Genomic DNA, 114,290 nt, shown 5'->3' on the forward strand with positions numbered 1-114,290 from the left:
GTTGGCAAGGTCTTGCCCGAAAAATGTGCACAGTTATTTGCGAACCAGACCACTAGAATAGGCACCTGACTTTTTAGAGCTCGAGCCCTATATGCCCGATCCGGTTGATACTCGCGCGGTATCAGACTTACCGCTGGACGACCTAGTGGCATGCCATGAATGCGATTTGCTGATGCGCAAGCCAGAGCTTGCCCTCGGTGAAAAAGCTCAATGCCCACGCTGTGGTTATGAGCTCTACGCTCACCGCCACAACGTCGTTGAACGTAGCCTCGCCTTGGTAATCGCTGCGCTGTTGTTGTATGTGCCTGCGAACTTTTTGCCCATCATGGAGCTCAATCTACTCGGGCAGTCCTCCCAGGACACCGTGTGGAGTGGTGTCGTCGGCCTGTTTGACACCGGTATGCAAGGCGTTGCCGCTGTGGTCTTCTTGTGCAGCATGGGCATTCCCCTGCTCAAGTTACTGTGCCAACTGGCCGTGCTGCTGAGCATCCGTTGGAACATTGGTCGCAGCTATGGCTTGTTGTTGTATCGCATTTATCATCACCTGCGGGATTGGGGAATGCTCGAGGTCTACTTGATGGGGGTGCTGGTTGCCATCGTAAAGTTGGCCGATATGGCTTCCGTCACTGTAAGTTTGGGCCTGATCTGTTTTGTCAGTCTGTTAATGGTCCAGGTCCTGCTGGAGGTAATCATGTCACCTCACCAGATCTGGCAAGCGTTGTCAGGAGAGGATGCTTATGCGGGCGATTGATGCAGGCATTCTGATCTGTACCGAGTGTCACGAACTGAATAAGCAAGACCCAGGCTCCGACGGGCAAACCTGCACTCGTTGCGGCGCACTGGTCCACACGCGTCGTCCGAACAGCTTGATGCGTACTTGGGCCTTGTTGATCACGGCAGCCATTTTGTACATTCCCGCCAACCTGTTGCCGATCATGACCGTCAACTCCCTGGGTCAGGGCGACCCAAGTACCATCATGTCCGGAGTAATCCAACTGGCTCAACATGGCATGATTCCCATCGCGGCCGTCGTGTTTATCGCCAGTATTCTGGTGCCGACCTTCAAGTTGGTGGGCATCGGTTTATTACTGTTCTCAGTGCAGCGCCGCCAGCCGCTTTCCGCGCAACAACGGATTATCATGTACCGTTTTATCGAGTTCATTGGCCGTTGGTCCATGCTGGATATCTTTGTGATTGCTATCCTGGTGGCGGTCGTAAACTTTGGGCGACTTGCCAGCGTCGAGGCCAACCTCGGTGCCGCGGCTTTTGCCAGTGTGGTGATTTTGACGATGCTTGCCGCAGTAACTTTCGATCCCCGACTGATTTGGGATAACACGGAGTCGGACGACGACCATGAATGATTTGCCTAAGGCTAAAACCCGCCCATCCTCTAACTGGTCGGCTATTTGGGTACTGCCCCTGATTGCGTTAATTATTGGCGGCTGGTTGGGCTGGCGCGCCTATAACCAGCAAGGCATCGAGATACAGGTCCGCTTTGAAAGCGGCGAAGGCATTCAGGCCAACAAGACAGAAGTAGTCTACAAAGGCATGTCCGTGGGTAAGGTCAAGACTCTGGCCCTGGATGATGAGGGTAACAATCGTGGGGTGATTGCCACTATTGAGATGAACAAGGATGTCGAGCAATCCCTAAAGACCAACACCCGCTTCTGGCTGGTCAAGCCCAGCGTCAGTCTGGCGGGGATCACCGGGCTTGAAACCTTGGTATCGGGTAACTACATCGCGGCCAGTCCAGGAGATGGTGAGCCCGCGCGAAAATTCAAGGCGCTCTCTGAAGAGCCTCCTTTATCCGACGCCAAGCCCGGCTTGCACCTGACTCTCAAGGCTGAGCGCCTCGGCTCGTTGAACCGTGGCAGCCCGGTGTTCTACAAGCAGATCCAAGTGGGCCAGGTCAAAAGCTATCTGCTCTCCGAAGACCAGAGCACCGTCGAGGTCAAAGTCTACATCGAGCCGACCTACGCCAATCTGGTGCGTAAACATACGCGTTTTTGGAACGCCAGCGGCATTAGCATCGACGCCAACCTTTCGGGCGTCAAAGTACGCAGCGAATCCCTCTCCAGCATCGTCGCCGGTGGTATTGCATTTGCCACGCCAGAGAATCGCAAGGACAGCCCGCCCACGGACCCAAGCCTGCCATTTCGCCTATACGAAGACTTTGACGCCGCCGCTGCGGGCATCCGAATCAAGGTCAAGCTCAGCGATTTCGAAGGCTTGCAAGCTGGCCGTACACCCGTAATGTACAAAGGTATCCAAGTCGGTAGTTTGAAGGCCTTGAAGGTTGATGCTGACCTTTCCAGCGCGAGTGCTGAACTGACCCTGGACCCATTGGCCGAAGATTACCTGGTCGAGGGCACTCAGTTCTGGGTGGTCAAACCCTCTATCTCCCTTGCCGGAATCACCGGCCTGGAAGCGCTAGTCAAAGGTAACTACATTGCCATCCGCCCTGGTGACAAGGGCAGCACGCCGCAACGAGAGTTCGTCGCACGACCCAAGGCGCCACCATTGGACCTGCGTTCCCCTGGCTTGCACATGGTGCTGTTAACCGACAACCTCGGCTCGCTGGAGGTCGGCAGTCCGATTCTCTACAAGCAGGTCAAGGTCGGTTCGGTGCAGAGCTACCAGTTCTCACGCAAAACCAAAAAGTTGGTGATCGGTGTCCACATTGAGAAAGAATACGAAGGCTTGGTCAATGGTTCGACCCGCTTCTGGAATGCCAGCGGTGTGACGTTGACCGGCGGCCTCACTGGCGGCATCCAGGTGAAGAGTGAATCCCTGCAAAGCCTGATGGCGGGAGGTATTGCCTTCGAGACCCCCGAGCAGAATGTGCCGCTAAAAAAACGCATCCCACGTTTCCATTTGTTCCCGGATCGTGAAGCCGCCAACCAGCGAGGCACCCTGGTAACCATCAAGGTTGATCGCGCCGACGGTTTAAGCACGGGCACGCCGGTTCGTTTCAAGGGCCTGGATGTGGGCAAGATCGAAAGCGTCGACCTCAGCGCCGATATGCAATCGGTGCTGCTCAGCGCACGTATCACCGCAGTACCGGAGCGCATTGCCCGCGCAGGTAGCCAGTTCTGGGTGGTCAAGCCGGAGCTTGGGCTGATGAAAACCTCCAACCTGGAAACCCTGGTCACCGGCCAATACATCGAAGTCCAACCGGCCGTGAAAAGCACCGGGCCACAGAAAAATTTCATTGCCTTGGCGCAGCCGCCCGAGACCGGTGTGCAGGAAGCGGGGCTGAGCCTGGTACTCAGTGCTGCCCGCCGAGGCTCGTTGAAAACCGGTGTGCCGGTGACTTACCGTGAAGTCACGGTGGGCAAGGTCACCGGTTACGAGCTTGGTCAAACTGCTGACCGCGTTCTGGTTCATGTGTTGATCGAACCCAAATATGCTCCTTTAGTCCGCAGCGGCAGTCGTTTTTGGAACACCAGTGGTTTTGGCGCCGACTTTGGGCTCTTCAAAGGGGTGACGGTACGTACCGAGTCCATGGAAACCTTGATCCAGGGCGGCATCGCCTTTGCAACCCCGGACGGCGAGCGCATGGGCAACCCGGCTCGTCCCGAGCAGACATTCCCGTTGTTTGACCAGTTCGAAGACGAGTGGCTGACCTGGGCTCCGAAGATTCCCCTGGGCAAATAAACCCAACCCACAAAAAAAGGCCGTGATCCAATGGATCGCGGCCTTTTACGTTTCAGTGTCCCGATCAGACTTCGTCCAGCTCCGGCTCATCTGCCTGCACGCTAACCGTCGCCTTCACCACATCATGGCGGCGAATGTACTTCCAGTCAGCCTCGTCAATGTAGATCCCGTTCGGTCCGCTGCCGCCTTCCAGGTCAATCGCCACTTGGGCTGAGACTTGCGGCTTCACACTGGCCAGGATCGGCACGAAGCCCAACTGCAGACTGGTCTCCAGCAATGCCGCCTGGTTCTTCTCGTCGATGTCTGCCGCTTCGTCGAGGTAGTAAGGCAGACGCACGCGACCCGCCTGGTCCCGGTCCATCAAGTGCAACAACAAGTACATGTTGGTCAGCGCCTTGATGGTCATTGTGGTGCCGTTGGAGGCGGCACCGTCGATGTCGGTGTGAATCACCGGCTGGCCGTTGATCTTGGTGATCTCGAACGCCAGTTCAAACAGGTCCTTGAGGCCCAACTGGTTATGGTTCGCCGCCACCAGGCGTGCCAGGTATTCCTTGGCCTCTTCGTTCTTGTTGTCCTGCTCGGCGCTTTGGCTGAGGTCGAACACCGATAGGGTTTCGCCTTCTTCATATTGGCCGGCACTGTGGATGATCTGGTCGATATGCTTGAGGGCTTCCTTGTTTGGCGCCAGTACGATACGGAAGCTTTGCAGGTTGGACACCTGGCGCTTGTTGATCTCGCGGTTGAACAGCGCCAATTGGTGCTCAAGGCTGTCATAGTCGCTGCGGATATTGCGCAAGGTCCGTGCGATATCGGTCACTGCGGCACGCCGCGCCTTGCCCAGGGTCAGGGCTTCGTCAGTGCGGTGAGCATAAGCGTTGATCAGCAGGTACAGGCGGCGCTCCATATCGTCTTCGCTGTCGAACTTGGCCACGCCTTTGAGGCGCACCTGTGCGTACAGTGCGTCGATCTGGCCATCAGCGCGCAACAAACCTTGCCAACTGTCCTGATAGTCATTGAGCAGCGGCAGCAGGTTGTCCATGGAGTCGTCAACCGGGTCCATGAACGGTGTGCCGAATGGCAAGTCCGCTGGCAGTAACTGGCGACGGCGCAAGGCGTCATCCAGGGTACGTTGCTTGGCTTCCATATCCGCGATCTGCCGGCCTACCAGTTGCAGCTTGGCCGACAGTTGCTGGACGCGTTCGGTAAAGGCATCGCTGGAGCGTTTTAACTCGTCCTGAGCCGCTTCCATCTGCGCCAGTTGCTCCAGCTTCTCGCTTTCCTCGGCACTCAAGGTTTGCGTGCGGCGGAAATCTTCCAGGGCCTTCTGCGCGTCCAGCACCTGTTGGTACAGCGCTTCAGTCTGGGTCTTGCTCGCCGCGCGGTCAGAGACAACCGCCGCTTGGGTTTTCAGTTGCTTGAGTTCTTTTTCCAGGCGCTCTTTCTGGTCGCGCAACGCCGCGCGATCCGCAAGGGCCTGCAACGCCGGAGGTTCGATGTGCGAGATGTCGATGGACAGCCCTGGTACGTCGAAACGTTCACCCTTGAAACCGTCGAGGATCAGCTCCAGGGACTTCACCCACTGGCCGTCTTCATCCAGGGTGATGCCATGCTCGCCCAGCGGCAGGCTGAACAGCGAACTGTTGAACAGACGCATCAGACGCTCGACATCCTGCTGTGAGAACTCTTCCCGCAGTTTGGCGTAGCTGTTGTTGTCCGCATGGTCGAGTTGCTGCTTCACCGACTTCAGGCGTTTTTCCAGGTCCCGCAGGCGTTCGTCCAGGTCCTCGGCGCTGAACTGCCGCGACTGCGCCAGGGCGCCCGCCAATTCATCGTGAGCATCTTTCGCCGCCAGCAGTTGCTGCTCCAGCACCTTGACGTCGTCCACCAAGGCAAAGCGATGCTTGAGCACCGACAGCTCGCCGAGCCAACGCTGAATCCCACTGATCTCGCGTTCCAGGCGCATCAACTCTTGAGTGCCGCCGCGCTGATCGTTCTGCAGGGCGTCTTGTTCGTTGCGGTAATGTTCGGCCTGGATCGTCAGCTCTTCCTTGCGGGCACCGGCGTAGTCCGACCAGGTGCCCAGCAGCGAATCCAGCAGCGGCGACAAACGATGCAATTTGCCGCGCAGAGTGTCGCGCTGTTTCACGCCATTGGCCAGGGCCTCGACCAGTGGGCCGGCGGCCACCAGCGAGTTGTAGTCCTGCTCCATCCGCCGTACATCACGGAAGGCCTCTTCGCACGCAGCGATGTAATCGACACTGCCGGAACGCAGGCTGTGTTCAAACGCATCGAGGAACAGTTGCTTGAGCTTGGCTGCGGTGATTTCCCGCATGTGCAGCAGGTTGATAAACAACGCCCGGAAGGTCTTCAAGCTCTGTTCACTGGTGGAGCGCAGCGGAATCAGGGTCAGGTCCAGTGGAATCGAGGTATGCCCGCCCACCAGCAAACGGCGCAGTTCATCGGGCTTGAGTTCGTAGGCTTTCAAGCCTTCGCGCTCAAGGTTGGTGAACAGCTCTTTCTGACGCAGGCAGGTATCGTTCTTCTGGTAGTGCGCCAGGTCCAGCTTGCCAGCATAAGCAAAGAATTGGTGACCGAAACCGCCGCCCGGACCGCGCCCAACCACGCCGATCACGTGTGGGCCGTGGGGCAGGGACACTTCTACGAGAATGTAGCTGGTGTCGGTGGCAAAGTAGAACCGCCGGGATTGTTCCAGGGTGTACTTGCCGAAGCTCATGTCTGACATACGTGCCAGGATCGGGAACTGCAAGGCGTTGATCGAAGCCGATTTGCCAAGGTTATTCGCGCCATAGACCGACAACGGTTCTTCCAACGGGAACAAACCCAGGCTGTAGCCGGCGGTGTTCAATAGGGCGAAGCGGCGAATGCCGTAGCGTTCCTTGCTCATGCATCGGTCTCCTGTTCTTCGGCAATGGCGCGGGCCAGGGCGTCTTCTTCGCTGTCTTGCGCGAAGTCACTCAAGTCCAAGGGGTCATCGGTCTTGAGTAATTTCTCATCGCTGTCTTCGTCGATGATTATTGGAGCCGGCAACGGCAACACGCTGTGGACGCTGGCGGCGAGGTCGCGGTCTTGCTGCACCGACAGGCACACATCAAGGAAGCGGTGCATCGGCGGCAGGAATCGGTAGATACCGTTGTCCTCGCTGGCAAACCCGAGCTGAGTCATGCGGCGCATGATTTTTTCTTCCAGCTCTTCCTGGGTCTGCACTTCGGCCTGGATAAACAGATCGCGGTACTTCTCCAGCAACGAGGGCAGTTCATCGCGGCCCAGGCTGCCACCGTCGAGCACGGCAATCGGGTCACGTCCCTGGTCGGCCAAGTGTTCAACGATGATGAAGGTGAACAACGCCAGGCGCTGGGCGGTCTTGTTGACCTGCGCAGCGGCCACGGCGGTGTCTGGCACGAAATAGTAGAAACCCCGGGTATCGCACACCAGTTCAAAGCCCAAGGCCTTGAACAACGTGCGGTACTGGTCCTGGAAGTTCGACAATTGTGCGTACAGCTCCGGGTCGCGGCGGCTGACGTGGTAACCCTTGAACAGCTCGCGAAAGATCGGCGCCAGTTGGGACAGTTCGGATAGATCAAGATGCATAAGGTGTACTCGCAGAATGCTCGGCCGCGTCAGTGCTGGCCGCGAGCAGGGCGAATGAGCGCAGGCTGACCTGGTGCTCGTGTGTGTGGTAATCCTGACGTTCCAGGCGCTCGCGCTTGAAACGCTTCTCTCGCGACAGGCGCGAGAACCAATACAGCAACTCGTCGGTGTCGCCATCCGGCTCCTGTTCCAACAGCCAGGTCATCAGGTCCGGCATGGGCAGCGCGTCTTCGCAGCGCTCGAGCATTTCCTTGACCGTACGCGGCGCACGAGGGGCTTGGCCCTTGTGGGATTTGTGGGCCTTGGGGAAGCGCGCAGGCTTGGGCTCGAAGTTTGCCAGGGCATATACATAAGCCTCGACCTGGCTGGCACTGCCCAGAAAGGTGCTTTGCGGGCGGGTAAACATCGGCATTGCCGCTTGCGGTACCGCGTCCAGGCCCTTGCGGCGAATCGCTGACAACGCCAGCGCTGCGCCGCGGGTCACGGCGTTGTGCCGGCGCGCTTCTTCGCGCAGCGGCAGCAGCAATTCCCGGGCGTGGCGCAGGGTCAACTGGGCGCTGGTCTGCATCTCGAGGATGCGCGCGTGGGTGCGCAACAACATATCGTCATCTACCAGGTGGCCGAGGCGTTGCTGTTCGGTGAGCATGCGCAACAGCACGTTTTCCACCTTGCGCACGCCTTGCTCGAAGGCGCCGTCGGCGTTCACCAGTTGAATCATCGGCTCGACGTATTCGTCCCAGGTCGCCAGTACTTCGGCGTACCGCTGGCGCAACGGGATCTGCCGGTCGCTGGTCTTGGCGCGGTCGGCCACGGCGGCGAGGGCCTGTTCGTCGTTGGCGAGTTTTTTCAGCACGTCGCGCACGCGCATGTCCAGCAGCCGCAGTTGCCGGGCCAGGTCATGACTGTCGCGGATGTCGAAGGCGTCCTGGATATAACCGGCCAGGCGCTCGAGGTGGCGCAGATAGGCTTCGATTTCCAGGCACAGGCCTAGCCGGTGCTCCTTGCGAAGATAGGCGAGGAAGTCGTGAATCTGCGCATTGAGCTCGAAGCGGTTCGGGCTCTTGGCGACAGGCACCAGGATATCCAGGCGAATCCACACGTCCAGCAGGCTGGTGATGTCCTGGGGCGTGCTGTCCAGTTGTTGGGCGGCCAGTTGCGCGCGCAGTTCGCCAAGGCTCAGGGTGCCTTGGTCGAAGTGTTCGCACAGTGGCTCAAGCAGGGCCCAGTGTTCGGCGAGGGCGCGCAAGACGCGCTTGGGTTCGATCATGGGAATGGCCGGCTGGTTGACGATTAAAAGCAGCGATTGTACTGCATCCTCGAGGGGATTTATCCACAGCCGGTCAGGCACGTTTGTTGTGGGCTGCTTTAGATGATCAAGAGAAGTAATCAACTGCGGGCGATCTTCGTCGAAGGGCGGTAGAATCCCTTTTCTTTAGTTATCCACAAGTGGCCGACCTTTGCTTATCGAGTCCCGACGTCGCGCTTACTTGACCGCCATGCAGGTGGTCAACTGGCTGCCGCGCACCGAATTGCCCTTTGCCGCGCCTTCGCGGCCCGAGCTGCTGGAAACGCTTGAGCCCGTCGAGGCGCTTGAGCCTTCGGGTGAGGAAGCGGCTGCGCCTGTGGCGCTGGTCAAGCCGGCTGCTGAAGTGGCTGCAAGGCCAGTGGAACGGGTCAAGATCGAAGTGCCGCGTCCTTCGGCTACCGTCAAGCCGACAGTCGTGACCGGGGACGCACCGGCCCCGGTGCCCAAGACCCCGGTCGTGCCGCCTCCGCGCTTTGCCCTGCAACTGTTGCGAGCCGGGCGTTGCCTGCTGCTGGTGGAGTTGCCGACGGGTGAACGCTTCCAGGCCCGCGACCCGGCCTATCTGCTGCTCAAGGACATGCTGCGTGCCGCCGGCTTGCCGGACAGCCCGCAAATCGTCGGCGAGCCGGTGCGCTGGCCGCTGCTGGCCCGGGGCACGATGGACCAGGGGCCGGACGCTGCGCGGGATTTCGTGCAAGGTTTTGTTTCGGCACGCCTGGAAGATGAACCGTGTGCCAGCCTGTGGCTAATCGGCTTGCCAGCCGTACGTTTCGCCGGGGAAGCCAACGCCGAGGCCTGGTACCGCGAGCTACAGGTCGAAGGCCTGGGTTCGGTCTGGGCCTTGCCAGGCCTGGAGTTATTAATGGAAGAGCCACAGCGTAAGGCTGATGTCTGGCAAGCCATGCGCCGGCTGATGGCGCGCTGGAAAAGTACCGATGAGTGACGCTGTATCCTTCCGCCCGATGACCGAGGCGGACCTCGACACTGTACTGAAAATTGAATACGCGGCATTCAGCCATCCCTGGACCCGCGGGATTTTTCTCGACGGCCTGGGTAAATACCAGATCTGGCTGATGTTCGAGGGTGAACAGCAGGTTGGGCACGGGGTGGTGCAAATCATCCTCGATGAAGCCCATTTGCTGAACATCACCGTCAAGCCGGAAAGCCAGGGCCGCGGCCTGGGCCTGAAGTTACTGGAACACCTCATGTCCCGGGCCTATGCGGCCAGTGCCCGCGAGTGTTTCCTGGAAGTGCGCGACAGCAATACCGGCGCATTCCGGTTGTATGAGCGTTATGGGTTCAATGAGGTTGGCCGTCGGCGAGATTACTATCCCGCCGTCGGAGGCCGTGAAGATGCAGTCGTGATGGCTTGCACCCTGGTGGATTAGCCCCCAAAAGGCGGCCTGTCGAAAAACTGTAGCCGCTGGCCCAGCCTGCGATCGGCTGCGCAGCAGTCGCCTGGGCCTTGAGATGACTGAAGGTCCTTCGGACCTTATCGCAGCCTCGTACCTCGACAGCGGCTACAGAAAGCCAGGCCTTCATGCCGTGATGAGGCAGGACTAGCGGTTACCGTCCACCGGATCCTGCTCAGCCATTTCCGCTTCATCCAGCCCATTCCCTGCGCCAATCTCATCTTCATCGACGATACTCAAGTCCCAATCCGCCGGTTCATCGTCACCTTCTTCTTGGGCATCTCGTGCGCCATCTTCATGAATCAGCGTTTCCGGGCTCATGTCATCATCGGTCGACTCATGATCATCGGTCGACGCTCCGGTCATTCCGGCCTCCTGCACCCGCTCGCGGGGCAAGTGCTTGCGCTCCTTGCTGGGCGTTTCATCGCCGATTTTCGTCGTCGGCTCCTTCTCGCCAAAGTCCAGCTCGCGCATCGAGCCCATACGGTCTTCGTTGTCATCTATCGGCGCAGGCGCAGGTGCGTCGTAGGGACGGCGTGATTCAGTCATGGCCAATCCTCATACTGTGGGGCTTATAGTGTGTGGACCGGCACTACCCACTAAGATTCAAGGTAATTACGGTTTGGCTATCTGCATCCCGGGCGTGCTTTATTCCTGAGGTGACTTGGGCGGGCGGTTGTCTGTCAAAGCTGAGCATCATTCCTGAGGCTTTCCCTGATGAACGAACTACAAGACTTGCTTGATAACAACGAACGCTGGGCAGATGCGATCAAACAGGAAGATCCCGAATTCTTCGCCAAGCTCGCCCGCCAGCAGACCCCGGAATACCTGTGGATCGGCTGTTCGGACGCCCGGGTGCCAGCCAACGAGATCGTCGGCATGCTCCCCGGCGACCTGTTTGTGCACCGTAACGTGGCCAACGTGGTGCTGCACACTGACCTCAATTGCCTGTCGGTGATCCAGTACGCCGTCGACGTGCTCAAGGTCAAACACATCCTGGTCACTGGTCACTATGGCTGTGGTGGCGTGCGTGCCTCGATGCAGGATCGCCAGCTCGGCCTGATCGATGGCTGGTTGCGCTCGATTCGCGACCTCTACTACGAGCACCGCGAAGTATTGGGCCAACTGCCGACAGAGGACGAGCGGGTCGACCGTCTTTGCGAACTGAATGTGATCCAGCAGGTGGCTAACGTCGGCCACACCAGCATTGTGCAAAATGCCTGGCATCGCGGGCAAAGCCTGTCGATCCATGGTTGCATCTACGGGATCAAGGACGGTCGCTGGAAAAGCCTGAACGCCACCATCAGTGGGTTTGAGCAACTGCCGCCACAATATCGCCTGCGCCCGGTGGGTGCGGCCTAAGGGCTTTTGCGCTGACCACAGTTGCAGTTCGCTGATATCGAGGAGCACGTTCGGATTGCTGGGTTCCCTTAAGTGAAAGCGACTCTCTACTGTCAGGTCTGACAGTAGAGAGTGGCGATTTTGGGCGTAGGAAATATCTGTCTTTAAAAGGCTGGTATGTTGATGGGCGGTGCGGGCGGCGATTTTTTCAGCTGTTTTAGTTGAGCCTTGATCGCTGGCGTGGCGCATTTTGCATTTGCTTGCTCGGGCGCCAACTCACGAATCGAGGTATAGAACAGTTCGCAGGTCTGTTCCTTGCGCGTCACCTGCCAGGTATTCATGCAGCCTTTGAGTTGTACGTTGGCATCGCTGGCCGGTTTCTGGCCCATTTCCGCTTGCCAGCACGCTGCGCTCAAATCCTGGCCCATGACTTTCAAACCGACTTCGTCGGCCTTTTGTTCGTCGCCCCCGTAAGTGTCGAGGTTGGCGGCATACCAGATGTAGCTGGGGTGGTTGGCGCCCAGTACTGCCACCTTGCTACTTTCGGCCGGGCTGATCTGTGCCAGGTCCAGCACACCCAGGGTTTGGCCGTACTGCTGCTTGATCCAGCTGCGCACTGGCGCGCCGAACGCCACCATCGGCAACGAACCATTGGCGTGCAGGCTTAGCTCCTTGACCATCCGCGTCTGGTACTCGGTGAAGTAGCTGTAGACACCTTCCAGATCCTTTCCCGCTGTAGAGGGCGCGGCAATTGGGGCGATATCAATGATGGTCTGGTACTCCGGCGTCTGGGCCGCCGGTATGCCATTGGCGGTGAGCAGCGTGGCCCAGCGGTCGGTGGTGGCCGACTCCAGGTAATCCTGGAAATGGGTCAGGGAGTAATCCGGCGGGAAATGCAGCAGTTCGATGCTCTTGCGGTTTTCCAACGCCATGCCCAATGGCAGGAACAAGTACCAACTGAATTGCCACTTGCCATCACTGTTGAGCTTGCTGGCACCTTGATAGGCGAGATCTGCGGTGTTCAGCAATGCGCTCAATGGTTGACCATAGCTGTCCGGTACACCGCTGAAGGTGGCCAGGACCTTGCCCTGATCGGTTTTCACGCGGACTTTCGCTCGACTGTAACCGTCACGCTGCAAGCTCTGGGTCAGGTAGTGCTCGACGGTCTGCTCCAGCGTCATCGGACGAAAACAAATGACGCTGCAGTTATTGGGGTAAGCGAACAGTTGGGAGACCCGTTGCGGGCTACCCAATTGGACCTCGACATCAGCCTGTACCACCGCACTCAAGGTCAGTGCGGCCAAGGTAAAGGACAACCTGGTCAGTTTAAACATGCTTGATTCCTTGTCAGCGAATGCCCGTCTGCGCGGGATGAAGGCCCACCCTCACACAGTAGCGGCTGATCAGGAAAAACGCGTGAAAAAACTGTGCGCATGCCGCTATTGAACAAAAGCGGCTAGGCCTTGAAGTGCAAGGCGTTGCTCAGGTCCCCCATGGGTTTCTGGCCTCGGGCGATCATTGCGTCATCCCGTTGCTTGAGGCCGTCGAGCTTTTCCAGTTGGAACACCCGGGTAATCAAGCGCAAGATCGAAGCGGTGTCGTAAATTGTGTGATCCACCGTACCCTTGCGGGCAAAAGGCGAGACCACCAGCGCCGGAATCCGTGACCCAGGCCCCCAGCGATCACCTTTGGGCGGTGCTACGTGATCCCACCAGCCACCGTTTTCATCCACCGTGACGATGACTACCATGTTCTTCCACTGCGGGCTTTCCTGCAGCACTTTCAAGGTGCGGGTGATATGTCGGTCGCCCGAGGCCACATCGGCGTAACCGGCATGCATGTTGAGATTGCCCTGGGGTTTGTAGAAGGTCACGGCGGGCAGCTTGCCGGCCTCGGCATCGGCGAAGAACTTATTGGTGTTCGACTCGTCCCCCAGGCCGCCATCACGCAAGCGCTTGCTGCGCTCCACCGGGTTTTGCGGCCCTTGTTGCTTGAAGTAGTTGAAGGGTTGGTGATGGTATTGGAAGTTGGGGATCTTCGGAATGCCGCCCGAGTCCTTGAACTCGTCCAGGGTTGCTTGCCAGGCACCGGCATACCAGGCCCAGTCGATGTGTTTTTTCGACAGCTTGTCGCCGATGTGTTCGTGTGTTTGCGGTACCAGCACATTGGGCAAGTCGGGCTTGGAATAGTCCGGGTGCTCGGGGTCACGAATCCAGGTGGGCCAATAGGGCGGGGCCAAGGTGTTCACACCGTAACCGTCGGGTGTCAGCGCGCTGGGTCCGAATTGCGGGGGGCCGGTCATGGCGCTGGCTGGGGATTTGTCCAGGGGCTTGAGACGCGGATCAGTCGGGTCGTAGCTCTGCAACGCCGCGATCTGCGCCTTGGCCACCGATTGAGCCGCATCCGGATAAAACGGCGCCGTGGCGCTGATCAGGTACTGGTGGTTGAGGAACGAGCCGCCGAAGGCACCCTGGAAAAAGTTATCGCAGAGCACAAACTCCTTGGCCACATCCCATAACCTCAAGGCATAGCGGCTCTGGGCGTAATGACCCATGACCAAGCCTCCGGCGTCGCCCCAAGCCACGAACCCATCATTCTTGCCGCCATTGATCTGCATCTGGTTCTGGTAGAACACATGCCACAAGTCCCGTGTGACCAGGCTCAAGGGCAAGTCTTCGCCATTCGGGCCTTTAAGGGGGAAGGGCGCGTTGGGCAAGTTTTCCTGGAATTGCGCTTCGCTGGGATAGGTCACCCCGTCCACGCTTTGCGGGCCGACTTGTAACACCCCGCCCCAGGTCGCAGGCAAGGTGGTCAGCAGGCTACCATCGCGGTCACGTTGCTGGTAATCCACTGCAGTGAGGGCTGACAGTGGCTTCTCGACGCCAGGGAAATCAGCAAACAAGTTATTGAAACTGCGGTTCTCGGCGTAGATCACTACCACGGTCTTGACCTGTTCATGCAAGGCCTTGTCCAGCTCGGGTGGTGTCAGTGGCTGCTCCACCGGTTTGCCCGATACTTCGCTGGTATGGCCGCAGGCATTGAGGGTCGCCCCCACTCCCAGCACCGCGGCCCCTCCCAGGAAACGCCGCCGGCTGGTATCGACCGGCGGCTTGGTGTCAGTTTCGGGGGAAGGGCGGTCTTCGTGCTTGTCACTCATTGCTGGGAATCCCTGGCTGGCTAGTTGTTGCAAGATATTTCGCCAGAACGGTAGCAATGGAATGTGACGGAATTAAGGCAGCATCAAGCTACATGTCTTGCAACTGCCTCAAGGCATCACCGGCGGCATATACGTCAACGTCGTCCCCAGTGCCCATAGCAGAAACAGCACCAATGGCGTGTGCACCAACAACTGCACAAACGAGAAACCAATCAAATCCCGCGCCTTCAACCCCAATACCCCCAGCAGCGGCAGCATATAGAACGGGTTGATCAGGTTCGGCAGTGCTTCGGCGGCGTTGTAGATCTGCACTGCCCAACCCAGGTGATATTGCAGGTCATTGGCCACTTGCATCACGTAAGGCGCTTCGATGATCCACTTACCGCCGCCCGACGGGATAAAGAAGCCCAGCACCGCCGAGTACACGCCCATTAGCAGGGCGTAGGTGTCGTGGGACGCGATGGAGGTGAAGAAGGTCGAGATATGGTGAGCCAGGGTCTGGCCGTCACCGCCTTTGACCACGGTCATCAACGCCGCGATCGAACCATACAGTGGAAACTGGATCAACACTCCGGTGGTGGTCGGCACCGCACGGGCCACCGCATCGAGGAAGCTGCGTGGACGCCAATGCAATAACGCGCCCAGCATCAGGAACAGGAAGTTATAGGTATTGAGCCCCGAGATGGCGCTGATCGCTGGTTTGGTCGAGAACTCATGGAACAGCCAACCGGCCGCCAGCAGTGCCAGCAGAATCGTCAGCAGCGGACTGTGCTCCAGCCATTCGCCTGGACGGCTCGGTGGTTGTAGCTTGGGCAGGTTAAAGGCTGGGTCGACCCCGCAAGCCTCGGCATCACGAGCGGTATTGGGGCCTGGCGCGGTGGCATAGGCAATGATCAGCGAGACTACGATCAACGCCAGCAACAGCACGCCGGACTGCCAGAGAAAAATGGTGTCGGTGAAGGGAATCATCCCGGTGATCGACAGAATCGATGGCGGCAGGCTGGCAGGGTTGGCCTGCAACTGTGCGGCCGATGACGACAGCCCCAGCGCCCAGACGGCACCGAGCCCCAGATAAGCTGCGGCACCGGCAGCACGGTAGTCCATGCGCAGGTCCGTACGCCGGGCCAATGCCCGCACCAGCAGGCCACCAAATACCAGGGACAAGCCCCAGTTGAGCAGCGAGGCGACCATCGAGATAAGCGCCACCCAGGCCACGGCAGAGCGGCCGTTCTTGGGGATACGCGCCAGGCGATCAATCAACTTGACCGCAGGTGGCGAACTGGCGACCACATAGCCGCCAATCACCACGAAGGCCATTTGCATCGTGAAGGGAATCAAGCTCCAGAAACCATCGCCAAAGGCCTTGGCGGCCTCGGTCGGCGCGGCGCCCATGCTTAACGTCGCGACGCAAACAATGATCACAGCGAGGGCGGCAAACACCCAGGAGTCAGGAAACCAACGTTCGGCAAAGTTCGAGCAGCGCAAGGCAAACCGGGCATAGCGGCTTTCTTCGATAGGATCGGCCACGTTTCATTACCTCTTGTATTTATTATTGGGACAGCAGTTTTTGAGTGTTGGCAGTCGTGCTAATAATGCCGTCATCCCTGAAGAGGCCTGTTCGCGATCACAACCTGCGCCATGAACCTGCTCGCTCGCGATCAAGGTGATATTGCTTGATGATCACGCCGCTCGGGTTCACCTTCCAGTTTGGGGATGACACCCACTGTCGTATTTTGGAAGGTATTCGACGCATCTTCACCCAAGCGTATTCATTTGGGAATGTAGTTATCTTCATGGATCAATGAGTAAAACAAATATATTGTCCGCGATTGCCATGGCCAGGTTCAGCTCATAACCTCTACGCCATTTTGTTCGTCTGCCGAGCTTATTCATGACTGCCACCACTTATCCACAGGCGCAGCGTTTCTCTCGCTCCGACTACAGAACCCTGGGTTTGGCCGCCTTGGGCGGTGCCCTGGAAATTTACGATTTCATCATCTTCGTATTTTTCGCACTGACCTTGAGTCAACTGTTCTTCCCGCCAGAAATGCCTGAGTGGCTGCGCCTGCTGCAAAGTTTCGGCATCTTCGTCACCGGTTACCTGGCGCGGCCTCTTGGCGGGATACTGATGGCGCATTTCGCCGATCACTTGGGGCGTAAACGGGTGTTCAGCCTGAGTATCCTGATGATGGCCTTGCCTTGCCTGCTGATCGGGATCATGCCGACCTACGCGCACATTGGCTATTTTGCCCCGCTGATCCTGCTGGTACTGCGCATCCTCCAGGGCGCTGCGGTGGGCGGTGAAGTGCCCAGCGCCTGGGTATTTGTCGCCGAACATGCGCCAGCCCATCATCGGGGGTATGCCCTGGGTTTCCTGCAAGCCGGCTTGACCTTTGGCTACCTGCTTGGTGCGCTGGTGGCGACGCTGCTGGCGCAAGTGTTCACCGCGGCTGAAATCCTCGACTACGCCTGGCGTTTTCCCTTCCTGTTGGGCGGCGTGTTTGGTGTGATTGGCGTTTGGCTGCGGCGCTGGCTCAACGAGACGCCGGTGTTCCTGGAAATGCAGGCCCGCCGCGAGGCAGCGGCCGAACTGCCGTTGCGCACTGTCTTGCGCGAACACCGACATGCGCTGTTGCCGGCGATGATCCTCACCTGTGTGCTGACCTCGGCGGTGGTGGTGCTGGTGGTCATTACCCCGACCATGATGCAGAAAACCTTCGGCATGAGCCCAAGCCACACCTTCGCCTTGAGCGCATTGGGCATCGTCTTCCTGAACATCGGCTGTGTGCTGGCCGGCCTGTTGGTGGACCGTATTGGCGCCTGGCGTACAGTGCTGGTCTACAGCCTGTTGCTGCCGATGGGGATTGCCATCTTGTATGCCAGCCTGATCGCGGGCGGCGTCTGGCTCGGCGCGGCGTATGCCATTGCGGGCTTGAGTTGCGGGGTGGTGGGGGCGGTACCATCGGTAATGGTCAGCCTGTTCCCGGCGCAGATTCGGGTATCGGGAATTTCCTTCACCTACAACATTGCCTATGCGCTGTGGGCGAGTACCACGCCGTTGATGTTGATCGCGCTGATGCCCACGAGCCCGTGGGTATGCGTGGGGTATTGCGTAGTGATGGGGGCGGTCGGGGTGGCGAGTTCGGCGTACTTTGGCAGGCGCCACATTCAGGTGTGATGAGCCTTGCGTCAGTAGTTTTGACCTATGGCTCTATGATCAAACTAGCAACATTCGGGGCAATGGCAAGGTAGCGATCAGTTGCCCCCTTGAGCATTGGCGTGGATCTCGAAGTGCAGCATGTCGAACCATTGCCCATGCAACAGAAAACTTTTGCGTGAATGACCGTACTGGGTAAAGCCGCTGCGTTCCAGCACCCGGAGCGAGCCTGGGTTTTCCGGGCGCACCGTGGCTTCGATACGTAACAGTCCATGCTCGGCAAAGGCCTTGTGCAAACCCAGGGCTACCGCTTGCCGGGCCAGGCCGCGGCCGGTGTACTGCGCACCCATGCGGTAGCCCAGCGACGCGCAATGGTAGGAGCGGCGCCGCACCTGGGTAAAGTTGAGTCGCCCCACCAATACGCCATTTTCGCGCACAAGGTACTGATAGGCGCGATCTTCGTTCGCCTCCTGCAAGGCGGTTTCGATGGCCCGGGTCACACCGTCGAGGCTGTAGTAAGCGTTCGGACGGGCGTTGACCCAGCTTTCGAAAAACACCCGGTTGGTCAGCTCGAACGCCAGCAACTCGGTCGCGTCTTCCCACTGTGGTGGGGTTAATGTCAGGTTCATTCCTGGAAACCTCGCGGTCGGTGCACTCGCTGTTTTCATCTCACATTAGGGCCTGTGGATTCAAGAGCAATCAGGCACGGGCCTGACGCAAAGTACTGGGTTAACTCACCAGCTTCCACACTTGACTGTTATTTCAACGCCCGAGCATTTTCACCCAACGCGACGGCGGCAAACCGAAGGTACTGCGAAATTGTCGGGTCATATGGCTTTGATCGGTAAAGCCAGCCATCAGTGCCGCATCCACCAACGATTGCCCCTGGCCGAGCAAGGTGCGCACCAGGTCCAGGCGGCGCATGGTCAGGTAACGGTAAGGACTGGTGCCGAACAATAGGCGGAAATCCCGTGACAACGCCCAACGGTCGCGACCACTGTGCTCAGCCATTTCCTCCAGGGTGACAGGTCGGCCCAGAGCGCTATGGATAAATTCCCGGGCGCGCTCGGCGGCCGGGTAGTCGAAGGTTTTGCGGTTGACGCTGATGCCCGACGCATTGTTCAGGGCCTGGGCCAGATCGAACAGTGCGTCCTGTTCCTGCAGCGGATCAATCGGGCAATCCAGGCTTTGCAGCAGCACTTCGCTGGCGCGGTACAGCCACGGGTCACGGGACAAGCCGTTGTGGATAAACGGTAACGGCTTGCCGCCGAGGATCTGCTGGATCAGCGCCGGCTCCACATAAATCATCCGGTACTTGAAGCCTTCCTCGCTGCTGGCCCAGCCGTCGTGGACTTCATCGGGGTGCAGCACCATGGTCGTGCCCGGAAGGCTGTGGGTTTTGCTACCGCGATAATGAAAACTCTGCACCCCGAACAGGGTACGGCCAATGGCGTAGGTGTCGTGGCGGTGAGGGTCGAACCCGAACCCGGCAAAATATGCCTCGATGCGCTCCAGGCCACTGGCGTGGGGCGCGCGGTGCAGCCAGTCGATATTGGAAGTGGGTTTGCCCATGGTGGCTTGTCGCACGGTGAGGTGGAAACACGTTAACCCAGTCTGAAGCCACTGTCTGCCGGGGTCTTGTACGATTGTGCGCGCGCTGGGCAGACAGCTTCGCCGGGTTGATCATCGCCGGCCGTTTTTCTTATTTCATGCTGCCTCTTTAAGTCTGATGGAGCCTCGTGTTAAGTAGCGATACTTTTCAGAACACGTTCAATGCGAGGCCGATCATGAGCAAGTTACGCGTGGGTATTATTTTTGGTGGGCGTTCGGCCGAACACGAGGTGTCATTGCAATCGGCGCGCAACATTGTCGATGCCCTGGACCGTTCGCGCTTCGAGCCGATCCTGATCGGTATCGACAAGGCTGGCCACTGGCATCTCAATGACACCTCGAACTTCCTGATCAACCAGGAAAACCCGGCGCTGATCGCCCTTAACCAGTCCAACCGCGAATTGGCGGTGGTACCGGGCAAGGCGAGCCAGCAACTGGTGGAAACCTCCAGCCAGACAATGCTGGAACATGTCGACGTGATCTTCCCGATCGTCCATGGCACCTTCGGCGAAGACGGCTGCCTGCAAGGTTTGCTGCGCATGGCGGACTTGCCGTTTGTCGGCTCCGATGTACTCGGGTCGGCGGTGTGCATGGACAAGGACATCAGCAAGCGCCTGCTGCGGGATGCCGGAATCGCAGTCACGCCGTTTATTACCCTCAACCGTGGCAACGCAGCTCGCACCTCGTTCCAGCAAGCGCAGGAGAAGCTTGGGTTGCCCATGTTCGTGAAACCGGCGAACCAAGGGTCTTCCGTAGGCGTGAGTAAAGTTGGCAACGAAGCCGATTACCACGCGGCGGTTGAGTTGGCCTTGGGCTTTGACGAAAAAGTGCTGGTGGAATCGGCGGTCACAGGCCGGGAAATCGAATGTGCGGTACTGGGCAACGACCGACCTGTTGCCAGCGCCTGTGGTGAAATTGTGGTCTGTGACGGGTTCTATTCCTACGACAGCAAATACATCGATGGCCAGGCCGCCCAGGTGGTTGTCCCGGCCGATATCAGCGTCGAGGCCAGCGAGCGTATACGTGCCCTGGCCATTGAGGCTTTTGAAACCCTGGGCTGTGCCGGGATGGCGCGGGTCGACGTGTTTCTTACCGCCGAGGGTGAAGTGCTGGTCAACGAGGTCAACTCACTGCCCGGGTTTACCCGTATCAGCATGTACCCCAAGTTGTGGCAGGCTGCCGGGATGAGCTACAGCGAACTGGTCAGCCAGTTGATCGAACTGGCGCTGGAGCGGCATGCAGGGCGCAAGGGATTGAAGATCAGTCGGTGATTTCAGCCAAGCGGAGTGACATAGCCCACGCAATGAAGATCAAATGTGTGAACTGGCTTGTCGGGTCGCCGCACCGCTGCGATGACCATAAGTATCTACACAACGTCTGAAAGTCAGGATTTGTGTAGCCGCTGTCGAGGCACGAGGCTGCGATAAGGGCCGCAGGACCTTCAGCGATCTCAAGACCCAAACGACTGCTACGCAGCCGATCGCAGGCTACGCCAGCGGCTACAGGTGATCAGTGATCGACGGTCCTTGTAGCCGCTGTCGAGGCACGAGGCTGCGATAAGGGCCGCAGGACCTTCAGCGATTCCAAGGCCCAAACGACTGCTGCGCAGCCGATCGCAGGCTGCGCCAGGGCAACGACCGAGAGGGTCAATCGCCGCCCTGAACGGTTCAATCCCCCAGCGCTTCGCCTTCACGCCGTGGGTCGGCACCGCCGCTCCATGAAGCCTTGCCCTGGGCATCGCGCACGCGAACGATAGCCTGGGCACCGCTGGTCATGTCGATCTCGCTGAGGGCATGCCCCTTGTCCTTGAGCGCTTGTTTCAACGGCGCACTGAACAGCCCTTGTTCCAGCTCGGTGGCGCCGTTGCGGCTGCCGAAGTTGGGCAGGCCGACGGCGGCTTGCGGGTCCAGGTTCCAGTCGAGCATGGCCACCAGGGATTTGCTGACGTACTCAATGATTTGCGACCCCCCCGGTGAGCCAACCGTGGCCAGCAACTCGCCGCTCTGGCGGTCGAACACCAGCGTGGGGGCCATCGAGGAGCGTGGACGCTTGCCGGGTTCGATACGGTTAGCCACCGGTTGGCCGTTTTCCTCGGGGATGAACGAGAAGTCGGTCATCTGGTTATTGAGCAAAAACCCCTGGACCATGACGTGAGAGCCAAAGGCTGCCTCCACGGTGGTGGTCATCGATACGGCACCGCCCTGATCGTCCACCGCCACCACTTGTGAAGTGGAAATGCGCAGCGGCGAGCGGTCCGGTGCGTAAGCCACCTGGATTCCGGCGGGCTTGCCAGGCTTGGCGGCGCCCATGCTGCGATCGCCAATCAGTGCCGCGCGGCCGGCGAGGTAATCGGGAGCCACGAGGCCTGCGGCCGGGACTGGGACGAAATCCGAATCGGCGACGTAGAGGGCGCGGTCGGCGTAGGCCAGGCGGTCGGCTTCGGCTATCAGGTGGACGGCTTGCGGCAGCGGTTCCAGGCCCGCGGGGCTATCGGTTTTCACTGGTTTGAGTGGGGCCAGGGCCAGGCGCGGGTCCCGCGCTTCCAGGGCCTGCAAGGTGCCGAGGATTTGCGCAATGGCAATCCCGCCCGAAGACGGCGGTGGCATGCCGCAGATTTGCCAGCGCTTATAGTCGGTGCACAACGGTGTGCGCTCTTTGGCGACGTAGCCTTTGAGGTCGTTCAACGACAGGCTGCCGGCGTTGCTGTTGCCCTGGACCTTGCTGGCAATTTCCTCGGCAATCGGGCCCTGGTAAAGCGCATCCGGCCCTTCCTTGGCGATGCGTTTGAGCACGTTGGCCAGGGGCTGGTTTTTCAGCAGGGTGCCGCTGGCTTTGGGAGTCCCGTCTGCATTGAGGAAGTAGGCGGCCATTTCCGGCGAACGGGTGATATAGCGGTCGGCGGCGATCAGGCTGTGCAGCCGTGGTGAAATCGCGAAGCCCTGTTCGGCCAGGCGAATAGCCGGCTCAAATAACGTCGCCCACGGCAGGTGCCCGGTCTTTTTGTGTGCCATCTCCAGGGCCCGCAATACGCCTGGTGTTGCAACCGAGCGTCCGCCAATCTGTGCCTCGGGGAACGACATCTGCGAACCGTCGGCTTTCAAAAACAGGCGCTCGGTGGCGCCTGCTGGTGCGGTTTCGCGACCGTCGTAGGCGTGTACCTGTTTGCCATCCCACAGCATGATGAAGGCACCGCCACCAATCCCCGAGGATTGCGGTTCCACCAGGGTCAACACTGCTTGCATGGCAATTGCCGCATCAATGGCCGAGCCGCCCTTGCGCAGGATTTCCCGCCCGGCTTCGGCCGCCAGCGGATTCGCCGCGGCGGCCATATGGCGTTCGGCGTGACGCAGGCTCATGTCGGAGCGATAGCCCGAGCCGAGCTCGGGGGCCGGTGGTAATTGAGGGGCGGTGGCGCTGTGACAGGCGGCGAGGGTGAGGGCTGCGGCTATCACCGAGAGGGTGGCAAGCCGTTGACGGCGGGGAATCGAAAACACGCGATGAACTCCTTTCATGTTGAGAATGACCTGTTGTCCTTGGGGTAATGCTCTATAGGTAAGTCGTGCCTTGCATATACAGCACGGCCTTGCCGGAAATAATCACGCCCTCGCCCTTGGGTTCGCCGCTCCTGAGCGGACAGACCGCCGCCGGGTGGCGCCTAAGGGGTGGTTGCTAAAAGCGCCGACTGGGTAGATGTCTGGTTTCACCAGGGCGTTCCGTCTGTGGTGGGGAAGGCCTGGACACTAGCAGTGGGGGAGGGTGAGCGTCAAAAAACCGAGGGGTGAGCAATAGCCAATTGCTGGCGCATGGATGGGCGCCCGCTCAATCACGAAGAGTGTGTTGGGCGGGCGCTTAGGCCTAAGTTTCGACTCTGGCAGTAATGAAATGGATGAAACTATCCGCAGTTTACGGCGGGTTCTATTTCATTACACAGTTTTGAACGCCAAGGTTTTTTGCCGACGATAGAGAATGGTGGTGGCGGTAAATCCGCACAGCGCCGCGAACATCAACCAATAAGCGGGTGACGCTTTATCGCCCGTAGCCTGGACAAGCAGGGTCGAGATCGCGGGGGTAAAACCACCAAACACCGCCGTGGCCAAACTGAAGGCCAAGGAGAATCCTACGACGCGCACATTTTGTGGCATCACTTCAGTCAGTGCCGCGACCATGGCACCGTTGTAAATGCCAAAGAAGAATGAGAAGTACAGCAGGACAGTGAGCAGTCGTTCAAAACTCGCCGCCTCTGCCAGCCAGTGCATGGCGGGGTAGGCGGTGAAGATGCACAGCAAGGAGATCGCCAGCAACAGAGGCCGACGACCAATATGGTCGGAGAGCGCGCCGCCGATAGGCAACCAAATGAAATTGCTCACGCCGACCAAGAGTGTGACCACCAGGCTGTCGGTGGTGCTCAGGTTCAGTACAGTTCTGCCAAACGTGGGTGTGTAGACCGTAATCAGGTAGAACGTGGTGGTAGTCATGGATGCCAGCAGGCCGCCGGCTAGCACGGTGCGCCAGTTGTCGCGCATCGAGCGAAACACTTCGCGGGTAGTTGGGCGATGGTGGCGGGCAGTGAATGCTTCGGTTTCTTCCAGTGAGCGGCGAATAATGAAAATGAACGGGATAATCACGCAGCCAATGAAGAAGGGTATACGCCAGCCCCACTCGGCGATTTCAGCGGTCTGCATAGTGGCGTTGATTGTGTAGCCCAGCGCGGCCGCGACGATGATCGCAACTTGTTGGCTGGCCGATTGCCAACTGGTGTAGAAACCGGTGTGGCCAGGGGTCGAAATTTCCGCAAGATACACCGAAACACCGCCCATTTCCGCGCCAGCGGAGAAGCCCTGTAGCAGCCTGCCCAACAACACCAGAACCGGTGCCGCCACGCCAATGCTGGCATAGCCTGGCACCAAGGCGATCAATACCGTACCGGCGGCCATGATCGAAAGTGTCACGATCAGCCCTTTGCGACGGCCCACCTTGTCGATGTACGCCCCCAGCACAATAGCCCCCAATGGACGCATCAGGAACCCTGAGCCGAATACCGCGAACGTCATCATTAGCGAGGCAAATTCGCTGGTGGCGGGAAAGAACGTCTGGGAAATGTAGGTGGCGTAGAACCCGAACAGAAAGAAGTCGAACTGTTCGAGAAAGTTACCGCTGGTGACCCGAAAAATGGCACCTAATTTAGACCCCTTGGCGCGGGTTGTTTCAGTTGTTGTTTTCATCATGGCTACCGTAATGCTCAATATTGTTTTTGGAATGAGTGCTTAAACCGTCAGTCGCTGCCGGCATTAATCGGATTGGGTTGGCGTTTCTCGATGGCGTGTTTGAGTAGTGCTGCGCTGCGAAAGATTCCGTGGGCGAATTTGCTGTAGGGCATGGTCAGGAAAAACGCCATGACCAGGCCGAGATGGATAGCCAGCAATAAACCCAAGGCGGTGGTTTCACGGAACGCCAGCAGCACCAGGCCGCTCGCGCTGACCAAAAACAGCAACGCGATGAAGCCGCGATCCATGGGTTTTTGCTTCTCGTCGCCGTGGGCAGGATTGCGACGCAGGTTCAGCCACAGCAGGCCTGCTGGGCCGATCAACAGACCAATGCCGCCGGTGATACCTAACATCACCGGCAAGCTAAAGATTGGGTAAGGGGCCGACCAATTCAGCAGATAGTGAAAAAGCGTAGCGACACCGGTCGCCGCGAAACACAGCATGAAACCGTAGAAGGTCAGATGGTGGAAGCGCCGTCTCCACAAGGTGAATTTATCATCGGAGTTGTTGCAGCCCTCGCCATGTCCGCCGTCCAGGTATTTGAGTTTCGCGATGTTGGCCGTAGCCTCCAATGCCGCGGACGTTTTTAATGGCAAAGGTGCAGCAACCGGTGAGACGTTGCGCCAGAAGCGCCGCACACCCATCGTCAGCGCGAGTATCGCGAAGCCGAATACTGCGCCGAACATCAGCGCCAGGGTGTTATGCGGGAAGATCTTGTAGAAATTCCCCCCGGGAATGGCCGTGAACAGGTTGCCCATGACCATCAGGGTGAGGCATAGAAACAATGCCAGGCCCGCACCAGAAGCCAGCGCCAGGGTCAGGCCATTGCGCTGGTACAACTTGCCCATCACCTGTGGCCAAGCGTATTCGGCGTAGGTATCCAGGCGTACTTTGGCCATGGCTTTCGGTACATTGATCTCGAATTCGTGGGGGGCGGCGTACTGACAGGCGTGCAAACAAGCACCGCAGTTATGGCAAAGGTTCGCCAGGTAATGGATGTCGGCTTGAGCGAACTCCAGGCGCCGGGTCATTGCCGGAAATACCGCGCAAAAGCCTTCGCAATAGCGGCAGGAATTGCAGATGGTCATCTGCCGTTGGACTTCACTTTCGTCAAGATTCAAGACCGGGATTAACCCGCTTGGCGTCTTGGGATCAAACAGTTGCATGTCGAGATTCCGTGTTAGCAGGTGAAATGCCAAAGCCGACCGAAGCGGCCGCCTGTACTCCGGCGATGCGCCCGAAAGCGGTACCGATAGCCATGCCAATCCCCGCGGTATAACCCTTGCCCAAGACGTTGCCGGCCATCATTTCTCCTGCTACGAACAGGTTGGGGCTCGCTTTGCCATTGAAATGCACGGCAGCGGTTTCGTCGGTAGCGAGGCCGAGGTAGGTGAATGTGACACCCGGTTTAAGCGGATAGGCATAGAAAGGCGGCTTCACTAATGGTCGCGCCCAATGGGTCTTGGCCGGCGTTAGCCCTTGGGTATGGCAATCGTCCAACGCGGTATGGTCGAAAGTGCCGACCCGGCAGGCGTTGTTGTAGTCCTCGATGGTCTTGACGAATTGCGCCTGCGGAAGCTTCAACTGGCGGGCCAGATCTTGCAGGGTATTGGCGGCAGTGCCGGGGAAAACGGGTGGCATGAAGCGGCCAATTGCTTGCTGATCGATAATCGAATAGGCCTGCTGGCCAGGTTGCCCGGCCACCAGGCGCCCCCAGATCGCATAACGCTTGGGCCAGAAGTCTTCGCCTTCGTCGTAGAAGCGTTCGCCGTCGCGATTGACGACTACACCCAACGACACGCAGTCGATACGGGTGCAAATGCCGCCGTCGTACAGCGGTGCGCGAGCATCAATCGCGACCATGTGCGCTTGTGTCGGGTCACCGGTCACATCAGCACCAAGATCGAGCATGCGCCGCAGCAAAATGCCGGTATTGAAGCGTGTGCCACGGATCAGGAAATTGTCGGATGGCCATTCACCGCGCTCGTTCTGGCCCCAGGCTTCGCGGAGCCATTCACGGTTGGATTCAAAGCCACCGGCCGCTAGCACGCAGGCTCGGGCTTCAATGCGTTCTGCAGCCACATGCTGGCCATCGACCTCTCGCTCGCCAATGTGGGCGGCGACGAATTTGCCATCGTCCAACTCGATGTCGGTGACTTGAGTGTTGTAGCGGACTTTCACGCCTAGACGTTCTGCACTGCGAAAATACGCATTGACCAGCGCTTTGCCGCCCCCCATGAAAAATGCATTGGTACGCGCCACATGCAGGGCGCCGGACAGCGGAGGTTGGAAATGCACGCCGTGTGAGCGCATCCAGTCGCGGCAAGAAGACGATGCGCGGATGGCGATACGGGCTAGTTTCTCGTCGGTTATGCCTCCGGTGACCTTCAGCAGGTCTTGCCAGTATTCTTCTTCCGGGTAGGCATCAATCAGCACGTCCTGCGGTTCGTCGTGCATGCAACGCAGGTTGCGGGTGTGTTGCGAGTTACCGCCGCGCCAGGCTTTTGGTGAGGCTTCCAGCAGCATTACGCTGGCGCCGGCCTCACGCGCCATCAGCGCGGCGCACAAGGCAGCATTGCCACCACCTATAATTAGTACATCGATCATTGTCGCTCCTCCATCGTAAGACGGCAGAAACAAGAGGTTCCTTACGATGATCGAACAGTAGGGGACACGGCGAAACGCCGAAAGGCGGCTTTTGACATGGGGTGTTTAGTTATTTTAAAGGGCTGGCGATCGGTGATCAGCCGATCGGAGGGGTTGCAGCGATGCCTAGGACGTTGCGCCTTCGATCCAGGTTGCTCCTGGCCAATGCTGATCGATGACCAATTGTCGTGCGACTTCGGTGATGACCAGGCGCGTGGCCAAGACAGCCGAGGACAACTCGTCGTCGGCCAGTGTCACCAGCACATTCCGTCGCCCAACATGTGGATCGGCAATTCTAATCAGTGACAGTTGTGACTCAACCAGGGCGGCGGCGGCACCGGGCTGTATGGTCGCCGCGTGGCCAGCCCGAACTGCATTCATCAGTACGGCGAGGCCGTCAACTTCCATGATGATGTTAGGCACTAGCCCTACGCGTTCGAACGCGCTCATTAAGGCCGAGCGTAAACCATGTTGAGCGCTGGGCATCACCAAAGGCAGCTCGCCAAGGTCCACAAGCTGAACGCTGTCACCACGAGGCGCTTGAGGCAGGTGAGGGGGCGCTATCACAAACAGTTTTTCGTTCAGCAACGGCCTCACACTCCAGCGTTTCCCGCCGTCGAGTTGGAATAGAATGGCCAAATCGATCTGCCGCGAATTAAGTTGTGCAGCCAAGTGCCCGGAAAGCATCTCCACCAGATGCAATTGAATGTCCGGATAGCGCTCACGCATGGCGTTAATCAACGGCAGGGCGAGCACCGTCGCTGTAGTCGGTGCCAAGCCAACGGTCACGTAGCCACTCATTCGTCCGCGATGCGCGGCCATGATGGCGTTTTCCGCCTGGCGTAACGTCAGTTGGGCATGGTGCAAAAATGCAAACCCCGAGCTAGTGGGTGTTACGCCCGTGGTAGTTCGATTGAGGAGTCGGGTCGAGAGCTCATTTTCCAGCTTGGAGATTTGCTGGCTCAGAGCAGACACGCCGACGTCCAGTTCGAGTGCAGCACGACCAAGACTGCCGTGCTCGACAATTTTTACGAAATAGCGGAGTTGCCTTAATTCCAAAGGATGCGACTCCTCGTCACGTTGTTATTCGAAAAACTGAATGGTTGCCAGAATCACGGAGCCATTGAGCACAGAATAACGCAGTGGCGTTTTATCTCTAATCACTTCATTTCGGCTTGTATCCCTCGGTTCAATTATTTGGCGAGGATGCGCAGGAGAATGCACGGAGAGAGGGTATAGGGGTAGATAACGATAGATCGCCAGAAACAAGAAAGCCCGCACGAGGCGGGCTTCTTGAGGTGATTCATAGACTGCTGTAGACATCTATGGATCGGTACTTGGTGGCTACACAGGGACTTGAACCCCGGACCCCAGCATTATGAATGCTATGCTCTAACCAACTGAGCTATGTAGCCAAGTGGCGCGCATTATTCGCGTAGAACGACAATGCGTCAAGCGTTTTTGTTGAAAATTTATCTACGCTATCAATTGTTTATGGAAATACACCGGTTGAGGCGACGAGCGGCGGGCGATTTTCATCTATCCCTTTTGAGCGTCCCCCCTGTGCCGTGCGGGGCAAGCCTGCTTACCAGGCGTTGCGCTTTAAAGGGGCGTAACGGCGGTCTCGACTGATCCACTCGTTAGCAGCCTAAGGGTCTGGCCTTCCTGCACCTAAAAGTGGCACATTGTCGCACCTGCACCTGTGCATCCATCTGTTGTACGGAAACTCTCTCCATGGCTCTGAGCAATCCCCAGCCCTCTGTGGCTACGACGCCTGCCGCCGGGCAAACCAGCCCGCTGGTCATGCGTGTCATCGGCGCGGTAGCGCTGGCGCATTTGATCAATGACTTGATTCAGGCGGTATTGCCGTCGATCTATCCGATGCTCAAGGCTAATTATGGCCTGACGTTCACCCAGGTCGGGCTGATCACCCTGACCTTCCAACTGACTGCCTCCCTGTTGCAGCCGTGGGTGGGTTATTACACCGACCGTCATCCCAAGCCGTTCCTCTTGCCATGCGGGATGATCTGCACGCTGATCGGCATTCTGATGATGTCCCAGGCCGGCAGTTTCCCGTTGATTCTCCTGGCGGCGGGACTGATTGGGGTCGGTTCCTCGACCTTTCACCCGGAGGCGTCCCGTGTGGCGCGGCTGGCTTCGGGCGGGCGCTATGGCCTGGCGCAGTCAACGTTCCAGGTGGGCGGTAATGCAGGTTCCGCTTTTGGTCCGTTGTTGGCGGCGGCGATCATCATTCCGTTCGGTCAAGGCAATGTGGCCTGGTTCGGTTTGTTCGCGATATTTGCCCTGGGCGTGCTGTACGCCATCAGCCGCTGGTACCGCAATCACCTGAACCTGTTCAAACTCAAGCAAGGCCAGGTGGCAACCCATGGCTTATCCAAGGGCCGGGTACTCAGTGCGTTGGTGGTGCTCGGGCTGCTGGTGTTTTCCAAGTACTTCTACATGGCCAGTTTCACCAGTTACTTCACGTTCTACCTGATCGAGAAATTCGACCTGTCGGTGGCCAGCTCCCAGTTGCATCTGTTTCTGTTTCTCGGTGCAGTAGCGGCGGGGACGTTCTTCGGCGGGCCGATTGGCGACAAGATTGGGCGCAAGGCGGTGATCTGGTTCTCGATCCTGGGTGTGGCACCGTTCACCTTGTTGTTGCCCCATGTCGACCTGTTCTGGACCAGCGTGCTCAGCGTGGTGATCGGCTTCATCCTGGCCTCGGCGTTCTCGGCGATTGTGGTGTATGCCCAGGAACTGGTGCCGGGTAACGTGGGGATGATTGCCGGGGTGTTCTTTGGCCTGATGTTCGGTTTTGGCGGGATTGGCGCGGCGTTGCTGGGGCATTTGGCAGATACCCACGGCATTGAGTACGTGTACACGTTGTGCTCGTTCTTGCCGTTGTTCGGGGTATTGGCGATTCTTTTGCCACGTGCGAAAAAAACCTGATCAGGTCGGGCAGATATCCCTGCTGCCCAACGCTTGCGTTTAACCGTTAAATCGAATGCTCCTGCGATAGGCTTCGGCGTGGTGCCGGGGCCCCGATTTAAGGGCGCAGCGGGTTGTGGGTGGCCCGCTTGAGTTGTTCGCGTGCACGCGAGAGGCGCGAGCGGACGGTGCCAATGGGAATCTCCAGAACGTTGGCCGTGTCCTGGTAGCTGCCGTCGGTCTGCAACGAGGCATACAGCGTTTTGCGCATTTCCACCGGCAGGTGCTTGATGGCTCTCAGGGTTCTTTCAAGCCTGCGATTAACCTCGAACTCCCAGTCCAGATTTTTGCTTTCCTCCTGGCCGTGCCATAGCGACTCATCAAACTCGCAATGCACAGGCTTGGCATACAGGCGTCGAAAATGATTGCGGATCAGGTTCTGGGCAATGCCGCACATCCAGGTGCTGAGGGCTGCCTGGCCGCTGAAACGTTCCTTGTTGCGCCAGGCTTCCAGATACGTCAGTTGCAAAAGATCGTCCGCATCTTCCGGGTTGAGTACGCGCTTATGAATGAATCGACGAAGTTTTTTCTGGTGGTCGTCCGACAGATCGAGCATGGATTGGGGCGAGTCAGGGGGAAGGTGGCCTAAAGCATCAATAGGGATATCCATGATTTTTTCCTCAGGGTAGACACGGTCGAAATGGTTTCGACGAAAACCCTGTTAGCACTGCCTGTGCCAACAAAAAAAATCATGTATCTAATTGATATTTATAAGTAAAAATCTTTTTTGAGGTGCGTTTTCGTGCAATAACTTGCACAAAGTGATGTGGTCGTGTGCAAGGTTTTTCAAAATTCGCTCGATGTGGATAAGGGTGGAACCTTACCGGGGTTGTTTGCCACACAAGGAAACGAAACTTCCTGTCTGGCCCACCCATGAAAGTCGATCCCCTCAACGATATGCAAAAAATTCAAGGTCCAGATCCGCTCAGCTCTGCCAGTATCAGTCCTGCGCAAATGTCGCCAGCCGTTGCCGCGCCTGCTGCCGACGATCTCGGTGCGTTGTTCAGCCAGGAAGTCGAGCTCCACAGCAAGGCCATGAGCCTGCGTCAGTTGAATGTGCGCGTGACACCTGTTGCGCAGTTGTCACAACTTTATGATCAGTTGGGTCACCCGGCCCAGGCAAGCCTGGCGGCCATCTCGCGTAAGGTCAGGGTGCAATTGCTGCAGCACTCCAGCGTTGACAGCTTGCTGGAGCTTACGGGCAACGATCCGGCACGCACTTACGTGGTGCTCAAACAGATCACTGCCCAGGCCGAAGCCGAAGTCCGCAAGGCCGAGGTGGTCCTGGCGCGTGATGCCTTGGCCAAGCTGGAAATCCGCTTCAAGGGGGAGATTCAGGCAGGGCTGAACATCGCCATGGCGCTGCAGGCGTCCAGCGATGATCCGGAGCTGCGCCAAGCGGTGCGTACGTTGTATTACTCCAGTGTGGTCGCCCGGCAATCGCTGGTCACCTTGATGCAGGCATTGCTGGGACTGTTCGGCGGCGAGCAGTTCAGTACTGGCCTGAAGGTGATGCGTCGGGCCCTGGCCGACGACATCGCGGCACATACGCCTTCCGTTGCTTGCGCCAAGTTGCGCACGTTGCTGTTGGGTTTGCAAAGCTGCGGTCAACTGAGCAGCGTCCTGTCCTATTGCCGGGAGTTGGTCCAGCATCTGCCCCCTATGCATCCTGCGGGCGCACCGGATGCCGTGATCCTGCTGCAGCGTCTTTTGGGCTATGCGAGCACAGGTATCGCACCCCCTGAGGTCCAGCGCCTGGGCAATGAGTTCGGCGGAGAGCAGCCCTCCAGTCAGCTGATTTCCCTCAATGCCATTTATCCGGTAATCCAGCGTCTACCCCTGGCCTTATGGCAGGACAGCAGAGGGCGGCAGGAAGTGCTGCACAACTTTTTGCTGGTGATGGACGAGTACACGCGCAACGAACGAAGCGCCCAACAATTGGCCAACACGCCGGAGCTCGAACAGTGAAGGCGCTGGCGTTACTGAATACCCTGCTCCTAAAGGTTGCACAACGCGCCGAGGTCCTGGGTGCGGTGGTGGTGATGGCCATCGTGTTTATCTTTATCGTGCCGTTGCCCACCTGGCTGGTGGATATTCTGATCGCCCTCAACATTTGCATATCGTGCCTGTTGATCGTGCTGGCGCTCTATTTACCCGGGCCGCTGGCCTTTTCCTCGTTTCCGTCGATCCTGCTGCTGACCACCATGTTTCGCCTGGCGTTGTCGATCGCCACCACGCGCCTGATCCTGTTGGAGCAGGATGCCGGAGACATTGTCGAGGCCTTCGGTAACTTCGTGGTGGGGGGCAACCTGGCGGTGGGACTGGTGATCTTCATGATCCTGACCCTCGTCAACTTCCTGGTTATTACCAAGGGCTCGGAACGTGTCGCCGAAGTCGCGGCGCGCTTCAGCCTGGATGCGATGCCTGGCAAACAGATGTCCATCGACAGCGATTTGCGCGCCGGGCTGATCGACGGCATTCAGGCCCGGGACAAGCGTGAACAGCTGTCTCGCGAAAGCCAGTTGTTCGGGGCCATGGACGGGGCCATGAAGTTCGTCAAGGGCGATGCCATCGCCGGGTTGGTGATCGTGGTCATCAACTTGCTGGGTGGATTTTCCACCGGCATGTTCCAGCACGGCATGAGTGCCGGCGAGTCCATGGCCCTGTATTCGGTGCTGACTATCGGTGATGGCCTGATTGCACAGATTCCCGCGCTGCTGATCTCCCTGACGGCGGGCATGATCATCACGCGCGTGGCGCCCGATGGGCGCAACAAAGGCACCAATAACATGGGCGCCGAGATTGCCCGGCAGATGACCAGTGAACCCAAGAGCTGGATGATTGCCTCCGTCGGTATGCTCGCTTTTGCGGCACTGCCGGGCATGCCTACCCTGGTGTTTATCCTTATCTCGCTGATGACCGGATCCCTGGGCTACTACCTGGCGCGTCAGCGCAAGAAAGCAGAACAGCCGGCAGAGTCGACCACTGAGGTAGCTCCGGAAAAAAACGGTGAGGAAGACCTGCGTGGGTTTGATCCTTCCCGGCCCTACTTGTTGCAGTTTCCGGCTGCATTACAGAATTCCCAGGCTGTCGCCGAGCTGGTCCAAGGCATCCGGCAAACTCGCAATGGCCTGGTCGCCAGCGTCGGCTTGACGCTACCGCCTTTTGACATCGAGTTCAGCCTGTTGCTGGCCGAGGATGAGTTTCGCTTCTGCGTGCATGAAGTGCCGGTACTCAAGGCCACTCTGGGAGGCTGGGTGGCGGTGGACCGCAAGGCATTGACGACAGAGCCTGCCAACGGCATGCGTGGCCTGGCGGTGCGGGATGAAGAGGACTGGATGTGGCTCGCGCCAGATGACCTGTTACTGGGCGATGAGCAACTGGAACGGTTTACCGCACACAGTTTGATCATCGAGCGCATGGCGCGGGCGATGATGCTCAGCGGGCCGCAGTTTCTCGGGATCCAGGAGAGCAAGTCGATTCTCAGTTGGCTTGAATTCAACCAGCCTGAGTTGGTTCAAGAACTACAACGCATCATGCCGCTTTCGCGTTTCTCGGCAGTGTTGCAACGCCTGGCCGGTGAAGGCGTGCCGCTACGGGCAGTACGGCTGATCGTCGAGGCATTGATTGAATATGGTCAGCATGAGCGTGAGCCGGATGCCTTGGCCGACTACGCCCGAATCGCGCTGAAATCGCAGATATTCTATCAGTACAGCGAAGCCGATGGCCTGCATGCCTGGCTGCTGTCGCCCCAAACCGAGAATGTTTTGCGTGAAGCGTTACGCCAGACCCAGACCGGGGTGTTTTTTGCCCTCGACAATGACAGCAGCGCAATCCTGATCAGCCTGCTCAAGCAGGCTTTTGTCATTCGTGCCAAGCGCAAAAGTGTGCTGTTGGTGGCGCAGGATTTGCGCAGCCCTTTGCGTACCCTGCTGCAGGAAGAGTTCAACCATGTGCCGGTGCTGTCGTTTGCCGAACTGGGGAGCGCATCCAAGGTAAAAGTGCTGGGCCGTTTTGAGCTTGACCGGGACAGTCTGTTGCACGAGGCCGTGGCATGAGTGCGCACATGACATATAGGCCCTTTTCAGCGGCAGCGGGGGCATGATGATGTTCGAATTGCGAGTACTGGATGGCTTGCATCAGGGAGCGGCGTTGCCGCTGTTCGGTGAGCAGTGGTGCATCGGCGCTCATTCTGATGCTGACCTGGTGCTTCATGACCCGGGGATTGCCGCGCGCCATGTGCGGTTGTGTTGTGTCGAGCAGCGCTGGTTGGTACAGGCCGAGGAGGGTCTGGTACTGGATGCCGACGGCCAGGCGCTGGCGCAGATCGGCGACCTGGCGCTCAATACGCCATTTTCGGTGGGAGGTATTCGGCTCTGTGTCGCCTCGGCCGATCAGCCCTGGCCACAGAAACCTGAACCCGTGGCCGAGGTATTGGTGCCAGTCAGCAGTGATGTATCTATGTCCCGGACGTTGTCTTCGCTGTCCAGGTCAATGTCCAGGTCACAGCAGAAACGCCTGATGGCTGTGCTGGTGGTCGTTGCGCTGGGTGTTACGGCGCTGGGTATGACCTCCCCCGACGGGCGTCAGGCCCAGGCATCGCTGATGCCGGCCATCAGTCATAAAACCGAGCTGGCTTCATCCTATGAAGTGCGCCAACAGTTGTTGAAGATGCTCCGCGAGCGTGAGTTGAGCCATCGGGTTCGCCTGCAGGTGATCAATGGGCAGATTGTATTCGACGGTGATGTTTCCCAAGAGGAAATGGAGTTGCTCACGCGCATGCTCCACCGTTTTGGCGAGCAGTTCGAAACCGCCGTGCCGGTCATGAGCCGAGTGAAAGAGCGCAACAACAGCTTCCCATTCAAGATTGTGCAGATCGTCGGCGGACCGAACGGCCATGTCGTCCTGGAGCAAGGCAGTCGGCTGTTTCTTGGTGATGAGGTGGACGGCTTGCGACTGGTCTCCATTGATAACGGCAAGGTGGTGTTCGATGGTCGTCAGCGTTATGAGGTGCGCTGGTGAACCAGGACATGCAGGCCCGTCTGGATGCCTGGCAGCAGCGCCAGTCGAGTGCGCTGGCGAGCTTTGCACCGGTTGCCGTGCGCGGCCGCATCCAGCGCGTCAATGGTATGTTGTTGCAATGTCGCCTTCCACAAGCGCGCATCGGTGATCTGTGCCAAGTCGAAAAATCTGCTGGCGAATACATGCTGGCTGAGATTATCGGCTTCGATCAACAGGATGCCGTGCTCAGTGCCCTGGGCAACCTTGAAGGCGTGCGAGTAGGTGCCAGTGTGCAACGCCTGGGGGTGCCACATCGGGTACGGGTCGGCGATGAATTGCTGGGTCAGGTGCTCGATGGTTTCGGGCGGCCGATTGCGGGCGATGGTCCCAGTGCTTTTGTCGAGGCCGACACGCCGGATGCGAGCACGGTGTTGTGTGAGGCGCCATTGCCCACCGAGCGGCCCAGGATCAACCGGGCGTTGTCCACGGGGGTGCGCTCGATCGATGGGTTGATCACGCTGGGCGAGGGCCAGCGCATCGGCCTGTTCGCCGGCGCTGGCTGTGGCAAGACTACCTTGTTGGCCGAGATCGCCCGCAACGTCGAGTGTGATGTGATCGTGTTTGGGCTGATTGGCGAGCGTGGCCGGGAACTGCGCGAATTTCTTGACCACGAACTCGATGATCAATTGCGCGCCAAGGCCGTGTTGGTGTGTGCGACGTCCGACCGCTCAAGCATGGAGCGCGCCCGAGCGGCCTTCACCGCGACAGCGTTGGCCGAAGGCTTCCGGCGCAAGGGTAAGCGGGTGTTACTGCTGATTGACTCCTTGACCCGATTTGCGCGGGCCCAGCGTGAAATCGGTCTGGCTGCCGGCGAGCCTCTGGGCCGTGGCGGCTTGCCGCCTTCGGTGTACAGCCTGATGCCGCGCCTGGTGGAACGGGCCGGATTGACTCGCGACGGGGTGATCACGGCCATCTACACCGTGCTTATCGAGCAGGACTCGATGAACGACCCGGTGGCGGATGAAGTGCGCTCCCTGCTGGACGGTCATATCGTGCTGTCACGCAAGCTGGCAGAGCGCGGCCACTATCCGGCGGTTGATGTGTTGGCCAGCCTTTCACGGATTTTAAGTAATGTCGCCGAGCCTGCGCATATCCAGGCCGGTACGGCCTTGCGACGCCTGTTGTCGGCGTACCAGCAGATCGAACTGATGCTCAAGTTGGGCGAGTACCAACCTGGCAGCGATGCCCTGACCGCCTGGCGGTGGACAGCCGCCAGGCGGTTGATGGTTTCCTGCGTCAGGACCTGCGTGAGCCCATGCCGATGGAGATGACCCTGGACCAACTGATGGAGTTGACCGCCGATGTCCCTTTCTGAAATCGATACCTTGCGGCGCTTGCGCAAGCATCGAGCAGACCGGGCGGAGCGGGCGTTGCGTGCGGCCAAAAAGCAACAGCAAGCGCTGTTGTTGCAAATCCAGCAGGCACAGGACGCACTGGAGCAAACCCGGTTGGATGAAACCCGCAAAACCGCAGAGTTGTTGGGCAAGCATCAAGGGCAAGTGATCTCATTCCAGGACCTCAAGTCCTGGAATGCCCAGGAACGTACGTTGTCCGCCGACACCCGCCGTGAAGAAGGGCAGTTGCATGAACTGCACAGCCAGCGCGAGGAGCAGTCGACCCACATCGACAGCGCGCAGAAGCAGGTTACCCAGCGTTTGCGCGAGGTCGAAAAGCTCCAGGAGTTATCCCTTTTGTTGGTGCAGGAAGAGAACGATGAAGCAAGTTCCAGTGAACAAACCTGAGCGCTCGCGTCTGCGCGAGCCTCGGGAAGAGCGTGAGCCCGGCATGGGGGGAGTGGTGCCCTGGGAGCAAGGACGGTTATTTACCCAGCTGTTTACCACCGACCGTGAGGGCGGCGGTTACGGTTCGTCCCCGCCGGGCATGACGGCCTCGACCGAGCCCCTGATGATTGAGGCATTGGCCGAGCAGTTGGCGCCTCGTATACAGGGGGCCTCGCAATGGCCTCTGCAGGCCACGCTTTACCTGCCGCGCCTGGGGCGGATCAACGCCAGCGTGCGCCGGGAGCAGGGCGCCTGGAACGTTGAACTGGAGGCGGAGGAAGAGCACACGGCGCGTTGGCTACCTGGCGTGCGCCAACGCCTCCAGGATGGACTGGCCGGGGTGCTGGCGCAGCCTGTCAACGTGCACCTGGCCCACGTGGATCCGGCATGATCATGCCGTTTTTAACCGTGCCTGTGGTGGATGGCGCCACGGATGTTGCGCGGCGCAGGTTGGGTCGCGGTTTGCGCATGCCGTTTCAGGTTGCAGGCCAGAACGGTGACTTGCTGATGGAGCCCGGCCGTGCCCCCACGGGCGTTGCGCCGCTGTGTTTCGAGAGCGCCTGTGGGGTGCTGGCGTTCGCCGAACCAGGGCCACTGTTTAGTCTGTTGGGGGAGTGCCCGGTGACGTTGGCCGAGGCCGGCAATGATCCGGACTCGTGGTTCTGGGAACTGTTCCAGCACCACTTGAGCCCTCAGGTGCGGGCGTTGTTCGGTTACCTGCGGTTGCTGCCGGCTTCCAGGAGGTTGAACTTCGGCTGTCGCTTCACGGTGACCCTGGGGGCTTCGAGGGTTGTGGGTTATCTGTGGCTGGCCCCCGAGAGCTTGCTGGAGTTATACGAGGCCGGCCCTTGGCAACCGACAGCGGGCCCGCTGCCGGCTTCATTTCCGTGGGCAATGGCGGTGACCCTGGGGCGCCTGCAATTGTCGATCACGCAGTTGCGCAGTGTACGTGCTGGTGATGTGCTGATGCTCGAACAACCCTTTTTCGATGTGCAAGGCAATGGTCACTTGCACATGGGCAGGCATCGGTTGCACGGGCGTATTGACGATGAATCCGGGCCGTTGTGCCTGACGCTTATTTCGATTGAGGAAACGTCCGTGGACGAAGATCTGGCAACACAGCAGTACCCGGGGCATGAGGATGATCAACCTGTGGCGGATGTCTTCGGCCATGAACCTTTCGACGAGTTGAGCATGGCCCTGACGGTGCGCTGCGGCACCCTGAACCTGACTCTGGGTGAACTGCGCAATCTTGCTCCCGGTGCAGTGTTGGGCATCACCGGGTACGCCCCCGGAATGGCCGGGCTTTATTACGGCGACCGCCCGATTGGCCAGGGGCAGTTGGTGGACGTCGACGGGCGCCTCGGGTTGCAGTTGTCCCGTGTGATTTTCGCCAGATGACGCTCCAGGGGATTGACCCCCTTGTCCTGGCGCTGTTTCTCGGCTCATTGTCGTTGATGCCGATGCTGTTGATCATTTGTACGTCTTTCTTGAAGATCGTGATTGTGCTGATGATCACCCGCAACGCCATCGGCGTGCAGCAGGTGCCGCCGAGCATGGCCATCAATGGTATAGCGCTGGCCGCGACGCTGTTTATCATGGCGCCCGTGGGGTACGAGATCGCCCAGAACGTCAAGGCTTCGCCAGTGGACATGAGCAACGTACAGACGCTTTTGGACACCGGGCTTGGGGCCATCCAGCCGCTGCGTGCGTTCATGCTGCGCAATACCGACGCGGACGTGTTGACCCACCTGCTGGAAAACAGCGCGCGCATGTGGCCGCCTGAAATGGCGCAAAGCACCCAGCGCGAAGACCTGATCCTGTTGGTCCCGGCGTTTGTGTTGTCGCAGTTGCAGGCGGGGTTCGAGATTGGCTTTTTGATTTACATTCCGTTCATCGTGATCGACCTGATTGTCTCCAACCTGCTGTTGGCCCTGGGGATGCAAATGGTCTCGCCCATGACCATTTCCCTGCCGCTCAAGCTGTTGTTGTTCGTGATGGTTTCCGGGTGGTCGCGGTTGCTCGACAGCCTGTTCCTTTCTTACCTCTGAGTGACCTATGGAACCGATCGTGCTGTTCAAGCAGGGCATGCTGCTGGTGGTGGTGCTGTCAGCACCGCCGCTGATCGTGGCGGTGATCGTCGGCGTGCTGACGTCCCTGGTGCAGGCCTTGATGCAGATCCAGGACCAGACGCTGCCCTTCGGCATCAAGCTGGTGGCGGTGGGCATTACGCTGGTATTGACCGGCCGCTGGATCGGCCTGGAGTTGATCCAACTGATCAACCTGATGTTCGACATGATTGCCCGTTCGGCATTGAACTGAGGGACTGCGCGTGCTGCTTTATCTTGAATATCTGCCAAGCCTGCTGGTTGCCATGGCGCGTATCTATCCCTGTGCCTTTCTGGTGCCCGCGTTCAGTTTTCAACATATCCGCGGCATGCCCCGGCACGTCATCGTGATGGTCATGGCGCTCATTCCTGCGCCCGGTATCCATGCCGTAATGAGCGGCCAGGATTACTCCGCGCTGATGATCAGCGGGTTGGTACTCAAGGAGGCAGCCTTGGGCTTTTTACTGGGGATCTTGCTGGCCATGCCGTTCTGGATGTTCGAGTCGGTGGGGGCGCTGCTGGATAACCAGCGCGGTGCCTTGGCGGGTGGCCAACTCAACCCTTCGCTGGGGCCGGACGCCACGCCCATCGGGCACCTGTTCAAACAGTTGGTGATTTACCTGCTGATCGCGGTCCTGGGGCTGAGCGTCTTGACCCAGGTGATCTGGGACAGCTATCTGATCTGGCCGGCAACTGCCTGGCTGCCGCTGCCGGCAATCAATGGCTTCAGTGTTTTCCTCGGCGTGTTGGGCGATACCTTTACCCACATGATGCTGTACGCCGCGCCGTTTATTGCGGTGCTGCTGTTTCTGGAATTCGGCTTCGCGGTGCTAGGCCTGTACAGCCCGCAGCTGCAGGTTTCTACCTTGGCGACCCCGGTCAAGAGCCTCGCTGGGCTGGGAATTCTGCTGCTGTATTTTCCGTTGCTGCAAGATTTGATCGTCACCCGAATGGCGCAGTTGGCAGACCTCAAGCATTCCCTCGGCCTGATGTTTCAGGGCGCTGCACCATGAGTGATTCGGGGGAGAAAAAACACGCCGCCACCCCCAAGAAGCTCAAGGACCAGCGCAAGAAAGGCCAGGTCGCCCAAAGTCAGGACATCGGTAAGTTGCTGGTGCTGACAGTCCTGAGCGAAGTTGCTTTGCTTACCGCTGAGCTCAGCATGCAGCGCTTCCAGCAATTGCTGGTGCTGCCGATGGCACGAATCGGCCAGCCTTTTGTTCGTGCGTTGGAAGAGGTATTGATCGAGAGTGCGGTGGTTTTTTTCTCCTTTGCCCTGCTGATGGCTGGGCTGGCCATTGCCGTAAAACTGATCAGCAGTTGGATGCAGTTTGGCCTTCTGTTTGCACCGGAGTCCCTGAAGCCGGACTTCAATCGTCTCAACCCGCTCAATCAAGCCAAGCAAATGTTTTCCGGCCAGTCACTGATGAACCTGTTTATGGGCTTGGCCAAGGCCTTGCTCCTGTCGCTGATTCTGTACGTGGTGATCGGTCCGTCACTGGCGGCGCTGATCAGCTTGGCCAACAGCGATTTGCAAAGCTATATCCTGGCGCTGATCGTTTTGTTCCGACACTTGCTGCATGCCTGCCTGGGGTTGCTGCTGGTACTGGCGCTGATTGACCTGACGATGCAGAAGTACTTTTTTGCCAAGCGCATGCGCATGACCCAGGTAGAGGTGATCAAGGAGTACAAGGACATGGAAGGCGACCCCCATGTCAAGGGGCAGCGCCGTGCCTTGGCCTATCAATTGGCCCAGGAGGAGCCGAAGGTCAAGCTGCCCAAGCTTGAGGAGTCTGACATGCTGGTGGTCAACCCGACGCACTTTGCCGTCGCCCTGTACTACCGCCCCGGAAAAACGCCACTGCCGTTTCTGGTGGAAAAAGGCACGGATGCCGAGGCCCGCAAACTGATCGACCGAGCCAAGGCCGCCGACGTACCGGTTATCCAGTGTGTGTGGCTGGCGCGTACGCTGTATCAGAAAGAACTGGGGGCCAACATTCCGCGAGAAACGCTGCAGGCAGTAGCGTTGATCTACCGCACCTTGCGTGAGCTTGATGATGAGGCCAAGCGCGAGACGCTGGAATTGCCGGAACTTGAACAACGGTGAGAGAGCATTCTGGCTCAATAGCGATGGCGACTCACATTCAATGCTTCAAGGTTGGCCAGAGACAGTAGTCGGTGGATGATGACATCCAACCTGTCGGTATCCAGTGGTTGTGCAGGCAGTGCATGCCAGATCACCAGCGCGCCCTGGGTATCGAGATAGATAAAGCACCCGTCGAACATCAGGGCCTGTTCAAAGCGACGTTCCAGCACTCGCTGGAGCTGTCCAGGTTGCAACACTTCGCGGGCGATCTGCAAGGCCAGGCCCGTTTGGGCGCCAGCGTTCAATCGGCGCAGTTGGATACCTTGGCTGAGGACCTGGTGAGCGTCATTGCCGCTCACCAGGGTGTCCTGGAATAATCTGGCGATGCTGGTCATCGTCTAGTAATCCTTCGAGCGTCATCGTTCCAGCGGGACCGTCTGATAGTCCGACCTTTCACCGGAGGGGCCGGGTTCGGCACGCATATGCGATGGCCACCAGACCACCAGATCGTCATTGGATTGTGGACGGGAGCAGGAGTCACCCTGACAGGTGGGCGTACAGCCGGTGATTAGCAGAGCCAAGCCAAGAAATGTGACGCAGAACAATCGATGGATCATTGTGGCTTCATCCGAGTAGGGTTCAGCAGGGAGGGGCGGGATACGCCGATGTGTTCATCTTTGACCACTGTGCGCATGGCAATGAATACTTCTGCCTCTTCCCCCGGCTGTAGCCAAGAGCGAGGCCAGACGCTGACCGCCAGCGTTTGTGAGTTGCTGCATTCGCGCTCATCGATGCGCACCTTGCGGTCGTGCTGGTTGCGCAACACCACGACGGCCACGTTGAATTGCGGGCCGGTATACCACTGGCTGCGCTCGGTATTGAGCGTCAATAGGTCGCGGGTGCTGCACAAGGTTTCCAGGCCCAGGGGCATCGGTGCGGCCTTGAAGGCGCTGGGCACTTGCCCGCTGACAAGAGTTGCCAGGGTGTGGGTGATGTCGGCACGATTGATCACCGGTGGATGCTCAGCGTAGCGCCGTGTCAGAGGCTTGAGGGCGGCTTGCAGTTCCGGCTGGTCAGCTTGGGGCAAGTAGCGTGATGGATCAGCCTGGTCGCCAATGACCCGGGGCGTCAGGATGAACAAGCGTTCGCGCCGATTGTGCTGCCGTTCGGTCGAGGAGAACAACGCCTTGCCCAATAACGGTATATCCCCCAGCAGTGGAATCTTGTTTTGCTTGTCGGTGCTTTCCGTGACATGGAATCCGCCGACGACCAAGGAGCGTTTTTCCGCCATTACAGCCTGGGTACTGACCTTGCCTCGACGTATATCGGGACCGCTGCGCTCGGGGTTGGACTCATCGAAGTTGCCGTCTTCAATATCCACCACCAAATGAATCTGATGGGTGCCCCCGGTGGTAATGACCCTGGGCACGACCTGGAAACTGGTACCCACGGTGATGGGCAAAATGGTTGCGTTCTCGACACCCGCTGTCAGGTATTGGGTGCGATTGAAATCAATCACCGCCGGCTGGTTTTCCAGGGTAAGGACCGAGGGGTTGGACACCATGGTCGCCAGGCCACGAGCTTCCAGTGCCCGCACGTCGGCGTAGAAACGGTCGCGGTTTTCGATCGCCAACTGCGATGAGGTCCCGGGTGCCATGTTCACACCGCCTCGGAACCGGCTGTTCTGAAAGCCCCAATTAACGCCGAACTCGTGCAGTTGCGTGCGCTCGATATCCAGGATAATAGCGTCGATTTCTACCAGCTTGCGTGCCACGTCGAGCTGGGTGATCAGCTCACGGTACATCGCCTGGCGATCTGGCAGGTCATAGATCAGTACGGCGTTGTTACGCACATCGGCCTCGACGCGGATCCGGCTTGTAGAAACCGGTGCGCGCGGGGTGAGTGACATGCCGCTGTCCAGTTGCCCCAGGTTCGCGGGTGAGCCAAGCATTTGCCCTAGCATCGGGTTGCTCAAGCGGGGAAAGCCTGGGTTTATGGGGGACGGCTGTGATTGGGAGGTGGGTCGCTGGCTCATCCCCGAGAGAGTCGAAGTTCCCCGAGGCTCAAGTAACCCCCGCAGCATGCTGGCCACGCCTGGGATGATCAGCTTTTCGCCGCGATAGTCAATCTGGCGGTCCGCCGCATTGGCGAACTTCAACGGGTAGGCCAGTACACTCTGCTTTTCGTCGGGTGATTTGCGCTGGCTACTGAATTGCTTGATCTGCTCAATGTAACGCCTGGGGCCGGACACCAGTACCACGCCATCCTCAGGTAATTCACCCCAACCGAAACGGGTGTCCAGCAGTCCGATATCGGTCAACGCTTGTTTCAAATCGCCAATGGTTTCGGCCGAAACCTCCAGGCGTGAGGACTCCTGATGGTCCAGGGTACTGATGTGCAGGGTATTGTTGTACATATACCACTGGAAGCGATGTTCTACGCCAAGCCTGTCGAGCATCGACTGCGGAGTATTGGCGCGTATCTTGCCATTGACGTTGCCTTCCAGAAAACCGTCGACTTGCAGTTGAGTACCGAAGGTCTGGGCAAAGTCCTTCAGCACATCCCGTAGGGGCTTATGCTCGGCTTCATAGGCATAGGCGGTGTTTTTCCATTCGGCGGGGATGGCGGCGAGGGTGCTCTCCAGTGGGCTCAGCAACCAGGGCAATATGATCAGGCAGCGCCAGTGGCCTCTGCCTGCCATGGCAGCAGGCGATGTAGTGCGCAAGCGATTGCACCTGTGGATTTTGTTATACATGGAGAGTTCTCTGGTTAGTGCAGCAGCGAGCGTAGAGAGGTGGGATGGAGTTTTTGGACGGGTCGCGCAAGGCGCGCGACGATGGCTCGCCAGGTGTCACGCTGGTTGAGCAGGGATTCGAGACAACCCAGCAATTGTGTTTCGCCGGGTCGACCCGGCAAGCACTGAGTCAGCCAAAGTGCACCACTGGCAGGCGCCTGCGTAAGTGCACCCTGGAAGTGATTCAGGCTGGCGCCTCCCAAGCGCATCCAGGTTTGCAGCAGTGATTTATCAAGTCTGTCGTGCGTCAGCTGGACATTCAACAGCAGAACGCCCGCATGACGTCGCAGGATGATTTCGTCATTATCTTCTAACAACGTGATCTGTTCTTCGCGGGTGCCCAACCAGTGAATAAGTAGATCTTTCAATTTACTGAAAACTGTCAAAAGTCGTTTTGATGATAGTGTGGTTGACGCGGATGTTTTCGCCATAAGCTAGGTCGGAATGGAGAAGATGTTCTGTGAATTTCTGAATCGATTCTAAGTCTGCTTGCTCCAAAGCGTTGTTGTAATTTTTTTGGGCAGTCTTGCCGGTGTTCAAAAAATCGCGTCCTAGGTCTTTAAGGTTGTACATGGTCTTCCCCCGGTGATGTTGTGTGTTGATGTTGTGGTCGGTACCGGCTAATCAGTTCCTCGCGGGAGAAATTATTTGAAATGCGAGAGCTCAATGTTGAAACTACTTGTTGTTGAAAAATGTTTCGAGCAATGAGTTCCAGCTGATACGAAAGTCTCCCTCGTCTGTTTTCAGTACGAGCGTTTGCAGGCTGATGGTGTCGTCAGTGTGAAGTTGCCAAGGCGTCGCCCCATGAGCCGCAAGGCACTGCCTCACGTCCTCGATTTCATTTGGATGGCAGAGCAGTATCGCGTTTATCTCCGGAACTTGGTTCTCCAGCAATTGTTTGAGGAGGGCCGCCAGGCGTTTGGGTTCTACCGTATCGTCAAGCAGGCAGCGAATCGCTTGGTGGGTTATTGAGGTGGCATGCCATTCGAGCCTGTCGCACATCGCCTGACGGTCCTGTTCCCAGCGCTTGAGCTGGGCATCGGCACGTTGCCAGATTTCAACGCCGGCCTTTTCCAGCAGCGCTTCACATTGTTTTTCTGCCCGGTTTAGTAGCTCACCAGCCTGGGCATTGGCACAATTCAAAAGCTGGTTGGCCTGCGCGCAGTCGGCAAGCGTTTCCCGGGGAATCAGGGTTTGTGGCAGTCCAGGCGAGCCTTTGTGCAACTCAATTTTGTGCCGGCATATCATTGCTAATTTCCTTGCCCATACGAGTCAGGATGCCTTGTTGGTTATTGTCGTAACGCGCCATACAACGGCTTGCCAGAGGGTATTCAGTCGGCTGTTTACGTTCTCGGGCAAGAGGGTTTTTTTTTCCATCTCAAGCACGCGTGTAGAGGGAAAGCGCAATCGAAGGCGCTGCCAGGTAGGCGGATTTACCCAACTGCGTAGCAGTTGCAACGGATCATCATTGGGTAAAAGCATGTCAGGGGGCAGAGCCTTAGAAAGACGTACGCACCATTGGTGATGACTTTCGCTCAGGGGCGCTGCAGCTGTGGGGCTGAAAGTGTCGTGAATAAGTGCGAGCATCAGGTTGAGTTGTTCTGTTGGTGCGAGGACCAGCCGAAGTAGGGTGGGGTCAGGTAGTGGAGGCAAGCTGGGAGCAATGCCCGCAATAGTGCCGGTCACCAGCCCTCCACTGTGATAAAACGCGTTCATCGCAGGGTATCGGTCGATGGCTCTCCAGTCATCGTGGGAGGATTGCCACGCAAACGCCCACCATTGAGCCCAGGCCAGATGCTCATTCATCGAGTGGTTGGGTCTAGCTTCCATTGGATGGACCTGTCAACGGATCAGGAACGGGTGTCTGTTGTAACTGCCGCTGCCGCTGATTGCGCAAGAACACTGAGGCGATCACTCCTAGCCCCAGGGTGATGAGGGCAAATATAACGCAGGCCCGCCAAAACCCAAGATCATCTCCGGGTACCAGAAAAGGCCCGAAGTAAGCCAGGCGTTGCTGTTCTTGATAAGCCGTCGCAGGTACGAATATCACCGTGAGCTTTTGCGGGTTATCCACTGCTGTGGCCATACCCGGGATGCTGCTGGCCACCATTCTGCGCACCCGCGCACGGATGTTGTCTGGATCGAGGCGCGGGTCGTGCTTTATGAATACTGAAGCCGATGCAGGTTGGACCGGCTCTCCCGGGGCTATGCGTTCAGGCAGAACGACGTGTACTCGGGCGACGATGACACCGTCAATGTTGGACAGGGTGGCCTCAAGCTCTTGGGATAACGCATAGATATAGCGAGCCCGTTCTTCCAGTGGCGTTGAGATGACGCCTTCCTTGCGAAACGTATCGCCCAGCGTGGCTCGAGCTACCTTGGGCAAGCCGGCAGCTTCCAAGGTGCGTACGGCACGCCCGATGTCGATTGCATTAACCGTCACAACCACGCCATCTTTAGCCGGGATTTTTTGGGCACGAATATGTTTCTCTGCGAGTTCCGCGATGACCTCATTGGCTTCTTGCTCGGAGAGTTGGCGATGGAGTTCTACACGGTCACTGCAACCGTTCAGCACAAATATCAGGGACAGGAGTAAGGCTATGCGCGCGAGATGATTCATTTTTTGCTACTGCAGGTTAGTGATTTTTTCGATGCATTGGCTGGCTTTGCCAAGGCTCTTCACTAACAGTTGCGACATAAGCAAGGAGTTTGAAAGTTCCTTTGGGTATTTTTTCAGCTCATCCATATTTGCATCTTTACTGATGGCTTTTAAACTTTTGTTCAGGCGGTTTTTTGAGTTGATCAGCTGTTCTGAAGCGCCCGTTAGCAGGCTTGAGGCTCCCGCGGTTACCGTCGCTGTAATCGGTGGGGATGAGCGCTCGAGTGTTGATGTGAAAAAATCAACATCCGTACTTGATGTTAAGCTATCAGGTGTTTTGTAAGAAGATTGGGGACCAGTGCGCCCGGGTGAAATATATTCGTCTATGCGCATGTGAAATCCGTTGTGTGAAGGTTGGTAGGGCTATTGAAGAAGGCATGCAAAAGTTACTGAGAGGTGGGCATCTCCCCCGATTAATTAATGAGGGGAGATGAGTGTGTTAACGCAGTTCTTTAACGTATGTAGATAGGTTGTTCTGTCGCTTAGCTTTGGTGGACAACTCCATGCCTTCAACTTGGGCCTGCTCCGCGTCAGCTGTTGCCCCAGCCTGGCCCCCGCCAGAGCGAGAACCTGTGGCGTAGGAGGCGGAGGATGGGTTGGAATTGTAGCCATATGAGGGGGCGTATGAACCGATAGCCGACATAGTTAATCTCCAGGAATCTAATGTTTAAGTTTGTACGCGATTAGCTGGCGCTAAAGTATAAATGCTACTTAATATTGGCCAGCCTATGAATATGTGGTTTCAAGGAAAAAGTAGTTCCTTATTCTGCTCTCTTACATGTTTCAAATTGTGTTGCGGTCATGCTGTGTGCTTGATTGTGTGCTCTATTTCGAGACGTCAACTCAGGGATATTTCCAGTTGTTTCATTCGGTAATAGAGCGTGCGCTTTGCAATCCCCAGATCCACCGCCACGTTATCAACACAATGAGCATGACGGCGCAATGACTCCTCAATCAGCGACTTCTCGATTTGCTGTAGCCGCTCTTTGAGGCTCATTTCTATGTCTTGGCGCTCTAGCACAGGTAAAGAGAGGGGTGGCAACCCTAGGACGAAGCGCTTGGCCGTCGAACGTAGCTCGCGGATGTTGCCCATCCAGGGATGGCACAGCAATTGTTGAAGCAGGGCGCTGGGGGGGATCGAAACGAGGTACTTAAAATACTCGGCCTCTTGGCGGATCATGTTCAAGAACAGGGGGATGATGCGCTCACGTTGATTCCGCAGTGCAGGTAGGCTGATGTTAACCACGCTCAGGCGAAAGTACAGGTCGCGCCTGAAGACGCCTTGCTCGACCATTTCATGCAGCGATTGCTGGGCGGATGCGATAACGCGCATGTCCACAGGGATAAATCGGGTCGAACCCAAGCGTTCAACGCCCCGGGATTCCAGCACCCGTAACAGCTTGGCTTGTAGGGGAAGCGGCATGCTGTCTATTTCATCGAGGTACAACGTGCCCAAGTGTGCTGTCTCGATAAAACCTGCCCGTGATTGCATCGCACCGGTATAGGCACCGCTGTTGACGCCGAATAGCTGGCTTTCGGCAAGGGTTTCCGGTATCGCGGCACAGTTGACGGCTACGAAACTGCCCCGTCGCTGAGATAAGCGATGGATACGTTGAGCAAGTGTATCTTTACCGGTACCTGTTTCTCCCAGTAGCAGAATGTCGATGTTTAGCGGAGCAGCATTGTTGACAGTGGCTTCGATGATTGGACATTCAGTGAACGGGGAGTCTGTTGTCTCCTCATTTTGATAGGAGGCCGACATGTTATTGCTCCAATACGGTTGTCGCTCCGCGATTGTCAGAGTCGTGGATGAGTGCCAGTCAGTAGATCGGAAGTTATCAACTTTGTCACCGTTAATGGTGAGATGAATTGGGTCGATGTTGTGTACGAAAAATTTGAAATTGGTGGTGATAAAAAGCAGTCAAATATTTGTCAAGAGTGAAATCTTCAACATGGGTAAGGGGAATCTTAATGTGGGTGAGTTTTTTTTTAAGTTTTAATGTTTAGTGTTTTAGGGTGGATATTTTTTCTTGTGTTTCTAGTGGGTTGCTTATGTAAGTAAAGTGTATGAGGACATTATTGCCTGACTCTATTTTATGCCCACAAAAAAACCGATGCAGAGCATCGGTTTTTTGGTTGCGGCGAAACCGCAAGTGACGTTTAAATGTTTAAACGTTAAAGCGGAAGTGCATCACGTCGCCATCCTTGACGATGTATTCCTTGCCTTCCAGGCGCCATTTACCGGCTTCCTTGGCACCGGCTTCACCCTTGAACTGGATGAAGTCGTTGTAGGCGATGACTTCGGCACGGATAAAGCCTTTTTCGAAGTCGGTGTGGATCACGCCAGCCGCTTGCGGTGCGGTGGCACCGACCTTGACGGTCCAGGCGCGGACCTCTTCGACACCCGCGGTGAAGTAGGTCTGCAGGTGCAGCATTTCGTAGCCCGCGCGGATCACACGGTTCAGGCCAGGCTCTTCCAGGCCCAGGGCCTCAAGGAACATGTCTTTTTCTTCGCCATCATCCAGTTCGGCGATCTCTGCTTCGATCTTGTTGCACACCGGTACAACCATTGCGCCTTCTTCTTCGGCAATGGCCTTGACCACGTCGAGCAACGGGTTGTTGTCGAAACCGTCTTCTGCCACGTTGGCAATGTACATTACCGGCTTGGTGGTCAGCAGGTGGAAGCCACGGATCACCGTCTTTTCGTCGGTGCTCATGCTCTTCATCAGGCTGCGTGCCGGCTTGCCCAAGGTGAAGTGCGCGATCAGTTGCTCCAGCAAGGCTTTCTGGACTACTGCGTCCTTGTCACCGCCCTTGGCATTGCGAGTGACTTTCTGCAGTTGCTTCTCGCAGCTGTCGAGGTCGGCAAAAATCAGTTCCAGGTCGATGATCTCGATGTCGCGTTTCGGGTCGACGCTGTTGGAAACGTGGATCACGTTCTCGTCTTCAAAGCAGCGGACCACGTGGGCGATAGCATCGGTTTCGCGGATGTTGGCCAGAAACTTATTGCCCAGGCCTTCACCTTTCGACGCACCGGCCACCAAGCCAGCGATGTCGACGAACTCCATGGTGGTCGGCAAGATACGCTTGGGATTGACGATGGCCGCCAGCGCTTCCAGGCGTGGGTCAGGCATCGGCACGATACCGGTGTTCGGTTCGATGGTGCAGAACGGGAAGTTCTCCGCTGCAATACCGGACTTGGTCAGGGCGTTGAACAGGGTGGACTTGCCGACGTTGGGCAGGCCGACGATGCCGCAATTGAATCCCATGGTGTTTCCCCTCGGGTAAAGAGTCAGGCCTTTTGGCTGTGCAGGTTTTTCATCGCGCGGTTCCATTCACCGGCGAAGATATCCGGCAGCACGCCGAGGGCAAAGTCGATGCTGGCATCGAGTTTTTCCTGTTCGGCGCGTGGCGCACGACCCAGGACAAAATTTGAAACCATACTGGCAACACCTGGGTGGCCAATGCCGAGCCGCAGGCGGTAAAAGGTATTCTGATTGCCCAACTGCGCGATGATGTCCCGCAGGCCATTATGACCCCCATGGCCGCCGCCTTGCTTGAGCTTGGCAACGCCGGGTGGCAGGTCCAGTTCGTCATGGGCCACCAGGATTTCTTCGGGTTTGATCCGGAAGAAGCCCGCAAGCGCCGCGACAGCCTGGCCGCTGCGGTTCATGTAGGTGGTGGGAATCAGTAGGCGAACATCCTGACCCTGATGCGAGAAGCGTCCGGTCAGGCCAAAATATTTGCGATCGGCCACAAGGTTGATGCCTTGGGCGTGGGCGATGCGCTCAACAAAAAGGGCCCCCGCGTTATGCCGGGTCTGTTCGTATTCGGCGCCTGGATTTCCCAGGCCAACGATCAGTTTGATGGCAGTCACGACAGGGGCCCTTCCTTTGGAGTTGTGGATAACATCGCCGCAACCTGGGTGCGGCGAAAGTGGACGACAAGAGCTAACTTATCCAGAGATAAACTTCGCGTTATCGCCCGCTTTCTCGCTACGTTTCGGTCCGCGATGTTTCCTCAAGCTCCAGCGTTACAGAGTGAATTACTCTGCAGCGGTTTCTTCAGCTTCTGGAGCAACACGTGGAGCGTGGACGTTGGCAACAGCCTTGTCATCACCGTGAGCCAGAGCAACAAACTCAACGCCTTTAGGGGCTTTGAGGTCGGACAGGTGAATGATCGAACCGACTTCAGCATTGCTCAGGTCGACTTCGATGAACTCAGGCAGGTCTTTTGGCAGGCAGCTCACTTCGATCTCAGCGGTAACGTGCGAAATTTCGCCGCCTTTCTTGATCGGAGCAGCTTCGCCCACGAAGTGTACAGGCACGATAGCGGTCAGTTTCTGACCAGCTACAACGCGTACGAAGTCAGCGTGCAGCACGTGGCCTTTAGCTGGGTGACGTTGCAGCGCCTTGATGATGACGTTCTGCTTGGTACCACCAACGCTCAGCTCGATGATGTGGCTGTAAGCCGCTTCGTTTTCGAGCAGTTTGGCGATTTCCTTGGCCAGCATGCTGATGGATTCAGGGGCTTTGTCGCCACCGTACACTACAGCTGGAACCAGGCTTGCGAGACGACGCAGGCGGCGGCTCGCACCTTTCCCCAGGTCGGAACGCAGTTCAGCATTCAAAGTAAAGTCGTTCATGTTGTATCTCCAAAATAACCACATTCGCCCCAGCGTTTGCGACCAGCGCTAAAGGCGATATGGGCAAAAAAGCCCCGCCCCAACAGAATGCTGGGGCGGGGCGCTTTTCGTCAGCGAGATGTTGCCAAGGTTTACCCTTAACGGAACATCGCGCTGATCGATTCTTCATTGCTGATGCGGCGAACCGCTTCGGCAACTACCGGTGCGATATCCAGTTGGCGGATACGCGTACAGGCTTGAGCTGCAGCGGACAACGGGATGGTGTTGGTCACCACCAGTTCGTCCAGCATAGAGTTCTCGATGTTCTCGATCGCTCGGCCCGACAGCACAGGGTGTGTGCAGTAGGCGAAGACTTTTGCCGCACCATGCTCTTTCAAGGCTTTTGCCGCGTGGCACAGGGTGCCGGCGGTATCGACCATGTCATCGACCAGAATACAGGTACGCCCTTCGACATCACCGATGATATGCATCACTTCAGAGTGATTGGCTTTCTCGCGGCGTTTGTCGATGATCCCGAGGTCCACGCCCAGGGATTTGGCGACAGCCCGTGCACGCACGACGCCACCAATGTCCGGGGACACGATCATCAGGTTTTCAAAGCGCTGGTCTTCGATGTCATCCACCAGAACGGGGGAGCCGTAGATGTTATCTACTGGAATATCGAAGAACCCCTGGATTTGGTCAGCGTGCAGGTCAACCGTGAGCACACGGTCGATACCTACCACGGTCAGCATGTCAGCAACGACTTTCGCGCTGATGGCCACACGTGCGGAACGCGGACGGCGATCCTGGCGGGCATAACCAAAGTAAGGGATTACAGCTGTGATTCGAGTCGCTGAGGAGCGGCGGAAGGCATCAGCCATCACGACGAGTTCCATCAGGTTATCGTTGGTCGGAGCGCAAGTCGGCTGAATAATGAAGACATCTTTACCGCGGACGTTTTCATTGATCTCGGCTGTAATTTCGCCATCGGAAAATTTACCGACAGAGATGTCACCGAGAGGGATATGCAGCTGACGTACGACACGTCGAGCCAGATCGGGGTTGGCGTTCCCCGTAAAGACCATCATCTTGGACACGCGCAGTACCTAGAGGCTGAGGGTAACCTGGATGAGTATAGAAAATGGCAGGGGCGGCTGGATTCGAACCAACGCATGGCAGGATCAAAACCTGCTGCCTTACCGCTTGGCGACGCCCCTGTATCTGTTGCAACGAGTGCCCAGCACCCGGTTCCTTTTAGAGCAGACTTTGCAGCTTGCGATGCAACATCGAAACGTTGCTTCCCTTTGCTACAAACCCTGTAAGGGTCTCTGTAAGAAGGGCCGAGACTTTATCAGCTTCAGCTTTGCTTGGGAAGCCCCCAAACACACAACTTCCAGTTCCGGTTAATTTTGCTTCGGTAAATTTACCTAACAAATTCAAAGCGTTACGTACCTCTGGATAACGCCTTGCTACAACCGGTAAGCAGTCATTTCGACTGTTTCCCTTGGGAACGGGGCGCACTTTAATGGGAGGAGAGTTACGTGTCAACAGCGGATCTGAAAAAATTTCTGCTGTACTTACAGATACTTGCGGGACAAGCACGACATACCACGGCTCTTCGGGGTCTACAGGGGTGAGTTTCTCTCCCACACCCTCGGCAAAAGCTGCGTGCCCGCGTACGAAAACCGGGACGTCGGCGCCCAGGGTCAGGCCCAGCGTGGCCAGGCGATCCTCGTCCCATCCCAGTTGCCACAAGTGATTCAGTCCGAGCAAAGTTGTCGCGGCATTCGAACTGCCACCGCCGATGCCTCCCCCCATTGGCAGGATTTTATCGATCCAGATATCAATGCCCTGGGAGCAGCCGGATTGTTCCTGAAGTTTTTTCGCGGCTTTCACGATGAGGTTGCTGTCGTGAGGCACGTCTTCGAATTCGGTGTGCAGTTGAATCACGCCGTCGTCGCGAGTAGCGAAGGTCAATTCATCGCCGTAGTCGAGAAATTGAAACAGCGTCTGCAACTCGTGGTAGCCGTCTTCACGGCGACCGAGGATGTGCAGCATCAGATTGAGCTTGGCCGGGGAGGGGAGCGTCAGGCGTTGAGTGTTCATCTCATTGCCCCAGTTTGCGCGGTTGCCAGTCCTTGATCACCAGCGTGACGTCAAGGTTGGTCCCGTGCAGCTTGATGCGGTCGGGCAGCCAATAACCGTTCTGTTGCGCATAGCTCAAGTACTCGACTTGCCAGCCATCCTGCTCCAATGATGCCAGGCGACTATCTCCGTTCAGGCTCAGGCGACTCTTGCTGTCGGGTGCAGGCAAGCCGCGAACCCACCAGACCAGGTGCGAAACCGGCAGTTTCCAGCCCATCTGTTCTTCCAGCAGGGCTTCCGGCGATGACGCTTCGTAGCGGCCCTGGTTGGCCACTTCGAGGCTCACCTGCCCCGGTCGACCGGTCAGGCGCGCAGCTCCACGGCCCAGGGGCCCGGAGAGACGAATATCGTAGTAGTCCTGGCGTTGTAGCCAGAACAAGGTGCCGCTGCCCGAATCCTTCGGGGCGCGAATGCCGACTTTGCCATTGATCTGCCAGCCATCGAGGCTGCTCAGTTGGTCCTTGTGCTCTCGCCATTGCGCCGGGTTGCCTTGACCTTCAACGGATTCTCGGGCGCCGAAGCCCGCACAACCGGCGAGTAGGGCGATAAAGCTGAAAACGATAACGTGGCGCAAAAACATAGGCTTAAAGGGTCTCGGATCCGGTCAAGCGCTTGATGGTGCTGCGCAGGATAGGGCTGTCGGGTTGGTCTTTGAGGAACTTGCCCCAGATTTGCCTGGCTTCGCGTTGTTTGCCCTGGGCCCAAAGCACTTCGCCCAGGTGAGCGGCGACTTCCTGGTCGGGAAAGCGTTCAAGCGCCTGGCGTAGCAGGCGTTCGGCTTCATCCAGATTGCCCAGGCGGTAATTCACCCAACCCAGGCTGTCGAGGATGGCCGGGTCTTGCGGGTTGAGTTGATACGCCTGTTCGATCAAGACTTTGGCCTCGGCATAGCGCGTTGTACGGTCGGACAAGGTATAGCCCAGGGCGTTCAGTGCCATGGCGTTGTCCGGATCGCGCTTGATGATCAGGCGCAGGTCTTTTTCCATCTGCGGCAGGTCGTTGCGTTTTTCCGCTTGCATGGCGCGGGTGTACAACAGGTTCAAGTCGTCCGGGTATTGCAGCAACGCTTGTTGCAACAGTTTCCAGGCGCGATCGCCCTGATTGTTGGCGGACAGGGTTTCAGCCTGGATCAGGTATAGCTGAATCGCGTAGTCCGGATCGGCATCCCGTGCGGCAGCCAGGCGCTTTTCAGCTTCGTCGGTGCGACCGTGGCTCATCAGGATATCGGCCTGGCGCAATTGCGCGGGCAGGTAATCATTGCCGGGACCGACTTGGGCATATTCGATCAATGCGCCTTGTGGGTCATTACGTTCTTCGGCGATGCGCCCCAGGTTCAGGTGCGCCGAGTCGACGTGGGTTTCCCGGGCAATCAGCTCTTCCAGGTAGCCCTTGGCTTCATCCCAAGCCTTTGCTTCCAGGCATACCAGCGCCAGGGAATAGCGCAGTTCGTCATCGTCCGGGTATTGCTGGACCAGGCTGGCGAATTGCACCTTGGCGTCTTCCATGCGGTCTTGTTCAACCAGCAAGCGGGCGTAGGTCAGGCGCAGGCGTTTGTCATCCGGATACTTTTTGATGCTTTGTTCCAGCAACGGCAAGGCTTCCTTACCGCGATTGAGGTTCTGCAACAACCGTGCGCGCAGTAGCAGCGGGGCGATTTCACCGTCTTCCGGCGGGTTCTGCTCCAGCAGCTTCAAGGCCGATTCCGATTCATCATCCTGTTGCAGCAACAAGGCCTTGCCGAAAATCAACTGGCCGTTGTTCGGGTGTTTTTGCAGCAGGCGGTCGAAACCCTTCATCAGGCCGTTGCGGGTGTCCTGATCGGTGTCGGCCGCCGACAGCGCGAGAAAATCAAAATGGGTGTCACCCTTGCCTTGCAGGACTTTCTCCATATAGACCATGGAGTCGTCATAACGCCCGGCGCGGGCCAATTGGATGGCCGCGGCCCGCTGGGCTTCAAGATCTTGCGGAGCGTTTTTCGCCCAGATCAGCGAAGTATCCAGCGCGGCCTGATCAGCCCCCAGGTACTCGGCAATGCGAAACGCCCGCTCTGAAATGCCCGGATCCTGGGTATTAATGGCCTGGGTCACGTAGTTATCCAGGGCAATGTCGAAACGATTGCGCTGGCCAGCCAGCTCCGCGCTCAGCAGGCTGAACACCGTATCTTCACTGAACGAGGAGTAAACCTTGGGCTTTTCAGGGGCTGGAGTGCTGTCTTCAACCGGCGATGATTCATCCGGAGACACGGGAGCCATGGCCTGGCAGCCGCTGAGGAAGACAAAAGCAAGGAGCAACGCGGAAGATCTATTCATATAGGAGGAGGACGACTAACCTGCGGTCGGATCATCATGACACAAGCCTTCGGTCAAACATAACCGGAGCGCCCTAAATGCCTGCTGTACCTGCTGTAGGAGCGCGTTTGCTCGTGAAAAACTCCCAGGCAACGCGTTCACCCAGGGTGTACGCGTTATCGTTGAGGTTTTTCGCGAGCAAGCGCGCTCCTACAGGTGTGTTTATAGACACAAGGTATTGGGACAATAGACAACTGTGGTTGTTCTGAATCTTTCGAAGTAGGACAATTGGCGGCTTCCCGACATCATCAGCGATATTGAATGGCCTTCCTTGCACTCGGTATTAACCACAAGACTGCTTCTGTCGACGTGCGCGAGCGCGTGGCGTTTACGCCCGAGCAGTTGGTTGAGGCCTTGCAGCAGCTCTGCCGGCTCACCGACAGCCGCGAAGCTGCGATCCTTTCAACCTGCAATCGCAGCGAGCTCTATATAGAGCAGGAACATCTTTCGGCGGATGTGGTGCTGCGCTGGCTGGCGGATTTTCACCATTTGAGCCTCGACGAACTGCGTGCCAGTGCTTATGTGCACGAAGAAGATGCGGCAGTTCGTCACATGATGCGCGTCGCCTCGGGCCTCGACTCGCTGGTGTTGGGCGAGCCGCAGATTCTTGGCCAGATGAAGTCTGCCTACGCCGTGGCCCGCGAAGCCGGCACCGTCGGCCCGCTGCTGGGGAGGCTGTTCCAGGCTACGTTCAATTCGGCTAAACAAGTACGCACCGACACCGCCATTGGCGAAAACCCGGTCTCGGTAGCGTTTGCCGCCGTTAGCCTGGCCAAGCAGATTTTCAGCGACTTGCAGCGTAGCCAGGCGTTGTTGATCGGCGCCGGTGAAACCATCACCCTGGTTGCTCGCCATTTGCACGAACTGGGGGTCAAGCGGATCGTCGTCGCCAACCGCACCCTGGAGCGTGCCAGTATTCTTGCCGAGCAGTTCGGTGCTCACGCAGTGCTGCTGTCGGATATCCCTGCCGAGCTGGTACACAGCGACATCGTTATCAGTTCCACCGCCAGCCAATTGCCGATCCTGGGCAAGGGCGCGGTAGAAAGTGCCTTGAAGTTGCGCAAGCACAAGCCAATCTTCATGGTGGATATTGCCGTTCCCCGGGATATCGAACCTGAAGTCGGCGAGTTGGACGATGTTTACCTCTACAGTGTCGACGATCTGCACGAAGTGGTCGCCGAAAACCTCAAGAGCCGTCAGGGCGCTGCCCAGGCGGCCGAGGAAATGGTCAGCACTGGCGCCAATGATTTCATGGTGCGCCTGCGTGAGTTGGCAGCGGTGGATGTGCTCAAGGCCTACCGTCAGCAAGGTGAGCGCCTTCGGGACGAGGAATTGATCAAGGCCCAGCGTATGCTCGCCAATGGCAGCAGCGCCGAAGACGTACTGATGCAGTTGGCCCGTGGCTTGACCAACAAACTGCTGCACGCTCCAAGCGTACAGCTTAAAAAACTGACTGCCGAAGGCCGCCTCGATGCGCTGGCCATGGCTCAGGAACTCTTTGCCCTCGGTGAGGGCGAGTCAGATAGCTCTTCGGATAAAAAACCGCAATGAAAGCGTCACTGCTCAATAAGCTGGACATTCTCCAGGACCGATTCGAGGAACTGACCGCCTTGCTTGGCGATGGCGAAGTCATCTCCGATCAAAACAAGTTCCGCACCTATTCCAAGGAATACGCGGAAGTTGAACCCATTGTGGCCACCTATAAACACCTGCTCAAGGTTCAGGCCGATCTGGAGGGCGCCCAGGCGCTGCTCAAGGACAGCGACCCGGACATGCGCGAAATGGCCGTGGAAGAAGTCCGCGAAGCCAAGGAAAAGCTGCTCGAGCTGGAGGGCGACCTGCAACGCATGCTGTTGCCCAAGGACCCTAATGACGGGCGCAACGTGTTTCTCGAAATTCGTGCCGGCACCGGCGGCGACGAAGCGGCGATTTTCTCCGGCGACCTGTTCCGCATGTATTCGCGTTACGCCGAACGTCGCGGCTGGCGTGTCGAGATCCTGTCCGAGAACGAAGGCGAACACGGCGGCTATAAAGAAGTCATCGCCCGTGTGGAAGGTGACAACGTCTACGGCAAGCTGAAATTCGAATCCGGCGCGCACCGCGTGCAGCGGGTCCCGGCTACCGAGTCCCAGGGCCGTATCCACACGTCCGCGTGTACCGTGGCCGTGTTGCCCGAGCCGGACGAACAGGAAACCATCGAGATCAACCCCGCGGACTTGCGGGTCGACACCTACCGCTCATCGGGTGCCGGTGGCCAGCACGTCAACAAGACCGACTCGGCCATTCGCATCACCCACTTGCCATCGGGCATTGTGGTGGAGTGTCAGGAAGAACGCTCCCAGCACAAGAACCGGGCTCGAGCCATGTCCTGGCTGTCGGCCAAACTCAACGACCAGCAGACCAGCGCTGCCGCCAACGCGATTGCCAGCGAGCGCAAATTGTTGGTGGGCTCGGGTGACCGCTCCGAGCGCATCCGTACCTACAACTTCGCCCAGGGTCGGGTCACCGACCACCGGGTTAACCTGACCCTGTATTCCCTGGACGAAATCCTTGCGGGCGGTGTCGATGCAGTCATCGAGCCACTGTTGGCCGAGTACCAGGCCGATCAATTGGCGGCGATAGGTGAATAAATGACCATTATTGCCAGCCTGTTACGCGCCGCCGACCTGCCTGACTCGCCCACTGCACGTCTGGATGCGGAGTTGCTGCTGGCTGCGGCCCTGGGCAAGTCCCGCAGTTATTTGCACACCTGGCCGGAAAAAATCGTCAGTAGCGAAGACGCACTGATTTTTTCCGGATACTTGCAACGGCGCCGCACAGGTGAACCCGTGGCGTATATCCTCGGCCAGCAAGGTTTCTGGAAACTGGACCTGGAAGTTGCACCGCACACACTGATTCCCCGCCCGGAAACCGAGATGCTGGTGGACGCAGCCCTGGAATTATTGCCGCCAGGCCTCGCCAAGGTGCTTGACCTGGGCACCGGTAGCGGCGCAATCGCCCTGGCCCTGGCCAGTGAACGTGCGGCCTGGCATGTCACGGCGGTCGACCGGGTGCTGGAAGCCGTGGCCCTGGCCGAGCGTAATCGCCAGCGCCTGCACCTGGATAACGCCACGGTATTGAGCAGTCACTGGTTCAGTGCCCTGCAAGATCAAACCTTCAATCTGATCATCAGTAACCCGCCGTACATTGCCGAGACCGATCCGCACCTGATGGCCGGTGATGTACGTTTTGAACCGGCCAGTGCGCTGGTGGCGGGCCATGATGGCCTGGATGACCTGCGGCTGATCATCGCCCAGGCCCCGGCGCACCTCGATTCTGGCGGCTGGTTGCTGTTGGAACATGGTTATGACCAGGCCGCGAATGTGCGCCAATTGCTGCTGAGCCAAGGCTTTGAAGAGGTCCACAGCCGTATTGATCTTGGTGGTCATGAGCGCATCAGCCTGGGGCGCCGGCCGTGCTGAATGACCAGGAGCTGTTGCGCTATAGCCGACAAATTCTGTTGCAGCATGTCGACATCGAAGGCCAATTGCGCCTGAAAAACAGCCGCGCCCTGATTGTGGGTCTTGGTGGGCTGGGTGCGCCGGTGGCCTTGTACCTGGCGGCGGCTGGCGTGGGTGAGCTGCACCTGGCGGACTTTGACACGGTCGACCTGACCAATTTGCAACGCCAGATCATCCACGACACCGACAGTGTCGGCCAGACCAAGGTCGACTCGGCTGTGGGCCGCCTGACCGCGATCAACCCCCAGGTTCACCTGGTCGCTCATCGCAACGCGCTCGATGCCGATTCCCTGGCACAGGCGGTAGGGGCGGTGGACCTGGTTCTTGATTGCAGCGACAACTTTTCCACTCGCGAGGCAGTGAATGCCGCCTGTGTTGTTGCAGGTAAGCCATTGGTCAGTGGCGCTGCGATTCGCCTGGAAGGGCAGCTCTCGGTCTTCGATCCGCGTCGCCCTGAAAGCCCTTGCTACCACTGTTTATATGGGCATGGCAGCGAAGCCGAACTGACCTGCAGCGAAGCCGGCGTCATCGGCCCTCTGGTGGGGGTAGTGGGCAGTTTGCAAGCCCTGGAGGCATTGAAGTTGTTGGCGGGTTTCGGTGAACCATTGGTTGGGCGCCTGTTGTTGATCGATGCCTTGACCACGCGCTTTCGTGAGTTGCGGGTCAAGCGCGATCCAGGCTGCAGTGTCTGCGGCGTCGACCATGGTTAAGGACGCGCCGATCGGGGTGTTCGACTCCGGTGTCGGCGGCCTGTCGGTGCTGGCTGAGATACAACAACTGCTGCCCCGCGAGTCACTGCTGTATGTGGCGGATGGCGGGCATATCCCTTATGGCGAGAAAACGCCAGAATTTATCCTCGAACGCTCTCGGCGGATTGCCGGATTTTTCCGCGAACAGGGTGCCAAGGCTTTTGTCATCGCCTGCAACACCGCAACAGTCGCGGCTGTCGCTGATCTGCGCCGGGATTATCCCGATTGGCCGCTGGTGGGCATGGAGCCTGCGGTAAAACCAGCAGCGGCGGCGACCCGTAGTGGTGTGGTTGGCGTGCTGGCCACAACGGGTACGCTACAGAGTGCCAAGTTCGCTGCACTGCTGGATCGTTTTGCCACGGACGTACGGGTCATTACCCAGCCATGCCCGGGCCTGGTAGAACTGATCGAGACCGGTGACCTGGACAGCCCGGACCTGCGCCTGCTGCTGCAAGGCTATGTCGAACCACTGATCACAGCCGGTTGTGACACCATTATCCTGGGCTGCACTCACTACCCTTTCCTCAAGCCGTTGCTGGCGCAGATGCTGCCACCATCGATCATCCTGATCGACACCGGTGCGGCGGTGGCGCGTCAGTTGCAACGCCTGCTGGGCGAGCGCGAATTGCTGGCCGAGGGCAATCCTCAGGCCGCCCAATTCTGGACCAGTGGTGATGCCGAGCACCTAAGAAATATCCTACCTGTACTCTGGACGTCGTCTGGTGTTGTACGAAGCTTTGGTTTGTGAAAAGTCGTGAAAATGACGAATCAATAAGCTGAACTTCTGTATAAACGGTGGCTTCTATAGGGCGTCAGCCTGTAAAAATTCATACAACTTCGTTCGGATGGGATGTTTCTTATGAAGCGTTTTTTCTGTTTGGCCGCGATTGTGGTCGCAGTGGCAGGGTATTCCTTTTCGGCACAGGCCACAGGCCTGGAGTTTGGGGTGGGGGCAACCGGCGATTCGACCATGACCTATCGCTTGGGCCTGACGTCGAATTGGGATAAAAGTTGGTGGCAGAGCGATGTCGGTCACCTGACCGGTTATTGGAGTGGTGCTTATACCTATTGGGATGGCGACGAGCGCGCCAGCGTGAGCAGCCTATCGTTCTCGCCGGTGTTTGTGTATGAGTTTGCCGGGGAGTCAGTGACGCCGTACATCGAAGCCGGGATCGGCGTGGCGCTGTTCTCGCGGACTCGTATAGAAGACAACAACCTTGGCCAGGCCTTCCAGTTCGAAGACCGTCTGGGTTTTGGTTTGCGCTTTGCCGGCGGGCATGAGGTGGGCATTCGTGCCACGCACTATTCCAATGCCGGGATCAGCCACAACAACGACGGCATCGAGAGCTATTCGCTGCACTACACGATGCCACTGTAAGCACCTACATCCCTGTAGCCGCTGGCGAGGTACGAGGCTGCGATAAGGTTCGCAGGACCTTCAGCGATTTCAAAACCCAGGCGACTGCTGCGCAGCCGATCGCAGGCTGCGCCAGCGGCTACAAGTGATCGGTGATCGGTCCTTGTAGCCGCTGCCGAGGCACGAGGCTGCGATAAGGGCCGCAGGACCTTCAGCGATTTCAAAACCCAGGCGACTGCTACGCAGCCGATCGCAGGCTGCGCCAGCGGCTACAGATATTCACGCTGGCCTTCAGGTCAGCGATACACCGTCGCAATCCCCAGTCGCTCCTCGATGCACTCCGGCGCCCCCATCTCGAACTCCCGGCAGATCAGCGGCCGTTTCTCATAGATGCTGCACATCATCGTGTCGCGATCCAGTGCCGCGCACCAGCCGTCTCCCAGGCGCAGCATCACTTCGCCGCCCCAATCGTCAGTATCGATAAAACGTTCGGGCACGCCCGTATCGGTGATCAGCATGACTTCCAACTGGCAGCAGCATGCGGCGCAGGTAGAGCAGGTGACGACGGGCTCGGTGATTTGGGTATGGGGGATGTTGGTCATAGGGGGCAGCTTAAGCTTTAAGCTCAAAGCTGCAAGTAAAAGCCGACCGGCTTCGGCTTTTTACTTGTCGCCTGCCGCATGGCGCGACGGCAGGTTGCGAAAGGCGGCCAAGGCACGGTCCCGGGATTTTTTCAGATCAACAATGGGCGGTGGATAATCGGCGACGCCAAACAGGCCGCCAACAGCGCTGGGGTTGTGCACTTCTTTTTTGTTCAGCACCGCCAGCTGCGGCAGCCAATGCTTGATGAAGCGCCCGTCGCCGTCGAATTTTTCCGACTGGCTCAAGGGGCTGAAAATCCGGAAGTAGGGCGCCGAATCGGTGCCGGTGGAGGCGCTCCACTGCCAGCCACCGTTATTGGCTGCCAGGTCGCCGTCGATCAAGTGGCGCATGAAAAAGCGTTCGCCTTCGCGCCAGTCGATCAGCAGGTTCTTGGTGAGGAACATCGCCACTACCATGCGCAGGCGGTTGTGCATCCAGCCGGTTTCCTGCAACTGGCGCATGGCGGCGTCGATGATCGGCAACCCGGTGCGCGCTTCTTGCCAGGCGGCGAGGTCTTCGGGGGCGTTGCGCCAGGCCAACGCTTCGGTTTCCGGGCGGAAGGCGCAGTGGCGGGAAACCCGTGGGTAACCCACCAGGATGTGTTTGTAGAACTCGCGCCACAGCAGCTCGTTGATCCAGGTAATGGCGCCGATATTGCCGCTTTCGAACTCACCCTGGTTGCTTTGCAGGGCGGCATGCAGGCATTGGCGCGGTGAGACCACGCCAGCGGCCAGGTAGGCGGACAGTTGGCTGGTGCCGGGTTTGGCGGGGAAGTCGCGTTCGTCCTTGTAGTCATTGATTGGCTCGTCGGTAAATTGCTCAAGACGATGCCGGGCTTCGTCTTCGCCCGCAGGCCACAAGGCGCGCAGGCTTTCAGTGGGCGGTACGAAACCGTTGGCGTGCTCGGGGATGGGATCGCTTTTCAGCTTCAGGGGGGCCTGGGGCTTGGGCGCCATCACCAGGCGCGGCAGGGCGGTATGCAGGCGGGTGTAGCAGACTTTACGAAACTGGCTGAACACTTGGAAATAGGTGCCGGTTTTGGTCAGGATGCTACCGGGCTGGAACAGCAATTGGTCCAGGTAGCGATGGAACGCCACGCCTTGGGCTTCCAGGGCCTGGGCGACTGCCGCGTCGCGACGGCTTTCATGGACTCCATATTCTTCATTGACGTGCACGCTCTCAATCGACAGCTCCCGGCACAGGTCAGCCAAGGCCTGCGGTGCCTGGTCCCAGGTGTCGGCATGACGGATCAACAGGGGAATGTTCAGTTCGCTCAGGGCCAGGCTCAAGCTTTGCAGGTTGCGCAGCCAGAAGTCCACTTTGCACGGCGCATCATCGTGGGCCAGCCATTGGCCGGGCGTGACCAGGTACACCGCCACCGTTGGGCCGCGCTCGGCAGCGGCGGCCAAGGCGGTGTTGTCATGCAGGCGCAGGTCGGTGCGCAGCCAGGTCAACTGCATTTATAAAATCCCATGCTGGATCATTACCTGATGGGCCGACAGTGGGTCTTCAGCCAGGAGTAGTTCGGGAATGTCATGGGTTAATAGGCTCAATTCGGCCTGGTGGATGCATACCGTTGGCCCCGCCAGCAATGTCGGGCAGTTCACGCCGCCCAGCAATTTTGCCAGCGCCGATAAATTGAGGGCCTTGCTCGAATAGAGCAGCACTGCGCGCGGATGCAACTGTTCTACGGCCAGGGCCAGTTCTCCGATCGGCAATGGCCAGTCGAAGACTTCCACCGGGCAATCGGCGCTACTGGCCAGCCAGGCGCTCAGCCACAGGCCGGGCTCCAGGGGCAGATCCGAATGATTGATCAGCAACAGCGGCTTGCCATTGAGCTGACGATTATTGTGATAGATCCGTGCGCCGAACTTGCTGCGCAGCCAGGAATGAAAAAACACCCGCTCCATTTGCGCCCCAAACTGGCCCTGCCAGTGCTGTTCAAGGTCTTGGAGTAGCGGCAGTAGCAGTTGTTCGCACACCGTGCGCGGCGGATACAGGGCCATGGCCTGGTTGAAGACCGCGTCGACCCGGCGTTCGGCCAGCTCGCTGATGGCGTGCAGCAAGTTCTGACGCTGGCTGCACCATTCGTTCGGGACGTCGTTGTCGATGGTGTGCGTGGTGTCGATCAACTTTTTAACCTGACTGACCGGTACGCCACGGTTGATCCAGGAGAGAACCGTGCGAATGTGCTGCACGTGCTCGGCAGAGAACAGGCGGTGCCCCTTGGGAGTGCGTTGGGGCACGATCAGGCCATAGCGCCGTTCCCAGGCGCGCAAGGTCACGGCGTTGACGCCGGTCTGGCGCGCTACTTCACGGATCGGCAGCCAGCCTTGTTCCAGGGCTTGGACGATGTCGTCACCGGTTTCGAGGGCGGTTTCCATGGAGTTGTTCATGGGCTAAATCCCATTACGCAGGCTGAGGTTTTCCGGGTGCGGCTGCAGGTAGGCCTGCTGCGCGATGTAACGATCCGGGTGCTGGCGAAAGTGATGCTTGAGCAAGGTCAGTGGGACCACCAACGGCACGATACCGTTGCGGTATTGGCCAATGATCGCCTGAATTTCCTGCTGGTCTTCGGGACTGATGAGCTGCTTGAGGTAACCGCTGATGTGTTGCAGCACGTTGGAGTGGGTACCGCGGGTGGCGCATGTTTTCAGGGCACTCATCAGCTCGCTGAAGTAGTGGGCACCCAATTGATTGAGGTGAGTGTCTTTGCTCATGCTGCCCAGCAGATGGCCCAGGCTTTTGTAGTGGGCCGGGTTGTGGGCCATCAGCAGGTATTTGTAGCGCGCGTGAAACTCCAGCAGGCGATGGCGGGTCAGCCCCTCGGCCAGCATCTGTTGCCAGCTGGCATAGACAAACACGCGGGTCAGGAAGTTTTCCCGCAGCACTGGGTCACTGAGCCGACCGTCTTCTTCCACCGGCAGAGTGGGGTGGCGTGCGCAAAACGCCTGGGCGTAGAGGCCGCGTCCACCACCGTCGACGAGGGTGCCGTTTTCCCGGTAGACCTTGACGCGTTCCAGGCCACACGACGGTGATTTCTGCATGAAGATATAGCCACAAAGGTCGGTGTGTTCGCCTGCCATTTGCTGGCCGTAGTCGTTCAGCGGCTGGGTCACGTTCAGTTCGCGATTGACGGTACCGACGGCTTGGGGCTGCAGCGGGTCGCCTACCAGGCGGATCGGTTCACGGGGGACGCCCAGGCCGATGGCGACTTCAGGGCACAACGGCACAAAATCGAAATATTCGGCGAGGGTCTGGCTGCACAGCCGGGATTGTTTGTGGCCGCCGTTGAAACGCACGTTTTCGCCGAGCAGACAGGCACTGATGGCGATCTTGGGTTTGCCGGTGGCGGAGATGGACATGAACAAATCCCTTGAAGATACCTGTACAGATTATATTTTCTGTACAGCTTTATCTCATAATAGGTTTGATCTTGTACAGGTCAAGTATTTTTGTACAGGTATGTGCGGTTGGATTATTTCCAGCCCGCTATGAAACAGCTAGGGGCCCTGAAATGTGTTCCTTGTGCCAGGATGGGCTGCTGTGCATTTTGACAGCAGCGATCTGGCGGGATTCAGACGGCTTATTGCAGGTGCCCGATCAGTCGCCGTGCTGCTTCCTGGCCGCTTAGCCAGGCGCCTTCGACCCGGCCTGAGAGGCACCAGTCGCCGCAGACGTACAGCCCCAGGTCGGCGTCGGCGAGCACGCCATACTCATGGCTGCTGGAGGGGCGTGCATAGAGCCAGCGGTGGGCCAGGCTGAACGTCGGTGCCGGCATTGCGCTGTGCAGCAGTTCAGCAAAGGCACCGTGCAGATGCTCGATCACGGCCTCCTTGGGCAGGTCCAGGTGCTGCTTGCTCCAGGCGCTGGTGGCGTGCAGTACCCAAGTGTCGAGGGTGGCGTCGCGGCCTGGCTTGCTGCGGTTGCGGGCCAGCCAGTCAAGCGGGCTGTCCTGTACGAAGCAGCCTTCCATCGGCGTATCCAGCGGCGTGTCGAAGGCCAGGGCGATGGTCCAGGTCGGGTCCATCTTCACCCCTGCGGCAACGCTTGCCAACTTCGGCGCAGCCGCCAGCAGGGGCGTGGCTTGCGGCGCCGGGGTCGCGATGATGACGTGGCTGAACGGGCCGTGATGGCCACCGTTGGCATCCAACAGGTTCCAGTGTTGTTCGCCTCGGAACACGTCGGTGATCCGGCAGTTGAACTCCACCGGCAGGTCATCAAGCAACGCGCGGGTGATGGCGCTCATGCGGGGCGTGCCGACCCAGCGGGTCTGTTCATCGGGTGAGGGGCTGAGTTGGCCTGAGTTGAAGTTGTACAGTTGGGGCTCCCATTCCGTGGCCCAGCCATTGGCCTGCCAGCGCTGTACTTCATCGACAAAGCGCCGATCGCGGGCGGTGAAATACTGGGCCCCCATGTCCAGCGCGCCAGCATCGCTGCGCTTGCTGGACATGCGACCGCCGCTGCCGCGGCTTTTATCGAAGAGGTGTACAAGAAGCCCCGCGTCTTTTAACGCTCGGGCGGCGGATAGACCGGCGATGCCGGTACCGATAATCGCTATAGGAAGAGTCATGGTGGGCCTCATTTACCGTTGGGTACAGGCTACGCCGACACTAATAGCTGTACAATTTTATTTTTTGGTATAAGTATTTGCTTACCTGATTGATCGGTGTGACCTATGGTTAACCTGAAGAATAAACCGATGTCGCGGCCGATTGAAAAGGTCCTGCTATTAAAATAGACCAGTGATGGGCGGCGAACGTTACACGAGGAGAATCTCATGCATATTTTGCTGACCGGCGGTACGGGACTGATCGGTCGCCAGCTCTGCCAGCACTGGCTTGCCCAGGGGCATCGCTTGACAGTCTGGAGCCGCCGTCCGGAGCAGGTGGCGAAACTCTGCGGTGCCCAAGTGCAGGGCATTGCCCGGTTGCAGGACGTCAAGGAGGCCGTGGATGCGGTGGTCAACCTGGCAGGAGCGCCCATTGCCGACCGTCCCTGGACCCATAAACGCAAGGCCTTGCTGTGGAGTAGCCGGATCAGCCTGACGGAAACATTGTTGGCGTGGCTGGAAGGGCTGGAGCAAAAACCCGAGGTGCTGATTTCCGGCTCGGCGGTGGGGTGGTACGGCGACGGCGGTGAACGTGAGTTGACTGAAGACAGCGGCCCGGTGCAGGACGATTTCCCCAGCCAGTTGTGCATCGCCTGGGAAGAAACCGCCCAGCGTGCAGAAGCTTTCGGTATGCGTGTGGTGTTGGTGCGCACCGGGTTGGTGCTGTCGGCCGAGGGCGGCTTTTTGTCGCGGCTGCGGTTGCCGTTCAAACTGGCGCTGGGCGGGCCTATAGGCAATGGCCGGCAGTGGATGCCATGGGTGCATATCAAGGATCAAATTGCCCTGATTGATTTTCTTCTGCACAAGACTGACACCCAGGGTCCTTATAATGCCTGCACGCCACACCCGGTGCGTAACCGCGAATTCGCCAAGACCCTGGGCCAGGTGTTGCACCGCCCGGCGTTCGTGCCCCTGCCGGCCTTCGTCTTGCGTGTCGGCCTGGGGGAATTGTCCGGCTTGCTGCTGGGGGGGCAACGGGCAATGCCACAACGGTTGCTGGCAGCCGGTTTCACTTTCCAGTTCACTGAGTTGCACGCGGCCCTGGAAGACTTGTCCAGCCGCCTTTAGAGATAGGATGTTGCATGACGGATCACGCGTTGTTACTGATCAACCTGGGCTCACCAGCGTCCACGTCGGTTGCGGATGTGCGCAGCTACCTCAATCAGTTCCTGATGGACCCTTACGTGATCGACTTGCCGTGGCCGGTGCGGCGGCTGCTGGTGTCGCTGATCCTGATCAAGCGTCCCGAGCAATCGGCCCATGCCTATGCTTCTATCTGGTGGGATGAAGGCTCGCCGCTGGTGGTTCTCAGCCGTCGCCTGCAGCAGCAAATGGCCGCCCAGTGGACCCAGGGGCCCGTGGAGTTGGCGATGCGCTATGGCGAGCCGTCGATCGAAAGCGTCCTGGCTCGCCTGGCCGCGCAGGGTATCTCGAAAGTCACCCTGGCGCCGTTGTACCCGCAGTTTGCCGACAGCACCGTGACCACCGTGGTCGAAGAGGCCAGGCGCGTGGTGCGGGACAAGAAACTGGCAATCCAGTTTTCGATTTTGCAACCGTTCTACGATCAGCCGGAATACCTCGATGCCCTGGTGGCCAGTGCCAGGCCGCACTTGCAGCAGGACTTCGATCACTTGTTGTTGAGCTTTCATGGCTTGCCGGAGCGGCACCTGAAAAAGCTCAACCCCGAGCATGATTTTGATGGCGCTACTGATTGCTGCGCCAACGCTTTGCCCGAGGTTCAAGCCACTTGTTATCGTGGGCAATGTTTCAGCGTGGCTCGGGATTTTGCCGAGCGCATGGGCTTGCCGGACGGCAAGTGGTCGGTGGCGTTCCAATCGCGCCTGGGCCGGGCGAAGTGGATCGAACCCTACACTGAGGCTCGCCTGGAAGCGTTGGCCCAGCAAGGGGTGAAAAAGCTGCTGGTGATGTGCCCGGCGTTTGTCGCCGATTGCATCGAGACCCTGGAGGAAATCGGTGATCGCGGGTTGGAACAGTTCCGCGAAGCGGGGGGCGAGGAATTGGTGCTGGTGCCGTGCCTCAATGACAGCGAGCAGTGGGCGGTGGCGCTCAATACCCTGTGCGAACGGGCGCCCGTAGAGCTGTAGGCAAATCGCCCAGGTAATGAAGACCCTGTGTGGGAGCCCGCTCCTACACAGGGTTGTGGCGTTTATTCGTGATGCGGTTCGCCGAGGAATGTCAGCGAGCTGAACAACCCGCGAGTGGCCACGTCGGCATTGTCCTTCAACTGCACTTCCACCTGCGCCGCGATCACATTCAACCCTTCATTGCGCACCAGCACCTGGGCGCGACCTTGAGCATCGGTCTCGGTACTCAAGGTATTCGGCGCGTTGCGGTAATCACCAATCAGCTTGATTCCTGCCGCCGGCTTGCCATCGAGCAATACCCGCACTGGCAGTGACTTGCCCGGGCCGACGGTCAGCGGATCGACCTCCGGTAGAATCAACAGCTTGATCTGATCCAGCTTGGGCAGTTTCGCCCCCGCTTGGTAAATCGCCAGGCTGTATTTGAAGGTCTGGGTCGACTCGACTGCCCCCGGGACTTTACTGCGGCCCTGGTTGATCCACTGGTTGTCGGCTGTTTTCGACCACATCCCGTTATCCAGCGCTACCGCCAGCACGGCCGGCGACTTGAGTGGTTGCAGGCGAGCGTGATCATCCAGGCGCTGCACGGTGACCGGGATCATCTTGCCGCCCGCGTCATAAGCCCAGGCGCCGCTGATTTTTTGCGCCTTGAAGGCATTGTCCTCGGCGCCATGGCCATAGATGACTTCGATATTGCCACGTCGTTGTTCGGTCCACAGGCCATGGGCCGAAACGTTGGAGGCAAACAGCAGGCCGAGCAGGGCCAGGGGTATGAAGGCTTGCATGGTGACGTCCTTTTACAGGTTGAGGGTCAGGCTGACGGTGAGGTTGCGCGGTTCCCCGGGGTTGACCCAGTAATTGCTGTAGGAACGCTCGTAGTACTTTTCATCAAACAAGTTGTTCAGGTTCAGGCCTACGGTGACGTTATCGCTGGCCTTGTAGTGAGCCAGCAGGTCGACGGTGTGGTAGGCCGGCAATTCAAAATTACTGCCGGCTTCGCCCGAGCGATCACCGACGTAGGTAAATGCTGCGCCCAAGTCGGACCCACGCAGCAGGCCGTCCTGGAATTCATACACCCCTAACAGGCTGCCGCTGCGCTTGGCCACGCCGAGAATCCGGCTGCCAGTCGGGATGGTTTTGTCGCCCTTGGTGACCTCGGCATCGATGTAGGCAAAGGCGCCGATGACCCGCACGGCGTCGGTCAATTGCCCGCTCAGTTGCAGGTCGAAGCCTTGGCTGCGAGCCTTGCCTATGGCGCGACGGGTATCGGCGCCGGGGTCCACTGCCAGGACATTCTCCTTCTCGATATGGAAGACGGCGAGCGTGGTACTCAGGCGGTCGTCGAACAGCTCGCTCTTGATTCCCGCTTCGTAGCCCACGCCTTCTTCCGGTTTAAAGGATTTGCCGCCAGCGTCCAAGCCATTGTTGGGTTTGAACGAGGTGGAGGCGTTGGCGAACACGCCTACTTGGGGCGTTAACTGATACAGCAGGCCGGCGCGTTGGGTCAGGGCGTCGTGGGTTTGCCGGCTTTTGACGTGGTTGCGGGCATAGTCGTCGGTACGTTGCTCAAAGTGTTCGACGCGCGCGCCGATCATGCCGCGCAGGCGGTCGGTGAAGACAATCTGGTCCTGCAGGTTCAGGGCCTGGCTTTTGACGTGTTCGAAGAGGTCGGTGCCAGAGCGATCGCCGTTGGGTTTGGGCTGGCCATAGACCGGCTTATAGATATCGATGGCGTAGGGGCTGCCGGTGATGGTGGTGACGCGTTCCTTCTTGCGGTAGTCCTCGTATTCGGTGCCGATCAGCAGTTCATGCTGCCAACTGCCGATATCGAACAACCCCCGGAGTTCAAGCTGGGTGATGCTGTCGTGCCAGCCGGTGGAGCGCTCGCGGTAACGGCGGTTAACGGTGTGGCCATCGGTATTCAGCTTGAGGCTTTCCGAGGCGTCACCCCACAGGCTGCCTTGTTTGTAATGGCTGGCCAGGCGCAGTTTCCAGGCATCATTGAGGTGATGCTCAAGCGTGGCTTGCAGGCGGTTGTTGTGGTTGCGGATATCACCATCGTTGGGCTCGCCGAGGAAGGTCGAGCGGGAGACACCGCTCCAGCGGTTGTTGGGGGCGACGATGCCTCTATCGAAGGTCGAGCTGTGGCGCACGAACTCACTTTCCACCAGCAGGCTGGTGTCCGGGTCCAACTGCCAACTGAGCGAGGGCGCAACGAACACTCGCTTGCTTTGTACGTGGTCGCGAAAGCTTTGGTTGTCTTCCACCGCGAGGTTGATCCGCGACAGTACGCTACCTTCGCTGTCCAGCGGGGTGTTGATGTCGATGGCGGTGCGGTAGCGATCCCAACTGCCGGCGCTGGCCTGAATGGTGGTGAACGCTTCGGCTTGGGGCTTTTTAGTCACGATATTGACCGTGCCACCCGGATCGCCACGGCCATACAGGCTGGCGGCGGGGCCCTTGAGTACTTCTATGCGTTCGATATTGGCCGCATCCGGGGTACTTGGATAACCACGGTTGGCACTGAAGCCGTCCTGGTAGAACTCCGAGGTGGTGAAACCGCGCACGCTGTATTCGTAGAGGGTCAGGCCACCAAAGTTGTTCTGCTTGGACACGCCGCCGGCAAACTCCAGGGCGCGTTCGACGTTGGTGCTACCCAGGTCCTTGAGCACTGTGGCAGGAATCACGCTGATAGCTTGTGGAATATCCCGCAGTGCGGTGTCGGTCTTGGTGGCGCTGGCCGAGCGGGTAGCGCGATAGCCTTCGACCGAGCCGGTGGCGGATTCGTAGGTGTCGGCGGTAACGCTGATGGCATCCAGTTCAACAGCGGCGTTGTCTTCGGCGAACGCCGGGTCCACCAGCAAACCCAGGGCGAGGCCGGCCAGTGGGGCAAATTTTCGAGACGTCATGGGGGAGAGTGTTCCAATAGCGATATTGAAACAATATAACATGACTGATGAGAATCAATGCTTTATGAAATATTGAGTTACAGGAGTCCCGAAGTGGACTCCTGCCAGAAGCCGATTATTCCTCTTCTTTCACCGGCATGGGCGGCGGACGCAAGCCGACTTCCGCGAAAAGCTTGATCTCCTTACCGTTGCGCATTACCTGGATGGCAACCTTTTCAGTTGGCTTGATCCGCGCTACCTGGTTCATCGACTTGCGGCCATCACCCGCCGGTTCACCGTCGATGCTGAGGATCACATCACCCACTTGCATGCCGGCCTTCTCGGCGGGGCCGTCGCGCAATATGCCGGCGATCACGATACCTGGCCGGCCCGTCAGCCCGAAGGATTCGGACAGTTCACGGGTCAGCGGCTGCACTTCAATCCCCAGCCAGCCGCGAATCACTTGGCCATGCTCGATGATCGACTTCATTATATCCATGGCCAGTTTCACCGGGATCGCGAAGCCGATACCTTGGGAGCCACCGGATTTGGAGAAGATGGCCGTGTTGATCCCGGTCAGGTTGCCGTTGGCATCCACCAGCGCTCCGCCGGAGTTGCCGGGGTTGATTGCCGCATCGGTCTGGATGAAGTCTTCGTAGCTGTTGAGGCCCAGTTGATTACGCCCGGTGGCGCTGATGATACCCATGGTCACCGTCTGGCCGACGCCGAACGGGTTGCCGATGGCCAGCGCAACGTCACCGACCCGCAGGCCTTCGGAGCGCCCGATGGTGATCGAGGGCAGGTTCTTCAAATCGATTTTCAGTACCGCAAGGTCTGTTTCCGGATCGTTGCCCACTACCCGCGCCAGGGTTTCCCGGCCGTCGCGCAGGGCCACGACGATCTGGTCGGCCCCCGTGGTCACGTGGTTATTGGTCAGGATGTAACCTTCCGGGCTCATGATTACCCCGGAACCCAGGCTCGACTCCATGCGCCGCTGCTTGGGCGAGTTGTCACCAAAAAAGCGCCGAAACTGCTTGTCCTCAAACAACGGGTGGGTCGGTTTGTTGACGACCTTGGTGGTGTACAGGTTGACCACTGCGGGCGCGGCAATGACCACCGCATCGGCATAGGTCACCGGCCCCTGTACCACCGCGCTGGTTTTCGGTGCCTGTTGCAGGTTGACATCCAGGGTCGGTAGCCCGACCCATTCGGGGTAACGCTGAATAATCAACAGTGCAATCAGCACGCCGGCCAGTAATGGCCATCCAGAGAAACGCAGCGCCTTGAGCATTAAACAAATCCTGACAGGTTGCAGGGGGCGGGAGAGCGCCCATAATGTCGCGCATTATACGAGGCTGCGAGCGCCTCTGAACGGGATATTTAGGAGTCTTTTATGGCCGTCGCCCTGAGCACCCTGGTTGAGGAAGCGGATCGCTACCTCAACAGCGCGAAAATTGCCGATTATTGCCCCAATGGCCTGCAGGTCGAAGGCCGGCCCCAAGTGCTGCGGATTGTCAGCGGCGTGACGGCCAGTCAGGCGTTGCTGGACGCGGCGGTCGAAGCCCAGGCGGATCTGGTGCTGGTGCATCACGGTTACTTCTGGAAAGGCGAAAGCCCGTGTATCACCGGCATGAAGCAGCGGCGCCTGAAAACCCTGCTTAAGCACGACATCAGCCTGCTGGCCTACCATTTGCCCCTGGACCTGCACCCGGAAGTCGGCAACAACGTGCAGTTGGCCCGCCAGTTGGACATCACCATCGAAGGCCCGCTGGACCCGGACAACCTCAAGGTCGTCGGCCTGGTCGGTTCCCTGGCCGAGCCGCTGTCGCCCCAGGACTTCGCCCGCCGCGTGCAGGAGGCCATGGGCCGCGAGCCACTTTTGATCGAAGGCCGCGAGATGATCCGCCGTGTCGGCTGGTGCACCGGTGGCGGCCAGGGGTACATCGACCAAGCCGTGCTGGCAGGTGTTGACCTATACCTCAGCGGTGAAGCCTCGGAGCAAACCTTCCACAGTGCTCGGGAAAACGACATCAGCTTCATCGCTGCCGGGCATCACGCCACCGAACGCTACGGCGTGCAGGCGTTGGGGGATTACCTGGCCCGGCGTTTTGCCTTGGAACACCTGTTTATCGATTGCCCGAACCCAATCTAAAGCGCACATAAATCAGCCAAACCCAAGGGTATATTCATATACCGTTTCGATCTAGCTGGCTCCCTGATTAGAAGCAGGTGCTGTGCTAGCATGCCTCGCTCGAACACGGCCCGCAGGCCGTCCATAAGATCGTTTTTCCGTGAGTAACCATGGTCGACAAACTGACGCATCTGAAACAGCTGGAGGCGGAAAGCATCCACATCATCCGCGAGGTCGCCGCCGAGTTCGATAACCCGGTGATGCTCTACTCGATCGGTAAAGACTCCGCCGTGATGTTGCACCTTGCACGCAAGGCATTCTTCCCGGGCAAGCTGCCGTTTCCGGTGATGCACGTCGACACCCAGTGGAAGTTCCAGGAAATGTACAAGTTCCGCGACCGCATGGTCGAAGAACTCGGCCTGGAGCTGATCACCCACGTCAACCCGGACGGTGTGGCACAAGGGATCAACCCTTTTACCCACGGCAGCGCCAAGCATACCGACATCATGAAGACCGAAGGCCTGAAGCAGGCCCTCGACAAGTACGGTTTCGACGCAGCCTTCGGCGGCGCTCGTCGCGATGAAGAGAAATCCCGCGCCAAAGAGCGCGTGTACTCGTTCCGCGACAGCAAGCACCGCTGGGACCCGAAAAACCAGCGCCCGGAGCTTTGGAACGTCTACAACGGCAACGTCAACAAAGGCGAGTCGATCCGTGTGTTCCCGCTGTCCAACTGGACCGAGCTGGATATCTGGCAGTACATCTACCTGGAAGGTATCCCGATCGTCCCGCTGTACTTCGCCGCCGAGCGTGAAGTGATCGAGAAGAACGGCACGCTGATCATGATCGACGACGAGCGGATCCTTGAGCACTTGTCTGACGAAGACAAAGCCCGAATCGTCAAAAAGAAAGTGCGTTTCCGTACCCTTGGCTGCTACCCGTTGACGGGCGCGGTGGAGTCCGAGGCTGAAACCCTCACGGACATCATTCAGGAAATGCTCCTGACGCGAACTTCCGAGCGCCAGGGCCGTGTCATCGATCACGATGGCGCAGGCTCGATGGAAGACAAAAAACGTCAGGGTTATTTCTAAGGGGTTGTCATGTCGCACGTATCTGATTTGATCAGCGAGGACATCCTCGCCTACCTGGGCCAGCACGAACGCAAGGAAATGCTGCGCTTCCTGACCTGTGGCAACGTCGACGACGGCAAGAGCACCCTGATCGGGCGTCTGCTGCACGACTCCAAGATGATCTACGAAGATCACTTGGAAGCCATCACCCGGGACTCGAAAAAAGTCGGCACCACCGGTGACGACATCGACCTGGCGTTGCTGGTTGACGGCCTGCAGGCCGAGCGTGAGCAGGGCATCACCATTGATGTTGCCTACCGCTACTTCTCCACCGCCAAGCGCAAATTTATCATCGCCGACACCCCTGGCCATGAGCAGTACACCCGCAACATGGCCACTGGTGCCTCCACCTGTGACCTGGCGATCATTCTGATCGACGCCCGCTACGGCGTGCAGACCCAGACCCGTCGCCACAGCTTTATCGCCTCGTTGCTGGGCATCAAGCACATTGTGGTTGCCGTCAACAAGATGGACATCAATGGTTTTGACCAAAGCGTATTCGAGTCGATCAAGGCCGATTACCTGAAGTTCGCCGAAGGCATCGCGTTCAAGCCGAGCACCATGGCTTTCGTACCCATGTCGGCGCTCAAGGGCGACAACGTGGTGAACAAGAGCGAACGTTCGCCTTGGTACAGCGGCCAGTCGCTGATGGAAATCCTCGAAACCGTCGAGATTGCCAACGACCGCAACTACACCGATCTGCGTTTTCCGGTGCAGTACGTCAACCGCCCGAACCTGAACTTCCGTGGTTTTGCCGGCACCCTGGCCAGCGGCGTCGTGCATAAAGGCGACGAAGTCGTGGTGCTGCCGTCGGGCAAGAGCAGCCGGGTCAAATCCATTGTCACCTTCGAAGGTGAGCTGGAACACGCAGGTCCTGGCCAGGCTGTAACCCTGACCATGGAAGACGAAATCGACATCTCCCGGGGCGACCTGCTGGTGCATGCCGATAACGTGCCGCAGGTGACCGACGCCTTCGATGCCATGCTGGTGTGGATGGCTGAAGAACCGATGCTGCCGGGCAAGAAATACGACATCAAGCGTGCTACTTCCTACGTGCCGGGCTCCATTACCAGCATTGTGCATCGCGTTGATGTGAACACCCTGGCCGAAGGGCCGGCGAGTGCCTTGCAGTTGAACGAGATTGGCCGGGTCAAGGTCAGCCTCGACGCGGCCATCGCCCTCGATGGCTACGCCAGCAACCGCACCACCGGTTCGTTCATCGTAATCGACCGTTTGACCAACGGCACCGTGGCGGCCGGCATGATCATCGCGGCACCAGTGACTCACGGCAGTGCAGCGCAACACGGTAAGTTGGCCCACGTGGCCACCGAAGAACGCGCCCAGCGCTTCGGCCAGCAGCCGGCCACCGTATTGTTCAGTGGCCTATCGGGCGCTGGCAAAAGCACCCTGGCCTACGCGGTTGAACGCAAGTTGTTCGACATGGGGCGTGCGGTGTTTGTGTTGGATGGCCAGAACCTGCGCCACGACCTGAATAAGGGTCTGCCACAGGATCGTGCCGGGCGTACCGAGAACTGGCGTCGTGCGGCTCACGTCGCGCGTCAGTTCAACGAAGCCGGGTTGCTGACGCTGGCTGCGTTTGTCGCACCAGATGTCGAGGGGCGTGAACAGGCCAAGGCGTTGATCGGCGCCGATCGCCTGCTGACGGTATATGTCCAGGCTTCGCCGCTGGTGTGCGCCGAGCGTGACCCTCAAGGCTTGTACGCGGCAGGCGGGGATAACATCCCGGGTGAGTCCTTCCCGTACGACGTGCCGTTGAATGCTGACCTGGTAATCGACACCCAGGCGTTGTCGCTGGAAGACAGCGTCAAGCAGGTGCTGGAGCTGTTGCGTCAGCGCGGCGCGATCTAAGCTTTCGGTCCGTACTAAAAAGCCCGCCACCGATCACTCGGTAGCGGGCTTTTTCATGTGGAGCATGATCTCGGCAGGAGCGAGCTTGCTCGCGAAAAACCTGAGGGCACCGTGGTGAATCAGAATGCCAGCGTTATCGTTAACGACCTTCGCGAGCAAGCTTGCTCCTACAGGTGTCAGGCAGGAAAGTCGCGGTGCAGTTTCTCCAGAAGCGCATCCTTCTCTTCCCACAACCCATTGATCCAGCCCTGGAACTGCAGCCGATATTCCCCATCCTGCTCATAGTTCTTGCCAATGAACTCGGCCGGGATCGGCACCTCTTCAAACTGCACCACCACTTCCTTCACGTTGCCGCAGAGCAAATCCCAATACCCGGGACGCCCGCCAGGATAGTGAATGGTCACGTTCACCAGCGACTTCAACTGCTCACCCATGGCATCCAGCACAAAGGCAATCCCGCCCGCCTTGGGCTTGAGCAGGTAACGAAATGGCGATTTCTGCTGGGCATGCTTGCCCGCGGTAAACCGGGTGCCCTCGGCAAAGTTGAAAATACCCACCGGGTTGTGGCGAAATTTTGCGCAGGTCTTGCGGGTGGTTTCCAGGTCCTTGCCTTTCTTTTCCGGGTGTTTTTCAAGGTAGGCTTTGGTGTAGCGCTTCATGAATGGGAAGCCTAGTGCCCACCACGCCAGGCCAATCACCGGGACCCAGATCAACTGCTGCTTGAGGAAGAATTTCAACGGGCGGATACGGCGGTTGAGCACGTATTGCAACACCATGATGTCGACCCAGCTTTGGTGATTACTGGTCACCAGGTAAGAGTGCTGATAATCCAGGCCCTCAAGGCCGCTCAGGTGCCAGCGGGTACGGCGCACCAGGTTCATCCAGGCTTTGTTGTTGCTGATCCATGCCTCATGGGTGTGGTTCATCAACCATTCGCTGAAACGTTTGGCAAAGGGCAGCGCCTTGAACAGCGCCACGATAAACAGGAACGAGCACAGCAGGATCGTGTTCAACGCCAGCAGCAGCGAAGCGATTACCCCGCGCACGGCGGCAGGTAGAAAATCCAGCATTTAGATATCCATAGGTCGGTTGGCGGCTTGGATCGCGGTCAGGGCGATGGTGTACACGATATCGTCCACCTGGGCCCCACGGGGCAGGTCGTTCACCGGTTTGCGCAGGCCTTGCAGCATCGGCCCCAGGCTGACGCAATCGGCGCTGCGTTGCACCGCCTTGTGGGTGGTATTGCCGGTGTTCAGGTCCGGGAACACGAACACCGTGGCCTTACCCGCTACCAGGCTGTCGGGCGCCAGTTGCCGGGCGACGGTTTCGTTGGCGGCGGCGTCGTACTGTAACGGGCCGTCGATCAGCAGCGAGCTTTGTGCTTCGTGGGCGAGCAGGGTCGCTTCGCGGACTTTCTCCACTTCCTCGCCGCTGGCCGAATCACCGCTGGAGTAGCTGATCATCGCCACCCGTGGCGTGATGCCGAAGGCGGCGGCTGAATCGGCGCTTTGCAGGGCAATTTGCGCAAGCTCCGCAGCGCTTGGGTGCGGGTTCATCACGCAGTCGCCATAGACCAGCACCTGCTCGGGAAACAACATGAAAAACACCGATGACACCAGGGTGCAGCCCGGCGCCGTTTTAATCAGTTGCAAAGCCGGGCGGATCGTATTGGCGGTGGAGTGAATGACTCCGGAGACCAGGCCGTCCACTTCATCCAGTGCGAGCATCATGGTGGCGATCACCACGGTATCTTCCAACTGTTGCTCGGCCATCGGTGCGTTGAGGCTTTTGCTCTTGCGCAAGGCCACCATTGGCTCGACATAACGTTGGCGAATCAGGTCCGGGTCGAGAATCTCCAGGCCTTCGGGCAACTCGATGCCTTGGGCGCGAGCCACCGCCTCCACATCCGCCGGCTTGGCCAGCAATACGCAACGGGCAATACCTCGTGCCTGGCAAATCGCGGCGGCTTGCACGGTCAACGGCTCGCTGCCTTCGGGCAGGACGATGCGCTTGTTGGCGGCCTGGGCACGCTGGATCAACTGGTAGCGGAACACCGCCGGCGACAAGCGCATTTCCCGTGGCGTGCCACAGCGCTGGTGCAGCCAGCGAGCGTCCAAGTGGCTGGCGACGAAATCGGTGATGATCTCCGCACGTTCGCGGTCATCAATCGGAATTTCCTTGTTCAGGCTGTTGAGTTGGTTGGCGGTGTCATAGGAGCCGGTGCTCACCGACAGCACGGGCAGCCCGGCCTGGAATGCGCCACGGCACAGGTCCATGATCCGTGGGTCGGGCAGGGTGTCGCTGGTCAGCAGCAGGCCGGCCAACGGCACGCCATTGATGGCGGCGAGACTGACGGCGAGGATGATGTCGTCGCGATCACCAGGCGTCACCACCAATACACCCGGCTTCAACAGCTCCACGGTGTTTCGCATGGTGCGGGCACAGATGATGATCTTGGTCATGCGCCGGGTTTCATAGTCGCCGGCGTTGAGGATTTGCGCGCCCATCAGGTCGGCCACATCGCGGGTGCGTGGGGCGTTGAGTTCCGGCTGGAATGGAATACACCCCAGCAGCCGGAAATCGCCGCTGCGTAACAAGGGCGAATGCTCTTTGAGGCGTGTGGCGAAGGCTTCCATGCTTTCGTCGGTCTGTACTTTGTTGAGAATCACGCCGAGCACTTTCGGATCTTTCGGGCCACCGAACAATTGGGCCTGCAACTCCACGCGACCGGACAGCTCGGTCAATACTTCGTTTTCCGGCGCCGAGACCAGGATCACCTCGGCGTCCAGGCTTTTTGCCAGGTGCAAGTTGACCCGGGCGGCGTAGCTGGCGCTGCGGGTCGGCACCATGCCTTCGACAATCAGCACGTCCTTGCCCACCGCGGCTTGCTGGTAAAGGGTGATGATTTCTTCCAGCAACTCATCGAGCTGGCCGTCGCCGAGCATCCGCTCGACGTGGGCCAGGGCCAGCGGCTGTGGTGGTTTCAGGCCGTGGGTGCGAGCCACCAGTTCGGTGGAGCGCTCCGGCCCCGTATCGCCTGGGTGTGGCTGGGCAATGGGTTTGAAGAAGCCGACTTTCAGCCCGGCCCGTTCAAGGGTACGCACCAGCCCAAGGCTGATGGAGGTCAGGCCCACACCAAAATCTGTGGGTGCAATAAAAAAAGTCTGCATGCGAATTCTCTGGAGGTGCATGGCTTCGGTGGCCGTCTATAGCTGATGGCCTACCGGGGGGAATCAAGTGCCAAGGTTATCTCTATCCGGGCCCTGTGCGCACCAGCCACAGGCAAAGGGCTGGCCTATTTTTTCAAGGCGTCGTGCAGGATCAAGGACCCAGGCCCGGGATTGCCATGGCGGTTGGTGGCGCAGGTGTTGAGTGTGGCCACAGGACAGCTCGACGACCCAGTGTTGGTCGTCGTCCTGATGAAATCCGATGACCGTCGGGTATATTGATCGACCCCGTCCGTCCGGGTTGTGTTCGCTTTCGGGCAAATCCTTGTTTAGACTTGTCCGTTCTTCATTCTTATGCAAAAGGTCTCGCCCCATGCCGATCGCCGCCAATAAGGCTGTCTCCATTGACTATACCCTGACCAACGACGCTGGTGAGGTCATCGACAGTTCTGCCGGCGGCGCGCCGCTGGTCTACCTGCAAGGCGCAGGTAACATCATTGCGGGCCTGGAAAAGGCTCTGGATGGCAAAGAGGTCGGTGATGAGCTGACTGTTGCCGTAGAACCTGAAGATGCCTACGGCGAATACTCCGCCGAGTTGGTCAGCACCCTGAGCCGCAGCATGTTCGAAGGCGTCGACGAGTTGGAAGTGGGCATGCAGTTCCACGCTTCCGCTCCGGACGGCCAAATGCAGATCGTCACCATCCGTGACCTGGACGGCGACGACGTCACCGTCGACGGCAACCACCCGCTGGCGGGCCAGCGCCTGAACTTCCAGGTCAAGATCGTGGCTATCCGCGATGCTTCCCAGGAAGAAGTGGCCCACGGCCACGTCCACGGTGAAGGCGGTCATCAGCATTAATTGATGGGCCAAGCGTCATCTGTTGGAAAAAGGCGCCTTCGGGCGCCTTTTTTGATCGGCGGCTGTTATTGCCGACTTGGCGGTTGTAATCTCGAACAGCTGCTATGCAAAGAACATGGGATATCTGGAGTTCGACATGAGTGCTTTCCACGACCTTAATCTGACTGGCCTCAATGGTCAGGAGCTGCCTCTGGCGCCCTTCAAGGGGCAAGTCGTGCTGGTGGTCAACGTTGCCTCCAAATGTGGACTGACACCGCAGTATGCAGCGCTGGAAAACCTCTATCAGCAATACAAGGGCCAAGGTTTTACCGTGCTGGGCCTGCCATGCAATCAGTTTGCGGGTCAGGAGCCGGGCACCGAAGAAGAGATCCAGGCATTTTGCAATCTCAACTATGGCGTGACCTTTCCCCTGGGCGGCAAGCTTGAGGTCAACGGTCCTGATCGTCACCAACTGTATCGTTTGCTGGCGGGTGAGGGCGCCGAGTTTCCCGGGGATATCACCTGGAACTTCGAGAAGTTCCTGCTGGGCAAGGATGGCCGGGTGTTGGCGCGTTTCTCGCCGCGCACGCCCCCTGAAGACCCTTCTATCGTCCAGGCCATCGAAAAAGCCCTGGGCTGAACACCGGCTATTTGTAGGAGCGAGCTTGCTCGCGAAGGATGTTAACGATGACGCGGACACCGAGGATAAATGCGGTGCCCTCAAGTCCTTCGCGAGCAAGCTCGCTCCTACAAAGAACTCTTCCACTTTTATCCCTTAATCACCGCAATCAATAGTGCTACCCAGCACCGCGCACTCTCCATATTATCCACGTCATAAAATCCCTTGCCGCGGAGTGCTCCCATGCCTGTCCAAGCCTTGTTCAAACCCTTTCAGCTCGGCGCACTGCAATTGTCGACCCGTGTGGTCATGGCGCCCATGACCCGTTCGTTTTCCCCCGGCGGAGTCCCGAACTCCAAAGTCATCGATTACTACCGCCGCCGTGCTGCGGCCGGTGTGGGCCTGATCATCACTGAAGGTACTGTGGTTGCTCATCCAGCCTCCAACGGCTACCCGAACGTGCCGCATTTCTACGGTGAAGCCGCGCTGGCTGGCTGGAAGAAAGTGGTCGACGCCGTGCACGCTGAAGGCGGCAAGATCGTCCCGCAACTCTGGCATGTGGGTAGTGTGCGCCGTATCGGCACCGAGCCGGATGCCAGCGTGCCGGGCTATGGTCCGACCGAGAAGCTCAAGGACGGCAAGGTAGTGGTTCACGGCATGACGATCCAGGACATCAAGGCGGTGATCGCCGCCTTCGCCCAGGCCGCCAAGGATGCCCAGGACATTGGCATGGACGGTGTGGAAATCCACGGTGCCCACGGCTACTTGGTGGACCAGTTCTTCTGGGAAGGCACCAACCAGCGCACCGACGAATACGGCGGCAGCCTGGCCAATCGTTCGCGGTTCGCCATTGAGTTGATTCAAGCGGTACGCGCTGCCGTGGGACCCGACTTCCCGATCATCTTGCGCTTTTCACAATGGAAGCAGCAGGACTACACCGCGCGCCTGGTGCAAACCCCTGAAGCCCTTGGCGAGTTCCTCAAGCCACTGGCCGACGCTGGCGTGGATATTTTCCACTGCTCTACCCGTCGCTTCTGGGAACCAGAGTTTGAAGGCTCCGACCTGAACCTGGCTGGCTGGACCCGCAAACTTAGCGGTAAGCCAACCATCACCGTGGGCAGTGTTGGCCTGGATGGCGAGTTCCTGCAGTTCATGGTCAACACCGACAAGGTTGCGCAACCGGCGAGCCTGGAAAAACTGCTGGAGCGCCTGAATAACGACGAGTTCGACCTGGTGGCCGTGGGGCGCGCCCTGCTGGTGGATCCGGACTGGGCGGTGAAGGTTCGCGAGGGGCGTGAAGGGGAAATCTTGCCGTTTAGTCGTGAGGCGTTGATGACCCTGGTATAAGTCGCGGCAGTACGGGCAGCGCCTGCTCGTCCACGCACACTCCACGCAACTGCTGTTCGAACTGCTCGATAATCGCCGGCCATCCCTGACGGCTGGCGTGCTGTCGGGCGTTGAGCCGCACCCGCCGTAAACTCTCGCGCTCATCCAGCAACCAGTTGGCGGCATCACAAAACGCGCGTTCATCCCCCGGCATCGCCAATACGCCGTTGTAGCCATGGCGAATATGCTGGGTTGCGGCGGCCTGATCGTAGGCCACTACGCCGAGTCCCGAGGCCATGGCTTCCAGTACCACATTGCCGAAGGTCTCGGTAAGGCTGGGAAATAGAAACAGATCGCCCGAGGCGTAATGCCGAGCCAGTTCTTCGCCGCGCTGAGCGCCGCAGAAAATCGCCTCGGGCAGTTCCCGCTCCAACGTCACCCGTTGCGGGCCGTCACCGACAATGATCAGCTTTAACTGCCGCTGTGGATAAGTAGCCCGCAGCGAGTCGAAACAGCGCTTGAGCAGGCCGAGATTTTTTTCCGGTGCCAGGCGCCCGACATGCAGTACTGCAATATCGTCATTGCCCAGGCCCCAGTATTCGCGCAAGGCGTTGTTGTGCTTGGCCGGGTGAAACAGCTGGCTGTCCACGCCTCGCGCCAGCATGCCCAGGCGTTCGAAGTTGCGCCGCTCAAGCTCCAGGCGCTGGCTGGTGCTGGGCACCAGGGTCAAGGTCGAACGGTTATGAAACCAGCGCAAGTAGTGAGTCAGTACCCGGCTCAGCATGCCCAGGCCGTACTGGCTGGAATACTGCTGGAAGTTGGTGTGGAAACCACTGACCACGCGGATCCCCAGGCGTCGCGCTGCCCGCAGTGCCGACAGGCCCAGTGGGCCTTCGGTGGCGATGTACAGCACATCCGGACGCTGGCGTTTCCAGCGGCGCAGCAGTTTGTGCATCGACGACTGGCCCCATTGCAGGCCCGGATAACCCGGCAGCGGCCAGCCCCGACAGAGCATCAGGCCATCGTCACTGGGTCGGCTTTGATCGCTGCCCTGGCGGGGTCGGATCAGTTCCACGTGGTGGCCCCGTGCGCGCAAACCGTCACACAGGCGGCCAAGGGTATTGGCCACCCCGTTGATCTCTGGCGGGAAGGTTTCGGTAATCAGCGTGATATGCAGCAAAGCGGTCGTCATGGCCCTAGTGTCGACGAGGGCCATGTCGTCATTGTGTCATCGGGATGATGGATTTGTGACGGTTCAGGCCTTTTTCACCGCCATCGCCTCGGCGCCTTGCTCGCGCACCCAGAACAGTGTCGCCCCGGCCACCGCCGCCGGCATCATCAGCAAATTGACCACTGGCACCAGCAGCACCAGGTAGACGACGCCGCCGAAACTCATGCTTTGCCAGCGCTTCTGCCGCAGCCAGGCGAGCATTTCGTTCCAGCCCAGCTTGTGGTTGTCGGCGGGGTAGTCGATGTATTGAATCGCCATCATCCATACTCCGAATAGCAACCACAGCGGTGCTGCCACCAGGTTGACCACCGGAATGAACGACAGGATAAACAGGCCAATGGCCCGTGGCAGGAAGTAGCCCAGCTTGCGCATTTCCCGAGCCAGGGTGCGGGGAACCATAGCGAACAACTCGCCCCAACTGAAGGCGGGGAAGTCATCGGTGCCGCGCACCACCACTTCGACCTTTTCGGCGAGAAAGCCGTTGAAGGGCGCGGCAATGATGTTGGCGAGCATGGTAAAGGTGAAGAACACCATCAACACCACCAGCACCACGAACAGTGGCCACAGGATGTAGTTGAGGAAGCTCAGCCAGTTAGGCAGGGTAGGCATCAGGGTGTCGACCCACAGGCTGAACTGATGGCCGGCGAAATAGATCAAACCGACGAACAGGATCAGGTTGATCGCCAATGGCAGCAGGACAAACAGGCGCAAGCCGGGGCTAAGCACCAGTTTGAGGCCTTCGCGCAGATATTGTGGGCCTGAGAGAGCAGGGGCGGGCATTGATAACTCCGGACAAGATGGCGAACGCGCCGACGTTACCGGCTTTGCTTGAAGGGCGAAAGCGCGGTCAGCATGTCGACATTAACTGTAACAAAGGTGTCGATTACTAACGGTCACAAGATAGAGACCGCCTATGAGCTGGATTGTTATTGCGTATTTCCTTAATCTTGCCACCCTCGATAAGCTGCACCCATTATTTTCAGGGCTCGCGAGTTCAAGCCTTCCCCAAGTGCTTCGCGGTCCTTTTTTATTCCAGCCGCTCTGTTGTCCGGGCGGTCGATAGGAGTGAGTCATGTCTGATACCCGTCATTCTCGAGTGATTATTCTCGGTTCCGGCCCTGCCGGTTACAGCGCTGCGGTCTACGCGGCCCGGGCCAACCTCAAGCCACTGCTGATCACCGGCATGCAGGCGGGTGGTCAGTTGACCACCACCACCGAAGTCGACAACTGGCCCGGTGACGTCCACGGCCTGACCGGGCCGGTGCTGATGGAGCGCATGAAAGAACACGCCGAGCGTTTCGAAACCGAAATCGTCTTTGATCACATCAACGCCGTCGACTTCTCGAAAAAACCTTACAGCCTGACCGGCGACAGCGGCGTCTATACCTGTGACGCGTTGATCATCGCCACCGGCGCCAGCGCCCGTTACCTGGGCCTGCCATCGGAAGAAGCATTCATGGGCAAGGGCGTGTCCGCCTGCGCCACCTGCGATGGTTTCTTCTATCGCAACAAGCCTGTGGCTGTGGTCGGTGGTGGTAACACCGCGGTGGAAGAGGCGCTGTACCTGGCGAACATCGCCAGCACCGTGACCCTGGTTCACCGTCGCGAAACCTTCCGCGCCGAGAAAATCCTGATCGACAAGCTGCATGCCCGGGTTGCCGAAGGCAAGATCATTCTCAAGCTCAACGCCACTCTGGATGAAGTCCTGGGTGACAACATGGGCGTGACCGGTGCGCGCCTGAAAAACAACGATGGCAGCTTCGACGAGTTGAAAGTCGATGGCGTGTTCATCGCTATCGGCCACACGCCGAACACTTCGTTGTTCGAAGGCAAGCTGACCGCCAAAGACGGTTACCTGGTGGTGCAAGGCGGCCGTGAAGGCAACGCGACGGCCACCAACATCGAAGGTATCTTCGCCGCCGGTGACGTGGCTGACCACGTTTACCGCCAGGCCATTACCTCGGCTGGCGCCGGTTGCATGGCGGCCCTGGATGCCGAACGTTACCTCGACGGGTTGAAGGACGCTACGTTCTAAACCGTTGAAATGAAAAAACCGGCGAAAGCCGGTTTTTTTATGTGCTGATCGTTCCCACGCTCTGCGTGGGAATGCATCCCGTGACGCTCCGCGTCCCTTACACAGGGCTCAAGTCTTGCGTCGTTCAGCGGCGAGTCAGTGGTTGTGCAGCGAACTTCACTCCCGCCAGCCCATGCTCGATCAACGCACGAATATTGCCATGGTCACTGCCCAGAGGGGTGGCCAGCACCGAGCGATAATGCTCGCCAAACGCCAACAGCGCGTGCTGGTCGCTCAAGCCTTCCAGCACCGCCAGGCCCAGGGTCTTGCACGAACCTTCATTCTGCCCGGCAGCGTTTTCCACGCCGCCGTTGGTGAAGGCCTGTGGCTGGTAGTCGTAGCTGCTGGTCACAAAGGCCAGGGTCTGGGCGAAAGTATGTGCGCCGCTGTCGAGGCTGGTGCGCAGGGTGTTCAGGTCAGTCATGGGTTTTTCCTTTGGCAAACGCCGCTTGCTGGTCGGCGCTGGCTTCTTGCTGGTATTGGGCTTTCCACTCGGCGTACGGCATGCCGTACACCACTTCACGGGCGTCATCGAGGCTGACCTCGATCTGGCGTTCGTCGGCTTCGGCCTTGTACCACTTGGACAGGCAGTTGCGGCAGAAGCCCGCCAGGTTCATCAGGTCGATGTTCTGCACATCCTTGCGGCTGTCCAGGTGCGCCACCAGCCTGCGGAAAGCGGCGGCTTCGAGTTCGAGGCGTTGTTGGTTTGTCATAGGGGTCTCTTTGAGACAGCTTCAAGCGGGTAAGCTTCAAGCTGCAAGTGGAATGTGGTTGGCCTTTAGCGTGTGGCTTGTGAGCGGCTTGCCGCGAGCGTAATCGACACCGATTCGGCAAACCGCAACGCATGGGGCTTGTCCACTTCGACTTCGGCGTAGAGCACCGATTCGTTGCTCATCACCAGGTCCAGCAGTTCCTGGGTCAGGCGCTCCAGCAAGGCAAAACGATTGCCTTCGACGTGGGCGATGATGGCCTTGGTGATGGTGCGGTAGTTCAGCGCATGGTCGATGTCGTTGTCACGCACGGCTTCCTGAGCGGCATAGAGGATGCTCAGGTTGATCAACACATCCTGCTTGTTGAGGATCTCATCCTCGTTGATTCCGATAAAGGTACGCAGGCACAGGTCCTTGACCCGGATGCGCGCCATGCCTGGTTGAAGTTGTGGCATTGCTACTTGCTCCGTCCAATCAGTTGCAGGAACTCCATGCGCGTGGTGTTCGACTCGCGAAAGGCGCCGAGCATCACCGAGGTGTTCATGGTTGAATTCTGTTTTTCCACGCCGCGCATCATCATGCACATATGCCGGGCTTCAATCACTACCGCCACACCAGCGGCCTGGGTGATGTGCTGGATGGCGTCGGCGATTTCCCGCGTGAGATTTTCCTGGATCTGCAGGCGCCGGGCGAACATATCGACGATGCGTGCGATCTTCGACAGCCCTACTACCTTGCCTGTCGGAATATAGGCCACGTGGGCCTTGCCGATAAAGGGCAGCAGATGATGTTCGCACAAGGAGTACAGCTCAATGTCGGCGACAATCACCATCTCATCATTGTCTGAGGCGAACAACGCACCGTTGACGATCTCTTCCACGCTCTGGTTATAACCATGACACAGGTACTGCATGGCCTTGGCGGCACGCTTGGGCGTGTCGAGCAAGCCTTCACGGTCCGGGTCTTCACCCAGGCCCTTGAGAATCTCGCGGTAGTGATGGGGCAGCGGAAAAGTCATACAGCATCCTCACGAACGGCTTACTTGATATGCCGTCCACCGTTGACGGTCAGGGTGGTACCGGTGACATAAGGGTTGTCCAGCAGGTAACGCAGGCTCTGGTAAATTACCTCGGCGCCAGGCTCAATGCCCAGCGCCGCTTTGGCCAGCACCTTGGCGCGATAGGCTGCGTCGTCACCGTCATTGAACATCACCATCGCCGGGGCGATGCCGTTGACCTTGATAGCGGGCGCGAGCTGGGCGGCAAAGGACAAAGTCAGGCTGTCGAGGCCGGCCTTGGTGGCGCAATAAGCAATGTGCTGGCGGCTGCCCTTGCGGGTGACGTCATCACTGATGTGCACAATGTCGGCAGGCAGAGAGCCTTGCAGCAAGTGGGCACAATGCAGGTTGATCAGGTATGGCGCAAGCATATGCACGCTGAACATGTTGTTGAAGGCGTGGCTTTCCTCTCCTGGGGTTTCCGCTTCCCAGGCCGAGGCATTGTGAATGATTGCTCGCAGGCGCGGGGTATGGGCTTTCAGTGCGTCGATGAAGGCGAGTATGCCTGCCTCGCAGGAAAAGTCGGCAAACAGGGCGATCGCACCGCGCTCACGCAGGGTCTGTACACCGGGACGCTCGCTGCGGTAGCTGAAGATCACCGGCTGCCCCTCGTCGAGCAGGCGTAACGCACAATGCAGGCCGACACGTTGGCCGGCGCCGGTGATCAGGATCGGGGCGGGAGTGAGGGTCATGGCAAGCTCGAATCGCGGGTAGACGAAAACTATACCAGCGACCGGCCGGCCTTACCTGCTGTGCTTATTTCAAACGGTCGCTTCGGTAGGTTTGCCCCGAACCGGTGCAGGCTGCCCTCAGGCGTGAACTTCAGGATGGGCGAGGCGATGCTGTTGCAGGATGAATTGGCGCAAGCGCTCAGTTTCGTCCGCATTCCCTTGGTTCAGGCGATAGGCAAACAGCCCTTGGGTGTTTTCTCGCTCCAGGGTGCCACGTACAGGGATGCGTTCATAACCGGTCGGGCTGAACCACAAGGCGAAGGTTTTCGGCGGCTTGGCCCGGCCACGGATCTCCAGCAACACCCCTTTGAATGACACCTCGTGCACCCACAACGAACCTGGCTGGCCCTTGATGTTTTCCAGGGCCACCGGCTCTTCCAGCATCAGGCGCCAGGGTCGGACCATCGGCCCATCTTCGAAAATACTGGGTACACCCAGGCGCAAATGCACGGCATGAAACTCGTCTTCCACCAGTTGCAGCGGAAAGGTCATTTGCTGGTTGTCGAATTGGGCCTGGATGGTGACATGATCGTGGGCGGCCAGGCGAGTCAGCAGATCGCGGATTTGTGCCCCGCCATTGACCATCAGGCTCGACGATGCATCCCGTACGTTGAGTTGCGGGTTATGGTGCATGGACTGGATGAAATCCAGTTCGTCCTGCGTCAAAAGTGCATCGTGTTGCATTGATCTGACTCAAAAAAGTGGCAAAGAGCGATTGTCCGCTTAAGAAGACCGCGTTTTCCAAGTTTTGTTCGATCCGCTTGTCGCCTTGGGTGTGCTTAGTTCAGCCAGGGCCACCGTTCCACTGGCCGAATGCAAGGCATTCGCAGAAATATTCGCCCCAGCTGTTAATATCCCAGGCTTTTACTCAGCTACAGGATCAGATAGATGAAAGTCGCCATCCTTTCCGGCTCGGTGTACGGCACGGCTGAAGAAGTCGCCCGGCACGCTGCAAACATCCTTAACGCTGCCGGTTTCGACGCTTGGCACAACCCGCGGGCGAGCCTGACGGAGGTGCAGGGCTTTGCCCCTGAAGCCTTCCTGGCCGTGACTTCGACCACTGGCATGGGCGAGCTGCCGGATAACCTGCAGCCGTTGTACTCAAGCATCCGTGATCAACTTCCCGCCGCCTGGCGTGGCTTGCCGGGCGCTGTGATCGGCCTGGGCGACGCCAGTTACGGTGACACCTTTTGCGGTGGCGGGGAGCAAATGCGCGAGCTGTTTGCCGAACTGGGTGTACGAGAAATACTGCCAATGCTGCGCCTGGACGCCAGCGAAAGCGTAACCCCGGAAACCGATGCCGAGCCTTGGCTGGCCGAGTTGGTCAGTGCGCTGCGCAGTTGAGCGGATACTCGCGCAGCAACACCGGGGCGGCTTTCGACAAATAGGCGCCCTCAAGCCAGATAATGCTTATTGAGCACGAAACGCTTTTCACTGGCGTCGCATTTCAGGCTCCCGGTGAGCAAATTGAAACTATGCTCAGTGCTGACTCGTTCGGTCATCAAGCTGGCTGCCAGGCAACTAAGGCAAGCTGGACTGGCGCGTCACCGAAAAACAATAAAAAATCCCCAACGCCGAGGTCATTGCCGTGAGCCTACCCCCCGCTCCATCGACACCGAGTGTAAAAGAGCTGGTCAGTGCCGCCGAATGGCAGACCCGCGTCGACCTGGCAGCCTGCTACCGCCTGGTGGCGATGCATGGTTGGGACGACCTGATTTTTACCCACATCTCGGCCAAGGTTCCGGGTACCGACGATTTCCTGATCAACCCGTTCGGGCTGATGTTCCATGAAATCACCGCCTCGAGCCTGGTCAAGGTCGATCAGGCTGGCAACAAGCTGATGGACAGTCCTTACGAGATCAACCCGGCGGGGTACACCATCCACAGCGCGGTGCATGAAGTGCGACACGACCTGGTGTGCGTATTGCACACTCATACCGCTGCCGGTGTTGCTGTTTCGGCGCAGAAGCAGGGCGTGTTGCCCATCAGCCAGCAATCGTTGTTCGTGCTGTCCAGCCTGGCCTATCACGCGTATGAAGGCGTGGCCCTGAACCATGAGGAAAAGGTCCGCTTGCAGGCCGATCTTGGGCAAAATAATTTCCTCATGCTGCACAACCACGGCCTGCTGACCTGCGGCGGCACCATCGCCGATACCTTCCTGATGATGTTCACCTTCCAACGTGCCTGTGACATCCAGGTGCTGGCGCAAAACGGCGGCGCAGAATTGATCACCATCGAACCGCAGGTCCTGGCGGGTGCCAAGGCGATGATCGCCGGGGTCACCAAAAGCGCCCAGGGCATGGGCGGCGCGTTGGCCTGGCCGGCGCTGCTGCGCAAGCTGGATAAACAAAACCCGGGATATACGCTCTGAGGCTACTGGCCGAGCCCCGAACCCTTACTGCTGATCCACGATTTTCCTGAGCACAACAAAGGGCTAAACAGGAGGGGTCGTCACAGGGTCAGGTTTTACGTTTGGCCGAGATCGATGACGCGGTGGAGATCAGCAGGTCGGCGTACCGCTTCATGTCCCGTTCCGCGACCCAGCGCGAGCGTGAGACTGCGACGTTGACCGCACCAATCCCGCGGCCCGAGCCATCGAGGATCGCCGCAGCGGTAGAGACATCGCCATAGAAGAACTGGTCTTCGACATGGGCAAAGCGTTGCTGGCGAGCCAGTTCCACGCTGGCCCAGATCTGCCCGCGATCAGTGATGGTGGCGGGGGTGTGCTGGATGAACTGGCTGCGGTCGAAGATATCGTTGATTTCGTCATCCGGGTAGGTCGCAAGCAACGCCAGGCCGGGCGCAGTGCACCAGGCGGGCAAACGCGTGCCGACGATGACGTTGGCGTTGAATACATGACGACTGACAATCCGTTGGACGAAAACGATATCGGTGTCGTCCATTACGGTGAGGTTGGTGGCTTCCTCGGTATCGGCACTCAACTGTTGCAGGTACGGCGCGGCGCGGTTGACCAGTTCGCTGGAGCTGAGGTAGTGAAACGTGAAGTCGAGCAGCTTGGGCGACAGCTCATACTTCTTGCCGTGGTCCTTGTTCAGGTAGCCCAGGGTGGCGAGGGTATAAGTGAAGCGTTGCGCGGAGCTAAGGTCCATACCGGTAAAAGCAGCGATTTCCGACAGTGACAACTGGCGCTGGCTGCCGTCGAAGGCCATCAGCACCTTCATGGCTTTTTCTACCGATTGCACGTACAGCGAGGACGCGGTGGGATCGGTGGCGGTTTTTTTCGGCGGGCGTGGGTTGGCCATGGCTGCGTTACATCTGTCCGTATAAAGGGCGGGGGTGCGGGATATAGTCTATCGCTATTCGATGATGTTCTGTCGCCTGGCACGAAACTACCACGCAATCCCCCATTGTTCGACGTTATTGCATCTGCCTGTCCCAGGCGCCGTCGCTGGTTCGTGGCAGCAGGTGTTTTTTGATTCGTTCGCTGGGGGTCATCTCGAAGCGGTCCGTCAACCGGTAGTAACGTGGCTGTTGGTAAGACGCCAGTCGTTGGGTGGCCCACTCGGCGACCGCAGGCCAGTCGTACGCGATGTTTTCCTCAAGTTGCACGTACAACAGGATTTCCTGTTCGCCAATGGCCGATTCGACCCCCACCGCTGCACAGGCTTGTACCGCGGGGTGGTTGCTGAACACGCGCTCCACCTCCCACGCCGATACGTTCTCGCCGCGCACGCGCATGCTGTCGGTACGCCTGCCGACAAAAAACAGATCGCCGTCGGCGTCGAAGCGGGCCATGTCGCCGGTATGCAGTCGCCCGTTGCGCAAGGCCTGGGCTGTGGCGGCAGGGTTTTCCAGGTAGCCGGGCAGGAATACACCTTCCACCGGGCTCGACAAAACAATCTCGCCCAATTGCCCGGCCGCCACGGGTTGGCCTTCGGTGTCCAGTAATTCGACCGTCAGCCACGGCAGCGCCTTACCCACGGAGCCCGGTTTGTTGCTGGCGTTGAGGGTGGCAAAACTGGCGCATTCGGTCATGCCATAACATTCGCGTAACGGGCAGCCAAAACGTTGTTCAATCGCTGCCCAGTTGTTCAGGCTGACCCCTGCACCCCAGAGCGTACGCAGGCTGTGGTGCGCCGGCCAGGCCGAGGCATCCTGGCTCATGAGAATGTCGAGAATGCCCCCCAGGTAATGCAACTGGGTTGCGCCGTACGTTTGGCATTGGGCCCAGAAACGGCTGGCGGAAAAGCGTTGCACGACATTGAGTTGTACATCGGCAAGAAATGGCAACAGCAACATCTGCGCACCGCCGATATGGCACAGTGGTTCCCACAGCAACAAGCGGTCGGCGGCTTGCACGTCGGCCACCTTGAGCACCGCTTCGCCGGCGATCCGCATCATCCGATGGGTGAAAATCACGCCCTTGGGCGCGCCTGTGGTACCGGAGGTGTAGATCAGGCACAAGGCTGCATCGCTGGCGCTTTCCACTAATTGCAGCGGCGCACCTATGCAGTGTTGGGCATCATCGTGCAGCGCGTCGATCGACTGGTAGGGCAGGTTGGCGGCTGCGCTTTGCTGGAGCAGCGGTTCGAAACCATCATCGGCTATCACCAGCGCGGGCCTGGCATGTTCAAACGGATAATCGAGGCCTGGTCCGCGCAGCCGCGTGTTGATTGGAATCCACACCAGCCCCGAAAGGATCAGCGCATAGATCAGCACAATCTGTTCGTCGCTGTTGTTCAGCATCACTGCTACCCGTTGCCCCGCTGTCAATCCTTGCGCTGCCAGTACCGCTTGCAGTGCGGCGACGCGGGCGCGCAAGGCGCCAGTCTGCAAAGAGCGTCCGTCGAAGGTGATGCGCACACTGCTGTCATCGCTCATCAACCCCGCGTAAATCAATGGTGCCGTTACCAAGTGGTCATCCGTGATTCGTCGAGGAAAAAACTCGGTATAGGTATGCATCTTTCAAGCACCTTCGCGTTTGGAAAGGGAGCGTCGCGAGACCCATTGGGCGACGACGGCAAACAGCACAATGAAAACCAGCAGCGTGGTAGATACCGCGGCCAGTGTCGGGGTAAGTGCCAACTGAATGCTGTCCCACATTTGTTTAGGTAGCGTGGTGTTGATACCGCCGCTGACGAAGATCGCAATGGTCAGGTCGTCGAACGAGGTGATGAACGCCAGCAAGAAGGCCGCCATCAAACTGCCTGACATCAACGGCAGCGTGATCGTGCGCAATCGCGTGAACGTCCCGGCGCCGAGGATTCGTGCGGCATCGTCCAGGCGCCAGTCGTACTGACGGAAAGCTGCCGAGAGGGTCACCACCACATAAGGCAGTGCCAACACCGTGTGGCCAAGGATCAAACCAAGATCCTTGCCCGCCAGCCCGAGCCGCGAGAACAGATAAAGCAGGCCCAGGGCAATCACGATGCGCGGCACGATCAGCGGTGCGATGAACAGCGCAAACAGGCTTTTACGCCAGCGTGCCGACAAGCGCCGCATGCCCATTGTCGCGCCGAACCCGAGCACCAACGCCAGGAATGCGGTCGCGACACCTACACCAAGGGAGCGCAGCAGTGCCGTTTGCCACACCGGCGAGGTGAAGAATTCGGCAAACCACTTGAAGCTGTACAGCTTGGGCGGGAAGGCAATGAACGGGCTGCTGGTGAAGGCCAGGGGGATCACCACCAATACCGGCAGAATCAGCAGCATGACCAGCAACACGCTGTAGCCGGGCAGGATCACCCCATCTCCCGAACGCTGGCGACCGGAGCTGAATCGCGAGCACAAATGCCCGATGGCGAACAGCAGTTGCAGGCCCCGGCCGGACTGGCGGTCTTTAGGTGCCTCGCCACCCAGGGAGGAGAGCCCGGCAACCCGGTCGTAAATCAGAAACACCAGCAACGAGCAGGCCAGCAATACAACCGACAGCGCCCCGGCAAAATGCATGTCGAACAGATCGAGCACCGAGGAAATCACCAGTTGCGCGACCATCATTTCCCGCGGCGAACCCAGCAACGCCGGCACGATGAAAAAGCCCAGGCTGGTGATGAACACCAGCAGCGCGGCGGCGGCGATGCCGGGCGCCGACAGTGGCAAAAAGATGCTGAAGAAACTCATCGGCCCGCTGGCACCCAGCGTCTGTGCGGCGGGGGCCAGGCGTTTGTCGATGCTGCGCATGATCGGCAACAGCGTGATCACCGCCAGCGGCAGCATCGAGTGGACCATCCCGATCAGTACGCCGGACAACGCTGGTACCAACCCGGACGGATTATCCATGACCTGCGCCGCCATGCTGGTGACCAGCCCCTTGCGTGACAACAGCAGCATCCAGGCGTAGGTCTTGACCAGGTAGCTGGTCCAGAACGGCAGCATGATCCATAGCATCCAGCGCTCACGGCCATGGGGCGACAAGCGCGTCAGCAGGTAGGTCACCGGGTACGCGAGCAATACCGAAAGCAGTGCGGTGAGTGCCGAGATCCAGAAGGTAATGCCGAGCACGCGGCCGTAGACCGGTGTTGCAGCGATGCGTTCGAAATTCTCCAGGCTCAGTTCGCCGCTGCTGTTTTGAACGCTGCCCATGAGCATCTCTGCCACCGGCAACAGAAAAAACACCCCGAGAAACAGTAGCGCCGGAATGGCCGGCAATAGCCGTTTTGGAAAACTCATGGCTGGGCCTGCGCAGGCAGGAGGGTGGCGCGGTGGGCGTCCCAGGTAATACCAACGTCATCGCCGATGCGCGGATCGATGTGGCGGGCACAGCGCACGCTGAACCTGGCGCCGGAGGGCAAGCGAATCAGCGCGCGGGTGTCACTGCCCAGGAACACACATTCATCCACCTTGCCGACCAGCAGCCCGGCACTCGGTTCGGTGAGGCGCGCCGCTTCCGGGCGCACCAGGACGAAGTTGTCGCGGTTGTCGACTTGAGTCGAAGTCTCATGCCCGACACAGCCACTGAGCTCAAGCAGGCGGCCTTCGACGTTCAGTTGCGTGGCGTTTTCGCGTTTGCCTTGCAGTACGTTGGAGTGGCCGATGAACTCGGCGGCAAACAGGCTGGCGGGGCGGTCATAGAGTTCCTGCGGTGTCGCCAACTGCTCGATGCGAGCCTTGTTCATCAGGCAAATCCGGTCGGAAAGGGTCAGCGCTTCTTCTTGGTCGTGGGTCACATAGATGAAGGTTGCACCGAGCTCCTTGTGCATGCGTCGGATCTCCAACTGCATGTGCTCACGTAGATTCTTGTCGAGTGCGCCGAGGGGTTCATCGAGCAAAATTATCGATGGCCGATAAGCGAAGCAACGCGCCAGGGCAATACGTTGCTGTTGCCCGCCGGACAGCTCAGAGGGGTAGCGATGAGCGAATTCATGCATGCGCACCATGGTCAGTGCGTCGTCAACGGCTTCTTCGAGCTTGCGCTTTTCGTACTTGCGCATCCGCAGGCCATAAGCGACGTTGTCGCGCACACTCATGTGCGGAAACAGCGCATAGCTCTGGAACACCAGGCCGATCCCGCGTTTGCCCGGTGCGGTATGTGTGGCCTCCTGGCCGTCGATCAGCAACTGACCGCTACTCGGCGGCACCAACCCCGAAATCATCTGCAACAGCGTGGATTTGCCCGAGCCCGAAGGCCCGAGCAGGGTGAGAAACTCACCTTCACGCACCTGGATATCGGTGGGCTGCACCGCAACGAACTGGCCATAGGTCTTGCCCAGTCCACGAGTTTCTAGTTTTACGCTCATGCAACGACTCCCTTACGACAAGATCCAGGCGTTGAAACGTTCGGTGACCTGAGTACGGTTGTCTGCCCACCACTGTGGGCTCGGCAGGCGCATGTTCTTCAGGTTCTGCGGCGCGGTCGGCAGCAAGGCCGCTCGTTCAGCCGGGATATCGTCGAAGGATTTACGGTTGGTCGGCCCGTAGGCCAGGTCATCGGTGAACGCGGCCTGACGCTTGGCATCGGCGCAAAAGCGCACGAACTGCGTGGCCATTTGCGCACGCGGCGTGCCTTTTGGAACGGCCCAGCCCTCGATGGAGTACAAGCCCTGGTTCCAGACAATCTGTACCGGAGCGCCGTTTTCCAGCGCCGCCTGAGCGCGACCGTTCCAGATCGAGATCATGTCGACCTCGCCGCTCTGGATGGCTTGCATGGCCTGCGCGCCGGAAGTCCACCACAGGTCAATGTGCGGTTTGATCTTGTCGAGACTTTTGAACGCGCGGTCGACGTCCAGCGGGTATAGCTCGTCGAGCCCGACGCCGTCGGCCAGCAACGCTTGTTCCAGAGTGTCCAGTGGGCTGCGGCGCAAGCAGCGACGACCGGGAAATTTTTCGACATTCCAGAAATCTGCCCATGACTGCGGAGTGTCCTGGGTAAAGGTATCGGTGCGGTAGGCGAGTACTGTGGAGTACACATCGACGCCAAGAAAGTTCGGCGTAATCGCTTCCGGCAGCAAGTCCGGGAACTCTTCGCTGCTAAGGCCGAGCGGCTCGAGAAACCCCTGGCTTTGCAGGTAGGGAATGTCTGCCGAAATAGTCAGGGTGGTGACGTCCCAGACATAGTTGCGGGTTTTGACCATCGCTGAGAATTGCGCGACTGGTTGTGACTCCCGGGCAACACTGATCACCTTGATGCCAGTGGCTTTTTCAAAGGGGTCGTAAAACGCCTTGCGGTAGGCGTTGGTGTAGGGGCCGCCGGGGTCGGAGACGATAATTCGGCGGTCGGCTGCACGCACTACACTCGGCAGACTGCAAGCCAAGGCAAGTGTCGCGCCTGCCTTGAGCAGATGTCGACGGCCAGGGTTTTCGGGGTTGCTCATGAAGGACTCCTGCGAAAAACGAAAGTATCGTTAGGAAGGCGAGGACATCGGCAGTTCATAAGATCGCGTGGGGTTGCCGGAGAGGGTGCATTGCCGCCGCCGTGCGCGTTGTACTCGTCACCGGCCATTTAGACCGGTGAAGAGTCATTTGTCAGGCTTGCTTGGCCCGTTGCTTGAAGAACTCTTCCATCATGCGGGCCGGCTCACCGGAATCGTAGGCCTCTTTCTGCAGGCGTCGGCCGGCTTCGATGCAGTTCTTGAAGCCCGGATCGCTCATCTCGCGAAAACGCTGCTTGTCCAGGCGCATGGCAATTGGTGGTTTGGCCGCCAGCTCGTTGGCGATCTGCAAGGATTTGGCGAACACCTCATTGGCGGGCACCAGGTGATGGATCAAGCCAATGCGCTGGCACTCGTCGGCGTCCATCAAGCGGCCGGTCAAGGTCAACTCAATGGTGCGCGACATGCCGAGCATGCTGTTCATGATCCATGGCCCCGTGGTGCTCGGGATTCCGGAATTGATTTCCGGCTGCCCCATGCGCACCCCTGCATGGCCGACCCGCACGTCGCCGAGCAACGCGACCTGGAACGCCGAACCGGCGGCAGTGCCATTCAATGCAATGACCAGCGGCTTGGACAGGCCGCGCAGTGTTGCGTAGTAGCGCTCCCATTCACCGACCCACTCCACGGCACGTTCACCGTCAAAGTCATGCGCTTCGGAAAGGTCCTGGCCAGCAGAAAAAGCGCGGTCGCCAGCGCCAGTGAGAATCAGCGCCTTGATGGCAGGGTCGGCGTCATAGGCGATCAGTGCATCGATAATTTCGTTACGCATAGCGGTGGTCCAGGCGTTCAGGACTGCTGGACGATTGAGGGTGATAACAGCCACGGAACCTTGAGTTTCTAGCACAATGCTTGACATGGTTATCTCTATGCAATAATTGGTGTTTAATGACGATATAACTATATTAATTTTTGTGCAAGCGGCAGTTATGGCTGCACGTATTGCTCAATCGAGGGGAGTAGTAATCGTGAGTCTCAGGCAGGAGCTAGCCCGCACCCATGGGTAAGCGGGAGTGAGAAAAGAGTGATGCAGCGCCTGCTTGGTCTGTCGTTTGCCGGTAATCAGGCGCTTTGGGAAAGCTCTTGGGCGCGACGAGGTGCGGCTCGACAATCATCCCCCAGCCTTATCGCGCACCATTCAGCCTCGGCTGTATTTATTGTGACCATAAGCTCGCTGCCCGACACTCAGCTGATTGTCCCTTGTCGTTGCTGGAGTTCTGTATGAGTGAGTCTGTGCATTTGCAAGATAAGGTCGTGATCGTCACCGGGGCTGGCGGCGGGTTGGGCCGGGCGCATGCGCTGCTGTTCGCCAGGCACGGAGCCAAAGTGCTGGTGAACGACTTGGGCGGCTCGGCCCAGGGCGAAGGCGCCAACGCATCGGCGGCAGACCGGGTAGTCGCCGAGATCCGTGAGGCTGGCGGGATTGCCGAGGCCAATCATGATTCGGTCACCGAGGGTGAGAAGATCGTACAGAACGCCCTCGATGCCTTTGGCCGTATCGATGTGGTGGTGAACAACGCCGGCATCCTGCGGGACAAGACCTTCCATAAAATGGACGATGGCGACTGGGACCTGGTGTATCGGGTGCATGTCGAAGGCGCCTACAAAGTTACCCGCGCCGCCTGGCCGCACTTGCGTGAGCAAGGCTATGGGCGGGTGATCTTCACGGCGTCAACGTCCGGGATCTACGGCAACTTTGGCCAATCCAACTACGGCATGGCCAAGCTCGGCCTGTACGGTTTGACCCGGACCCTGGCACTCGAAGGGCGCAAGAGCAACATCCTGGTCAACGCCATTGCGCCCACCGGCGGTACTCGCATGACCGAGGGCTTGATCCCGCCACAAGTGTTCGAGCGTCTCAAGCCGGAACTGGTCAGCCCGTTGGTGGTGTACCTGGGCAGCGAGGCCTGCCAGGAAACGTCCGGCCTGTTTGAGGTCGGTGGCGGCTGGATCGGTAAAACCCGTTGGGAGCGTAGCCTGGGCGTGGGCTTTGATCCCGAGGCCGGTTTCTCCCCGGACGATGTTGCCGCTCATTGGCAGCAAGTCTGCGACTTCGAAGGCGCAGCCCACCCCAAGGACACGCTCGAAGCCTTGAAGGAAATGATGGCGAACTTGCAGAAGTACGCCCTTTGATCGTTGCATGAAAACTGACTAATCAAGCGGGGCACTTACGGTGCCCCGCTTTATTCCAGGCATAAAAAAGGCCGCTGCAAACGCAGCGGCCGAAGTAAGACGTTGGATCAAGGAGCTACAAATCAACGTCAGTGAACACCGCTAACAGACTGAAAATAATGATCAGCCTATTGGAATTCGGCTTTCGGTAGCCTGGCGCCCGCACACTGGGGAAGCGTTCGTTTGCCGTGAAAGCCAGGCAAGAATAGTCGTCTGTAGCAAAATGAAAAATACCGATTCAAGACAAGGACTGTTACCAAATCAGTAACAGTTTCAAGCCCTGACGGTACCCCTGTAGCCGCTGGCGCAGCCTGCGATCGGCTGCGAAGCGGCCGCCATTCAGGCCATCACATCATTCAAGCCAAACGGCGGCGCTGGTCCGGCATCCATTCCCCTGATAGTTCTCCATCCACCCCGTCGATAACCCCGCGAATATTCCACCCAGAGCGGCCTTTAATCCTTTCGAGCGACAACACGAATACCTCCTTGGTGCGCTTATCGCTCCTGATGCGGGGCAGTAGGGTGGGGCCTCTGTCACACCACCGGGGAAGACGCATGACAAAAACAACAATGCGCGCCATCTTCAGGCCACAGGCGCTGGCCGCTGCGGTTGCCTTGGGCTGCTGTGCCCAGGCGCAGGCTGTTTCGTTCAACATCGGGGAAATCGAAGGGCAATTCGACTCCTCACTCTCGGTGGGTGCCAGTTGGGGCATGCGCGATGCCGACAGCAAGCTGGTGGGGATTCCCAACGGTGGCAAGGGCCAGGCATCAACCGGCGATGATGGTCGACTGAACTTCAAGAAGGGCGAGACCTTCTCCAAGATCTTCAAGGGCCTGCACGACCTGGAGCTCAAGTACGGCGACACGGGTGTGTTCGTGCGCGGCAAGTATTGGTACGACTTCGAGCTCAAGGACGAAGACCGCGAGTTCAAACAGATCAGCGACCACAACCGCAAGGAAGGCTCAAAATCCAGCGGCGCACAGATTCTCGATGCCTTCGTCTATCACAACTATTCCCTGGGCGATCTGCCCGGCACCGTGCGTGCCGGCAAACAGGTGGTCAGTTGGGGCGAAAGCACGTTCATCGGCAATTCCATCAACAGCATCAACCCCATCGATGTTTCGGCCTTTCGCCGCCCGGGCGCTGAAATAAAGGAAGGGCTGATTCCGGTCAACATGCTCTTCGCCTCCCAGAGCCTGACCAACCAACTGACCGTGGAAGGCTTTTACCAGTTGGAGTGGGACCAGACCGTGCTGGACAACTGCGGCACCTTCTTCGGTGGCGATGTGGCGGCTGATGGTTGCACCAATAACTACACCGTGGGCAGCCCGGCGATCCGGCCGTTGCAACCGGTGGCGGCAGCGTTTGGCCAAGGGTTCGGGGTGACCGATGAAGGGGTGATTGTGCGGCGTGCCGCTGACCGCGATGCGCGGGACTCCGGCCAGTTTGGTGCGGCCCTGCGGTGGCTGGGGGATGACACCGAGTACGGCTTGTACTTCATGAATTACCACAGCCGCACGCCGACTGTCGGCACGATTACCGCCAACACCAATCTGGCGACCATCGGCAGCATCATCGACGCCGCCAACGGTATTGCACCCGGCAGCGGTGCTGGCCTGGCCCAGAGTGTGATGCTCGGTCGCGGCCAGTACTACCTCGACTACCCGGAGGATATTCGCCTGTACGGCGCCAGCTTCTCCACCACCTTGCCCACCGGCACCGCCTGGACCGGTGAGATCAGCTACCGCCCCAATGCGCCGGTGCAACTCAATACCACCGACCTGACCCTGGCCCTGGTCAATCCGATTGCCGGCAATGGCGCATCGCCGATCAAAAGTTCGTTCGGTGCCGACAATAGCGGCTACCGGCGCAAGGAAATCACTCAGCTGCAAACCACGATGACCCAGTTTTTCGACCAGGTGCTGGGCGCCGAACGCCTGACTTTGGTGGGTGAGGCGGCCATCGTACGGGTCGGCGGGCTGGAGTCGAAATCCAAACTGCGCTACGGCCGGGACTCGGTCTACGGGCAATATGGTTTCGGCGGCGATACCGACGGTTTTGTCACCTCCACCTCCTGGGGGTATCGCGCCCGGGCGATTCTCGACTACAGCAACGTGATCGCCGGGATCAACCTCAAGCCCAACCTGTCTTGGTCCCATGACGTCAGCGGCTACGGCCCCAACGGCCTGTTCAATGAAGGCGCCAAGGCCATCAGCGTCGGCGTCGATGCCGACTACCGCAACACCTACTCCGCCAGCCTGAGCTACACCGACTTTTTTGGTGGTGATTACAACACCCTGACCGACCGCGACTTCCTCGCCCTCAGCTTCGGCGTGAACTTCTGATTTGGCTTAAAGAAGGACAAGAAACTATGCGTAAGATGATTTTGCAGTGCGGCGTGTTGGCCCTGGGCCTGTTGGCAGCCAATGTGATGGCGGCGGTGTCGCCGGAAGAGGCGGCGAAGCTGGGTACCACCTTGACCCCGGTGGGCGCCGAGAAGGCCGGCAACGCCGACGGATCAATCCCGGCCTGGACCGGCGGCATCCCGAAAAACGCTGGCGCGGTAGATAGCAAAGGTTTTCTGGCCGACCCGTTCGCCAATGAAAAACCGCTGTTCGTGATCACGGCGGCCACCGTGGACCAATACAAGGACAAACTCTCCGACGGCCAGGTAGCGATGTTCAAGCGCTACCCGCAAACCTACAAGATCCCGGTCTACCCGACCCACCGTACGGTCAACCTGCCGCCGGAAATCTACGAGTCGATCAAGCGCAGTGCGTTGAACGTCAAGTCGATCAACGATGGCAATGGCCTGGAAAACTTCACCGGTAATCGCTACTACGCGTTCCCTCTGCCCAAGACCGGCGTCGAGGTATTGTGGAACCACGTCACCCGCTACCACGGCGGCAACCTGCGGCGCATCATTACTCAGGCTACCCCGCAGACCAACGGCAGCTATACGCCGATTCGCTTCGAAGAAGAAGTGGCGGCGCCGCAGTTGATCCCGGACATGGACCCGGCCAAGAGCGCCAACGTGATCAGCTTCTTCAAGCAATCGGTGACCGCCCCGGCGCGCCTGGCGGGCAACGTACTGCTGGTGCATGAAACCCTCGACCAGGTAAAGGAACCGCGCCTGGCCTGGGTCTACAACGCCGGCCAGCGTCGGGTTCGTCGCGCGCCGCAGGTGGCCTATGACGGGCCGGGCACGGCTTCGGACGGTTTGCGCACCTCGGACAACTTCGACATGTTCTCTGGCGCTCCGGACCGCTACGACTGGAAACTGGTGGGCAAGAAGGAGATGTATATCCCCTACAACAGCTACAAGCTCGACTCGCCGACCCTCAAGTACGACGACATCATCAAGGCCGGGCACATCAATCAGGACCTGACCCGCTACGAACTGCACCGGGTCTGGGAAGTGATCGGTACTGTCAAGCCGAACGAGCGGCACATCTACGCCAAGCGCCACATGTACATCGACGAAGACAGCTGGCAAGTGGCGCTGGTGGACCACTATGACGGCCGTGGCCAACTGTGGCGCGTCGCCGAAGGCCATGCCCAGTTCTACTACAACCATCAGACGCCGGCCTATACCGTCGAAACCCTGTACGACATCATCGCCGGCCGCTACCTGGCCCTGGGTATGAAGAATGAGGAGAAACACAGTTTCGAGTTTGGCTTTGCGGCCAAGGCGGCCGACTACACGCCGGCGGCACTGCGCGCCTCAGGCGTGAGGTAACCCGAGCAACTGTAGGAGCGAGCAATCTCGCTCCTACCTATGCCCGGCAATCAGCCTGCTGAATACTTCTTCAACAACCGCCAGCGACAGGACTAGGGTAGGGCGCACGCCGCCTGATAATAAAAAAAGAGACGCCGGAATGACCGCCATGACCCGTTGTCTTGATCGTCCTGGTTTTATGCCCCGTTTGTCCTCTCATCACCTGATGCGCCCGCGCCTGGTCGAGCCGTTGTTGACGGCCCCTGCGCGGGTCAAATTGCTTTGTGCGCCCGCCGGTAGCGGCAAAAGTGCCTTGTTCGCCGAATGCGCGTTGCAGGCTCCTGCGAGCTGGCAGGTGTACTGGTTGCCCCTGAATGGCGCGACCCTGAGCCCTCTCGATTTTTGCCAGCGCCTGGCCCAAGGCCTGGGCTTGGCCTTTGTCGATGAAGCCACGTTGTTGTTGGACCTCAGTCGCTGGCACACCTCGGCCTGGCTGTTTCTCGATGATTATTGCCGCGCCCCGGCACCTGAACTGGATGCCTTGCTCGATCGTGTATTGGTCGCCAGCAGCCCGGCCCTGACCTGGTGGCTGGGCGCACGGCGACGGCCGATATGCAACTGGCCACGGCTGTTGCTTGATGATGAACTGTGGGAAGGCAGCGCTTCGGAACTGGCCTTTGATCCGGCCGAAGTCCAGCAATTGATTGCCCGCCAACCCGGCAGCGGGCAAAACCTTGGCAAGGTGCTGCAATTCAGTGCCGGTTGGTGCGCCGGGGTACGCATCGCCCTGCTGGATGGGGATGGGCATCCGGAAAGAACGTTACTCGATTACTTGCAACACGAACTCTTCAGCACCTTGGCCCCGGAGTTGGCCGAAGCCTGGCGGGTGTTGGCGCACTTGCCCCGTTTCAATGCGCAGTTGTGCGAGCACCTGTTTGGTTTTGGGGATGGCGCCGACTACCTGCGAGACTTGCAGGCGCTGGGTGCTTTTATCGAACCTTGGGAAGACTCCCCCGACTGGCTGCAAGTTTTCACCCCACTGACGCAACTGCTGCTGGACCAACCGTGGCCGGCCAAGCGCTCCTGGCACCGGCGCGCCTGCCAGTGGTTTACCTTGGGGCAAGATTGGCAGGCGGCGTTCGAGCAGGCGCTGTTGGCCGAAGAATATGAAGTGGCCGTCAGCCTGTTGGGCCATTTCAGTTTTGAAGACCTGTTTCGCCAGCAAAACGCAGTGCTGTTGTTGCGCCTGCATGAGCAGCATGGTGATGAGCTGATGCTGGGCTCGGCGCAATTGGTGGGGTTGGTGACCGCGGCGTTGCTGTTTGCCGGGCGCTTTGACCAGGCGGCGCAATGTATCGACCAGTTGGCGCGTTTTACTCCGCAGCCATCGGCGCAGCTACAGCGTCAACTGTTGGCCCGGTGGCAGGCGCAGTGGGGCTGGTTGTTGCACCTGGGAGGTGAGGCTGCGCAGGCTCGCGAGCACTTTCTCCAAGCCTTGGAGTATTTACCGGACAGTGCATGGACGTCGCGGTTGATGTGCTTGTCGGGGCTGACCCAGCAAGCCTTGCTGCGCGGTGAACTGGACGTGGCCCAGACCCTGAACCGCGAAGCCTTGTGCCTGGCCAGGGCCCATGCCTCGTTACTGTTGGAGGCTTTGCTGGAGCTGGATCATGCGCAGCTGCTGGAACAGCGCGGCGCCCCGTATCGAGCCCAGAGCCTGCTGGAAAATGTCCAGGCGATGCTGCTTGGGCAGCGGCTCAAGGCCGGGCCATTAGTGGGAAGAATCGCTCTGCGTCGGGGGCATCTGGCTTTGCGCCAAGGGCATGACGCCGTGGCCGCCGAATGCTTCGAGGCCGGGCTGGGCATCTGCCTGCACAGTCAGGACAAACGTGTGTTGTACGGCTTTCTTGGTTTGGCGCTGCTGGCCGCCAACCAGGGCGATTATGCCCAGGCGTTTATCCAACTGCGCGACGCCGAACGCCTGATGCAGCAACGGCATGTGCCTGAGACTGTTTATCGAGCGGTATTGCTATTGCTCAGCGGGCATTTCTGGCTACAGCAGGGGCGCGCCGAATTGACCCTGGAAGCCGTCACCCGGGTGCTGCGTCACTACCGTGGGCCGAAAGCGAAGCAGGCGCCGCCGGCCACCCTGGAATTGATCCCGCGCCTGGAATATCTACAGGTGTTGGCCGAAGTGAAGTTGCACCGCGCCGTAGATCCCATCGCCCGGCTGAGGGCCTTGCTGGAGACCACCCGACAGCGTGGCATGCTGTGCCTGGAAGCCGAGCTGCATCTGGTGCTGGGGGAAGTGGCCTGGCAAATAGGTGATCGCCCCTTGGCCCTGCATTCACTTGAAGCCGGATTGGAACTGGCGAGCCGTTGCCAGGTGCAACAGGCCGTTCGCGAGTTGCGTTTGCGTCAGCCGGGGCTGTTGGGTGAGTTGGGGCTGGAGCCTGAGGAGTACCCGGTGTGCGCCGGGAACAATCCCCTCAGCCAGCGGGAGCTGGAAGTGCTGCAGTTGATCGCCCTGGGCAACTCCAACCTGGAAATTGCCGAGCAGTTGTTCATCTCATTGCACACGGTGAAAACCCATGCGCGGCGGATTCACAGCAAGCTGGGAGTGGAACGGCGGACCCAGGCGGTGGCGAAGGCCAAGACATTAGGGTTGATGGCCTGAAACCGGGCACCCTTGCTCAATGCAGGGCTAAGGCTGATACCCCATCCGCCAACTTACCGCCAGACTGGTCGCGAGCAGTTGTTTCGCCGCTGGCCCATCTTCATCGGCGTGGAACAACGACGTCGGCCCCACCACGGTCAACACCGCTGCCACTTGCCCCATTGCGTTGAACACCGGCGCCGACAGTGCGTCCACTCCCGGCATCAGCAGGCCGTGGACAAAATGCAGCCCGCGTTGGCGAATCTGCTCGCAGGAGTCGGCATACGCCTGGTCTTCCTCCAGGGCATGGGCAATACCGGCTTGAATCTCCCGTTCACGTAACTCGACCGTTTCCCTGGCGGGCAAAAAGGCGCTGAACACCAGCCCGGTGGAGGAACTGAGCAGCGGCAGCACCGAGCCCAATTGCGTCACCACGGTCACGGCCCGCACTGCCGGTTCGATATGCACCACCGTGGCGCCCTGATTGCCCCACACGGCGAGGAAGCAGGTTTCATTCAACGCGTCCCGCAGTTCCGCCAGGGGCAGGGCCGCGACTTTCAACACGTCCATGCTGCCCAGTGCGGCCAACCCCACCCGCAAGGCTTCGCGGCCCAGGCCATAGTGATTGGTGGCGGCGTTCTGTTCGGCAAAGCCACTGGCGATCAATGCCTGCAAGTAGCGGTGAACCTTGCTCGCCGGCATCTGCACATGCTCAGCCAGGCGCGACAGCGACGTGGCTGGCGACAACTCGGCCAAGGCCTTGAGGATATCGGTACCGACTTCGGCCGATCGGACTTTCTGTTTACCGGTGTCGGGGGTAGCGCGCGGCTTTTCCATGGAGGGCCTGTATCCGAAAGACGAATGGGCGTCTTTATAGCTTGACGGTCAACACCAATCAAATTACGTTATGCGTAATTGAATTACGATAAAAATAATTTCTACGCAGAGGAAGATCCATGACCCTCAAATATCAATCGGGCTTTGGCAATGAATTTGCCAGCGAAGCTTTGCCAGGCGCACTGCCTGTCGGCCAGAATTCCCCGCAAAAAGCGCCCTACGGGCTGTACACCGAGCTGTTCTCCGGCACGGCCTTCACCATGGTGCGCAGTGAAGCCCGGCGTACCTGGTTGTACCGCATCCAGCCCTCGGCCAATCATCCGGCGTTTATCAAGCTTGAGCGGCAATTGGCTGGTGGACCGCTGGGTGCCGTGACACCTAACCGCCTGCGCTGGAACCCGTTGGATATTCCAAGTGAACCCACCGATTTTATTGACGGCCTGGTGGGCATGGTTGCCAATACGGGCTCGGAAAAACCGGCCGGCATCAGCATTTACAACTACAGTGCCAACCGTTCCATGGACCGGGTGTTTTTCAACGCTGACGGCGAGCTATTGATCGTTCCCGAGCAAGGTCGCCTGCGCATTGCTACTGAGTTGGGCGTGCTGGAAGTCGAACCGTTGGAAATCGTCGTGCTGCCACGCGGGCTGAAGTTTCGCGTCGAACTGCTGGATGCCCAGGCCCGCGGCTACGTCGCGGAAAACCATGGCGCGCCGCTGCGCTTGCCAGACCTGGGGCCGATCGGTAGCAACGGCCTGGCCAACCCGCGGGACTTTCTTGCACCTGTCGCTCATTACGAAGACCTCAAGCAACCCACGACACTGACACAGAAATTCCTCGGTGAGCTGTGGGGCTGCACACTTGATCATTCACCCTTGAACGTAGTGGCTTGGCACGGCAATAACGTGCCGTACAAGTATGACCTGCGCCGTTTCAATACCCTTGGCACCGTGAGCTTCGATCATCCGGACCCGTCGATCTTCACCGTATTGACCTCGCCCACCAGCGTCCATGGCCTGGCTAATCTCGATTTTGTGATTTTCCCGCCACGCTGGATGGTGGCCGAGAACACCTTCCGGCCACCGTGGTTTCATCGCAATTTGATGAACGAATACATGGGCCTGATCCAGGGCACCTACGATGCCAAGGCTGAAGGCTTCCTGCCGGGCGGCGCGTCGCTGCACAGTTGCATGAGCGCTCACGGCCCGGACGGCGAAACCTGCACCAAGGCCATCAATGTTGACCTGGCTCCCCACAAGATCGACAACACCATGGCCTTCATGTTCGAGACCAGCCAGGTATTGCGGCCGACCCGGTACGCCCTGGAATGCACGCAACTGCAAAGTACTTACGACGCTTGCTGGGCCTCGCTGCCCGCGACCTTCAATCCGAATCGGAGATAACCCATGACTCAGTCCACCCCCACCCGCAGTTGGGTATCCTGCGCCAACGGGCATCGCGATTTTGCGCTGCAAAACCTGCCATTGGGCGTATTCAGCATCAACGGCTCGGCGCCGCGCAGTGGCGTGGCGATCGGTGAGCGCATTTTCGACCTGCAAGCGGCCCTGGATTGCTTTGACGGCGAAGCCCGCCGCGCCGTGGAAGCCACCGCTGGCGGCCAATTGAACGCTTTCTTCGAACTGGGCCGTGGCCCTCGAGTGGCCTTGCGTGAACGCTTGCTGGAGCTACTTGCTGAAGGCAGCAACCAACAGGCCAAGCTTGAAGCCCTGGGGGCAAAGGTGTTGCCGTTGGCTACGGATTGCCAGATGCATCTGCCAGCGAAGATCAACGATTACACCGACTTTTATGTGGGCATCGAACACGCACAAAATGTCGGCAAACTGTTCCGTCCCGACAACCCGTTGCTGCCCAACTACAAGTACGTGCCCATCGGTTATCACGGCCGCGCGTCGACGATTCGCCCCTCGGGTACCCAAGTGCGTCGCCCCAAAGGCCAGACGCTGCCGGCGGGCCAGACCGAACCTACCTTCGGCCCATGCGCTCGCCTGGATTACGAATTGGAACTGGGCATCTGGATCGGCCAGGGCAATGCCATGGGCGACTCGATTGCCATTGGCGATGCGGCGGACCACATCGCCGGCTTCTGCCTGCTCAATGACTGGTCGGCGCGGGATATCCAGGCCTGGGAATACCAGCCTCTGGGGCCGTTCCTATCCAAAAGCTTTATCACCAGCGTCTCGCCTTGGGTGGTGACGGCCGAAGCGCTGGAGCCGTTTCGCAAGGCCCAGCCGGCACGCCCCGAAGGCGACCCGCAACCGCTGTCGTATTTGCTCGATACGCGCGACCAGGCAGGTGGTGCCTTCGATATCGAACTGGAAGTATTGCTGACCACTGCGTCGATGCGCGAGCAGAACCTGCCAGCCCATCGCCTGACCCTGAGCAACACCCGCCACATGTACTGGACCGTGGCGCAGATGGTTGCGCATCACAGCGTCAATGGTTGCCAATTACAGGCCGGCGACCTGTTTGGCTCGGGCACTTTATCGGGGCCGCAAGCGGGGCAGTTCGGGAGCCTGCTGGAAATCACCGAGGGCGGTAAAAAGCCGATTGAACTGGCGTCCGGGGAGGTTCGCAAGTTCCTGGAAGACGGTGATGAAATCATCTTGCGGGCCCGTTGCAGCCGCGACGGTTTTGCCTCCATCGGCTTTGGCGAATGCCGAGGCACAGTGGTCGCGGCGCGCTGAGGGCCGGGCCATGGAACTCTATACCTACTACCGCTCGACTTCGTCGTACCGGGTGCGTATCGCGCTCGCACTCAAGGGCCTGGATTTCACGGCGGTGCCGATCAACCTGCTGGTACCCAAAGGCGGTGCCAATCGCCAGCCCGAGTACCTGGCCATCAACCCCCAGGGCCGTGTCCCGACCTTGCGCACCGATGATGGCGAGTTGTTGATTCAATCGCCGGCGATCATCGAGTACCTGGAAGAACGTTATCCGCAGGCTCCGCTGCTTTCCAAGGACTTGGCGACCCGGGCCCATGAGCGGGCGGTGGCGTCGATCATCGGTTGCGATATTCATCCGCTGCACAATTCCAGTACCCAGAACCTGCTCAAGCAGTGGGGTCATGATGAAGCGCAAGTGCTGACGTGGATTGGCCATTGGATCAACCAGGGATTGGCGGCGGTAGAACAGTTGATTGGGGAGAAGGGCTACTGCTTTGGTGATCAGCCGGGAATCGCGGATACCTTCCTCATCCCCCAGTTATATGCAGCAGAGCGGTTCAAGGTGTCGCTGGATGGCTACCCACGAATCCGGCGGGTAGCTGAACTGGCGGCGAAACATCCTGCGTTCATTCAGGCGCATCCGGCCCATCAACCGGATACACCTGCGGCCTAACAAGAGCGGACGCAGAGCGTTTAGGGCGACATTCCCACGCAGCGCTTGGGAACAACAATAATAAAAAATACAGGTACCTTGCGATGCACAATCAGCTTGCCAGCTTTCGCGCAGCACTCGACGCCCGTCCGGTGTCGCGCTACCAGTGGTTGATCCTCCTGTTGTTGGCGTTATTACTGGTCACCGACGGCTATGACGCTCAGGTCCTGGGCTATGTGGTACCGGCGTTGGCCGGGGACTGGGGCCTGGAAAAAGCCGCGTTCGGCCCGGTGTTCAGCGCCAACCTGTTAGGGCTGACCCTCGGTTCCCTGGCGGTGACACCCTTGGCAGACCGTTTTGGTGTACGGCGCATCCTGCTGTGCTGTGTGTTGATCTACGCCAGCCTCACCGTGCTGATGGTGTTCGCCAACTCCCTTGAGTCCCTGATGATCGCGCGGTTTATCTGCGGTATTGGGATGGGCGGTGCCATGCCCAGCGCCATGGCCTTGATGTCGGACTACTCGCCACCCCGCTTACGTACCTTGATGGTGACGTTGGCGGCATGTGGTTTCTCGTTCGGCGGCGCGGCGGGCGGGTTTGTCGCGGCCGGGTTTATCGACAGCTTCGGCTGGCAGGCCGTGTTCCTGGCGGGTGGTGTGGCGCCGCTGCTGCTGTTCCCGTTCCTGGTGTGGCTGCTGCCGGAATCCCTGCCGCGCTTGTTGCGTGACGCGCCGCCCTATGGGCGCTTGCACAAAGTCACGGCGCGCATGCTTCCTGGCTGGCAGCCGCCAGCGGCGAGCGAAGAACAGAATCGCCAGGAGCAGGGCAGCAAGCTGACGGTGGTGGAGCTGTTCCGCCACGGTTATGCCCGCCCGACGCTGCTGATCTGGGCGACTTTTTTTGTCAGCCTGATCCTGCTGTATTTCATGATCAGTTGGCTGCCGTCGCTGTTGCTGGAAAGCGGCCTGGGTATGAACGAGGCCAATCTGGTGACCTCGATGTTTCTGTTTGCCGGAACCCTGGGTGCCATCGGCATGGCCTGGTTTGCCGACCGTCTGAAACACAAAGTACGGCTGCTTGCAGGCGTCCTGGCGGCCGCGGCGCTGTGTACGATTTTGTTGGGGCTCAATCACGATAATCCGCGTTATCTGGTGGCCTGCGTGTTCGCCGCGGGCTTCTGCATCATTGGTGGACAACTGACCCTGAATGCTTTTGCCAGCAACTTCTACCCGGCCCATGTTCGGGCCACGGGTACGGGCTGGGCGCTGGGCGTGGGACGATTTGGCTCGATCCTGGGGCCGCTGTTTGGCAGCATGCTGTTGGCAATGCATGTTCCGGTGCAGCAGATTTTTTTCTTTTGCGCGATTCCGGCGGTGATTGCGGCGCTGTTGATCATTCAGGTGCGCTCGCCCGCTGCACGCAAGCCGGCAGAGCCGTTGTATAGCGATATCCTCAAGGCCTCGACAAAATCGTGAGCGCTCGCGTCAATGCACCACTGAATGGGGGGGCAGATGCCCCAACCGTTCAGTCAGGCGTAGCCGCTGAATCGGGTCCTCGCTGAGCATCAATGCGTGCTGCAGGTCAAAGCGTTCGGCATTCGGGCAGTCCAGGCGCTGGTACAGGCTGGCGCGGGCCAGGTAGTCGGCGGCACTGGCGTTGCCCAGCTCCAATACGCGTTCGGCGTCCACCAGGGCGGCCAGATGCTCGTCGTTGGAGAGGTGCAACTGGCGTAGATTGCGTGACAACCGTTGTAGGATCTCCCGCGGCTCGGCGGTGTGCAGGTGATCGGCTTGAAGCTTGAGGTTGGGCCCGTATTGGCGTTGCAGCAGGTCGCGACAATCATTGGGGTACAGGCGTCGGCCGCCGCAAGGGTCCAGCAGATAATCGGCGCCGGGCACCCGCAACAGGAAGTGCCCCGGAAAGTTGACCCCGACCAGGGGGATTTCCAGCCGCCGCGCCAGTTCCATGGCGATCAGGCCCAGGGCCAGCGGTTGTCCGCGTTTGCGCTGCAGCACTTTGTCCAGCAGGGCGGCGGCGGGGCGCAAGGGTGTGTAATCGTCCTGGGCGAAGCCCAAGTCATTCATTCGCCGCAACAGTGGCTGGCCCAGCTCATCGGATGGCAGCGTGGGCATGCCGAGGCTGATCCGCTGCACCAGCCATTTGAAATCATGCAGGATGGTGTGAGGGTCGACAGCGGGGTCGTGCTCGGCAGCCACCCACAGCGCGGCTTCAAACAGCGCGGGGGGTGAACGTTCCAGACAGGCGAAAAAGGCTTGGCGGGGATTCATTGCGTTCTCCGGCGGATATTTCCGTTGTAGCCTTGCTGAGAACTTTCGTCCAGTTTCTTGGAATTGCCCGCCTCGGTTATGACGCAAAGCCCATAAAACCCCAGGGCTTATTCCCGCGTACTTCGGCAAGTTTTTGCCGTAAGCCTATACTTGGCGACTACAAGAAGTGATTCGGGAGCTCGACGATGTTTGCGCTCATGCACAGCTCACGCCTTGAATCGCTGCACCTGAGCGTCGACCCGGTGACGGGGTTGAAGGCGGTCATTGCCATCCACAGCAGCCACTTGGGCCCCGCCCTGGGTGGTTGCCGTTATTTGGCTTATCCCGATGACGAAAGTGCCATCGCGGATGCTGCGCGCCTGGCCCAGGGCATGAGCTACAAGGCCGCGCTGGCCGGCTTGCCAGTGGGTGGCGGTAACGCGGTGATCATCCGTCCGGCCCATGTGGAAAGCCGCGCTGCGCTGTTCGAAGCCTTTGGTCGCTGCGTCGAGCAACTCGATGGTCGCTATATCACGGCCATTGACAGCGGCACCTCGGTCGCCGACATGGACTGCATCGCCCAGCAAACGCGTTTTGTCACCAGCACCACGGCCGCCGGCGACCCGTCGCCCCATGCCGCCATGGGCGTATTCGCCGGTATCCGCACCACCGCCATGGCCCGCCTGGGCAGCGATAACCTGGAAGGTTTGCGGGTGGCGATCCAGGGCCTGGGCAATGTCGGTTACGCCCTGGCCGAACAACTGCATGCGGCGGGGGCTGAACTGCTGGTCAGCGATATCGACCACGGCAAGGTGCAACTGGCCATGGAGCAACTGGGTGCGCACCCGATTGCCAACGATGCTTTGCTCAGTACGCCTTGCGACATACTGGCGCCTTGCGGCCTGGGTGCCGTGCTCAACCGCCGTAGCGTCGCCCAACTGCGCTGTGCGGCTGTGGCCGGCTCCGCCAGCTCCCAGTTGACCAACCTGCAAGTGGCCGACCAACTGGAAGGGCGGGGCATCCTCTACGCTCCGGACTACGTCATCAATTCTGGTGGGCTTATCTACGTCGCCCTCAAGCACAGCGGCGCGGAGCTGACGACCATCACCGCCCACCTGTCCAATATCGGCACGCGCCTGACCGAGATCTTCGCCCATGCCCAAGCCGAAAAACGCTCGCCGGCGCGGGTGGCGGATGAGTTGGCGGAGCGCTTGTTGTACCGTTAGGCAGGCATTAAAAAGGCCCTGAACCAATGATTCAGGGCCTGTTCAATTCGGGCTTTATTCCGCCGACGGGTTCAGCAACTCGGACAACGCATCCGGTTGGCTCTTGAACGCCTTGGCAAACACATCGCGGTTCTTCGCCATGTAGATCCCGGCTTCCTCCACCTGCTGCTCGCTCAGGGACGGCACGGCTTTTTGCAACACTTCTGCCAGTAACTCAGCGAGTTCAAGCATTTTGTCATGACGGTCAGCTTCGGCTTTATCCATGAACAAACGCTCCAGATCTCGGCTGCTGCGGTATACCACTTCGACGGCCATTCACCACCTCACATGCCTTCACGATAGTTGTCTTTTACGGACACTGTATTTATATACAGCTAAAAGGATAAGCCAATCCACGGGGTTTGGGTAGCCGCTTTTTAATGTAGTTGGAAAATGGCGGTTTGCAGTGCCTCGTATCATCCAGCCATCATCTCACTCCCAGTCCCTGGCCTTTTTTCTGCATGCAGAAAAACCGTCACATCCAACCCGCATCATCCGGTCGAGTCGACCTAAGGAAACATCATCGTGAAAATCAACTGGGCCGAAAAGCTGCGCCAGAATGTGCACCAACTGGCCGAATCCCTGGGCAATCTGTTCGTCGAATCGTTCCACTACCTGGCGTTGTTCGCCATTGGTGCGGTGACGGCCTGGGCGGCGGTGATGGAGTTTTTGGGGATGCTCGAAACGGGGCACATCAAGATCGATGACATCTTGCTGTTG

104 protein-coding genes, 2 tRNA genes and 2 pseudogenes (1 of these 108 running past the window's edge) are annotated in these 114,290 nt (G+C 58.9%); 47 read left to right on the plus strand and 61 right to left on the minus strand.

All coding sequences use genetic code 11. The features are described 5' to 3' along the window. Positions 1-91: 91 nt before the first annotated feature. From GIR22_RS12340 to GIR22_RS12350, 3 genes are read left to right on the plus strand one after another with little or no spacing between them, the layout of a single operon-like run. Positions 92-751, plus strand: coding sequence for a paraquat-inducible protein A (locus GIR22_RS12340; protein WP_154743591.1), 660 nt, complete (start codon positions 92-94; stop codon positions 749-751). Further along, a complete protein-coding gene (locus tag GIR22_RS12345; RefSeq protein ID WP_154743592.1) occupies positions 738-1,361 on the plus strand; it encodes a paraquat-inducible protein A in 624 nt (207 codons plus the stop codon). Before GIR22_RS12340 ends, GIR22_RS12345 begins: the two co-directional genes overlap by 14 nt. Then, positions 1,354-3,657 carry a PqiB family protein gene (locus tag GIR22_RS12350; protein ID WP_154743593.1) on the plus strand — a complete coding sequence of 768 codons (2,304 nt, stop codon included), beginning with the start codon at positions 1,354-1,356 and terminating at the stop codon, positions 3,655-3,657. The genes GIR22_RS12345 and GIR22_RS12350 overlap by 8 nt, the downstream gene beginning before the upstream one ends. Positions 3,658-3,721: 64 nt before the next feature. On the opposite strand, the gene mksF is transcribed toward GIR22_RS12350, so the two are convergent. From mksF to mksB, 3 genes are read right to left on the minus strand one after another with little or no spacing between them, the layout of a single operon-like run. After that, positions 3,722-6,562, minus strand: coding sequence for an Mks condensin complex protein MksF (mksF, locus tag GIR22_RS12355; RefSeq protein ID WP_154743594.1), 2,841 nt, complete (start codon positions 6,560-6,562; stop codon positions 3,722-3,724). Further along, entirely contained in the window at positions 6,559-7,266 is a 708-nt protein-coding gene (gene mksE, locus GIR22_RS12360) for an Mks condensin complex protein MksE (protein ID WP_154743595.1), read from the minus strand. Before mksE ends, mksF begins: the two co-directional genes overlap by 4 nt. Beyond that, complete coding sequence (gene mksB, locus GIR22_RS12365; protein ID WP_154743596.1) at positions 7,256-8,533, minus strand: Mks condensin complex protein MksB; 1,278 nt, start codon at positions 8,531-8,533, stop codon at positions 7,256-7,258. Before mksB ends, mksE begins: the two co-directional genes overlap by 11 nt. A 229-nt stretch (positions 8,534-8,762) precedes the next feature. On the opposite strand from mksB, the gene GIR22_RS12370 reads away from it, so the two are divergent. Both GIR22_RS12370 and rimI read left to right on the plus strand, forming a co-directional pair. After that, on the plus strand, positions 8,763-9,515 hold the full coding sequence (locus GIR22_RS12370) for an energy transducer TonB (RefSeq protein ID WP_154743698.1): 753 nt from the start codon (positions 8,763-8,765) through the stop codon (positions 9,513-9,515). After that, positions 9,508-9,960 (plus strand): ribosomal protein S18-alanine N-acetyltransferase, encoded by a 453-nt coding sequence (rimI, locus tag GIR22_RS12375; RefSeq protein WP_154743597.1) that lies wholly within the window; start codon positions 9,508-9,510, stop codon positions 9,958-9,960. The genes GIR22_RS12370 and rimI overlap by 8 nt, the downstream gene beginning before the upstream one ends. A gap of 171 nt (positions 9,961-10,131) precedes the next feature. On the opposite strand, the gene GIR22_RS12380 is transcribed toward rimI, so the two are convergent. Further along, entirely contained in the window at positions 10,132-10,533 is a 402-nt protein-coding gene (locus tag GIR22_RS12380; RefSeq protein ID WP_154743598.1) for a serine kinase/phosphatase, read from the minus strand. A 168-nt stretch (positions 10,534-10,701) separates the two neighbouring features. Between GIR22_RS12380 and can the strand changes: the two genes are divergently transcribed. Beyond that, complete coding sequence (can, locus tag GIR22_RS12385) at positions 10,702-11,346, plus strand: carbonate dehydratase (protein ID WP_154743599.1); 645 nt, start codon at positions 10,702-10,704, stop codon at positions 11,344-11,346. Between the two features lie 143 nt (positions 11,347-11,489). Here can and GIR22_RS12390 read toward each other — a convergent pair whose 3' ends face one another. From GIR22_RS12390 to GIR22_RS12400, 3 genes are all read right to left on the minus strand, one after another. Then, on the minus strand, positions 11,490-12,659 hold the full coding sequence (locus GIR22_RS12390; RefSeq protein ID WP_154743600.1) for a hypothetical protein: 1,170 nt from the start codon (positions 12,657-12,659) through the stop codon (positions 11,490-11,492). A gap of 122 nt (positions 12,660-12,781) precedes the next feature. Next, entirely contained in the window at positions 12,782-14,482 is a 1,701-nt protein-coding gene (locus GIR22_RS12395; protein WP_154743601.1) for an acid phosphatase, read from the minus strand. A gap of 108 nt (positions 14,483-14,590) precedes the next feature. Continuing rightward, entirely contained in the window at positions 14,591-16,009 is a 1,419-nt protein-coding gene (locus GIR22_RS12400) for a TIGR00366 family protein (RefSeq protein ID WP_178122222.1), read from the minus strand. 364 nt (positions 16,010-16,373) lie between these two features. On the opposite strand from GIR22_RS12400, the gene GIR22_RS12405 reads away from it, so the two are divergent. Beyond that, positions 16,374-17,660: an MFS transporter gene (locus GIR22_RS12405; RefSeq protein ID WP_154743602.1), complete on the plus strand. Its 1,287-nt coding sequence runs from the start codon at positions 16,374-16,376 to the stop codon at positions 17,658-17,660. A gap of 77 nt (positions 17,661-17,737) precedes the next feature. Here the strand turns inward: GIR22_RS12405 and GIR22_RS12410 are convergent, their stop codons facing one another. Both GIR22_RS12410 and GIR22_RS12415 read right to left on the minus strand, forming a co-directional pair. Continuing rightward, positions 17,738-18,268, minus strand: a complete 531-nt coding sequence (locus GIR22_RS12410; RefSeq protein ID WP_154743603.1) for a GNAT family N-acetyltransferase — start codon at positions 18,266-18,268, stop codon at positions 17,738-17,740. 133 nt (positions 18,269-18,401) lie between these two features. Then, entirely contained in the window at positions 18,402-19,211 is an 810-nt protein-coding gene (locus tag GIR22_RS12415; RefSeq protein ID WP_154743604.1) for an AraC family transcriptional regulator, read from the minus strand. 215 nt (positions 19,212-19,426) lie between these two features. Between GIR22_RS12415 and ddlA the strand changes: the two genes are divergently transcribed. Beyond that, on the plus strand, positions 19,427-20,521 hold the full coding sequence (gene ddlA, locus GIR22_RS12420) for a D-alanine--D-alanine ligase (RefSeq protein ID WP_154743605.1): 1,095 nt from the start codon (positions 19,427-19,429) through the stop codon (positions 20,519-20,521). A gap of 396 nt (positions 20,522-20,917) precedes the next feature. Here ddlA and ggt read toward each other — a convergent pair whose 3' ends face one another. The 6 genes from ggt to GIR22_RS12450 all read right to left on the minus strand — a co-directional run bounded on the left by ggt (position 20,918) and on the right by GIR22_RS12450 (position 28,575). Continuing rightward, positions 20,918-22,762 carry a gamma-glutamyltransferase gene (gene ggt / locus GIR22_RS12425; protein ID WP_154743606.1) on the minus strand — a complete coding sequence of 615 codons (1,845 nt, stop codon included), beginning with the start codon at positions 22,760-22,762 and terminating at the stop codon, positions 20,918-20,920. Positions 22,763-23,173: 411 nt separating this feature from the next. Next, entirely contained in the window at positions 23,174-24,475 is a 1,302-nt protein-coding gene (tcuC, locus tag GIR22_RS12430) for an MFS transporter (protein WP_154743607.1), read from the minus strand. Positions 24,476-24,522: 47 nt separating this feature from the next. Continuing rightward, on the minus strand, positions 24,523-25,680 hold the full coding sequence (gene tcuB / locus GIR22_RS12435) for a tricarballylate utilization 4Fe-4S protein TcuB (RefSeq protein ID WP_154743608.1): 1,158 nt from the start codon (positions 25,678-25,680) through the stop codon (positions 24,523-24,525). After that, the gene (tcuA, locus tag GIR22_RS12440) at positions 25,667-27,121 is read right to left on the minus strand and encodes an FAD-dependent tricarballylate dehydrogenase TcuA (RefSeq protein WP_154743609.1); all 1,455 of its coding nucleotides are present in this window, start codon (positions 27,119-27,121) and stop codon (positions 25,667-25,669) included. Before tcuA ends, tcuB begins: the two co-directional genes overlap by 14 nt. A 165-nt stretch (positions 27,122-27,286) precedes the next feature. Then, positions 27,287-28,219 (minus strand): LysR family transcriptional regulator, encoded by a 933-nt coding sequence (locus GIR22_RS12445; RefSeq protein ID WP_154743610.1) that lies wholly within the window; start codon positions 28,217-28,219, stop codon positions 27,287-27,289. Positions 28,220-28,498: 279 nt separating this feature from the next. After that, positions 28,499-28,575, minus strand: a tRNA-Met gene (locus GIR22_RS12450). Positions 28,576-28,894: 319 nt separating this feature from the next. Between GIR22_RS12450 and GIR22_RS12455 the strand changes: the two genes are divergently transcribed. Beyond that, positions 28,895-30,112, plus strand: a complete 1,218-nt coding sequence (locus GIR22_RS12455) for an MFS transporter (protein ID WP_154743611.1) — start codon at positions 28,895-28,897, stop codon at positions 30,110-30,112. 97 nt (positions 30,113-30,209) lie between these two features. Here the strand turns inward: GIR22_RS12455 and GIR22_RS12460 are convergent, their stop codons facing one another. Continuing rightward, entirely contained in the window at positions 30,210-30,761 is a 552-nt protein-coding gene (locus tag GIR22_RS12460) for an RNA polymerase sigma factor (protein WP_154743612.1), read from the minus strand. Between the two features lie 263 nt (positions 30,762-31,024). On the opposite strand from GIR22_RS12460, the gene sctW reads away from it, so the two are divergent. The 11 genes and pseudogenes from sctW to sctU all read left to right on the plus strand — a co-directional run bounded on the left by sctW (position 31,025) and on the right by sctU (position 41,208). Beyond that, the gene (sctW, locus tag GIR22_RS12465) at positions 31,025-32,119 is read left to right on the plus strand and encodes a type III secretion system gatekeeper subunit SctW (protein ID WP_154743613.1); all 1,095 of its coding nucleotides are present in this window, start codon (positions 31,025-31,027) and stop codon (positions 32,117-32,119) included. Then, on the plus strand, positions 32,116-34,209 hold the full coding sequence (gene sctV, locus GIR22_RS12470) for a type III secretion system export apparatus subunit SctV (protein ID WP_178122224.1): 2,094 nt from the start codon (positions 32,116-32,118) through the stop codon (positions 34,207-34,209). Before sctW ends, sctV begins: the two co-directional genes overlap by 4 nt. 49 nt (positions 34,210-34,258) lie before the next feature. Next, the gene (locus tag GIR22_RS12475) at positions 34,259-35,173 is read left to right on the plus strand and encodes an FHA domain-containing protein (protein WP_154743700.1); all 915 of its coding nucleotides are present in this window, start codon (positions 34,259-34,261) and stop codon (positions 35,171-35,173) included. Beyond that, positions 35,170-36,527: pseudogene (locus GIR22_RS12480) on the plus strand (FliI/YscN family ATPase). The gene GIR22_RS12475 and the pseudogene GIR22_RS12480 overlap by 4 nt, the downstream one beginning before the upstream one ends. Beyond that, positions 36,514-36,954, plus strand: a complete 441-nt coding sequence (gene sctO / locus GIR22_RS12485; RefSeq protein ID WP_154743615.1) for a type III secretion system stalk subunit SctO — start codon at positions 36,514-36,516, stop codon at positions 36,952-36,954. Before GIR22_RS12480 ends, sctO begins: the two are co-directional and overlap by 14 nt. Continuing rightward, positions 36,926-37,384: a type III secretion system HrpP C-terminal domain-containing protein gene (locus tag GIR22_RS12490; RefSeq protein ID WP_154743616.1), complete on the plus strand. Its 459-nt coding sequence runs from the start codon at positions 36,926-36,928 to the stop codon at positions 37,382-37,384. Before sctO ends, GIR22_RS12490 begins: the two co-directional genes overlap by 29 nt. After that, positions 37,381-38,394 carry a type III secretion system cytoplasmic ring protein SctQ gene (sctQ, locus tag GIR22_RS12495; RefSeq protein ID WP_154743617.1) on the plus strand — a complete coding sequence of 338 codons (1,014 nt, stop codon included), beginning with the start codon at positions 37,381-37,383 and terminating at the stop codon, positions 38,392-38,394. Before GIR22_RS12490 ends, sctQ begins: the two co-directional genes overlap by 4 nt. Further along, on the plus strand, positions 38,391-39,044 hold the full coding sequence (gene sctR, locus GIR22_RS12500; protein ID WP_154743618.1) for a type III secretion system export apparatus subunit SctR: 654 nt from the start codon (positions 38,391-38,393) through the stop codon (positions 39,042-39,044). Before sctQ ends, sctR begins: the two co-directional genes overlap by 4 nt. Before the next feature lie 7 nt (positions 39,045-39,051). Continuing rightward, a complete protein-coding gene (gene sctS, locus GIR22_RS12505) occupies positions 39,052-39,315 on the plus strand; it encodes a type III secretion system export apparatus subunit SctS (RefSeq protein WP_010177045.1) in 264 nt (87 codons plus the stop codon). 10 nt (positions 39,316-39,325) lie between these two features. Next, positions 39,326-40,114, plus strand: coding sequence for a type III secretion system export apparatus subunit SctT (gene sctT, locus GIR22_RS12510; protein ID WP_178122225.1), 789 nt, complete (start codon positions 39,326-39,328; stop codon positions 40,112-40,114). Continuing rightward, positions 40,111-41,208 carry a type III secretion system export apparatus subunit SctU gene (sctU, locus tag GIR22_RS12515; RefSeq protein WP_154743620.1) on the plus strand — a complete coding sequence of 366 codons (1,098 nt, stop codon included), beginning with the start codon at positions 40,111-40,113 and terminating at the stop codon, positions 41,206-41,208. The genes sctT and sctU overlap by 4 nt, the downstream gene beginning before the upstream one ends. Before the next feature lie 14 nt (positions 41,209-41,222). Here sctU and GIR22_RS12520 read toward each other — a convergent pair whose 3' ends face one another. From GIR22_RS12520 to GIR22_RS12595, 17 genes are all read right to left on the minus strand, one after another. Continuing rightward, positions 41,223-41,582, minus strand: a complete 360-nt coding sequence (locus GIR22_RS12520) for a transcriptional regulator (protein WP_154743621.1) — start codon at positions 41,580-41,582, stop codon at positions 41,223-41,225. A 21-nt stretch (positions 41,583-41,603) separates the two neighbouring features. Beyond that, positions 41,604-41,804 (minus strand): HrpT family type III secretion system protein, encoded by a 201-nt coding sequence (hrpT, locus tag GIR22_RS26410; RefSeq protein ID WP_246208278.1) that lies wholly within the window; start codon positions 41,802-41,804, stop codon positions 41,604-41,606. Beyond that, positions 41,801-43,942 carry a type III secretion system outer membrane ring subunit SctC gene (gene sctC, locus GIR22_RS12525; RefSeq protein ID WP_154743622.1) on the minus strand — a complete coding sequence of 714 codons (2,142 nt, stop codon included), beginning with the start codon at positions 43,940-43,942 and terminating at the stop codon, positions 41,801-41,803. The genes hrpT and sctC overlap by 4 nt, the downstream gene beginning before the upstream one ends. Positions 43,943-43,956: 14 nt before the next feature. After that, positions 43,957-44,412: a type III secretion protein gene (locus tag GIR22_RS12530; RefSeq protein WP_343039650.1), complete on the minus strand. Its 456-nt coding sequence runs from the start codon at positions 44,410-44,412 to the stop codon at positions 43,957-43,959. Positions 44,413-44,656: 244 nt separating this feature from the next. Then, positions 44,657-45,229: a type III secretion system stator protein SctL gene (gene sctL, locus GIR22_RS12535; RefSeq protein ID WP_154743623.1), complete on the minus strand. Its 573-nt coding sequence runs from the start codon at positions 45,227-45,229 to the stop codon at positions 44,657-44,659. A 24-nt stretch (positions 45,230-45,253) separates the two neighbouring features. Further along, positions 45,254-45,787: a type III secretion protein gene (locus GIR22_RS12540; protein WP_154743624.1), complete on the minus strand. Its 534-nt coding sequence runs from the start codon at positions 45,785-45,787 to the stop codon at positions 45,254-45,256. A gap of 13 nt (positions 45,788-45,800) precedes the next feature. Next, the gene (sctJ, locus tag GIR22_RS12545; RefSeq protein WP_154743625.1) at positions 45,801-46,601 is read right to left on the minus strand and encodes a type III secretion system inner membrane ring lipoprotein SctJ; all 801 of its coding nucleotides are present in this window, start codon (positions 46,599-46,601) and stop codon (positions 45,801-45,803) included. Between the two features lie 6 nt (positions 46,602-46,607). Beyond that, the gene (locus GIR22_RS12550; RefSeq protein WP_154743626.1) at positions 46,608-46,973 is read right to left on the minus strand and encodes an EscI/YscI/HrpB family type III secretion system inner rod protein; all 366 of its coding nucleotides are present in this window, start codon (positions 46,971-46,973) and stop codon (positions 46,608-46,610) included. Positions 46,974-47,478: 505 nt separating this feature from the next. After that, positions 47,479-48,402, minus strand: coding sequence for a sigma 54-interacting transcriptional regulator (locus tag GIR22_RS12555; protein WP_154743627.1), 924 nt, complete (start codon positions 48,400-48,402; stop codon positions 47,479-47,481). 406 nt (positions 48,403-48,808) lie between these two features. Further along, positions 48,809-49,909, minus strand: coding sequence for a redox-regulated ATPase YchF (gene ychF / locus GIR22_RS12560; RefSeq protein ID WP_154743628.1), 1,101 nt, complete (start codon positions 49,907-49,909; stop codon positions 48,809-48,811). A gap of 23 nt (positions 49,910-49,932) precedes the next feature. Further along, positions 49,933-50,517, minus strand: coding sequence for an aminoacyl-tRNA hydrolase (gene pth / locus GIR22_RS12565; protein WP_032857782.1), 585 nt, complete (start codon positions 50,515-50,517; stop codon positions 49,933-49,935). Between the two features lie 168 nt (positions 50,518-50,685). After that, positions 50,686-51,285, minus strand: a complete 600-nt coding sequence (locus GIR22_RS12570) for a 50S ribosomal protein L25/general stress protein Ctc (protein WP_154743629.1) — start codon at positions 51,283-51,285, stop codon at positions 50,686-50,688. 137 nt (positions 51,286-51,422) lie between these two features. After that, positions 51,423-52,364 (minus strand): ribose-phosphate pyrophosphokinase, encoded by a 942-nt coding sequence (locus tag GIR22_RS12575; RefSeq protein ID WP_010458281.1) that lies wholly within the window; start codon positions 52,362-52,364, stop codon positions 51,423-51,425. 45 nt (positions 52,365-52,409) lie between these two features. Next, positions 52,410-52,484 (minus strand) — tRNA-Gln (locus tag GIR22_RS12580). A gap of 37 nt (positions 52,485-52,521) precedes the next feature. Further along, on the minus strand, positions 52,522-53,373 hold the full coding sequence (ispE, locus tag GIR22_RS12585; protein ID WP_154743630.1) for a 4-(cytidine 5'-diphospho)-2-C-methyl-D-erythritol kinase: 852 nt from the start codon (positions 53,371-53,373) through the stop codon (positions 52,522-52,524). Position 53,374: 1 nt separating this feature from the next. Then, positions 53,375-53,992 carry a lipoprotein insertase outer membrane protein LolB gene (lolB, locus tag GIR22_RS12590; RefSeq protein ID WP_154743631.1) on the minus strand — a complete coding sequence of 206 codons (618 nt, stop codon included), beginning with the start codon at positions 53,990-53,992 and terminating at the stop codon, positions 53,375-53,377. Positions 53,993-53,996: 4 nt separating this feature from the next. Next, the gene (locus GIR22_RS12595) at positions 53,997-55,721 is read right to left on the minus strand and encodes a tetratricopeptide repeat protein (RefSeq protein WP_154743632.1); all 1,725 of its coding nucleotides are present in this window, start codon (positions 55,719-55,721) and stop codon (positions 53,997-53,999) included. Positions 55,722-56,021: 300 nt separating this feature from the next. Between GIR22_RS12595 and hemA the strand changes: the two genes are divergently transcribed. From hemA to GIR22_RS12625, 6 genes are all read left to right on the plus strand, one after another. Beyond that, on the plus strand, positions 56,022-57,311 hold the full coding sequence (gene hemA, locus GIR22_RS12600) for a glutamyl-tRNA reductase (RefSeq protein WP_154743633.1): 1,290 nt from the start codon (positions 56,022-56,024) through the stop codon (positions 57,309-57,311). Beyond that, positions 57,308-58,390 carry a peptide chain release factor 1 gene (gene prfA / locus GIR22_RS12605; RefSeq protein ID WP_154743634.1) on the plus strand — a complete coding sequence of 361 codons (1,083 nt, stop codon included), beginning with the start codon at positions 57,308-57,310 and terminating at the stop codon, positions 58,388-58,390. The genes hemA and prfA overlap by 4 nt, the downstream gene beginning before the upstream one ends. Beyond that, entirely contained in the window at positions 58,391-59,221 is an 831-nt protein-coding gene (prmC, locus tag GIR22_RS12610) for a peptide chain release factor N(5)-glutamine methyltransferase (protein ID WP_154743635.1), read from the plus strand. Further along, positions 59,215-59,970 (plus strand): molybdopterin-synthase adenylyltransferase MoeB, encoded by a 756-nt coding sequence (locus GIR22_RS12615; RefSeq protein WP_178122227.1) that lies wholly within the window; start codon positions 59,215-59,217, stop codon positions 59,968-59,970. The genes prmC and GIR22_RS12615 overlap by 7 nt, the downstream gene beginning before the upstream one ends. Next, positions 59,963-60,757, plus strand: coding sequence for a glutamate racemase (murI, locus tag GIR22_RS12620; protein WP_154743636.1), 795 nt, complete (start codon positions 59,963-59,965; stop codon positions 60,755-60,757). Before GIR22_RS12615 ends, murI begins: the two co-directional genes overlap by 8 nt. A gap of 111 nt (positions 60,758-60,868) precedes the next feature. Next, on the plus strand, positions 60,869-61,387 hold the full coding sequence (locus tag GIR22_RS12625) for an acyloxyacyl hydrolase (protein WP_154743637.1): 519 nt from the start codon (positions 60,869-60,871) through the stop codon (positions 61,385-61,387). A gap of 275 nt (positions 61,388-61,662) precedes the next feature. On the opposite strand, the gene GIR22_RS12630 is transcribed toward GIR22_RS12625, so the two are convergent. From GIR22_RS12630 to GIR22_RS12650, 5 genes are all read right to left on the minus strand, one after another. Further along, positions 61,663-61,968 carry a YkgJ family cysteine cluster protein gene (locus GIR22_RS12630; protein WP_154743638.1) on the minus strand — a complete coding sequence of 102 codons (306 nt, stop codon included), beginning with the start codon at positions 61,966-61,968 and terminating at the stop codon, positions 61,663-61,665. A gap of 60 nt (positions 61,969-62,028) precedes the next feature. After that, positions 62,029-63,468: a deoxyribodipyrimidine photo-lyase gene (phrB, locus tag GIR22_RS12635; protein WP_154743639.1), complete on the minus strand. Its 1,440-nt coding sequence runs from the start codon at positions 63,466-63,468 to the stop codon at positions 62,029-62,031. Beyond that, a complete protein-coding gene (locus tag GIR22_RS12640) occupies positions 63,469-64,392 on the minus strand; it encodes a MerR family transcriptional regulator (protein ID WP_154743704.1) in 924 nt (307 codons plus the stop codon). A 15-nt stretch (positions 64,393-64,407) separates the two neighbouring features. Next, the gene (locus tag GIR22_RS12645) at positions 64,408-65,367 is read right to left on the minus strand and encodes a DUF1722 domain-containing protein (protein WP_178122231.1); all 960 of its coding nucleotides are present in this window, start codon (positions 65,365-65,367) and stop codon (positions 64,408-64,410) included. Between the two features lie 227 nt (positions 65,368-65,594). After that, entirely contained in the window at positions 65,595-66,581 is a 987-nt protein-coding gene (locus GIR22_RS12650) for an NAD(P)/FAD-dependent oxidoreductase (RefSeq protein ID WP_154743641.1), read from the minus strand. 207 nt (positions 66,582-66,788) lie between these two features. On the opposite strand from GIR22_RS12650, the gene GIR22_RS12655 reads away from it, so the two are divergent. Both GIR22_RS12655 and hemH read left to right on the plus strand, forming a co-directional pair. Then, complete coding sequence (locus GIR22_RS12655) at positions 66,789-67,688, plus strand: TIGR01777 family oxidoreductase (protein WP_154743642.1); 900 nt, start codon at positions 66,789-66,791, stop codon at positions 67,686-67,688. A gap of 14 nt (positions 67,689-67,702) precedes the next feature. Next, positions 67,703-68,725 carry a ferrochelatase gene (gene hemH, locus GIR22_RS12660; protein ID WP_154743643.1) on the plus strand — a complete coding sequence of 341 codons (1,023 nt, stop codon included), beginning with the start codon at positions 67,703-67,705 and terminating at the stop codon, positions 68,723-68,725. A gap of 62 nt (positions 68,726-68,787) precedes the next feature. Here hemH and GIR22_RS12665 read toward each other — a convergent pair whose 3' ends face one another. The 3 genes from GIR22_RS12665 to algW form a co-directional block, all read right to left on the minus strand. Continuing rightward, positions 68,788-69,507: a DUF4198 domain-containing protein gene (locus GIR22_RS12665; protein WP_154743644.1), complete on the minus strand. Its 720-nt coding sequence runs from the start codon at positions 69,505-69,507 to the stop codon at positions 68,788-68,790. Positions 69,508-69,519: 12 nt separating this feature from the next. Then, entirely contained in the window at positions 69,520-71,631 is a 2,112-nt protein-coding gene (locus GIR22_RS12670) for a TonB-dependent siderophore receptor (protein ID WP_154743645.1), read from the minus strand. Positions 71,632-71,746: 115 nt separating this feature from the next. Then, complete coding sequence (algW, locus tag GIR22_RS12675) at positions 71,747-72,901, minus strand: Do family serine endopeptidase AlgW (protein WP_154743646.1); 1,155 nt, start codon at positions 72,899-72,901, stop codon at positions 71,747-71,749. A gap of 102 nt (positions 72,902-73,003) precedes the next feature. On the opposite strand from algW, the gene GIR22_RS12680 reads away from it, so the two are divergent. From GIR22_RS12680 to cysN, 3 genes are all read left to right on the plus strand, one after another. Further along, the gene (locus GIR22_RS12680) at positions 73,004-73,762 is read left to right on the plus strand and encodes a Nif3-like dinuclear metal center hexameric protein (RefSeq protein WP_154743647.1); all 759 of its coding nucleotides are present in this window, start codon (positions 73,004-73,006) and stop codon (positions 73,760-73,762) included. 149 nt (positions 73,763-73,911) lie between these two features. After that, complete coding sequence (gene cysD / locus GIR22_RS12685; protein ID WP_029295601.1) at positions 73,912-74,829, plus strand: sulfate adenylyltransferase subunit CysD; 918 nt, start codon at positions 73,912-73,914, stop codon at positions 74,827-74,829. Between the two features lie 9 nt (positions 74,830-74,838). Continuing rightward, a complete protein-coding gene (gene cysN / locus GIR22_RS12690) occupies positions 74,839-76,737 on the plus strand; it encodes a sulfate adenylyltransferase subunit CysN (protein ID WP_154743648.1) in 1,899 nt (632 codons plus the stop codon). Between the two features lie 176 nt (positions 76,738-76,913). On the opposite strand, the gene GIR22_RS12695 is transcribed toward cysN, so the two are convergent. The 3 genes from GIR22_RS12695 to GIR22_RS12705 all read right to left on the minus strand — a co-directional run bounded on the left by GIR22_RS12695 (position 76,914) and on the right by GIR22_RS12705 (position 80,309). Then, positions 76,914-77,807: an acyltransferase gene (locus tag GIR22_RS12695; RefSeq protein ID WP_154743649.1), complete on the minus strand. Its 894-nt coding sequence runs from the start codon at positions 77,805-77,807 to the stop codon at positions 76,914-76,916. Beyond that, complete coding sequence (gene pta, locus GIR22_RS12700; RefSeq protein WP_154743650.1) at positions 77,808-79,907, minus strand: phosphate acetyltransferase; 2,100 nt, start codon at positions 79,905-79,907, stop codon at positions 77,808-77,810. Positions 79,908-79,970: 63 nt separating this feature from the next. Beyond that, entirely contained in the window at positions 79,971-80,309 is a 339-nt protein-coding gene (locus GIR22_RS12705) for a DUF3565 domain-containing protein (RefSeq protein WP_154743651.1), read from the minus strand. On the opposite strand from GIR22_RS12705, the gene GIR22_RS12710 reads away from it, so the two are divergent. The 3 genes from GIR22_RS12710 to GIR22_RS12720 all read left to right on the plus strand — a co-directional run bounded on the left by GIR22_RS12710 (position 80,278) and on the right by GIR22_RS12720 (position 82,708). Continuing rightward, on the plus strand, positions 80,278-80,763 hold the full coding sequence (locus GIR22_RS12710; RefSeq protein ID WP_154743652.1) for an FKBP-type peptidyl-prolyl cis-trans isomerase: 486 nt from the start codon (positions 80,278-80,280) through the stop codon (positions 80,761-80,763). The two genes, GIR22_RS12705 and GIR22_RS12710, sit on opposite strands and share 32 nt — an antisense overlap. 136 nt (positions 80,764-80,899) lie before the next feature. Next, positions 80,900-81,382, plus strand: a complete 483-nt coding sequence (locus tag GIR22_RS12715) for a glutathione peroxidase (protein ID WP_154743653.1) — start codon at positions 80,900-80,902, stop codon at positions 81,380-81,382. A 222-nt stretch (positions 81,383-81,604) separates the two neighbouring features. Then, positions 81,605-82,708, plus strand: coding sequence for an NADH:flavin oxidoreductase (locus tag GIR22_RS12720; RefSeq protein WP_154743654.1), 1,104 nt, complete (start codon positions 81,605-81,607; stop codon positions 82,706-82,708). Here GIR22_RS12720 and GIR22_RS12725 read toward each other — a convergent pair. Both GIR22_RS12725 and cysZ read right to left on the minus strand, forming a co-directional pair. Then, positions 82,677-83,879, minus strand: a complete 1,203-nt coding sequence (locus GIR22_RS12725) for a glycosyltransferase family 4 protein (protein ID WP_154743655.1) — start codon at positions 83,877-83,879, stop codon at positions 82,677-82,679. The genes GIR22_RS12720 and GIR22_RS12725 overlap by 32 nt on opposite strands. A gap of 63 nt (positions 83,880-83,942) precedes the next feature. After that, complete coding sequence (gene cysZ / locus GIR22_RS12730; RefSeq protein ID WP_154743656.1) at positions 83,943-84,698, minus strand: sulfate transporter CysZ; 756 nt, start codon at positions 84,696-84,698, stop codon at positions 83,943-83,945. 292 nt (positions 84,699-84,990) lie between these two features. On the opposite strand from cysZ, the gene trxB reads away from it, so the two are divergent. Further along, on the plus strand, positions 84,991-85,953 hold the full coding sequence (gene trxB, locus GIR22_RS12735; protein ID WP_154743657.1) for a thioredoxin-disulfide reductase: 963 nt from the start codon (positions 84,991-84,993) through the stop codon (positions 85,951-85,953). A 124-nt stretch (positions 85,954-86,077) separates the two neighbouring features. Here the strand turns inward: trxB and GIR22_RS12740 are convergent, their stop codons facing one another. The 6 genes from GIR22_RS12740 to GIR22_RS12765 all read right to left on the minus strand — a co-directional run bounded on the left by GIR22_RS12740 (position 86,078) and on the right by GIR22_RS12765 (position 89,174). After that, positions 86,078-86,416 (minus strand): HopJ type III effector protein, encoded by a 339-nt coding sequence (locus tag GIR22_RS12740; protein ID WP_154743658.1) that lies wholly within the window; start codon positions 86,414-86,416, stop codon positions 86,078-86,080. Next, entirely contained in the window at positions 86,409-86,705 is a 297-nt protein-coding gene (locus GIR22_RS12745) for a DUF1244 domain-containing protein (RefSeq protein WP_154743659.1), read from the minus strand. The genes GIR22_RS12740 and GIR22_RS12745 overlap by 8 nt, the downstream gene beginning before the upstream one ends. Before the next feature lie 65 nt (positions 86,706-86,770). Then, a complete protein-coding gene (gene folX, locus GIR22_RS12750; protein WP_154743660.1) occupies positions 86,771-87,157 on the minus strand; it encodes a dihydroneopterin triphosphate 2'-epimerase in 387 nt (128 codons plus the stop codon). A gap of 2 nt (positions 87,158-87,159) precedes the next feature. Further along, the gene (folE, locus tag GIR22_RS12755; protein WP_154743661.1) at positions 87,160-87,720 is read right to left on the minus strand and encodes a GTP cyclohydrolase I FolE; all 561 of its coding nucleotides are present in this window, start codon (positions 87,718-87,720) and stop codon (positions 87,160-87,162) included. 20 nt (positions 87,721-87,740) lie between these two features. After that, positions 87,741-88,451: a dihydromonapterin reductase gene (gene folM, locus GIR22_RS12760; protein ID WP_154743662.1), complete on the minus strand. Its 711-nt coding sequence runs from the start codon at positions 88,449-88,451 to the stop codon at positions 87,741-87,743. Between the two features lie 117 nt (positions 88,452-88,568). Further along, positions 88,569-89,174: a hypothetical protein gene (locus GIR22_RS12765; RefSeq protein ID WP_154743663.1), complete on the minus strand. Its 606-nt coding sequence runs from the start codon at positions 89,172-89,174 to the stop codon at positions 88,569-88,571. A gap of 204 nt (positions 89,175-89,378) precedes the next feature. On the opposite strand from GIR22_RS12765, the gene GIR22_RS12770 reads away from it, so the two are divergent. Beyond that, positions 89,379-89,834 carry a flavodoxin gene (locus tag GIR22_RS12770; protein ID WP_154743664.1) on the plus strand — a complete coding sequence of 152 codons (456 nt, stop codon included), beginning with the start codon at positions 89,379-89,381 and terminating at the stop codon, positions 89,832-89,834. 244 nt (positions 89,835-90,078) lie between these two features. Then, the gene (locus tag GIR22_RS12775; protein WP_178122228.1) at positions 90,079-90,861 is read left to right on the plus strand and encodes a class II aldolase/adducin family protein; all 783 of its coding nucleotides are present in this window, start codon (positions 90,079-90,081) and stop codon (positions 90,859-90,861) included. An 88-nt stretch (positions 90,862-90,949) separates the two neighbouring features. Here GIR22_RS12775 and GIR22_RS12780 read toward each other — a convergent pair whose 3' ends face one another. The 6 genes from GIR22_RS12780 to GIR22_RS12805 form a co-directional block, all read right to left on the minus strand. Further along, positions 90,950-91,753 carry an IclR family transcriptional regulator gene (locus GIR22_RS12780; RefSeq protein WP_218581660.1) on the minus strand — a complete coding sequence of 268 codons (804 nt, stop codon included), beginning with the start codon at positions 91,751-91,753 and terminating at the stop codon, positions 90,950-90,952. Between the two features lie 115 nt (positions 91,754-91,868). Continuing rightward, entirely contained in the window at positions 91,869-93,413 is a 1,545-nt protein-coding gene (locus tag GIR22_RS12785; RefSeq protein ID WP_154743665.1) for an AMP-binding protein, read from the minus strand. A gap of 3 nt (positions 93,414-93,416) precedes the next feature. Continuing rightward, positions 93,417-95,120: an ABC transporter permease subunit gene (locus GIR22_RS12790; protein WP_154743666.1), complete on the minus strand. Its 1,704-nt coding sequence runs from the start codon at positions 95,118-95,120 to the stop codon at positions 93,417-93,419. Beyond that, positions 95,117-96,187, minus strand: coding sequence for an ABC transporter ATP-binding protein (locus GIR22_RS12795; protein ID WP_154743667.1), 1,071 nt, complete (start codon positions 96,185-96,187; stop codon positions 95,117-95,119). The genes GIR22_RS12790 and GIR22_RS12795 overlap by 4 nt, the downstream gene beginning before the upstream one ends. Positions 96,188-96,199: 12 nt before the next feature. After that, on the minus strand, positions 96,200-97,261 hold the full coding sequence (locus tag GIR22_RS12800) for an ABC transporter substrate-binding protein (protein ID WP_154743668.1): 1,062 nt from the start codon (positions 97,259-97,261) through the stop codon (positions 96,200-96,202). Between the two features lie 151 nt (positions 97,262-97,412). Beyond that, the gene (locus tag GIR22_RS12805; protein WP_154743669.1) at positions 97,413-98,177 is read right to left on the minus strand and encodes an enoyl-CoA hydratase/isomerase family protein; all 765 of its coding nucleotides are present in this window, start codon (positions 98,175-98,177) and stop codon (positions 97,413-97,415) included. Between the two features lie 362 nt (positions 98,178-98,539). Here GIR22_RS12805 and GIR22_RS12810 point away from each other — a divergent pair, with 362 nt between their 5' ends. The 4 genes from GIR22_RS12810 (at position 98,540) to GIR22_RS12825 (ending at position 105,886) form a co-directional block, all read left to right on the plus strand. Further along, entirely contained in the window at positions 98,540-99,451 is a 912-nt protein-coding gene (locus GIR22_RS12810) for an SDR family oxidoreductase (RefSeq protein ID WP_154743670.1), read from the plus strand. Positions 99,452-100,045: 594 nt separating this feature from the next. Next, complete coding sequence (locus GIR22_RS12815; RefSeq protein WP_154743671.1) at positions 100,046-101,836, plus strand: DUF1302 domain-containing protein; 1,791 nt, start codon at positions 100,046-100,048, stop codon at positions 101,834-101,836. 26 nt (positions 101,837-101,862) lie between these two features. Further along, positions 101,863-103,230 (plus strand): DUF1329 domain-containing protein, encoded by a 1,368-nt coding sequence (locus tag GIR22_RS12820; RefSeq protein WP_154743672.1) that lies wholly within the window; start codon positions 101,863-101,865, stop codon positions 103,228-103,230. Between the two features lie 139 nt (positions 103,231-103,369). Beyond that, positions 103,370-105,886 carry a LuxR C-terminal-related transcriptional regulator gene (locus GIR22_RS12825; RefSeq protein ID WP_154743673.1) on the plus strand — a complete coding sequence of 839 codons (2,517 nt, stop codon included), beginning with the start codon at positions 103,370-103,372 and terminating at the stop codon, positions 105,884-105,886. A gap of 27 nt (positions 105,887-105,913) precedes the next feature. Here the strand turns inward: GIR22_RS12825 and GIR22_RS12830 are convergent, their stop codons facing one another. Further along, complete coding sequence (locus GIR22_RS12830; protein WP_154743674.1) at positions 105,914-106,702, minus strand: IclR family transcriptional regulator; 789 nt, start codon at positions 106,700-106,702, stop codon at positions 105,914-105,916. A gap of 119 nt (positions 106,703-106,821) precedes the next feature. On the opposite strand from GIR22_RS12830, the gene hmgA reads away from it, so the two are divergent. The 4 genes from hmgA to GIR22_RS12850 all read left to right on the plus strand — a co-directional run bounded on the left by hmgA (position 106,822) and on the right by GIR22_RS12850 (position 111,513). After that, positions 106,822-108,105 carry a homogentisate 1,2-dioxygenase gene (gene hmgA, locus GIR22_RS12835; RefSeq protein WP_154743675.1) on the plus strand — a complete coding sequence of 428 codons (1,284 nt, stop codon included), beginning with the start codon at positions 106,822-106,824 and terminating at the stop codon, positions 108,103-108,105. A gap of 3 nt (positions 108,106-108,108) precedes the next feature. Next, positions 108,109-109,407, plus strand: a complete 1,299-nt coding sequence (gene fahA, locus GIR22_RS12840) for a fumarylacetoacetase (protein WP_154743676.1) — start codon at positions 108,109-108,111, stop codon at positions 109,405-109,407. A gap of 10 nt (positions 109,408-109,417) precedes the next feature. Further along, on the plus strand, positions 109,418-110,059 hold the full coding sequence (gene maiA / locus GIR22_RS12845) for a maleylacetoacetate isomerase (RefSeq protein ID WP_154743677.1): 642 nt from the start codon (positions 109,418-109,420) through the stop codon (positions 110,057-110,059). An 83-nt stretch (positions 110,060-110,142) separates the two neighbouring features. Beyond that, positions 110,143-111,513 carry an MFS transporter gene (locus GIR22_RS12850; RefSeq protein ID WP_154743678.1) on the plus strand — a complete coding sequence of 457 codons (1,371 nt, stop codon included), beginning with the start codon at positions 110,143-110,145 and terminating at the stop codon, positions 111,511-111,513. Between the two features lie 9 nt (positions 111,514-111,522). Here the strand turns inward: GIR22_RS12850 and GIR22_RS12855 are convergent, their stop codons facing one another. Next, positions 111,523-112,326, minus strand: coding sequence for a SirB1 family protein (locus GIR22_RS12855; RefSeq protein ID WP_154743679.1), 804 nt, complete (start codon positions 112,324-112,326; stop codon positions 111,523-111,525). Between the two features lie 185 nt (positions 112,327-112,511). On the opposite strand from GIR22_RS12855, the gene GIR22_RS12860 reads away from it, so the two are divergent. Next, the gene (locus GIR22_RS12860) at positions 112,512-113,531 is read left to right on the plus strand and encodes a Leu/Phe/Val dehydrogenase (RefSeq protein ID WP_154743680.1); all 1,020 of its coding nucleotides are present in this window, start codon (positions 112,512-112,514) and stop codon (positions 113,529-113,531) included. A gap of 54 nt (positions 113,532-113,585) precedes the next feature. Here GIR22_RS12860 and GIR22_RS12865 read toward each other — a convergent pair whose 3' ends face one another. Then, positions 113,586-113,846 carry a YebG family protein gene (locus GIR22_RS12865; RefSeq protein ID WP_154743681.1) on the minus strand — a complete coding sequence of 87 codons (261 nt, stop codon included), beginning with the start codon at positions 113,844-113,846 and terminating at the stop codon, positions 113,586-113,588. Between the two features lie 249 nt (positions 113,847-114,095). Between GIR22_RS12865 and GIR22_RS12870 the strand changes: the two are divergent. After that, positions 114,096-114,290: pseudogene (locus GIR22_RS12870) on the plus strand (phosphate-starvation-inducible PsiE family protein); its annotated part runs 48 nt beyond the window's last position; the annotation flags it as partial.

Source organism: Pseudomonas karstica (assembly GCF_009707515.1).
Taxonomy (GTDB): Bacteria; Pseudomonadota; Gammaproteobacteria; order Pseudomonadales; family Pseudomonadaceae; genus Aquipseudomonas; species Aquipseudomonas karstica.

Bases quoted from the DNA above. Each gene is read 5' to 3' on its own strand.
- GIR22_RS12810 (WP_154743670.1), top strand. From the start codon at position 98,540: ATGAGTGAGTCTGTGCATTTGCAAGATAAGGTCGTGATCGTCACCGGG.
- ispE (WP_154743630.1), bottom strand. From the start codon at position 53,373: ATGAACACTCAACGCCTGACGCTCCCCTCCCCGGCCAAGCTCAATCTG.
- hemA (WP_154743633.1), top strand. From the start codon at position 56,022: ATGGCCTTCCTTGCACTCGGTATTAACCACAAGACTGCTTCTGTCGAC.
- GIR22_RS12780 (WP_218581660.1), bottom strand. From the start codon at position 91,753: ATGGCCAACCCACGCCCGCCGAAAAAAACCGCCACCGATCCCACCGCG.
- sctS (WP_010177045.1), top strand. From the start codon at position 39,052: ATGGAACCGATCGTGCTGTTCAAGCAGGGCATGCTGCTGGTGGTGGTG.
- fahA (WP_154743676.1), top strand. From the start codon at position 108,109: ATGACTCAGTCCACCCCCACCCGCAGTTGGGTATCCTGCGCCAACGGG.
- folM (WP_154743662.1), bottom strand. From the start codon at position 88,451: ATGACCCTCACTCCCGCCCCGATCCTGATCACCGGCGCCGGCCAACGT.
- GIR22_RS12860 (WP_154743680.1), top strand. From the start codon at position 112,512: ATGTTTGCGCTCATGCACAGCTCACGCCTTGAATCGCTGCACCTGAGC.
- cysD (WP_029295601.1), top strand. From the start codon at position 73,912: ATGGTCGACAAACTGACGCATCTGAAACAGCTGGAGGCGGAAAGCATC.
- sctR (WP_154743618.1), top strand. From the start codon at position 38,391: ATGACGCTCCAGGGGATTGACCCCCTTGTCCTGGCGCTGTTTCTCGGC.
- GIR22_RS12705 (WP_154743651.1), bottom strand. From the start codon at position 80,309: ATGGAGACAGCCTTATTGGCGGCGATCGGCATGGGGCGAGACCTTTTG.
- GIR22_RS12825 (WP_154743673.1), top strand. From the start codon at position 103,370: ATGACCGCCATGACCCGTTGTCTTGATCGTCCTGGTTTTATGCCCCGT.
- tcuA (WP_154743609.1), bottom strand. From the start codon at position 27,121: ATGATCGATGTACTAATTATAGGTGGTGGCAATGCTGCCTTGTGCGCC.
- GIR22_RS12855 (WP_154743679.1), bottom strand. From the start codon at position 112,326: ATGAATCCCCGCCAAGCCTTTTTCGCCTGTCTGGAACGTTCACCCCCC.
- GIR22_RS12370 (WP_154743698.1), top strand. From the start codon at position 8,763: ATGCAGGTGGTCAACTGGCTGCCGCGCACCGAATTGCCCTTTGCCGCG.
- sctL (WP_154743623.1), bottom strand. From the start codon at position 45,229: ATGATATGCCGGCACAAAATTGAGTTGCACAAAGGCTCGCCTGGACTG.
- tcuB (WP_154743608.1), bottom strand. From the start codon at position 25,680: ATGCAACTGTTTGATCCCAAGACGCCAAGCGGGTTAATCCCGGTCTTG.
- GIR22_RS12455 (WP_154743611.1), top strand. From the start codon at position 28,895: ATGGCTCTGAGCAATCCCCAGCCCTCTGTGGCTACGACGCCTGCCGCC.
- GIR22_RS12850 (WP_154743678.1), top strand. From the start codon at position 110,143: ATGCACAATCAGCTTGCCAGCTTTCGCGCAGCACTCGACGCCCGTCCG.
- mksE (WP_154743595.1), bottom strand. From the start codon at position 7,266: ATGCATCTTGATCTATCCGAACTGTCCCAACTGGCGCCGATCTTTCGC.
- GIR22_RS12695 (WP_154743649.1), bottom strand. From the start codon at position 77,807: ATGCTGGATTTTCTACCTGCCGCCGTGCGCGGGGTAATCGCTTCGCTG.
- GIR22_RS12415 (WP_154743604.1), bottom strand. From the start codon at position 19,211: ATGGGCAAACCCACTTCCAATATCGACTGGCTGCACCGCGCGCCCCAC.
- GIR22_RS12670 (WP_154743645.1), bottom strand. From the start codon at position 71,631: ATGACGTCTCGAAAATTTGCCCCACTGGCCGGCCTCGCCCTGGGTTTG.
- GIR22_RS12540 (WP_154743624.1), bottom strand. From the start codon at position 45,787: ATGAATGAGCATCTGGCCTGGGCTCAATGGTGGGCGTTTGCGTGGCAA.
- GIR22_RS12710 (WP_154743652.1), top strand. From the start codon at position 80,278: ATGCCGATCGCCGCCAATAAGGCTGTCTCCATTGACTATACCCTGACC.
- trxB (WP_154743657.1), top strand. From the start codon at position 84,991: ATGTCTGATACCCGTCATTCTCGAGTGATTATTCTCGGTTCCGGCCCT.
- can (WP_154743599.1), top strand. From the start codon at position 10,702: ATGAACGAACTACAAGACTTGCTTGATAACAACGAACGCTGGGCAGAT.
- GIR22_RS12555 (WP_154743627.1), bottom strand. From the start codon at position 48,402: ATGTCGGCCTCCTATCAAAATGAGGAGACAACAGACTCCCCGTTCACT.
- folE (WP_154743661.1), bottom strand. From the start codon at position 87,720: ATGACTTTTCCGCTGCCCCATCACTACCGCGAGATTCTCAAGGGCCTG.
- hemH (WP_154743643.1), top strand. From the start codon at position 67,703: ATGACGGATCACGCGTTGTTACTGATCAACCTGGGCTCACCAGCGTCC.
- sctW (WP_154743613.1), top strand. From the start codon at position 31,025: ATGAAAGTCGATCCCCTCAACGATATGCAAAAAATTCAAGGTCCAGAT.
- GIR22_RS12595 (WP_154743632.1), bottom strand. From the start codon at position 55,721: ATGAATAGATCTTCCGCGTTGCTCCTTGCTTTTGTCTTCCTCAGCGGC.
- GIR22_RS12680 (WP_154743647.1), top strand. From the start codon at position 73,004: ATGGCCGTCGCCCTGAGCACCCTGGTTGAGGAAGCGGATCGCTACCTC.
- GIR22_RS12340 (WP_154743591.1), top strand. From the start codon at position 92: ATGCCCGATCCGGTTGATACTCGCGCGGTATCAGACTTACCGCTGGAC.
- GIR22_RS12490 (WP_154743616.1), top strand. From the start codon at position 36,926: ATGAAGCAAGTTCCAGTGAACAAACCTGAGCGCTCGCGTCTGCGCGAG.
- GIR22_RS12815 (WP_154743671.1), top strand. From the start codon at position 100,046: ATGACAAAAACAACAATGCGCGCCATCTTCAGGCCACAGGCGCTGGCC.
- GIR22_RS12405 (WP_154743602.1), top strand. From the start codon at position 16,374: ATGACTGCCACCACTTATCCACAGGCGCAGCGTTTCTCTCGCTCCGAC.
- GIR22_RS12770 (WP_154743664.1), top strand. From the start codon at position 89,379: ATGAAAGTCGCCATCCTTTCCGGCTCGGTGTACGGCACGGCTGAAGAA.
- GIR22_RS12380 (WP_154743598.1), bottom strand. From the start codon at position 10,533: ATGACTGAATCACGCCGTCCCTACGACGCACCTGCGCCTGCGCCGATA.
- mksB (WP_154743596.1), bottom strand. From the start codon at position 8,533: ATGATCGAACCCAAGCGCGTCTTGCGCGCCCTCGCCGAACACTGGGCC.
- GIR22_RS12665 (WP_154743644.1), bottom strand. From the start codon at position 69,507: ATGCAAGCCTTCATACCCCTGGCCCTGCTCGGCCTGCTGTTTGCCTCC.
- GIR22_RS12345 (WP_154743592.1), top strand. From the start codon at position 738: ATGCGGGCGATTGATGCAGGCATTCTGATCTGTACCGAGTGTCACGAA.
- ggt (WP_154743606.1), bottom strand. From the start codon at position 22,762: ATGAAAGGAGTTCATCGCGTGTTTTCGATTCCCCGCCGTCAACGGCTT.
- hmgA (WP_154743675.1), top strand. From the start codon at position 106,822: ATGACCCTCAAATATCAATCGGGCTTTGGCAATGAATTTGCCAGCGAA.
- GIR22_RS12715 (WP_154743653.1), top strand. From the start codon at position 80,900: ATGAGTGCTTTCCACGACCTTAATCTGACTGGCCTCAATGGTCAGGAG.
- GIR22_RS12865 (WP_154743681.1), bottom strand. From the start codon at position 113,846: ATGGCCGTCGAAGTGGTATACCGCAGCAGCCGAGATCTGGAGCGTTTG.
- rimI (WP_154743597.1), top strand. From the start codon at position 9,508: ATGAGTGACGCTGTATCCTTCCGCCCGATGACCGAGGCGGACCTCGAC.
- GIR22_RS12800 (WP_154743668.1), bottom strand. From the start codon at position 97,261: ATGAGCAACCCCGAAAACCCTGGCCGTCGACATCTGCTCAAGGCAGGC.
- mksF (WP_154743594.1), bottom strand. From the start codon at position 6,562: ATGAGCAAGGAACGCTACGGCATTCGCCGCTTCGCCCTATTGAACACC.
- GIR22_RS12650 (WP_154743641.1), bottom strand. From the start codon at position 66,581: ATGACTCTTCCTATAGCGATTATCGGTACCGGCATCGCCGGTCTATCC.
- ychF (WP_154743628.1), bottom strand. From the start codon at position 49,909: ATGGGATTCAATTGCGGCATCGTCGGCCTGCCCAACGTCGGCAAGTCC.
- GIR22_RS12530 (WP_343039650.1), bottom strand. From the start codon at position 44,412: ATGGCGAAAACATCCGCGTCAACCACACTATCATCAAAACGACTTTTG.
- algW (WP_154743646.1), bottom strand. From the start codon at position 72,901: ATGCTCAAGGCGCTGCGTTTCTCTGGATGGCCATTACTGGCCGGCGTG.
- GIR22_RS12570 (WP_154743629.1), bottom strand. From the start codon at position 51,285: ATGAACGACTTTACTTTGAATGCTGAACTGCGTTCCGACCTGGGGAAA.
- hrpT (WP_246208278.1), bottom strand. From the start codon at position 41,804: ATGATCCATCGATTGTTCTGCGTCACATTTCTTGGCTTGGCTCTGCTA.
- GIR22_RS12410 (WP_154743603.1), bottom strand. From the start codon at position 18,268: ATGAACCTGACATTAACCCCACCACAGTGGGAAGACGCGACCGAGTTG.
- GIR22_RS12805 (WP_154743669.1), bottom strand. From the start codon at position 98,177: ATGTCAAGCATTGTGCTAGAAACTCAAGGTTCCGTGGCTGTTATCACC.
- GIR22_RS12745 (WP_154743659.1), bottom strand. From the start codon at position 86,705: ATGACAAACCAACAACGCCTCGAACTCGAAGCCGCCGCTTTCCGCAGG.
- murI (WP_154743636.1), top strand. From the start codon at position 59,963: ATGGTTAAGGACGCGCCGATCGGGGTGTTCGACTCCGGTGTCGGCGGC.
- GIR22_RS12625 (WP_154743637.1), top strand. From the start codon at position 60,869: ATGAAGCGTTTTTTCTGTTTGGCCGCGATTGTGGTCGCAGTGGCAGGG.
- maiA (WP_154743677.1), top strand. From the start codon at position 109,418: ATGGAACTCTATACCTACTACCGCTCGACTTCGTCGTACCGGGTGCGT.
- lolB (WP_154743631.1), bottom strand. From the start codon at position 53,992: ATGTTTTTGCGCCACGTTATCGTTTTCAGCTTTATCGCCCTACTCGCC.
- GIR22_RS12630 (WP_154743638.1), bottom strand. From the start codon at position 61,968: ATGACCAACATCCCCCATACCCAAATCACCGAGCCCGTCGTCACCTGC.
- prmC (WP_154743635.1), top strand. From the start codon at position 58,391: ATGACCATTATTGCCAGCCTGTTACGCGCCGCCGACCTGCCTGACTCG.
- GIR22_RS12640 (WP_154743704.1), bottom strand. From the start codon at position 64,392: ATGGAAACCGCCCTCGAAACCGGTGACGACATCGTCCAAGCCCTGGAA.
- GIR22_RS12520 (WP_154743621.1), bottom strand. From the start codon at position 41,582: ATGACCAGCATCGCCAGATTATTCCAGGACACCCTGGTGAGCGGCAAT.
- GIR22_RS12740 (WP_154743658.1), bottom strand. From the start codon at position 86,416: ATGACTGACCTGAACACCCTGCGCACCAGCCTCGACAGCGGCGCACAT.
- pta (WP_154743650.1), bottom strand. From the start codon at position 79,907: ATGCAGACTTTTTTTATTGCACCCACAGATTTTGGTGTGGGCCTGACC.
- GIR22_RS12460 (WP_154743612.1), bottom strand. From the start codon at position 30,761: ATGGATATCCCTATTGATGCTTTAGGCCACCTTCCCCCTGACTCGCCC.
- sctC (WP_154743622.1), bottom strand. From the start codon at position 43,942: ATGTATAACAAAATCCACAGGTGCAATCGCTTGCGCACTACATCGCCT.
- GIR22_RS12475 (WP_154743700.1), top strand. From the start codon at position 34,259: ATGTTCGAATTGCGAGTACTGGATGGCTTGCATCAGGGAGCGGCGTTG.
- sctJ (WP_154743625.1), bottom strand. From the start codon at position 46,601: ATGAATCATCTCGCGCGCATAGCCTTACTCCTGTCCCTGATATTTGTG.
- GIR22_RS12725 (WP_154743655.1), bottom strand. From the start codon at position 83,879: ATGACGACCGCTTTGCTGCATATCACGCTGATTACCGAAACCTTCCCG.
- ddlA (WP_154743605.1), top strand. From the start codon at position 19,427: ATGAGCAAGTTACGCGTGGGTATTATTTTTGGTGGGCGTTCGGCCGAA.
- GIR22_RS12350 (WP_154743593.1), top strand. From the start codon at position 1,354: ATGAATGATTTGCCTAAGGCTAAAACCCGCCCATCCTCTAACTGGTCG.
- GIR22_RS12395 (WP_154743601.1), bottom strand. From the start codon at position 14,482: ATGAGTGACAAGCACGAAGACCGCCCTTCCCCCGAAACTGACACCAAG.
- cysN (WP_154743648.1), top strand. From the start codon at position 74,839: ATGTCGCACGTATCTGATTTGATCAGCGAGGACATCCTCGCCTACCTG.
- prfA (WP_154743634.1), top strand. From the start codon at position 57,308: ATGAAAGCGTCACTGCTCAATAAGCTGGACATTCTCCAGGACCGATTC.
- GIR22_RS12390 (WP_154743600.1), bottom strand. From the start codon at position 12,659: ATGTTTAAACTGACCAGGTTGTCCTTTACCTTGGCCGCACTGACCTTG.
- tcuC (WP_154743607.1), bottom strand. From the start codon at position 24,475: ATGATGAAAACAACAACTGAAACAACCCGCGCCAAGGGGTCTAAATTA.
- GIR22_RS12720 (WP_154743654.1), top strand. From the start codon at position 81,605: ATGCCTGTCCAAGCCTTGTTCAAACCCTTTCAGCTCGGCGCACTGCAA.
- cysZ (WP_154743656.1), bottom strand. From the start codon at position 84,698: ATGCCCGCCCCTGCTCTCTCAGGCCCACAATATCTGCGCGAAGGCCTC.
- sctU (WP_154743620.1), top strand. From the start codon at position 40,111: ATGAGTGATTCGGGGGAGAAAAAACACGCCGCCACCCCCAAGAAGCTC.
- sctQ (WP_154743617.1), top strand. From the start codon at position 37,381: ATGATCATGCCGTTTTTAACCGTGCCTGTGGTGGATGGCGCCACGGAT.
- phrB (WP_154743639.1), bottom strand. From the start codon at position 63,468: ATGCAGTTGACCTGGCTGCGCACCGACCTGCGCCTGCATGACAACACC.
- GIR22_RS12820 (WP_154743672.1), top strand. From the start codon at position 101,863: ATGCGTAAGATGATTTTGCAGTGCGGCGTGTTGGCCCTGGGCCTGTTG.
- GIR22_RS12795 (WP_154743667.1), bottom strand. From the start codon at position 96,187: ATGAGCGTAAAACTAGAAACTCGTGGACTGGGCAAGACCTATGGCCAG.
- GIR22_RS12550 (WP_154743626.1), bottom strand. From the start codon at position 46,973: ATGCGCATAGACGAATATATTTCACCCGGGCGCACTGGTCCCCAATCT.
- GIR22_RS12655 (WP_154743642.1), top strand. From the start codon at position 66,789: ATGCATATTTTGCTGACCGGCGGTACGGGACTGATCGGTCGCCAGCTC.
- GIR22_RS12830 (WP_154743674.1), bottom strand. From the start codon at position 106,702: ATGGAAAAGCCGCGCGCTACCCCCGACACCGGTAAACAGAAAGTCCGA.
- GIR22_RS12790 (WP_154743666.1), bottom strand. From the start codon at position 95,120: ATGAGTTTTCCAAAACGGCTATTGCCGGCCATTCCGGCGCTACTGTTT.
- GIR22_RS12765 (WP_154743663.1), bottom strand. From the start codon at position 89,174: ATGCAACACGATGCACTTTTGACGCAGGACGAACTGGATTTCATCCAG.
- sctO (WP_154743615.1), top strand. From the start codon at position 36,514: ATGTCCCTTTCTGAAATCGATACCTTGCGGCGCTTGCGCAAGCATCGA.
- folX (WP_154743660.1), bottom strand. From the start codon at position 87,157: ATGCCACAACTTCAACCAGGCATGGCGCGCATCCGGGTCAAGGACCTG.
- GIR22_RS12785 (WP_154743665.1), bottom strand. From the start codon at position 93,413: ATGCATACCTATACCGAGTTTTTTCCTCGACGAATCACGGATGACCAC.